Annotated in this window: 95 protein-coding genes and 1 tRNA gene (2 of these 96 only partly in view); 40 read left to right on the top strand and 56 right to left on the bottom strand. The window is 42.1% G+C overall.

The genetic code is table 11. The annotated features are described in order from the left end of the window. Together rpsA and cmk are read right to left on the bottom strand one after the other, a co-directional pair. Nucleotides 1-126: the 5' portion of a 30S ribosomal protein S1 gene (gene rpsA, locus HMO_RS0110260; RefSeq protein ID WP_010302464.1), read on the bottom strand. It extends 1,602 nt beyond the left edge of the window; only the first 126 of its 1,728 coding nucleotides appear in the window; the start codon lies at nt 124-126; its stop codon lies off the left edge, out of view. Nucleotides 127-238: 112 nt separating this feature from the next. Next, on the bottom strand, nt 239-880 hold the full coding sequence (cmk, locus tag HMO_RS0110255; protein WP_033444723.1) for a (d)CMP kinase: 642 nt from the start codon (nt 878-880) through the stop codon (nt 239-241). 365 nt (nt 881-1,245) lie between these two features. Here cmk and gltA point away from each other — a divergent pair, with 365 nt between their 5' ends. Next, a complete protein-coding gene (gltA, locus tag HMO_RS0110250; RefSeq protein ID WP_033444711.1) occupies nt 1,246-2,526 on the top strand; it encodes a citrate synthase in 1,281 nt (426 codons plus the stop codon). Between the two features lie 264 nt (nt 2,527-2,790). Here gltA and HMO_RS0110245 read toward each other — a convergent pair whose 3' ends face one another. Next, entirely contained in the window at nt 2,791-5,943 is a 3,153-nt protein-coding gene (locus HMO_RS0110245; protein WP_010302459.1) for a hypothetical protein, read from the bottom strand. A 336-nt stretch (nt 5,944-6,279) separates the two neighbouring features. Between HMO_RS0110245 and HMO_RS15755 the strand changes: the two genes are divergently transcribed. From HMO_RS15755 to HMO_RS0110205, 6 genes are all read left to right on the top strand, one after another. Further along, nucleotides 6,280-6,642: a hypothetical protein gene (locus tag HMO_RS15755; protein WP_010302457.1), complete on the top strand. Its 363-nt coding sequence runs from the start codon at nt 6,280-6,282 to the stop codon at nt 6,640-6,642. A 580-nt stretch (nt 6,643-7,222) separates the two neighbouring features. Further along, nucleotides 7,223-8,368 (top strand): hypothetical protein, encoded by a 1,146-nt coding sequence (locus HMO_RS0110235; RefSeq protein WP_010302452.1) that lies wholly within the window; start codon nt 7,223-7,225, stop codon nt 8,366-8,368. A gap of 515 nt (nt 8,369-8,883) precedes the next feature. Then, on the top strand, nt 8,884-10,014 hold the full coding sequence (locus tag HMO_RS0110230) for a hypothetical protein (RefSeq protein ID WP_010302451.1): 1,131 nt from the start codon (nt 8,884-8,886) through the stop codon (nt 10,012-10,014). Nucleotides 10,015-10,746: 732 nt separating this feature from the next. Next, the gene (locus HMO_RS0110220) at nt 10,747-11,766 is read left to right on the top strand and encodes a gluzincin family metallopeptidase (RefSeq protein ID WP_010302447.1); all 1,020 of its coding nucleotides are present in this window, start codon (nt 10,747-10,749) and stop codon (nt 11,764-11,766) included. Between the two features lie 86 nt (nt 11,767-11,852). Continuing rightward, nucleotides 11,853-12,677 (top strand): leishmanolysin-related zinc metalloendopeptidase, encoded by an 825-nt coding sequence (locus HMO_RS15750; RefSeq protein ID WP_010302444.1) that lies wholly within the window; start codon nt 11,853-11,855, stop codon nt 12,675-12,677. A gap of 302 nt (nt 12,678-12,979) precedes the next feature. Then, on the top strand, nt 12,980-13,942 hold the full coding sequence (locus HMO_RS0110205) for a trypsin-like serine protease (protein ID WP_010302442.1): 963 nt from the start codon (nt 12,980-12,982) through the stop codon (nt 13,940-13,942). A 118-nt stretch (nt 13,943-14,060) separates the two neighbouring features. On the opposite strand, the gene HMO_RS0110200 is transcribed toward HMO_RS0110205, so the two are convergent. The 9 genes from HMO_RS0110200 to HMO_RS0110160 form a co-directional block, all read right to left on the bottom strand. Further along, entirely contained in the window at nt 14,061-15,410 is a 1,350-nt protein-coding gene (locus tag HMO_RS0110200; RefSeq protein ID WP_010302439.1) for a leucine-rich repeat domain-containing protein, read from the bottom strand. A gap of 190 nt (nt 15,411-15,600) precedes the next feature. Then, nucleotides 15,601-17,616 (bottom strand): leucine-rich repeat domain-containing protein, encoded by a 2,016-nt coding sequence (locus HMO_RS0110195; RefSeq protein ID WP_175282116.1) that lies wholly within the window; start codon nt 17,614-17,616, stop codon nt 15,601-15,603. A gap of 382 nt (nt 17,617-17,998) precedes the next feature. Further along, on the bottom strand, nt 17,999-19,588 hold the full coding sequence (locus HMO_RS15745; RefSeq protein WP_010302432.1) for an SEL1-like repeat protein: 1,590 nt from the start codon (nt 19,586-19,588) through the stop codon (nt 17,999-18,001). Between the two features lie 72 nt (nt 19,589-19,660). Further along, entirely contained in the window at nt 19,661-19,813 is a 153-nt protein-coding gene (locus HMO_RS17100; protein WP_010302429.1) for a hypothetical protein, read from the bottom strand. Nucleotides 19,814-20,620: 807 nt separating this feature from the next. After that, nucleotides 20,621-22,102 carry an Asp-tRNA(Asn)/Glu-tRNA(Gln) amidotransferase subunit GatB gene (gatB, locus tag HMO_RS0110180; RefSeq protein WP_010302427.1) on the bottom strand — a complete coding sequence of 494 codons (1,482 nt, stop codon included), beginning with the start codon at nt 22,100-22,102 and terminating at the stop codon, nt 20,621-20,623. 1 nt (nt 22,103) lies between these two features. Then, nucleotides 22,104-23,591, bottom strand: a complete 1,488-nt coding sequence (gene gatA / locus HMO_RS0110175) for an Asp-tRNA(Asn)/Glu-tRNA(Gln) amidotransferase subunit GatA (protein WP_010302424.1) — start codon at nt 23,589-23,591, stop codon at nt 22,104-22,106. Nucleotides 23,592-23,599: 8 nt separating this feature from the next. Then, the gene (gatC, locus tag HMO_RS0110170; protein WP_010302421.1) at nt 23,600-23,887 is read right to left on the bottom strand and encodes an Asp-tRNA(Asn)/Glu-tRNA(Gln) amidotransferase subunit GatC; all 288 of its coding nucleotides are present in this window, start codon (nt 23,885-23,887) and stop codon (nt 23,600-23,602) included. 24 nt (nt 23,888-23,911) lie between these two features. Further along, a complete protein-coding gene (gene xth, locus HMO_RS0110165) occupies nt 23,912-24,679 on the bottom strand; it encodes an exodeoxyribonuclease III (protein WP_010302416.1) in 768 nt (255 codons plus the stop codon). 45 nt (nt 24,680-24,724) lie between these two features. Next, nucleotides 24,725-24,922 carry a hypothetical protein gene (locus tag HMO_RS0110160; RefSeq protein WP_010302414.1) on the bottom strand — a complete coding sequence of 66 codons (198 nt, stop codon included), beginning with the start codon at nt 24,920-24,922 and terminating at the stop codon, nt 24,725-24,727. Nucleotides 24,923-25,304: 382 nt separating this feature from the next. Here HMO_RS0110160 and HMO_RS0110150 point away from each other — a divergent pair, with 382 nt between their 5' ends. The 3 genes from HMO_RS0110150 (at nt 25,305) to HMO_RS0110135 (ending at nt 30,076) form a co-directional block, all read left to right on the top strand. Further along, nucleotides 25,305-25,508 (top strand): hypothetical protein, encoded by a 204-nt coding sequence (locus HMO_RS0110150; RefSeq protein WP_010302403.1) that lies wholly within the window; start codon nt 25,305-25,307, stop codon nt 25,506-25,508. A gap of 380 nt (nt 25,509-25,888) precedes the next feature. After that, nucleotides 25,889-28,063 (top strand): methyl-accepting chemotaxis protein, encoded by a 2,175-nt coding sequence (locus HMO_RS15740; protein WP_010302400.1) that lies wholly within the window; start codon nt 25,889-25,891, stop codon nt 28,061-28,063. A gap of 936 nt (nt 28,064-28,999) precedes the next feature. Then, nucleotides 29,000-30,076 (top strand): bifunctional GrpB family protein/GNAT family N-acetyltransferase, encoded by a 1,077-nt coding sequence (locus HMO_RS0110135; protein ID WP_052572032.1) that lies wholly within the window; start codon nt 29,000-29,002, stop codon nt 30,074-30,076. A gap of 314 nt (nt 30,077-30,390) precedes the next feature. On the opposite strand, the gene HMO_RS0110130 is transcribed toward HMO_RS0110135, so the two are convergent. Continuing rightward, a complete protein-coding gene (locus HMO_RS0110130) occupies nt 30,391-30,837 on the bottom strand; it encodes a hemerythrin domain-containing protein (protein ID WP_010302392.1) in 447 nt (148 codons plus the stop codon). Nucleotides 30,838-31,477: 640 nt separating this feature from the next. Here HMO_RS0110130 and HMO_RS0110125 point away from each other — a divergent pair. The 7 genes from HMO_RS0110125 (at nt 31,478) to HMO_RS14685 (ending at nt 46,739) form a co-directional block, all read left to right on the top strand. Continuing rightward, a complete protein-coding gene (locus HMO_RS0110125; protein ID WP_010302389.1) occupies nt 31,478-31,780 on the top strand; it encodes a hypothetical protein in 303 nt (100 codons plus the stop codon). A 358-nt stretch (nt 31,781-32,138) separates the two neighbouring features. Then, complete coding sequence (locus tag HMO_RS0110120) at nt 32,139-33,614, top strand: sensor histidine kinase (protein WP_033444709.1); 1,476 nt, start codon at nt 32,139-32,141, stop codon at nt 33,612-33,614. A gap of 327 nt (nt 33,615-33,941) precedes the next feature. Continuing rightward, entirely contained in the window at nt 33,942-37,049 is a 3,108-nt protein-coding gene (locus HMO_RS0110115; protein WP_010302383.1) for a hypothetical protein, read from the top strand. Nucleotides 37,050-37,605: 556 nt separating this feature from the next. Next, complete coding sequence (locus HMO_RS0110110; protein ID WP_010302379.1) at nt 37,606-38,793, top strand: MFS transporter; 1,188 nt, start codon at nt 37,606-37,608, stop codon at nt 38,791-38,793. Nucleotides 38,794-39,054: 261 nt separating this feature from the next. Continuing rightward, entirely contained in the window at nt 39,055-39,918 is an 864-nt protein-coding gene (locus tag HMO_RS0110105) for a flagellar basal body FlgE domain-containing protein (protein ID WP_175282115.1), read from the top strand. Between the two features lie 418 nt (nt 39,919-40,336). Further along, nucleotides 40,337-43,120: a type II toxin-antitoxin system YoeB family toxin gene (locus HMO_RS14690; RefSeq protein WP_010302372.1), complete on the top strand. Its 2,784-nt coding sequence runs from the start codon at nt 40,337-40,339 to the stop codon at nt 43,118-43,120. 817 nt (nt 43,121-43,937) lie between these two features. Beyond that, nucleotides 43,938-46,739, top strand: coding sequence for a type II toxin-antitoxin system RelE/ParE family toxin (locus tag HMO_RS14685; RefSeq protein WP_033444708.1), 2,802 nt, complete (start codon nt 43,938-43,940; stop codon nt 46,737-46,739). A 223-nt stretch (nt 46,740-46,962) separates the two neighbouring features. Here the strand turns inward: HMO_RS14685 and HMO_RS0110080 are convergent, their stop codons facing one another. After that, nucleotides 46,963-47,838, bottom strand: coding sequence for a hypothetical protein (locus HMO_RS0110080; protein ID WP_010302363.1), 876 nt, complete (start codon nt 47,836-47,838; stop codon nt 46,963-46,965). Nucleotides 47,839-48,215: 377 nt separating this feature from the next. Between HMO_RS0110080 and HMO_RS15735 the strand changes: the two genes are divergently transcribed. Continuing rightward, nucleotides 48,216-49,322, top strand: coding sequence for a tetratricopeptide repeat protein (locus HMO_RS15735; RefSeq protein ID WP_010302361.1), 1,107 nt, complete (start codon nt 48,216-48,218; stop codon nt 49,320-49,322). A 62-nt stretch (nt 49,323-49,384) separates the two neighbouring features. On the opposite strand, the gene HMO_RS0110070 is transcribed toward HMO_RS15735, so the two are convergent. Further along, entirely contained in the window at nt 49,385-50,386 is a 1,002-nt protein-coding gene (locus HMO_RS0110070) for a hypothetical protein (RefSeq protein ID WP_139016874.1), read from the bottom strand. A gap of 464 nt (nt 50,387-50,850) precedes the next feature. Between HMO_RS0110070 and HMO_RS0110065 the strand changes: the two genes are divergently transcribed. Both HMO_RS0110065 and HMO_RS0110060 read left to right on the top strand, forming a co-directional pair. Further along, the gene (locus tag HMO_RS0110065; protein ID WP_010302357.1) at nt 50,851-51,459 is read left to right on the top strand and encodes a hypothetical protein; all 609 of its coding nucleotides are present in this window, start codon (nt 50,851-50,853) and stop codon (nt 51,457-51,459) included. Between the two features lie 47 nt (nt 51,460-51,506). Then, nucleotides 51,507-51,710: a hypothetical protein gene (locus HMO_RS0110060; protein ID WP_010302355.1), complete on the top strand. Its 204-nt coding sequence runs from the start codon at nt 51,507-51,509 to the stop codon at nt 51,708-51,710. A gap of 366 nt (nt 51,711-52,076) precedes the next feature. Here HMO_RS0110060 and erpA read toward each other — a convergent pair whose 3' ends face one another. Then, complete coding sequence (erpA, locus tag HMO_RS0110055; protein ID WP_010302352.1) at nt 52,077-52,421, bottom strand: iron-sulfur cluster insertion protein ErpA; 345 nt, start codon at nt 52,419-52,421, stop codon at nt 52,077-52,079. Between the two features lie 231 nt (nt 52,422-52,652). Here erpA and HMO_RS0110050 point away from each other — a divergent pair, with 231 nt between their 5' ends. Next, entirely contained in the window at nt 52,653-53,315 is a 663-nt protein-coding gene (locus HMO_RS0110050) for a GNAT family N-acetyltransferase (RefSeq protein WP_010302351.1), read from the top strand. A 116-nt stretch (nt 53,316-53,431) separates the two neighbouring features. On the opposite strand, the gene HMO_RS0110045 is transcribed toward HMO_RS0110050, so the two are convergent. After that, nucleotides 53,432-53,716: an RNA recognition motif domain-containing protein gene (locus HMO_RS0110045; protein ID WP_010302349.1), complete on the bottom strand. Its 285-nt coding sequence runs from the start codon at nt 53,714-53,716 to the stop codon at nt 53,432-53,434. Between the two features lie 338 nt (nt 53,717-54,054). On the opposite strand from HMO_RS0110045, the gene mltG reads away from it, so the two are divergent. Then, a complete protein-coding gene (gene mltG, locus HMO_RS0110040; protein ID WP_010302348.1) occupies nt 54,055-55,017 on the top strand; it encodes an endolytic transglycosylase MltG in 963 nt (320 codons plus the stop codon). On the opposite strand, the gene HMO_RS16860 is transcribed toward mltG, so the two are convergent. Together HMO_RS16860 and HMO_RS16200 are read right to left on the bottom strand one after the other, a co-directional pair. Then, nucleotides 54,956-55,213, bottom strand: a complete 258-nt coding sequence (locus tag HMO_RS16860; RefSeq protein WP_139016873.1) for a hypothetical protein — start codon at nt 55,211-55,213, stop codon at nt 54,956-54,958. The two genes, mltG and HMO_RS16860, sit on opposite strands and share 62 nt — an antisense overlap. Next, nucleotides 55,200-55,376, bottom strand: coding sequence for a zinc-finger domain-containing protein (locus HMO_RS16200; RefSeq protein ID WP_010302343.1), 177 nt, complete (start codon nt 55,374-55,376; stop codon nt 55,200-55,202). The genes HMO_RS16860 and HMO_RS16200 overlap by 14 nt, the downstream gene beginning before the upstream one ends. A 286-nt stretch (nt 55,377-55,662) precedes the next feature. Here HMO_RS16200 and HMO_RS0110030 point away from each other — a divergent pair, with 286 nt between their 5' ends. After that, entirely contained in the window at nt 55,663-56,658 is a 996-nt protein-coding gene (locus tag HMO_RS0110030) for an F-box protein (protein ID WP_010302340.1), read from the top strand. Between the two features lie 1,271 nt (nt 56,659-57,929). Here the strand turns inward: HMO_RS0110030 and HMO_RS0110020 are convergent. The 4 genes from HMO_RS0110020 to HMO_RS14670 all read right to left on the bottom strand — a co-directional run bounded on the left by HMO_RS0110020 (nt 57,930) and on the right by HMO_RS14670 (nt 61,943). Next, a complete protein-coding gene (locus HMO_RS0110020; RefSeq protein WP_010302332.1) occupies nt 57,930-58,676 on the bottom strand; it encodes a hypothetical protein in 747 nt (248 codons plus the stop codon). 1,019 nt (nt 58,677-59,695) lie between these two features. Continuing rightward, entirely contained in the window at nt 59,696-60,523 is an 828-nt protein-coding gene (locus HMO_RS14675) for a CDP-alcohol phosphatidyltransferase family protein (RefSeq protein WP_010302324.1), read from the bottom strand. Nucleotide 60,524: 1 nt separating this feature from the next. After that, entirely contained in the window at nt 60,525-61,205 is a 681-nt protein-coding gene (locus tag HMO_RS0110005; RefSeq protein ID WP_010302321.1) for a phosphatidylserine decarboxylase, read from the bottom strand. Between the two features lie 207 nt (nt 61,206-61,412). Continuing rightward, a complete protein-coding gene (locus tag HMO_RS14670; protein ID WP_010302317.1) occupies nt 61,413-61,943 on the bottom strand; it encodes an NUDIX hydrolase in 531 nt (176 codons plus the stop codon). Between the two features lie 402 nt (nt 61,944-62,345). Here HMO_RS14670 and HMO_RS0109995 point away from each other — a divergent pair, with 402 nt between their 5' ends. Further along, nucleotides 62,346-63,047, top strand: a complete 702-nt coding sequence (locus HMO_RS0109995) for a hypothetical protein (protein WP_010302313.1) — start codon at nt 62,346-62,348, stop codon at nt 63,045-63,047. A 96-nt stretch (nt 63,048-63,143) separates the two neighbouring features. On the opposite strand, the gene HMO_RS0109990 is transcribed toward HMO_RS0109995, so the two are convergent. Together HMO_RS0109990 and HMO_RS0109985 are read right to left on the bottom strand one after the other, a co-directional pair. Further along, nucleotides 63,144-64,538, bottom strand: coding sequence for an adenylosuccinate synthetase (locus HMO_RS0109990; RefSeq protein WP_010302311.1), 1,395 nt, complete (start codon nt 64,536-64,538; stop codon nt 63,144-63,146). Between the two features lie 167 nt (nt 64,539-64,705). Next, nucleotides 64,706-65,092 (bottom strand): group III truncated hemoglobin, encoded by a 387-nt coding sequence (locus tag HMO_RS0109985; RefSeq protein WP_010302309.1) that lies wholly within the window; start codon nt 65,090-65,092, stop codon nt 64,706-64,708. Between the two features lie 350 nt (nt 65,093-65,442). Here HMO_RS0109985 and HMO_RS0109970 point away from each other — a divergent pair, with 350 nt between their 5' ends. After that, a complete protein-coding gene (locus HMO_RS0109970) occupies nt 65,443-65,904 on the top strand; it encodes a hypothetical protein (protein ID WP_010302303.1) in 462 nt (153 codons plus the stop codon). 64 nt (nt 65,905-65,968) lie between these two features. Here the strand turns inward: HMO_RS0109970 and HMO_RS14665 are convergent, their stop codons facing one another. Both HMO_RS14665 and HMO_RS0109960 read right to left on the bottom strand, forming a co-directional pair. Continuing rightward, nucleotides 65,969-67,009 carry a COX15/CtaA family protein gene (locus tag HMO_RS14665; RefSeq protein WP_010302300.1) on the bottom strand — a complete coding sequence of 347 codons (1,041 nt, stop codon included), beginning with the start codon at nt 67,007-67,009 and terminating at the stop codon, nt 65,969-65,971. A 36-nt stretch (nt 67,010-67,045) separates the two neighbouring features. Then, on the bottom strand, nt 67,046-67,243 hold the full coding sequence (locus HMO_RS0109960) for a hypothetical protein (RefSeq protein WP_010302297.1): 198 nt from the start codon (nt 67,241-67,243) through the stop codon (nt 67,046-67,048). Here HMO_RS0109960 and HMO_RS0109955 point away from each other — a divergent pair. Beyond that, the gene (locus HMO_RS0109955; RefSeq protein WP_010302294.1) at nt 67,242-67,832 is read left to right on the top strand and encodes a hypothetical protein; all 591 of its coding nucleotides are present in this window, start codon (nt 67,242-67,244) and stop codon (nt 67,830-67,832) included. The two genes, HMO_RS0109960 and HMO_RS0109955, sit on opposite strands and share 2 nt — an antisense overlap. A gap of 278 nt (nt 67,833-68,110) precedes the next feature. Here the strand turns inward: HMO_RS0109955 and HMO_RS0109950 are convergent, their stop codons facing one another. The 10 genes from HMO_RS0109950 to HMO_RS14655 all read right to left on the bottom strand — a co-directional run bounded on the left by HMO_RS0109950 (nt 68,111) and on the right by HMO_RS14655 (nt 79,263). Continuing rightward, a complete protein-coding gene (locus HMO_RS0109950; protein ID WP_010302291.1) occupies nt 68,111-69,181 on the bottom strand; it encodes a hypothetical protein in 1,071 nt (356 codons plus the stop codon). 184 nt (nt 69,182-69,365) lie between these two features. Continuing rightward, entirely contained in the window at nt 69,366-70,121 is a 756-nt protein-coding gene (locus HMO_RS0109945; protein ID WP_010302287.1) for a hypothetical protein, read from the bottom strand. A gap of 140 nt (nt 70,122-70,261) precedes the next feature. Beyond that, nucleotides 70,262-71,314, bottom strand: a complete 1,053-nt coding sequence (locus tag HMO_RS0109940; RefSeq protein WP_010302284.1) for a glycosyltransferase — start codon at nt 71,312-71,314, stop codon at nt 70,262-70,264. 10 nt (nt 71,315-71,324) lie between these two features. Continuing rightward, on the bottom strand, nt 71,325-74,432 hold the full coding sequence (gene putA / locus HMO_RS14660; RefSeq protein ID WP_010302283.1) for a bifunctional proline dehydrogenase/L-glutamate gamma-semialdehyde dehydrogenase PutA: 3,108 nt from the start codon (nt 74,430-74,432) through the stop codon (nt 71,325-71,327). Nucleotides 74,433-74,575: 143 nt separating this feature from the next. Then, nucleotides 74,576-75,511 carry a hypothetical protein gene (locus HMO_RS0109930; RefSeq protein ID WP_010302280.1) on the bottom strand — a complete coding sequence of 312 codons (936 nt, stop codon included), beginning with the start codon at nt 75,509-75,511 and terminating at the stop codon, nt 74,576-74,578. Between the two features lie 301 nt (nt 75,512-75,812). Next, nucleotides 75,813-77,132 (bottom strand): hypothetical protein, encoded by a 1,320-nt coding sequence (locus HMO_RS0109925; protein WP_010302277.1) that lies wholly within the window; start codon nt 77,130-77,132, stop codon nt 75,813-75,815. Continuing rightward, the gene (locus tag HMO_RS0109920) at nt 77,129-77,470 is read right to left on the bottom strand and encodes a hypothetical protein (protein WP_010302274.1); all 342 of its coding nucleotides are present in this window, start codon (nt 77,468-77,470) and stop codon (nt 77,129-77,131) included. Before HMO_RS0109920 ends, HMO_RS0109925 begins: the two co-directional genes overlap by 4 nt. 540 nt (nt 77,471-78,010) lie before the next feature. Further along, nucleotides 78,011-78,370 carry a 50S ribosomal protein L20 gene (rplT, locus tag HMO_RS0109915; RefSeq protein WP_010302273.1) on the bottom strand — a complete coding sequence of 120 codons (360 nt, stop codon included), beginning with the start codon at nt 78,368-78,370 and terminating at the stop codon, nt 78,011-78,013. A gap of 18 nt (nt 78,371-78,388) precedes the next feature. Next, nucleotides 78,389-78,586, bottom strand: coding sequence for a 50S ribosomal protein L35 (gene rpmI, locus HMO_RS0109910; RefSeq protein WP_010302271.1), 198 nt, complete (start codon nt 78,584-78,586; stop codon nt 78,389-78,391). Nucleotides 78,587-78,807: 221 nt separating this feature from the next. Then, nucleotides 78,808-79,263: an NUDIX domain-containing protein gene (locus HMO_RS14655; protein WP_010302269.1), complete on the bottom strand. Its 456-nt coding sequence runs from the start codon at nt 79,261-79,263 to the stop codon at nt 78,808-78,810. 66 nt (nt 79,264-79,329) lie between these two features. Here HMO_RS14655 and HMO_RS0109900 point away from each other — a divergent pair, with 66 nt between their 5' ends. After that, on the top strand, nt 79,330-81,324 hold the full coding sequence (locus HMO_RS0109900; protein ID WP_010302267.1) for a ComEC/Rec2 family competence protein: 1,995 nt from the start codon (nt 79,330-79,332) through the stop codon (nt 81,322-81,324). A gap of 51 nt (nt 81,325-81,375) precedes the next feature. Here the strand turns inward: HMO_RS0109900 and HMO_RS0109895 are convergent, their stop codons facing one another. Beyond that, nucleotides 81,376-82,491 (bottom strand): hypothetical protein, encoded by a 1,116-nt coding sequence (locus tag HMO_RS0109895; protein WP_010302264.1) that lies wholly within the window; start codon nt 82,489-82,491, stop codon nt 81,376-81,378. An 85-nt stretch (nt 82,492-82,576) separates the two neighbouring features. Between HMO_RS0109895 and HMO_RS0109890 the strand changes: the two genes are divergently transcribed. Further along, entirely contained in the window at nt 82,577-83,803 is a 1,227-nt protein-coding gene (locus tag HMO_RS0109890; RefSeq protein ID WP_010302263.1) for a hypothetical protein, read from the top strand. A gap of 26 nt (nt 83,804-83,829) precedes the next feature. Here HMO_RS0109890 and HMO_RS14650 read toward each other — a convergent pair whose 3' ends face one another. The 12 genes from HMO_RS14650 to HMO_RS0109825 all read right to left on the bottom strand — a co-directional run bounded on the left by HMO_RS14650 (nt 83,830) and on the right by HMO_RS0109825 (nt 95,351). After that, nucleotides 83,830-84,777, bottom strand: a complete 948-nt coding sequence (locus tag HMO_RS14650; RefSeq protein WP_010302261.1) for a HipA domain-containing protein — start codon at nt 84,775-84,777, stop codon at nt 83,830-83,832. Continuing rightward, nucleotides 84,777-85,097 carry a HipA N-terminal domain-containing protein gene (locus HMO_RS0109880; protein WP_010302259.1) on the bottom strand — a complete coding sequence of 107 codons (321 nt, stop codon included), beginning with the start codon at nt 85,095-85,097 and terminating at the stop codon, nt 84,777-84,779. The genes HMO_RS14650 and HMO_RS0109880 overlap by 1 nt, the downstream gene beginning before the upstream one ends. Further along, complete coding sequence (locus HMO_RS14645; protein ID WP_052572030.1) at nt 85,078-85,326, bottom strand: helix-turn-helix transcriptional regulator; 249 nt, start codon at nt 85,324-85,326, stop codon at nt 85,078-85,080. Before HMO_RS14645 ends, HMO_RS0109880 begins: the two co-directional genes overlap by 20 nt. Nucleotides 85,327-85,569: 243 nt before the next feature. Beyond that, a complete protein-coding gene (locus HMO_RS0109870; RefSeq protein ID WP_139016872.1) occupies nt 85,570-87,345 on the bottom strand; it encodes a hypothetical protein in 1,776 nt (591 codons plus the stop codon). Between the two features lie 478 nt (nt 87,346-87,823). Continuing rightward, a complete protein-coding gene (locus HMO_RS0109860; RefSeq protein WP_010302253.1) occupies nt 87,824-88,396 on the bottom strand; it encodes a hypothetical protein in 573 nt (190 codons plus the stop codon). Between the two features lie 334 nt (nt 88,397-88,730). Next, a complete protein-coding gene (locus HMO_RS0109855; RefSeq protein WP_010302251.1) occupies nt 88,731-89,870 on the bottom strand; it encodes a tetratricopeptide repeat protein in 1,140 nt (379 codons plus the stop codon). Nucleotides 89,871-90,408: 538 nt separating this feature from the next. Then, nucleotides 90,409-91,110 carry a hypothetical protein gene (locus tag HMO_RS0109850; RefSeq protein ID WP_139016871.1) on the bottom strand — a complete coding sequence of 234 codons (702 nt, stop codon included), beginning with the start codon at nt 91,108-91,110 and terminating at the stop codon, nt 90,409-90,411. 101 nt (nt 91,111-91,211) lie between these two features. Next, nucleotides 91,212-92,243 (bottom strand): hypothetical protein, encoded by a 1,032-nt coding sequence (locus tag HMO_RS0109845; protein ID WP_175282114.1) that lies wholly within the window; start codon nt 92,241-92,243, stop codon nt 91,212-91,214. A 227-nt stretch (nt 92,244-92,470) separates the two neighbouring features. After that, nucleotides 92,471-92,749, bottom strand: a complete 279-nt coding sequence (locus HMO_RS0109840; RefSeq protein ID WP_010302240.1) for a hypothetical protein — start codon at nt 92,747-92,749, stop codon at nt 92,471-92,473. A 583-nt stretch (nt 92,750-93,332) separates the two neighbouring features. Beyond that, the gene (ndk, locus tag HMO_RS0109835; protein ID WP_010302235.1) at nt 93,333-93,755 is read right to left on the bottom strand and encodes a nucleoside-diphosphate kinase; all 423 of its coding nucleotides are present in this window, start codon (nt 93,753-93,755) and stop codon (nt 93,333-93,335) included. 16 nt (nt 93,756-93,771) lie between these two features. After that, the gene (gene fabF / locus HMO_RS0109830) at nt 93,772-95,040 is read right to left on the bottom strand and encodes a beta-ketoacyl-ACP synthase II (protein WP_010302233.1); all 1,269 of its coding nucleotides are present in this window, start codon (nt 95,038-95,040) and stop codon (nt 93,772-93,774) included. Between the two features lie 74 nt (nt 95,041-95,114). Further along, nucleotides 95,115-95,351 carry an acyl carrier protein gene (locus tag HMO_RS0109825; RefSeq protein WP_010302230.1) on the bottom strand — a complete coding sequence of 79 codons (237 nt, stop codon included), beginning with the start codon at nt 95,349-95,351 and terminating at the stop codon, nt 95,115-95,117. 622 nt (nt 95,352-95,973) lie between these two features. Here HMO_RS0109825 and HMO_RS0109820 point away from each other — a divergent pair. The 3 genes from HMO_RS0109820 to HMO_RS0109810 all read left to right on the top strand — a co-directional run bounded on the left by HMO_RS0109820 (nt 95,974) and on the right by HMO_RS0109810 (nt 99,353). Further along, nucleotides 95,974-97,455, top strand: coding sequence for a phosphoenolpyruvate carboxykinase (ATP) (locus HMO_RS0109820; RefSeq protein WP_010302227.1), 1,482 nt, complete (start codon nt 95,974-95,976; stop codon nt 97,453-97,455). A gap of 99 nt (nt 97,456-97,554) precedes the next feature. Then, nucleotides 97,555-98,466 carry a D-alanine--D-alanine ligase gene (locus HMO_RS0109815; protein WP_010302221.1) on the top strand — a complete coding sequence of 304 codons (912 nt, stop codon included), beginning with the start codon at nt 97,555-97,557 and terminating at the stop codon, nt 98,464-98,466. Continuing rightward, entirely contained in the window at nt 98,454-99,353 is a 900-nt protein-coding gene (locus HMO_RS0109810; protein WP_010302218.1) for a cell division protein FtsQ/DivIB, read from the top strand. The genes HMO_RS0109815 and HMO_RS0109810 overlap by 13 nt, the downstream gene beginning before the upstream one ends. A 31-nt stretch (nt 99,354-99,384) precedes the next feature. Here HMO_RS0109810 and HMO_RS0109805 read toward each other — a convergent pair whose 3' ends face one another. Further along, nucleotides 99,385-100,989 carry a carboxyl transferase domain-containing protein gene (locus tag HMO_RS0109805; protein WP_010302216.1) on the bottom strand — a complete coding sequence of 535 codons (1,605 nt, stop codon included), beginning with the start codon at nt 100,987-100,989 and terminating at the stop codon, nt 99,385-99,387. Between the two features lie 337 nt (nt 100,990-101,326). Between HMO_RS0109805 and HMO_RS0109795 the strand changes: the two genes are divergently transcribed. Both HMO_RS0109795 and HMO_RS0109790 read left to right on the top strand, forming a co-directional pair. Then, on the top strand, nt 101,327-102,688 hold the full coding sequence (locus HMO_RS0109795) for an APC family permease (protein ID WP_010302211.1): 1,362 nt from the start codon (nt 101,327-101,329) through the stop codon (nt 102,686-102,688). Between the two features lie 275 nt (nt 102,689-102,963). Next, nucleotides 102,964-103,350 (top strand): hypothetical protein, encoded by a 387-nt coding sequence (locus HMO_RS0109790; RefSeq protein WP_010302209.1) that lies wholly within the window; start codon nt 102,964-102,966, stop codon nt 103,348-103,350. Nucleotides 103,351-103,445: 95 nt separating this feature from the next. Here the strand turns inward: HMO_RS0109790 and HMO_RS0109785 are convergent, their stop codons facing one another. After that, entirely contained in the window at nt 103,446-103,703 is a 258-nt protein-coding gene (locus tag HMO_RS0109785) for a BolA family protein (protein ID WP_010302207.1), read from the bottom strand. A gap of 43 nt (nt 103,704-103,746) precedes the next feature. Between HMO_RS0109785 and HMO_RS14640 the strand changes: the two genes are divergently transcribed. Both HMO_RS14640 and HMO_RS0109775 read left to right on the top strand, forming a co-directional pair. Beyond that, nucleotides 103,747-104,313 (top strand): DnaJ domain-containing protein, encoded by a 567-nt coding sequence (locus HMO_RS14640; protein ID WP_010302204.1) that lies wholly within the window; start codon nt 103,747-103,749, stop codon nt 104,311-104,313. Between the two features lie 94 nt (nt 104,314-104,407). After that, nucleotides 104,408-104,719 (top strand): hypothetical protein, encoded by a 312-nt coding sequence (locus tag HMO_RS0109775; protein ID WP_010302201.1) that lies wholly within the window; start codon nt 104,408-104,410, stop codon nt 104,717-104,719. A 16-nt stretch (nt 104,720-104,735) separates the two neighbouring features. Here the strand turns inward: HMO_RS0109775 and HMO_RS0109770 are convergent, their stop codons facing one another. Beyond that, nucleotides 104,736-107,927 carry a hypothetical protein gene (locus tag HMO_RS0109770; RefSeq protein ID WP_010302199.1) on the bottom strand — a complete coding sequence of 1,064 codons (3,192 nt, stop codon included), beginning with the start codon at nt 107,925-107,927 and terminating at the stop codon, nt 104,736-104,738. 79 nt (nt 107,928-108,006) lie between these two features. On the opposite strand from HMO_RS0109770, the gene HMO_RS0109765 reads away from it, so the two are divergent. Further along, nucleotides 108,007-109,470, top strand: a complete 1,464-nt coding sequence (locus tag HMO_RS0109765; RefSeq protein ID WP_010302194.1) for a replicative DNA helicase — start codon at nt 108,007-108,009, stop codon at nt 109,468-109,470. 211 nt (nt 109,471-109,681) lie between these two features. Further along, complete coding sequence (gene lepB / locus HMO_RS0109760; protein ID WP_010302192.1) at nt 109,682-110,455, top strand: signal peptidase I; 774 nt, start codon at nt 109,682-109,684, stop codon at nt 110,453-110,455. A 116-nt stretch (nt 110,456-110,571) separates the two neighbouring features. On the opposite strand, the gene HMO_RS0109755 is transcribed toward lepB, so the two are convergent. Continuing rightward, nucleotides 110,572-112,074, bottom strand: a complete 1,503-nt coding sequence (locus HMO_RS0109755) for an ATP-binding protein (protein WP_010302187.1) — start codon at nt 112,072-112,074, stop codon at nt 110,572-110,574. Between the two features lie 185 nt (nt 112,075-112,259). Next, on the bottom strand, nt 112,260-112,664 hold the full coding sequence (locus tag HMO_RS0109750; RefSeq protein WP_010302184.1) for an HIT domain-containing protein: 405 nt from the start codon (nt 112,662-112,664) through the stop codon (nt 112,260-112,262). A 104-nt stretch (nt 112,665-112,768) separates the two neighbouring features. Between HMO_RS0109750 and HMO_RS0109740 the strand changes: the two genes are divergently transcribed. The 3 genes from HMO_RS0109740 (at nt 112,769) to HMO_RS0109730 (ending at nt 114,882) form a co-directional block, all read left to right on the top strand. Further along, nucleotides 112,769-112,845: transfer RNA gene (locus HMO_RS0109740), tRNA-Arg, on the top strand. Between the two features lie 118 nt (nt 112,846-112,963). After that, on the top strand, nt 112,964-114,448 hold the full coding sequence (locus tag HMO_RS0109735) for a leucyl aminopeptidase (RefSeq protein ID WP_010302177.1): 1,485 nt from the start codon (nt 112,964-112,966) through the stop codon (nt 114,446-114,448). After that, the gene (locus HMO_RS0109730) at nt 114,448-114,882 is read left to right on the top strand and encodes a DNA polymerase III subunit chi (RefSeq protein WP_010302174.1); all 435 of its coding nucleotides are present in this window, start codon (nt 114,448-114,450) and stop codon (nt 114,880-114,882) included. The genes HMO_RS0109735 and HMO_RS0109730 overlap by 1 nt, the downstream gene beginning before the upstream one ends. A gap of 90 nt (nt 114,883-114,972) precedes the next feature. Here HMO_RS0109730 and HMO_RS0109725 read toward each other — a convergent pair whose 3' ends face one another. Beyond that, nucleotides 114,973-115,343, bottom strand: partial view of a hypothetical protein gene (locus tag HMO_RS0109725; protein WP_010302173.1) — the final stretch only. 1,426 nt of this gene lie beyond the right edge of the window; only the last 371 of its 1,797 coding nucleotides appear in the window; its start codon lies off the right edge, out of view; it ends in the stop codon at nt 114,973-114,975.

Here is a 115,343-nt window from a genome sequence, read left to right as displayed (position 1 = left end):
GTCAATAGATAACACGTAACCTTTAACAACGCTGCCTTCGAATGAGGTGCGGCCACGAAGTGATTCTTCAAGAAGATCGGCAAAGCTTTCTTTTACGGGAGATTTTGCAATTGATGTATTAGACATATTTTTCCTTAAAAACTTCCTAATATAAGAGTCTTCTTATATTGTGAAGGGTTGGAGGTTAACATAAAAGCACCATACCTCTAGGCAGGGTGCCAACTTCAAAAACCTAGACTTAAGCTGACATGGTATCAGGCAAACAAGATTTTTGTACGTAGTATGCTGCTTTTTGGCATACTTCGTCAATACTTAAGTGTGACGTATCAATAATATAAGCATCTTTTGCCGCATTTAAAGGGGCAGTATTGCGGGACGAGTCGCGCTTATCGCGTTCGGCCATCATTTCCTGTACTTTTATGGCGCAAATATTGCCTTCTTGTTGCATGCGGCGAAGGGCTCTAATTTCTTGATCTGCTGTTAAATAGATTTTGCAGTCTGCATCAGGGCAGATCACAGTGCCAATATCGCGTCCATCCAAAATGATGCCAGCAAAATCCCCTGCATCAGCGTGGGCAAAGGCGCGCTGAAGGTCATTTAAAACGGCTCTAACCTCCGGGATAACAGCAATCTTTGATGCCATTGCTGCAACTTCTTCACTGCGCAATCCATCCTCATTTGTGCTTTCAATGGTAATCCGTTGCGCAAGCTCAATAATCTGGTGTTGTTGATCTGTTGTCAGGCCTTGTTGTAAAGCTTCTTTGGCCAGCGCACGATAGATTAAGCCCGTGTCAAGAATTTTAAAATTAAACTTTTGAGCCAGGTAATGGGCAACTGTTCCTTTTCCAGCACCTGAAGGGCCGTCAATTGCGATAATCACTTTTTTTTGTTCCTTTATTGGAGTCCCCATCATTTTAACGTATTTTACTCCTCTCTTTCAACCAATTAAAGATAGCTCAAAAAGAGATTAAAGCAACGAAAGTTAAGCAAAAAACTATCATTAAAGTTAGTTATAATTAAAATAAAGCCTTAAATTTTTATAGCTGCAGGCCAAATAAGGTTTACAGCAAAGTTCTTCCCAGCACTAAAAAAATAAAGGTAGAATAGGATAACAGATTTCTATCGATTTTAACCGTATTTTAGGGGCTCTTTCATTGATTCTTAAATAATTTGCTCCTAAGATGTTAATATATACAGTCCGCAATGGAGGAATAAGTGACACTGTCTACAGATACGCATGCTTCGATGGCAACAGTTAGCTATAAAGGAAAAACCATCGAACTGCCTGTACTTCAAGGGTCCTGCGGCCCTGATGTGATCGATATCCGTAACCTTTATAGTCAATTAGGTGTATTTACCTTTGATCCAGGGTTTACGGCGACTGCAAGCTGTGAGTCGAAAATTACTTTTATTGATGGGGACGAAGGGATCTTGTTATACGGCGGCTATCCGATTCAGGACCTGGCTGAAAAAAGTGATTTTATGGAAGTGTCTTACTTATTGCTTTATGGTGATTTGCCGACGGCAGCGCAGAAAAAGGACTTTGTGAAAAATATTACGCTTCATACCATGGTCCATGAACAAATCCCAACTTTTTATCGTGGTTTTCGTCGCGATGCGCATCCGATGGCTATTATGGTCGGCGTTGTGGGCGCCCTATCTGCTTTCTATCATGACAGTCTTGATATTCATGATCCGCGTCAACGGGAAATAGCTGCTTATCGCATGGTCGCCAAGGTCCCAACCTTAGCTGCCATGGCTTATAAATACTCGATTGGTCAGCCCTTTGTTTACCCGCGTAATGATTTGGACTATGCAAGTAACTTCTTGCACATGATGTTCTCTGTGCCCACAGAACCTTATGAAGTTAACCCTGTCCTATCCAGTGCTATGGACAAGATTTTAATCCTCCATGCCGATCATGAGCAGAATGCCTCGACGTCGACGGTGCGTTTAGCAGGCTCTAGTGCTGCCAATCCTTTTGCCTGTATGGCAGCGGGAGTAGCCGCTTTATGGGGCCCCGCCCATGGTGGTGCCAATGAGGCTGCTCTCAATATGTTGCGAGAAATCCGTGACCCTAGTCGGGTAAAAGAATTTGTTAATCGTGCTAAGGATAAAAATGATCCTTTCCGGTTGATGGGCTTTGGCCATCGTGTTTACAAGAATTACGATCCTCGGGCCAAGGTAATGCGGGAGACATGCCATAAAGTTCTCAAGGAACTCAATATTCATAATGATCCCTTGCTTGAAGTTGCCATGGAATTAGAGCAGATTGCCTTGAGTGATCCGTATTTTATTGAAAAGAAATTATACCCTAATGTGGATTTCTATTCAGGTATTATCTTTAAAGCCATGGGCATTCCGACCTCAATGTTTACGGTGATCTTTGCGCTGGCGCGTACTGTTGGATGGGTGGCGCAGTGGAAGGAAATGATTTGCGATCCGCTGCAAAAAATTGGTCGACCTCGTCAGCTTTATACCGGGGTAATTGAGCGCCAGTATGTTGATATGAGCCAACGGAGGTAGATTTTGCCGCATATCGAGTATAATCCTCAGCCAGCAGCAACTTCCCCAAAAAGACGGGACATTGTCCCGTCCGTGTGGACGATTATGCGCTCTCACGTGAATGATAATACGCCCAGCTATTTTTACTGGTTTAGCCGCATTATAACAGCGAGTGTGTTCAGCTTCTGTTTGATCAGAATGATCTCTTATATCTTGTGAAAGCTTGGGGCAGGGGGCAATTAAATGGCCTCCCTTATTCCGTCCTCTGTAAACCATTGCCTCACGCTATTCCTCAAACTCATGGTCTGCTTGATCTTCCGCAGTGCCGGTGGCCATAGCTTCAGCTTCTTGAAGGGGGATTAAGTAATCCATAGGATAAGAAAAGAGGGCCAACACTTGGTTAGCAGTTGCTTTCTTATTCTCAAGCTCCTGGTATAGACTCCTGAGAGTTTCAGGATCAAGATGAGCCGCGTGCCTTAATAAAAGCTCAGCAATGTCACAGGTATAAAGAGTTAAAGCGTCCCGAAAGAGTTGCTGATAGTCTTTAGCCTCAATCTCTTGAGCATGCAGGGTTAGTAAATGCTCGAGTAGGCCGCTATTATCACTACAATGGTTAGAGATTACAGTTTTTATAAGATCAATCACTAGGGGCGCAGAAGTCGCGGGTATCTTAGCTAATAAGTAGTCTTTGACCTCATTTCTCTCCTTTTCATCATTATATAAGTTTAGCGTTAAAAAGCTCTCTAGAATCTGGAAGGTGTTTTTAGAAGTGAACGTCGCACCTTTGGAGAGTAAAAACTCAATAATTTCTAAGACTGAGGCAGGGGAGTAAAATTCTCCTGTGTCAAAAGATTCAGTATAATCGGCGCTAGGGGGAATGAACTGATCATCAACACTGATATCCAGTGATTGAATCGCAGCAGCAATCACTATCCCTGACTTTTCTGGGGTAAGCTGTATGCCTTGCTCTAATAGACAATTAATGAACTGAATGACCCCCTTTTTTGTAATAGTGCTTAAGAGTAAATCTTGATTTTGAGGCGTGAGGCTGAGGCCATTTCTTAGTAATACATTGAAGACTTTTACCGGGTTTGTGGCCCCTAAACAAGCTGGAATAAGCACTTTTTCAAGGTGACTAGCCTCAGGTTTTAAAAGCTTAAGTAAAAAGTCTGTTATGCTTAAATAGTCAGCATTGCTCCCTTGCACATAATTACTAAGTGAAGAGTAGAAAGGTGTTTTTATCACCTCTGGAAAACGAGATAATAGATATTCGGCCATTTCTTGGTTTTTCGCTTTGATAACTTTAAAGGCAGTCTCCTTTAAGAATTCAGGATTTAAAAAGGATTGAGCTTTAAGGCTAGCAAATCCTAACTCTACTACTCGCTCATCGCCTTTTTGCAGAGCACAGGGCAGGCTTAGATAGGCATAATTTTCGAGCTTTAGCTGAGGATTAATTTGCAAGTATTGATAAACGAGAGGGCCAACCTCTCTATAAGCATGCTTATCTTGCAGTCTGGCAATATTGCTTATAATTTTATAGATAATATGGTGGTACTTAGGGTCTCTTTTTAGCAAAAAGTATTTAAAAGCTTTTATGGATTGGTCTAAATGTTTGAAACTTAGGCTGAAGATACAGCCTGCTGGCAGAGAGGCATCACAGTTCAGATCGGGCCGCATCCTTAAAAGCCAAGCGTTAAAGAGATAATTTTTGGCTAGTTTGGGATCGTTCCAAGTTATATTAGACAGGGCTTGCGATTTTTCATAAAATAGCTTAGGCACATCAAAATGTGTCGGCTTAAGATGCCATTGGAAATCAGCTCTTGGGGCCTCATTTACATGAAATTGGATAATTATATTTTCATTTCTGGGAAGACTGCGGCAACCATCAACTTTCCAGCTTAATTCAAAGTCTTCTCTGCTAAACAACTTACATAAACGATCTAGCTTTTCTGCCGCTTGTTTATAGTTTCCTGTTTCTTTCTCCCACGGAGTATTGAGAACTGCATCAGGGATCAGATGAGCAAAAACATTAAGCATATTCTGTAAGCCATCACGGCCAGCAAGCTCATATAAGTCTAAGTTTTTATACTTTACTGCTAAAGTTTTATCCTTAACTAAGGCAGTATTCTTGCTATTTAAATCACATATAAGCTCACTCCATTCGGCATGGGCTTTATCAGTAACCCCATATTCAAGGCTGGAGAATTTATTAAGGTAACCTATGAGCATCTTTAAGGCCGGAAACTTCTCCATAAGATCCTTACGATCCATATCTTGATTGCCAGGGATTTCAATTCTAGCAAAAAGCTCTTCTATAAAAGCCTGATCAATAATCCCCCGATCACTTAAGAAGATATAGAAAAGATTTCTTAAAGATGTTTCGCCACAATCAGGATAAGAATACTGGGTTGTTTTGCCTGCTGCATTGGTATGAAGGAAATAAGTCGTCTCATAGCTTATAGGCTCTGGAATTGGGTCATCATAAACAGAAAAGCCTTTAAAAAGTAAAGTCACCCATTCTGGATGGAGAGGTGTAGGGGGTACCCTTGCTCCCATATAAGTGACGATGCTGTTATAATCTGCATTCCCAAAATAGGAGTCTGTAAGCTTGTTTGGATCTAAAAGACATGTTAAAGCCTTTAAATCATTCTTATGAGAGGCGGTTTTCCAGACAAAGGCCAAGAGCGCTTTCATACAAAAGTTAGGAGGGTAGATAAAATTTATACCAGAGTTTGTTCTCTCGTTATAGAGGGCACGCGTCAACGCACTTGCAAAGCGCGCTGCTACTAATTGGCGATAAGTTAACTTTTTTGTCTGTCCTTCTTCTAAGTATTCGCCTTTCACTCTATCTATCAGCTCTAGGGATAAGGGAGCATTCTTTGATTGCTTGATCAAGATATTGAAGATTCTTTGTTGAGTTTGGCGGGTCCAGTGCTGATATTTCTCTAGCATTGTCAAGTGAGGATTACCAGCAAACCAATCTCTTATAGTTGTTTGGATATGAAGAATTTCTGTCAACAGCAAGTTCATCCGCGATAGATCTTTGCCCAGGGCTGCAATCGGATCCTTGTCCCGCTGATTAGCGGTTAAAATGGCCCCATCCATTGAAGGAAAGAGATGTTGGAGAACGGCTGCTGCCGGATCATAGGGCCAGATTAGTTCAGATGCGGGTTTGCTATCAAAGGCAGGATGAAGCAAGGTTCTCTGAAAGTAGTTTTGGCCGGGTGCTTCTGCTAATACTCCATAATTGCCATTAAAACGTAGGCCTTCAATAACGTAAGAATTTAAGGCCACCATTCCCCATAACGGCGAATTAGGCCTTTGTTCTGGATGAGTGGCCTCGTAAACGTCTCTCGTCTCCGTAAAAGGGATCTCTGCTACTGCCGACTTCGCAAACATAATGCCAAGCAAGGATTTTTTAAGAAAAGAATTAAGCATAACTTTTTGTCCAGAAGTAAAATTAATCTTACCCTTATATTGGTCTTAGTTTTAATTATTCAATATGACTTTTCGTGTAAAGCGTAAAGTAATATTTTTTATATTTAGAAGGGAGTGACTGTCCTTTAAGGGCTTAAGTTTTATGAGTTAAGGCCTAATAAAGGTAATAAAATAACCTATCTATAATTCTCGAACTGTAAAGTTCTACTTTATAATAACTTCCCCTTGACCTTTAAAAAACAGCCCCCCATTTATGAAAAATAACGTAATTCTATAAAATTTTTTAGTTTTAAAATACTATATTTTCACACTTAATTTAAGGGATAAGGATTTAACATGAATTTTAAAGGTTTGGGAAGGAAAAAAAGTGGGCTTTTGATGCCCAGTGCTATTGCTTTCGCGGTGTCAGCTTCTCCAGCATTTACTCATCAAGGTGATGGGAAAAAAGATGTGGAAAATCCAAATATCGGTAGGGTGATAATGCAAACATTTAATCAAGGGATTAATGCGATTGGCGCCAATGTTCTACCGAAAGAGGTCCAAGATCAGATTATTGAATCTAAAAACTATCTCAAGACCCCGCCCATCGCTATTAGTTTCTCCGCCGAGGGTGCTAGATGCCCCGTACGATCGAGCCGTTCTCCTGCTCGAAAGCAAGAGCGTAAAGGAGCTTTCAAAAAAATATGTTTTCAATTATGACGAAGGTAAGAAATTAGTACCGATCGGCGAAGCAAGTAATTTTGCTGATACTTTTGCCCTGGAAGCCTTTCCTTTCAAGGTAAGCGTTTATCCTGTACCTTCAAGACCAGATCAAAAACCCATTGAATTAGGTCAACTTACTTTGGATGCTATTTGTGTCCCTACTGAAAATGGCTTAATCCGTAGCGCTGAAGCTATCCGCTTTAATCTTAGTGGGTTTGGCCTGAGGCAGACTTACCAAAATATGCCTAAGGCATTTTTACCGAAATAATTAAGTATATCTGAAGACTATTCTCCCTCTTTTCCGACTCTAGCATATCTCGATCACTGAGAGAGGGGAATAGTTAAAAGTATCTAAGAAATTTAATAGATCAAAATAAAAGTGAGGATAAAGCCTAACTTTTTTAATTTCACACGGAAGTTCTTTTGCTCGTATCAGCTTTTCTTCAGTTTAAAGCTTCGCGTTTAAACGAGTTTGAATACATATAAAAAATTTTTAGGAAAAATTAAATAGGACTGGAAATTGAATAAATCCGTCCTTACATAAATTTTATAACTTTAGTAAAGGATCTATAAACCAATGATAAATAAAGGCTTATTGACATTATTGCTGTCTATGACGGCGCTTCAAGCTATGGAAGACTTATCTTCAGGACGCAGGGAGGAATTACCTCTAAGAAATATGTCTATTTCTTCTCTTCTTAATCCAATCTCTGAAGAGGAAGAGGGGGCTCTTGCCTCTGACTGGCAAGTGGTGGAATCTATAGAAGGGACTATCGACTCTTTTCTTAGTTTACAGTCTGCTAGTTTCCTACCACAGGCGCAGGACTATGAATTATTTGCCGCTACGCAACCAGAGGCGGGTCAGAAAAGAAAGCATGATGCCACTACCCTAATTCTAGACGAGGAAGAAGAAATAGCTTCCGATAGCAACATCTCATCTTACCAAAATGTTGATTCTAACCTATTTTCAAAAACATATTACCTTAATTTGATACAGTCTTTCGACCTGCAAGAAACAAAGAAGAAAAAAGAAATTTTAAATCTTTTCTATAAAAATTTATTAGGGATCATTAATTTAGAGCCTAAGGTAGAAGAACATTTCTTGAAAGAGATAGCCCTTTGGAAAAGTATGAATGTAGGACAAGCAGGGGGAAGGAAGGCACTTGATGCTTTTGTAGACGCCTTAACGTCCAAATATCAGTTAAGTGTAATTAAGGACAGGTGCAGGCGCGCCAAGGTGGGAAAAACTCAACTCGATTCCCAAAGCCAAGAAATATTAGTCGAGATTGGACGAGTGGCTGCTGCCATTCTTTCTCACCGACAAAGTGAAAGTACAGAGCAAAGATCCGCTAAGCGCCCGCGAAGTGTTACTAGGGGAAGTAAACTTACTCTAAAGCAAGAATTTATGGAAGATATCATTAATATGGTTACCATCGAAGAATGTGAATCTTTGCTCAATGATATTTGCGATGGTAACAGGAAGAAATTAGAAGAACTTATTCATAAAATACAAGAAAAATATTGTGACGCGGAAAAAGCACCTCTTAAATTAAAAACTTTAAGCGGCCGCCTCAGACGTGAACATATAGAAAGTAAATTTCCTCATCATATTGCCTGGATTAGAGACGCTGACAATAAAGCTGTGATAGAAGCAAATTATAAAAGCTTGTTGCGTCTTATTGGGTCTCATAGTTCCGCTTTATCCCTTAGACAAGCATCATAGCTTTATAAAAGTCTCTAATCAGCTTCTTAGCTACGTCACTAAAATCTAAAGCTTATGGAAGAAAGGTAGTTTCTCATTAAGAAAAAGGAGAAACTACCCTTTTTCTCTGAAGTCATACTTCGACTTTATCAGTTGTAAGTCTACTTAGCTTACTCACTCCTACAGGATAGATTTGATATGCAGCCATTTCCAGGGCAATAAGCATTGCTTTGCAATCAGTGAGGAAGGCTAGCTTTTAAAAAGGTCTCTCGCCAAGGTAAAAAATGCATTGTTTCAGCAGCCCCTCTCGAAAGAGATGCATAAAAAATGAAGGCTATTTAAGAAGTCATTTTATTTTGATCCGCTTTTCCTCAACTGAAGACTATTCCTCAGCCTAAAGCTTAGTGTCTAAATGAGGCTGAACTTATATTAAGAAATATAGAAAAATTTTTTTAAGGAAATCTAAATAGGACTGGAAATTGAATAAATCCGTTCCTACATAGATCTTATAACTCTCGTAAAGGATTCATAACCCAATGATAAACAAAGGTTTATTGACATTATTGCTGTCTATGACAGCACTCCAAGCCATGGAAGACGTCTCTTCAAAAATGTCTATTCACTCTCTTCTTAATTCAGAAGATGAGTTCTCTGTTTATTCGGAAGAGCGGTCTCTTGCCTCTGACTGGCAAGTGGTGGAATCTATAGAAGGGACTATCGACTCTCTTTTTAGTTTTGAATCTGCTAGTTTCCTACCTCAGGCGCAGGACTATGAATTATTTACCGCTACGCAACCAGAGGTAGGCGACAAAAGAAAGCATAATCCCTCTACCATAATTCTAGGCGAGGAAGAGGAAATAGCTTCCGATTACAGCTTCTCATTTTATGAAAATGTGGATCCTAATCTTATCTCAAAAACATATTACCTCAGCTTAATACACTCTTTCGACCTGCCAGAAACAAAGAAGAAAAAAGAAATTTTAAATCTCTTCTATAAAAATTTATTAGGGATCATTAATTTAGAGCCTAAAGTAAAAGAACATTTCTTGAAAGAGATAGCCCTTCGGAAAAGTATGAATGTAGGACAAGCAGGGGGAAGGAAGGCACTTGATGCTTTTGTAGACGCCTTAACGTCCAAATATCAATTAAGTATAATTAAGGACAGGTGCAGGCGCGACAAGGTGGAAAAAACTCAGCTCGATTCCCAAAGCCAAGAAATATTGATCGAGATCGGACGAATTGCTGCTGCCATTCTTTCTCATCGACAAAGTGAAAGTACAGAGCAAAGACCTGCTAAGCGCCCGCGCAGTGTTGCTAAGGGAAGTAAACTTACTCTAAAGCAAAGATTTATGGAAGATATCATTAACATGGTTACCCTCGAAGAATGTGAATCTTTACTCAATGATATTAACCAAGGTGACAAAAAGAAATTAGAGGAACTTATTCATAAAATACAAGATAAATATCGGGACTCAGAAAACCAACCTCTTAAGTTAAGAACGTTAAGCGCCCGCCTTAGGAACGCTGATATAGAAAATAAATTTCCTTCTCATATAGGATGGATTAGGAATGCACCCAATAAATCTGTAATAGAAAAAAATTACAAAAAATTATTTGGTTTTATTTCTTCACGTAGTTCCAAATTAGCCTCAAGAGCAGCATCATAGCTCTATAAAGGATTTTAATAAGGTTTTTAGGTTGTGTGAACAAAATTGAAAGTTTATGGAAGAAAGGTAGGTTCTCCTCAAGAAAAGAGAGAAACTACTGCTTCTTATCTGATGTAGTACCTAGAATCAGGAACATCAATCCATATTATAAAGTATTTACGTAAGCCGGTGGGAGTGTTCAATGAACTGTGCCATCGGTTTAAATTGAGATCTAATTTGAGCCTAACTTCAAAGTAAATGGAAAGCTGTGAAATGGTCAAGGCACAATTAGAGAGTCAATAAGATGACTTCTCTGTCCTCGCAATCTAGCTCTAAGTGAGAATTGTCGTCTGTCTCATTCTTTCTCATTCTGTCTTAGTTTATTTCCTTTTTAATTGAGTGGATAATAAAGGTTAGGTTCGCTTTGTCTGGGATGGCTTTCCGCATCTGTTCCCAAAGAAGCCAAGCAGGGTCTATTTATCTGACCTGTATTCAGCAACCTTATCCGCACAATACCTGAGCACTGTATGGATGTCCTGGTCAATGACAGAGAGATCGGTGAGCTGTTTTTTAAACTTAATCATGCTGCCGCCCTCATAGGTGATCAGAATTTTTTCTGTGCCCCCTGAAAACCCCTCCTCTTAAAAGTGTGATGCTTAAGTACCCTACGTAAGTATATTTCTCGGATAAACAATAACTGTTTTATCCTCTACTGTTACGGCGTTGTCAGCTTAACACAGAGGTAAAATAAATATGCTGAAATTACAATATGGTACGCTATTAAATAGAATAAAAAGTTTAAAGACGAAGAGCGCCTTATTAACGTTAGCAAGTGTGTTATCAATCTTTGCTCTCTCACCTTCACACAGTAGCGAAGATTGGCGATTGCTAGATTTATCAAACGAGCAAATCTCAAGAGATGGACAAGAAGCCTTAAATGTTATCAATGGTGTGGTTAGCATGTACCGGCAAGATGCTCAAATTGGGCACTTATACTTCTCCTTACGCACCGACAGTGTCTTGGATCAGGTGAATGCTTCCTATTCTCGTGTTAATGGAAATAGAGCGCTTAATTTTCCTTATATTATCCAGTCTGATGGATGGAGCCTTTACGCTACTGCCCACGACCAAGGGATTGTCGCCCACGAAACAGGACATATGGTTCTAGATTATTTCCGGCCGAGCTGGCTAGACTCTCAATCAGCCCATCTTGCGGCTTTTCATGAAGCTTTTGCTGATCTAACCACTCAGTTCTACCGCTATCATAATCCCGCAAGCCGCCCAAAATTTATCTCTGAGCTAGAAAACGGCCAAGCCTGTGTCGGAGATAATGAATTTACCTGTATCCGTAATAATTCAGCTCGTTTGACTCTTATTAATGTCCAACAGGATGAAAGATTATGTGAATCTCACGAATTTTCTAAAACTTTCAGCAGTGCGGTCTACGATAGTATGGCTGACGCGTTTATGAGCAGTGGGCAAAGACCTCAGAGAATTAGAGCTCTGGGTACCATTGTTACCTGGCATAGAACCATGCTTATAAAAGCTGTTTTATCTTTACGAGGCTCTACTTCTTTGACTTTAATGGATATATCTTTAGCAATGCTAAGAGTATCGGATGAGAACCCCATTTATAAGAATGTGCTCGGAAATAGTTTTATAAAAAATGGCTTTATTACTCTGATCCATAAGTCTCCTATTTATTATTATCAGGCTAATTCACAATTTGTACCACTGTGTCAACTTCAAGATGGAAGGATAGGGAATGCTTGATTTTTCCACCTTTAGTTTAGCAATAAATATCGTCAAGTTTCTTTGGCGATATCAAGAAAGTTATCCCATTAATAAGGAATAAAATAATGATTTCAAGAAATTTTAGAATTATTGCGGCCGCAATAATTGGAGCTGTCCTCGACCTTGCATCCGTGTGTGAAGCAATGCAGATCGGGTTTGCTTATGACAGTTATTTAAAGCCTCAATATAAGGTAGAATTGACTAGGGCGGCGGCAAGGCTAGGGGAGGTTATTGTCACCACCTATGACAAACCACGTGATCAAAAATTTGATATGGTTGTGCGTGTCTCGTTAACCGAGTTAGACGGAATTGGCGGGACTCTTGCTCAAGCCGCTCCGACGCATTGGTTGCCATCTTCGCCGGAAGGATTATTCTATCCAGATCAAGGGGAGATGCAAATTGATGTTGCAGATTTGAATGATCCGGGACTCGTTAATATTGTAACCCATGAACTTATCCATGCCCTGGGCTTTGGTACCCTGTGGGAAGAAGATCAGCTCGTAAAAGTGGGCCGTTCTGGTAGATCTTATTTTATAGGTAAAAATGCCACAAGGGTGTATAGCCGGCTAACTCAGAAAAAACAGGCGGGAGTTCCGCTTCAAAAAGGCGGCGGTGAGGGAACGGCAGGGGCCCACTGGAGTGAGACAATATTCTATAATGAATTGATGACTGGCTATTATAATACGGATGAGATCAATCCTTTAAGTAAGCTTACGTTAGCCTCCTTAAAAGATATGGGATACGAAGTTGATTATAGCAAAGCGGACTCTTATCACTTGCCTTCATCAACGCCTCACATTCAGTCCCGTTTAAGAAGAGATCCGCACCAGCAGCCGTATCATAATTGTAGAGGTCATCGAACAACTTTTACCTGTTGTTCCCCGTCATAAGCGTTCAAGAAGAGTTAGTCTTTGAAAGAACTGTGCAGATTTGTAAGAGTCACTTAGAATAAGGATAAACTTTATAGACATATCCTCTCTCTTCCTTAGAAATTAGCAGTATGCGCATTAAACAGACAATTGTTGTCATGAGTAGTTTTTAAAGCGGCTTAAGGGCCGCTTATCAATATTTGAGAGTGGCAGTACATCTGATTAAGAAGAATAGCTGTAAAAACTGGGAGGTTTTTCAAGTAGGGGATCCCTGCTGTCTATTCTATCTTTTGTTTAATAGGGGACAAGGAGGGGGAAGAGTCATGATGTGTATTGTTTGGATAATCAGTGTACTCCTGGGATTAGAAAATGCTCAAGCCCATGATTTTCTCACTAATAATCCTTCGATAATCGAGGAATCTATTCGACGGGCCCGCGAAGAGCTGCCTTGTCAATCGACGGGATTCCTATGTAACATGGATACGCCCTCACCGCCGTACTCAGGAAGTGCTGTTCTTCTCAATCCGACGACGGCACTCACAGCACACCACGTTGTTGAAAAGTGGCAGCTCGATTCAGAGACAGCCAAGCTATGTGTCGACTCTGATTTTCTGGCTTGCCCGGATCTTGACCTAAGTGCCAACGTTGAGACAATTATTGCCTATCCTACTAGAACCTGGCGAAAACTCTTACCCTGTGAACATCAGCATTATCAATTTGGGCAGTTAGGAGCCTCTTTTACCGATGAAGATATTTTAAGAAGCCGCATTCGCCGAGTTGAGGAAGAGATATTTGTGCAACAAGGACCTGACTTAGCTATCCTTAAATTAAAGTCTCCTATCAATCTTCCCTCCAATACTTTTCTGCCCCTTCTTCCCAGCGCCATCGATCCCCGCAACGTTTCAGGCGTTAGAGTATTCAATCCGTGCTTTGGGATGATTCATCTCAATAATGGACGATTATTTCAAGTAAGGCCAAGCCATAAAGTGGCTATTCGGCATCTTGGCATTACTAACCTTACCTACACCTCTAACCTGAAATTATTTTATGAAAGATATGAGGCCCCTGAGTTCGGAACTGATAAATACTTAAGACAAGAAAGCCACCACCCCCTTCAAACCAAGGCGGCCTATGGAAGCAGCGGCAGTCCCTTCATCACCAAAAAAGGTGACAAATATTACATAGCGGCTATTCAATCGGAGGCGGTGCAGAGGGATCAGATATCTTACAGTATTGCCATACCTGTGTCCCCCTATTTAGACTGGATTCAGTCTTATTTAGATTAACCCTAAGCTCTTAAGGGCGATGAGTATGCCCATCCTTGATGAGGCTTAGCTTGTTTTCTAATCTTTATCCTTTACAAGCTAATAACTTATAATGAAGTCAGTCTGCTTGCTCTATAACCTATGCAGCGTTATCGCCTTTAGGGCTACCCTGGTTTTCCGTAATCAAGGAGCTGTGGGTGGAATTCTCCATACTTGCTTTTAGACGAGTAAGGACCTTAGCCGGCAATCCCTCAGTATTTAAAGAATTAAGGCTAGTGCACCTGTAGAGGAAGAAATATTTAATGGAAGTGAGATTAGACAACCCCCGCATATCCAAAAAGGTAAGGTTGGTACACTCCGCAAGGAAAAACTCTCGAATCGTAGTAACATTAAACAGTGCTCGGGTATCAAGAAAAGTAATTCTGATGCATCCTCGAAGGAAAGCACTTCCAATGGAAGTGAGATTAGACAGCCCCCGCATGTTTAAAGAAGTAAGAGTGATACACCTCTCGAGAAATGAAGCGCCAATGGCGGTGAGATTAGACAGTCCTCGCATATCTAATGAAGTTAGATTGGTGCACCCGCGGAGGAAAAGACAACTAGGCCCAATGGAAGTACATTTATTATTTATGTTTGTTAAGATGAGCTTACCTATATTAAGGTCACGGCAGATTGAGGTAGCATTTTTTTCATCAATATTATAAACAATCGTATGAGGATGATTGTCGGGAAGATAACCTTCTTGGTTAAGGCGCTTAAGACCCTCAGCATTCGATTGATTCACTACGATAAAATGCGGCTTTGTCGTCAGCCTTTTTTTATCGTGATCTAGGCCGACAAGGAAGTAACCATGCTCTGCTTTTAGCTTCTTGAGTGCTCTAATCAGGGTCTCATGATGGACTTCCTTAAATCTTTGAACAACTCTAGAAGAATCTGATATTTCGGGAGCTCCATAAATATGGGTAACAGGTAGGCAAGCCATAAGGAGGGTGAGGGCAAGGTCAGCATTTTTCTTGGGTATCCGTTTATCGAAGAGCGTGCTAAATAACTCCTGCGCCCACGCCTTATCCTTTTTAAGATAACGATAAAGGCTAATGCTTAAGTAATCTTTTGACAAATCTCTCTCAAGCCAGCTTGTCTGGGGAACAAAGAAACAGCCGTCATTGTTGAGAAGATTTGTTGCGATCGACTTAAACAAGCTCTTTTTATATTCTAAAGGGAACTCCTCAAATTCGGCCTCAAATGTTTCTGTAAAAGTATTAAAATTCTTCTTCAAGCTTAATAGGTAAAACTCATCGACACACTCTTTGGTGAGGCGGCAGGTAGTTCTCAGAGCTAAGCTTGTCTCAGCATCAGAAAGAGCGGCGATATTGGTGACAATCTCAAGCGGAAGATCGAGGAAGTTGAATTGCTCCTTATTTTCACGATCATTTGCTTTGCAAGTCATCGTCCAGAGACAGCCCATAAGCAATAATTGATAGAATTTCATGGGAATATTAACCCTTATATTTTATTTTATTATTTTGTCTCAATATAGGAGAGGGAAAGGTGTGGTTCAATTATCTTTTTAGATTATATTTGCTATTTTATGGAAATAAAGCAGGGAATAATCATCTATTAGTAGGCCCCACTTATTTATGTGTCCTTATCAAACTTAAAGGCTACCCTATTTTCCCTTGTTACAGAAGATGTAGATGGTAAGGCATCATTCTTGCTTTCAGAAGAGTAAGGATCTCAGGTGGTAATCCTTCAGTATTTAAAGAAATAAGATTAGTACACTTTTTGAGAAAATCATCTCCAATAGAAGTAAGGTTGGACAGCCCTCGCATATCTAAAGAGGTAAGGTGGGTACAACCCTTAAGGAAACTATCTCCAATGGAAGTGAGATTAGACAGTCCATGCATATCTAAAGAGGTAAGATTGATACATTTTTTGAGAAAATAATCTCCAATGGAAGTGAGATTAGACAGTCCATGCATATCTAAAAAGGTAAGGGTGTTACACTTTTGGAGGAAATAATCTCCAATGGAAGTAAGCTTGGATAACCCTCGCATATCTACAGAGGTAAGGGTGATGCACCCTCTGAGGAAATAATCTCCAATGGAAGTAAGCTTGGATAACCCTCGCATATCTAAAGAAGTAAGACTGGTACACTTTTGGAGGAAATAATTTCCAATCGATGTAACATTAGACAGACCTTGCATATTTAGATAGGTAAGATTGGCACACTCATCAAGGAAATAGTCTCCAATGGAAGTGAGTTTAGTCAGACCTTGCATATTTAGATAGGTAAGATTGACACACTTATCAAGGAAATAGTCTTCAATGGAAGTGAGTTTAGACAGTTCTCGCATATCTAAAGAAGTAAGACTGACACACTTTTTAAGGAAACAATTCCCAATGAAAGTGAGATTTGATAGCCCGCGCATATTTACAGAAGTAAGAGTGATGCACTTCTCGAGGAACGAATCTCTAATGGAGGTGAGATTAGACAGTCCGCGCATATCTAAGGAAGTTAGATTGGTGCACCCGCGAAGGAAAAAACTTCCAATGGAAGTGAGATTTGATAGCCCGCGCATATCTAGAAAGGTAATGTTGGTACACTCGGAGAGGAAATATTCTCCGATGCAAGTAACCTTAGAGAGCCCGCGCATATCTAGAAAGATAAGATTAGTGCACCCGCGGAGGAAAAAACTTCCAATGGAAGTAATCTTAGACAGCCCGCGCATATTTACAGAAGTAGGAGTGATGCACGTCTCGAGGAACGAAGCGCTAATGGAGGTGAGATTAGACAGTCCACGCATATCTAAGGAAGTTAGATTGGTGCACCCGAGGAGGAAAAAGCAACTAGGTCCAATGGAAGTACATCGGTTATTTATGTTTGTTAAGATGAGCTTGCCTATATTAAGGTCACCGTGAATTGAAGTAGCATCTTCTTCATCAATATTATAAATGATGGTGTGAGGATGATCCTTTGGAAGATAACCCTCTTGATTAAGGCGCTTAAGATCCTTGTGATTCGATTGATTCACTACGATAAAGTGCGGCTTTGTCGTCAGTCTTTCCTCATCCTGATCTATGCCGACAAGGAAGTAGCTATGCTCAGCTTTTAATTTCTTGAGTGCTCCAATCAGAGCCTCATGATGGTCCTCTTTAAATCTTTGAACAACTCCAGAAGGATCTAGTGTTTCGGGAGCTCCATAAATATGGGTAACAGGAAGGCAAGCCATAAGTAGGTTAAGGGCAAGATCAGCGTTTTCTGAAGGCATTTGCTGATCAAACAGCGTGCGAAATAACTCCTCTGTCCAGAACCTATCTTCCCTAAGATAAGGATAAAGATTAATGTGTAGGCAGTCTTTTGACAGGTGCCTCTTAAGGTAACTCGCTTGAGGAACAAAGGAATATCCATCTCGGTTGAGAAGATCTGTGGCGATCGACTGAATCAAACTCTTTCTATACTTTAAAGGGAGTTCCTCAAATTCAGCATTAAAGGTCTCTGTAAAAGAATTGAAATTCTTCTTCAGGCTTAATAGGTAAAACTCATCAACACATTCTCTGGTGAGGCGACAGGTGGCTCTCAGAGCTAAGTTTGTCTCAGTATCAGAAAAATTGGCGATATTGGTGACAATCTCCACCGGAAGAGCGAGGAGGTTGAGTTGCTCCTTATCTCGAAGGTCATTTGCTGTGCAGGTCATGGCCCAGAGGCAACACATAAGCAAGAATGGATATAATTTCATGGGAGTAACCACTCTGATGGTGTTATGTTATTATTCTGTCTCAATATAGGAGGCGGAAACGTGTGTTTCAATTATCTTTTCATTAGTTGCGTCTAATTTGTGTCTAGATTATACAGGTTGCAGCTTAAGCAAGCTTTTTCTGGATCTACAAGGGAATCTTTTTTATAGGGAAGCCGAGACGCTACAAAATTCTTGTCTGACTTCCTCATAGTATATGCTTTGCGATGAGCGTACGCCAAGCAAGACCCCAAAGCGAGTGTGCACCGCTCCGAGGGAAGTAGGCCGGATAACCAAGATCGTCAGCTACTCAATATATGATAAGATTCTTAAACCTTATCTTTTATATTTCGTGTCTTCTTGAGATAGAAAGACGCCGTCTTTTTAAGGCTTCCAACGCCTCTCCATCACCTTGCATAGCTGCCTGGAGATACCAGTGATCTGCTTGAATGTCATTTTGCGGTACACCTTTGCCATTCCTATAGCACCGGCCCAAATTGAATTGCCCGTCAGCATAGCCCTGGTTAGCTGCCTGTTGATACCAGTAGACCGTTTGAGTGTCATCTTGAGGGACACCTTGACCGTGCTCATAACAGGTACCTAACTTCTTTTGTGCCCTCGCATAGCCCTGATTGGCTGCCTGCTGATACCAGTAGACTGCTTGGGCGGGATCCTGAGAAACCCCTTCGCCATAAGTATAACAGAAGCCTAAATTGTTTTGTGCCTCAGCATGGCCCTGGTTGGCTGCTTTCTGAAACAAGTAGGCTGCTTGAGCGTCGTCTTCCGTAACACCATTGCCTTCCTCATAATAGATCCCTAAGTTGAATTGCGCATCGGCATGGACCTGGTTGGCTGCTTCCTGAAGCCAGTAGGCTGCTTGTTCGGCGCTTTGAGGAACACATTCACCGTGCTCATAACAGAGGCCTAAGTAAAATTGTGCCCACGCATAGCCCTGGTTAGCTGCTTGTTGATACCAGTGAACTGCATGGGTGTCATCTTGAGGAACTCCTATACCCAGCTCATAACAGTAGCCTAAACTGAGCTGCATCCTCGCGTCCCCTTGTTCAGCAGCTTGTTGACACCATCTAACAGCTTTTTCAAAGTTTGCATTAACGCTTTTACCATAATGATAGGCATTTCCTAACCTATACAGACCATTTATACATGTTATTCTTTTTGAGCTATTCTGTGTATGGTCACTGAGCAATTCCTTTGCTAATTCTTCTACTATATGCTCAAATAACTTAACAGCTTCCTGTTTATAAACTACAGAGTCTGGGGCGACGCCCGGCATGTTATACAGTTTTTCAGCAACTCCATAAAGTAGGGCAGGCTGAATGTAGGGTGTAAGTTTATGTATCATATGAACTTTATTGAGCCTGAGTAAGGCCTGGAAACATTTAAATAGGCTCACTTCTCCTTTCTCTGTTCCTAAGGAGAAAGCATATTCATGGTTATCTAAAAGTTGACAAGTTAAGGTCTTGCTCCCCTTAAGCTTAAGATTAAAAGATTGAATAATAAGGCATAATTCTAAAGTAAGCACTATATGGTCAGGATTTATGGTTTCTAAGTTTTTATTAAAATCGTCGGCTGAAGCGTTCTCAAGATATAACTGATCAAACACTTGAGCGTGTGGTAAATTTCGCTCCCGGCAGAACTGTATAAAGGGAGCCGCCTGATCAATTAATTGAGGAATACCATCCGCCTCAGGATTGATCATATTAAAAATACTTGTCATTATAGGCGATAAAATGTTTGTATCTTGTGGACCTTTTAAATCCTTTGAGTATTCTTTGAAGAATTTTATCAGATTTTCACGAAAGGCATAGGTAGTAAACCAAGGAATGTTAAGCTGATGGAACAGTGGTTGCTCTTCCTGTGTTAGGATTTTACAATACGTGGCCACAGCATTTGCATGGTGCCGACTTTGCAAAGCAAAGCTTAAGAGATCTCGCGGCTCTGTAATAAACTCAAGAATATGAAGGCAAACCTCAGGGGGTAATAGTTATTCTAAGTCCGCCTGTTCAGGCACCCCCACGACGGCAGCAATTCCTCCCAAGATATCTTTTTGTACTCGGTCATTATTATCTTGAAAGTCATTTGCTGTGCAAGTCATCACCCACAGACAGCCCGTAAGCAAAAATTGATTTAGTTTCATTGCATGTCCCCCCTAGATCGTTCTGTTTCAGAAGTTTTTCTCTGTATAGAGGAATAAATTTTATATTCCAAGGTTAAATTTAGGAAGTAAACTATCGTATTACGCTCCTTAAGATAAGTATTAGATCCCTCAGGTAAAGCGGATAAGGGTGAGAGAAAAGTGCATAAAAATGTAATCCTTTAAAGCTACTCTCGAAACTCTTTATAAATTTAATAGGATAATTATCCACTTTTATCAGCGGTGTTGGCGCAGTTGAAGTAGTGTGGCGCTCTAAAACAAAGGTGTAAGGTGGGCGGGGTGACAATGTAGTTGACGAATCCAAGCTAATAAAACTATTTTACCTGCTAATGAGGATGTCCATAATCGCTGGCTTTAGGGAAGGGCCTCTAATTTCGTGGATCAAATTATCAACATTAATGCTACCGCACTTATTACCGTCAGACATCATATTCATAACTTTGCTATGCCCATAAGGGAAGAAAGAAGCCCATCTCCGTCTTCTATCCTTTAGAGATTTAACTGTTGTGGCTGAACAAAATCTTTTCTTAATAAACCTCGCCTTTGAGGCCAAGGCATTTATTAAGAGGCAAGGGAAGGGAATTTAAAACTGAGGGTATTAAAAAATTTATAATTGAGCTTTCGCTGTGTTCTTTTCTTGGTGGGAGAGGGCAATAAAAAAAGGGTGCCGTCACTTTACCTTTTATATTATTTATTCTGTCCCATCCAAGAAGTCAGCAAGACGGCTTGGTCGCCGCATAATTTAATCCGATGCGATAAAGTCGTCTGCCTAATTTTTTCCTATTCTCGTCAGCTTAACTTGTTTTTAATTAAGTCGTTAACCAAACCGGGATTAGCTTTACCTTGGGTGGCTTTCATGACTTGGCCGACAAAGAAACCGAACAAGGCTTCCTTTCCAGATTTGTATTCGGCTACCTTATCCGCATGCTGTGCAAGTACGGTATCCACCGCCTGCTCAATGACGGAGGTATCGGTAATCTGCTTTAAGCCTAGCTCTTCCACCAGCAGGCTTGGAGCTTTTCCTGAATCCCACATCTTGGTGAAAACGTCTTTGGCAATTTTACCTGAGATTGTGTTGTCCAAGATCAAGTCGATCAATCCGGCAAGATTTTCTGCGGTGACCGGCATCGTCTCAACCGTTTTGTTGTCTTTATTCATCGCCGCGAACACATCGCCCATAAGCCAATTGGCAATCAGCTTGGCGCCTTGGGCCTTGTCTTTAGCCTTAAGGGCCGCAACCGCCCGTTCATAATAGTCAGCTGTTTCGCGTTCAGTGACGATAACGGTGGCATCATAAAGCGGTAAACCAAACTCTGCGATTAAACGTTGGCGCTTGGCATCGGGTAGTTCAGGCATGGTTATCCGTACGTTTTCAATCCTTTCATCGCTTAAGCGCAAAGGCAGTAAGTCGGGGTCAGGGAAGTAGCGGTAATCATGGGCATCTTCTTTGCTGCGCATGGACCGGGTTTCTCCCTTATTTGGATCAAACAGGCGTGTTTCCTGAATCACTTGGCCACCGTCTTCGAGGATATCAAGCTGACGCTGGATTTCGTATTCAATGGCCTGACCCAAAAAGCGAATCGAGTTGACATTCTTAATCTCGGCTCGGGTGCCAAAGGGGTCTCCAGGGCGACGCAGAGAGATGTTAGCATCGACACGCAAGCTGCCTTGTTCCATATTGCCGTCACAGGTTCCCAGGTAACGCAGGATAGAGCGTAGCTTTTTAACATACGCCATTGCTTCACTGCTTGAACGCATCTCCGGTTCTGATACGATTTCCATCAAAGCAATGCCGCTGCGATTCAAATCAATATAAGTTTTCGTCGGATGCAGATCATGAATGCTTTTGCCAGCATCCATTTCCATATGAAGACGGGTAATATTAATGCGCTTAGACTCGCCGCCCTCTAGGTCAATATCTAAATACCCTCCCGTAACAATCGGGTGGCTGAACTGGGAAATCTGATAGCCGCAAGGCAAGTCGGCATAAAAATAATTCTTGCGATCAAAAACTGAAAACTTGTTAACCGTTGCATTTAATCCCAATCCGGTTTTAATTGCTTGTTCAACGCAGAACTGGTTAAGGACGGGCAACATACCCGGCATCGCCGCCGTGAAGAAACCAACTTGAGTGTTCGGTTCAGCTCCAAAGTCAGTGGAACAGCCATCAAATAACTTAGCTTTAGAGATGGTTTGGGCATGGACTTCCAAGCCAATGACCACTTCCCATAATCCAGTGCGTCCTTCAATAAGGTTCTTATTTTCTGACATATTAAGCTGCCTTTCTGAGATCTTTAACTAAGGTGGAAAAACCCGCACATTCTTCTAAGGCTAAGGCGGCATTGAGAAGACGTTGTTCACTTAAGCGTGGCCCGATAAGCTGCAGGCTTAAAGGCAGTCCTTTTTTATCCAGACCTGAAGGAATAGCAATGCCCGGAAGATTGGCTAAGTTAACAGTTACGGTATAAACATCTTGCAGATACATTTGCACCGGATCGGTTGGTTTCTCATCCAAAGCAAAGGCTGAACCCGGCGTTGTTGGAGTTAACAGTAAATCAACTTCTTTGAAGATCTGCTCAAAGTCCTGTTGAATTAAAGTACGAACCCGCTGGGCTTTCAAATAATAGGCATCATAATAACCGGCTGACAAGACATAGGTGCCAATCAAGATCCGACGGCGAACTTCTGCGCCAAAACCGTCGCGGCGGGTATTCTCATAAAGATTATCTAAGGTGCTACCTTCTACTCGTAACCCATAACGGACTCCATCATAGCGCGCCAGGTTAGACGACGCTTCTGCAGGGGAGATCACGTAGTACGTCGGCAAAGCATACTTTGTCATCGGTAAAGAGACGTGATGGATGGTGGCGCCTTGGGATTTAGCCCACTCAATTCCTTTGTTAACTTCAGCCATCATTTCGTCATTCAGGCCATCCAAATATTCTTTGGGGATGCCAATTTTTACGCCTTTAAGATCACTCTGGAGCAGAGAAGAATAGCTTGGAATTTCTACAGGTAAAGAGGTTGAATCAAGAGGATCATGTCCTGCCATGACTTCAAGCATTAAAGCGGCATCGTGGACGGTATGGGTTAGCGGTCCCGCTTGGTCAAGCGAAGAAGCATAGGCAATCATGCCGCGGCGCGAACAGAGTCCATAAGTGGGTTTAATGCCAATCAGACCCGTAAAGGCGGCAGGTTGGCGGATCGAACCACCGGTATCCGACGCTGTCGCTGCCAGCGCCATGCGTGCGGCCACGGCGGCCGCAGACCCGCCTGAGGAACCACCCGGACATAATTGTTTTTCTGGACGGTCTTTCTCCTTCCAAGGGCTGATCACATTGCCATAATAGCTGGTGGTATTGGACGAGCCCATGGCAAATTCATCCATCGCCACTTTACCAAGCATAACCGCTCCCTGATTCCATAGGTTTTGGGTCACCGTGGATTCATAGGGCGGGGTAAAGTTGTGAAGCATTTTAGAGGAGGCCGTAGTGAGGACCCCTGTCGTGCAATAGAGATCTTTAATAGCTAATGGTAAGCCTTCTAACTTGCCAGCTTGGCCGGCCGCCAGACGGGCATCCGAAGCTTTGGCTTGTTCCAGTGCTAGGTCAGGAGTTTCGGTGATATAAGCATTTAAATGACGATTCTTCTCCATCTCATCAATGAAGGCTTGCGTCAGTTCAACAGCAGTAAATTCTTTGCGGGCCAGCCCTTCTTTAGCTTCAACCAGCGTTAATTCTGTAAGATTTGTCTTTGTCATTCTAAAACCTATTCAACAACTTTAGGAACGGCAAACATACCGTGGGCTTTTTCGGGAGCATTGGCAAGGATGGCATCAACAATGTTGCCATCACTTACACTGTCGGTGCGTTCCGGAAGGTGTTGAGCTTGTTGTTCAGAGAAAACGGCCACCCCATCAGTATTTACTTGCTGGAGCTGGTCAATCCAAGTCAAAATTCCGTTTATTTCCATTTTCATCGCGTCCAGTTCACTCTCTTCAAGCTTGATGCGAGCTAACTTAGCGACTTTCATCACGTTTTCTCTGGTTAATGACATATCTTTCTCGTCTGTTCCTTTTAATTACAGTAAGGTGCACCAGGTTGGCGCATGATCTGATGCTTTTTCCAATCCCCGCGGCTCTCGGTCAACCCCAGCCCCGGCCAAGCGATCAACTGCTTGAGGGGAAAGCAATAATAGATCAATCCGCAATCCATCATCTTTCGCCCAAGAACCGCTGCGGTAATCCCACCAGGTGTAAGGACCTTTGTCATGATGATGAAGACGGATAGCATCACTATACCCAAGATTCAGGATAGCTCGCAAGGATTTCCTCTCAGGCGTAGAACACAAGATTTGTTCATGCCAGCCTTTAGGATCATTAACATCATCATCGGTAGGGGCGATGTTGTAATCACCACCAATCACAAAGGCTTCCTCATAAAGCAAAGTCGCTTTTAAGTGATCTTTTAAGGCTGCCAAAAATGAAAGCTTGTAATGATATTTGTCGCTACCAACGTCACCACCATTCGGCACATATACTGAGGCGACACGGACCCCATTGGTAACAGCTTCGATATAGCGGGCTTGCTCATCGTCTGCAAAAGTCGGCAGACCACAGCTGATATCTTCTAAGGGAAATTTCGATAAGATTGCGACGCCGTTATAGCTTTTTTGACCATGGATGGCAATATTATAGCCGCAGTCCTCAATGGCCTCCTGGGGGAAATCATGGTTCTGGCACTTGGTTTCTTGCAAAAGCACCACATCTGGATGATTCTCGCGCAGCCAAGTGGTAATATTTTCTAACCGGGCGCGAATCGAATTCACATTCCAGGTAACGATTTTCATGAGCAGATCCTTATCTATTTTCTCTGGATCTGACCCTATCAGAACTTAACAAGCTTGGAAAGGGGGGCGATTCTGGTTGGCAGCTTCTAAAGGCACCAAAAAGCTGTTGACCTCTTGCCTGGTAAAATCTTTGGTATCATCTTCAGGTTTTTCTGGGCATCCAAGCGTGCCGTCTGCCATCGCTTTAAAAATCTTGCGGCTCATATAAGCGAGCTGATATTTCTTAATTGTACGGATTACCATTTTAAACTCTCAAAGGGATCTTTGCTTTGCTTTAGGGAAAAAGCGATAATTTTTTATCTATTTTGTATATAGAAATGGTGCACCCTTTTTTCAAGAAAACTTTTGGTAAAAATATAAATGGTCAACCGCCCGCTACTCCGGCTTTGTAATCTGTTTAGTTGTTGATTCTCCGCTTAATAAGCCTAAATTTTTTCTCTCTTTTTTTCCTCTCAACCCCCTCTTGACATTTATTTTTCATCTTGTATGATTACTGTACATAAATCAAAAATCAAACTCTTTAAACCTTCTGATCTTAATATTTTGTGGTTTTAAATTAAGAGTTACAGGGCGGTTTGAAGCGGATGAGTGAGCAAAAGATGAATTCATAAGAGGAGGAGAAGTCATGAGTTTGCACCATAAACACCATAGGCGTCATGCCGCGACACGAATTAGGGCCATGCGTCGGAAACATAACCCTTTCTTGGAGCACATTAACGAATTTATCATGTGTCTGCTGATTATTCTGCTCCTGGATATAATTTTTTCCTATTATCTAACACCTCAACTGGGTGAGTTCAGTGATTTTATGAACCAGATGGGCCATTAAATGGAAGCAATTGCAAGCAGTTGAGGATGATGTTTTAGCAGCGCTATAAGAAGAGGGCCGTAACCATTAAAAGAAGATTATATTCGGAAAGTTTAAAATCTTTCTTTGATCGAGTTACTGAAATTTTCAAGCTAAAAATGTAGGGGGGTAAAAAAGATAGTTTTTACAGTAAAATGGCGTTTTAGAGTATTTTTCAAATAAAGAAATTGACGCTGTAGCCTATAATAAAGTCACTTTTTTACAGTCGAGCTTGTTAGGCTCTGGCTAGAAGAGAAAAAAATCAATAGATAAATCAATTATTTCTTGGTGTAAATTAACTTTTTATTCATAAATCTTGCGAATAATAACATTAGTTTACTAATGAGGGGCTTCCTACAATTATGACTAATTCACTATCTTCTAATACTTCAGCACCAAGAAGTTTATTGAACTTTTTTAGAGGTATTGCTTTAAAGCTCTGTATGCTCTTATTAGCGATAGGGATTGTACCGGCCTTAGTCATCTACATAATTTTTACCAATCAGCAAGATACCTATTACAAAGCCCAAGCTAGGACTTTAGAAGACTTAGCAGTAAATGTTAACTCTATTATAGATCGCAATTTATTTCAGCGCTACGCTGATGTTAAAGTCTTTGCTATTGATACCGCTTTAGATGATCCCGCTAATTGGAATAACACGTCTCCAACTAATCCTTTAATAGATGCTATGGATCAATATATGCAATGTTTTGGTTTCTATAGATTGATGATGGTCGTCGACACGAAAGGTAATGTGCGTGCGGTCAATTCTAAGGATGCCAAAGGTAATACCATCCAAACGACTTCTCTTTATAAAGAAAATTTCGCTAATGAGCCCTGGTTCAAAAAAGCCATAAAGGGTGAATTTTTACAAGGAAAGAACGGTTTTACCGGCGCTGTTGTTCAAGGTCCCTTTGTGTCTGAGCAGGTCGCTAAAATTTATGGTGAAGATGGCTATGTCATGGCCTTTTCCACACCAATTAAGGATCCAAAAGGAGAAGTTACTGGGGTATGGGTGAACTTTGCTACGTTTAATTTTATTGAAGACGTTATCTCCCAACTTTATGATCAAGTTAGTAAAGGCTTAAATAAAAAAACCAGTATTACTTTGCTTGATCCTAAAGGTAATGTCCTGGCTGATTTTGATTCAGAATTTCTGAAAAATGGACAGTATCACCGTGATCTTAATATAGTAGGCCGCTTTAACTTAATAGAAGAGAAGTTAGAACCTGCTATAAGAGCCGTACAAGGCCAAACCGGAAGCATGCTTTCGACGCATACCCGCAAGAAGACAGAGCAAGTGGCTGGCTATGCGCCAAGTATGGGGGCCTATGATTTTCCCGGCTTGAAATGGTCGGTTGTTGTCCGGGTTTTTGCTGAGGAAGCATTTGCTGACTTGAATAGGGTTGCCAATATAATCCTCATGTCCCTCGTTATCATTGCCTTTGCTACCTTAGGAATTGGTATCCTCAGCGGCTATATCTTCACCAAGCCGATCAAAGCTTTAACAGATCGCATGTTTTCTCTGGCCCAAGGCGAAAAGTTTGCCAGAATCCCCGGTCTCAGCCGTAAGGATGAAATCGGCGCGATGGCTCAAGCGGTCGAAGTCTTTAGGGAGAACGCCCTTAAGCTTGATCAACTTCAAGCTGAAGCCGAAGCAAGTAAAGAAGAAAATGAGAGACAACGTAAAAAAGCAATGGCAGAACTGGCGCAGAAGTTTGAAGCTAGTGTCGGGCAAGTGGTCGATGTTGTCTCACGAACGGCTCTGCAAATTAATGATTTCGCCAAAGGTATGGCGGCAAAGGCAGAGCAGAGCAATGACAAGTGCACCGTGGTCACCACCGCTTCTTCTGAAGTTACTGTTAATATCCAAGTTATTGCTAGTGCTGCAGAAGAATTATCGCGCTCCGTCATGGAAATTAGCCAGAATGTTAAAAACTCTTCTAGTATTGCTAACAAAGCAGTTGATAGCGCTGCTAAAACCAATGAATCAGTTAAAGGGTTGAGCAATGCTGTCAATAAAATTAGTGAAGTGATCTCTCTCATTAACGATATTGCTGAGCAAACCAACTTACTTGCTCTAAATGCCACCATTGAAGCCGCCAGAGCCGGGGAGGCAGGTAAGGGCTTTGCCGTGGTGGCCTCTGAAGTTAAAACCCTTTCATTGCAAACATCTCAGGCAACAGAGAATATTAGAGAGCATATTCAAGGGATTCAAAATGCCACCGATGAAGCCGTCAAAGCAATTCAAGGAATTGTATCGACAATCAATGAGATCAATGAGATCGCAGCTGGTGTCGCTTATGCTGTCGAAGAGCAAGGAGCAGCAACACGAGATATTGCTAATAATGTCCAGTTTGCCGCTAATTCCACTGATCAATTATCGAATAACATTGTCGAAGTTAGCCATAATACTCAAGACACCGGCCAAGCTGCTGAGCAACTCTTAGGCGAAGCCACCGAAATGAGTAAACAGGCCAGCACCCTCAAGAGTGAAGTTGATAAGTTCTTATCGGCCATCAGTCAGGATAAATAAAGCTGTCATCAACGGTGATGCGGGGGCCCTCTATCGTAGAGGCCCCCGTTTTAAATTATCAGCTAAGACATTTGAAAAGGACATATATTGATAATAATTATCACTTCATAAATTGGCGAGAGTGAGAGAGGGCGAAGGGAAGCTTACAAAAACGGTATCTTCCTGAAGTGATATTATTTTATTTGTAAGGTAAGAGAATTTTTCAAGCCATGGAAGCTTTATGAGAGCAAGAAAATGGCTGCACTATCTGCCACAATGGACTCTTCCTGATGTACTTAATTTCATCTCACTCTTACTAAGATCTGCATTTATTGCTAAACGGTTTAAAATAACAGTACAAATCCTATATGCTGAGATCCTGCACCTCAAGACCATTGAAATTGTTGTACGAAAAAACAGGAAAGATTATGGTGTACTTACGTAATTGCCGCTTAAGCCTTGTAAGGAATGAAAAAGCCAGAAAGACTTTCTCAAATAATCCTATCAGGTTTGCGCGAGAGCAGAAAGATATGCTTTATCCGCTTCAGATTATCAGTACTCTAGTAGGTTGTTAATACTTACAAAAGCAACCTAACGAGTTATTCGATTGACTCTTATATTTTTATCAGCATTTAAAAAAGCTTTTATTACACTGTACGTGGGTCTCTGCTTGAATTTTTGCAATGATTTTAAGGCATCAGCTCTTCGCAGATCTCTTCTGAATTCCTCAGCGACCTTTTCAAGAATAATATACGCTTCAATTTAGGTATCGGTCCTTTGATTCTCAAAGGTTTCTTTGCATTTTCTAGCAAATTATTGAAATCTAGGGTCAAGAATCTTAGCCATAATTTCATTATAAAGATTGCTAAAATTATCTAGCTGAGTAAATTTTTTATCTACTGTTCTAGGATCATTAGGTGAAGATTTGACCATATATGGGAAGCCAATGTATCTGCATTGGAATCTAGCAGCCTAGTATCGCAACTGAAGGCTTTAGTTACTACTTGGATAGTTGCTATTAAAACTGGTAATGATAGTTTGCTGCTGATTTGTAGTGATAATGGAAAAGAGCTTATAGCAATGAAACAAGATAAGATAATTAAAGTTGTTCCCTATAACGCCGAATGGCCAGCGCTAGCTGAGATAGAGACAGCAAGACTTAAAGAAATTTTAGGTCCAGCCTGTATAGAGACACATCATATTGGCTCAACATCGGTTCCTGGACTTGCAGCAAAAGAAGACCTTGATATCCTATGTGTGGTTGATAAATTAGAGTCTTCACTAACTCTAAAAGATATTGGTTATGCTTTTAAAGGTGAGTTCAACATACCGCTTCGCTATTTTTTCTCTAAGAACACAGATACATGTAAAGTTAATTTACATGTTACTGAAAGAGAGCATGGATTCATTAGTCTTAATTTGTGTTTTCGGGATTATCTAAGGTCACATGAGGATTGCCGTAGTGACTATCAAAAACTAAAGTATCAGTTGCTGCAAGATCCTACTTCTTTTGAACGTATTAATGGCAGGTTTCCTAAGTATACTTTAGAAAAAAATCATTTCATCAAAGATATATTAAATCAGGCGGGATATAGTGGCATCAATTTTAATTTCTGTATACATACTGCAGAATGGGAGGCAGCAAAACATTATAGGCAGAGCTATTTCTTTAACTCGGCTTCAGTAGATGATCCTTATACCTGGACTTTCAATCATCCCAATCATATTCATCTGGTTATGTATATGGGCATCAGGATTATAGGCTATGCTCACCTTCAGTTATGGCCGGATCGATGTGCTGTCTTGCATATCCTCACCATTCATAAAACACAGAGAAATAAGGGACAGGGAAAAAGATTTTTACATCTCCTTGAGAAATGGCTAAAAAATAAGCAATTTAAAAGTCTTCATATAGAAAGTCCTGTTGAAGTCTTACCTTTTTATAAGAAATATGGTTACACCAGTGTACCCTTCAATGATTCCGACGAGTATAAGATTAAAGCTGGAGTTACTCCTCTCGGTAAATTCTTGTAACGCTCTTCCATCCCTATAAACTTATTTTATAAGTTATCAATTATCAGGTTTCAATGGGATAGGTTAATGGTTTCAGTTATTATCTTCGTTCAAACTAATGCCAAAGTATAAGATATTCAGCCTAGATTTTTACATAAAGAGACTTTGCTCCCCTATACAGCAAATGGGTAAAAGAGGGAAAGGCAAGCGTGCATCAGGATGCTCTTGATAATATTTTATTATTATACTCTATTTGTCATTGGTAATAAATGATAGCATCCAATTTTGGTTTAATAAGGTGGAAAAGTTGAGTGGACGTTTCGTCCACTAAATATTTATAGCTTGGCAGACCATTCTTTCTTAGCTTTTTGGAATTCGTCAGCTAGAGTATGATGTTGGCCGGCTTTCATGATTTCTTTAGCTTTATCAAAAGACTCAGTTTCTTCCGTTTCAATGTGATGAAGCAGATTTTTTTGAATCTCAAGGAGCTGCTTCATCCAATTCTTATCGCCAGGATTATAATTTTTGATCGATTCAAAGAGTTCCTCAACTTCCTCATGCTCTTCTTTGCTATGCTCAATAAGATCACGAGTTTCTGCATTTTCTTGAAGAAACTTATAGAAAATTTGTTCCTCAGCCCGATTATGCAGCGTTAATTCCATGGTTAACTTTTCCAGTAGCTCTGTTTGCTTATCTTGATCGGTATCCTTAATGGATAACATTTCTCCAAGAATTTTTTTGACGAGGTTATGATCATTGCGGATAACTTCAAAGATAGTCATTTTAATCTCCTGGTTAATTAATGATTTTCTAAGAATATATAAAGTGTTCTTGCTAGGACTAGGAGAAAAAAAGAAAGAATTTGATCTCTATTTCAAATTATTTTAGATGAGCATCATCGATATTTGTTTTTATTGAGAGCCGAGTTGCTTGGTCATGCAGCTAGCAGCTTAAAGAGTCTTCTCAAGAATGCATTATATCAGCTTGGACATCAAATATTTCTGCTAAGAGGGGCTTTCCAACCTTATCTATACGTTTTAAAGGAAGATAACATTATAGCCTTCAGAAACTCACCATGAAACTGAGTAGGAAGTCTTATTTGACTTCGAAGTGTGTTATGGCCCCCGTAATTGCCTCATTATATCAATATTACTTATTTTAGTAATTTTTATCAGGAGTAATTTATGACATCTTTCCTGCATAAGATTGAGGAGGATTTAAGATACAAAGAATTATACTCATATTGGCTTAACATGTGATTGAAGAAGATTTACAGGTATTACCTAAAAGCCATATGTTTCGTTATAGCGGAGAATAAAAGTCCCTACTGGAACAAGCAGTTGATCAACCTACAGGCTTATATTCTCCCTGAAAGAGGCGTTGAGTATAAATGGTACGTTTTTTAAAAAGGAGGTAAAGAATATGGCTAACAAATTTCTACATACCGCAATTTTAACGATTCTCTCAATTTCCAGCGGAATTGCGTCAGAAGCTACGGCAGGGGCATGGAAAACTACAAATCTTACCTCAGACGAGCAGGAGATTGTAGATAGGCATCTCCAAGATAATCCGGGCCAGCAATTTGCAGGAATTCAGCCTGATCCTGTATCCACGCCCGGAGATAATGCCAAACAAGCAATATTTGGTCCTCCAGATTCTAGCAAAGAGGAAACACAGAAATATTTCGACAATCTTGCTAAGGATTCAACAAGCAAGAAAAAATAAGATATCCATTCTTGTTATAATTGAAACTTTTCTCCTACAAAGGCCAAATTTTCTTGGCCTTTTATTATTGTCAATCTCTCTTTTAAAAATCTACCTTATGCACTGTATAGTACATAGCTCAGTAGCCCTTTGTGACATAATATTACCTTTAAATAGGGATAACTTAAAATAAACTTTGCAGTTAAAATAATAATCCCTTGCTATTTTATTATGGCTATTGACACAGGAAATAAAAGTTTGTAAGCACAAGAAAGCTCTTCAACATAACTTTATATGCGTCCTTTTTAACCGCCAAATGACAACTGCAGCTCCTCAATTTTTTAGAGCATTTTATCAAAACTCTTCTGCTATCAGGGTAATGACTGTTAACAACCCTTTTAGCTTTAAAATAGTAAACTATTCCAAAAAATTATTAGAATTATTGGAATACAGCGAAGAAGAATTATTAAGCATTAAATCCATGCATGGACTTTACCATCTGGATTGCTATGAGGCCTTAGATCAGCTACGGATCTCATATCTGAAACAAGGGTCGGCCTATGGGGTTGAGTTGTTTCTTAAAACTAGAAACAATAAAAAAGTTCCCATTCACCTTGATCTTCAGCCCCTTAAAGATCGACATGGCAATATTATTTGTAACCATGCTCTTTACAAACTTGTCTCTCAGCAGGGCATTGATAGTGATAGCGAATTTATTAAAGAGCAACACCACCTTGAGTCATTAAACAATTCCTTTATCGAAGTTCAAAGTTTTTATGCGTATTTCTCTGAATTTTATGAGAATGCACCCGATATGCTGATGTCAGCTGCCGGCAGAGACGATGATACTGAGAACGTCCGGATTACGAATTGCAACAATACGCTTGCTCAAACTCTTGGATATACAAAAGAAGAAATTATCAATATGAAGGTGTATGATCTTTACCCACCTAGCGCCCTACAAGAAGTCCAACGAATGCGGCAGCATCTTCTTTGTCATGATCATGTAAATAACTGGGAATTAACCCTGCAGAAGAAAAATGGAGAGCAACTCCCAACGGCTTTAAGTGCGCGAATTATCAGAGATGGTAAAGGGGAATTTTATAGTATTGGCATGTGGAGAGATATAACAGACCTCGTTGAAGCACGTCGCCAGCTTCAAACAACAAATTCTTTGCTAAGGGAACAAAACGAGGAAGTAAAGACCCTTATGCATCTGATGTCGCATGATGTGCAAGCGCCTATCCGAGCGGTAGAGATCTATACACAACTTGTGCTCGAGGAAACTAAAGATATTCTACCTGAACCCGCTCTAGAGTATCTCCATAAAGTGCAGAAGAGTGCCAGAAGGCTGTATCACCTTACCTGTAATATCCTTTCATATTTCTTCTCAGGCGCTTCAGAAAGTCAAGAAGAGACCTGTTTAGAGGAGATTATAAACCATGCTAAACCTTATATGGAATTACCCGCAGCGACACAAATCATTTTAAAAGATAATATACATTCTTTTAAAACAAAAAAGACTCTTCTATCGCAAATATTTTATAATTTGGTCTCCAATGCTGTCAAATATCATCACAATCTAGAAGCAGCAGAAATTTGTATAGAAGGAACTGATTCAGGCAAATATTGGCTTTTTAGTGTTAAGGATAATGGCCCGGGTATTGCTCCGCGGTTCCATGAAACTGTTTTTGAGCCCATGAAAAGACTGAACACCGGTAAAAGCGGTGTCGAGGGCAGCGGCATGGGCCTGGCGATTGTTAAGAAACTTATTACTCAAGAAGGCGGGTGGATTGAATTAGAGTCCAATGAGGGGAAAGGGGCCCAGTTTATTTTTACCTGGCCAAAATCCTAACAATATTACGGTATTGCCTTGAATAGCGCTTCTCTGAACAATTCTCCCTCAACGGGGCACAATATTATATCTGTGTTTTCTAAGCGCCGTCAGCAGCAATCGATACAGTAAGTTTATGAGAATCCCTCTCAACCATTGGTAGTGAGGATAGTTAAATAGGGGGCGGCAGAAAGTAATTCAGGCCTTATCTATTTTAAGAATATAAATCTTGAAATACTTTAAAAGTTCTTCATAAAAACATCCTTATTGATTCTCTTGTAAATAGATCTCATTATTCCACTATAAAATTAAATGACTAAAAGAGCCTTCCTTTAAAGAGAATATAAAATGCAAACCTTATTTAAGTCTTCTATATATGTAAGATATTTACTGTTGGGCATAGGTTGGACTCAGCCAGTTTTTGACACGGTCCAGGCGCAAGACACCGCGCAAGATCGCAGCCAGCCAATGAGCAGGGCGCTGATCGTGTATAGGAACGCTGCTAGTATTGGTCCAATTTTTGCTAGAGTAGAAGAAGAGAGAATTACTCAAGAACGCCAAAGCTTTGTAAAGCAAGCGAGTTTTTTCATAAAACCGAGTATGACCCTATATGAGCGTGAAAAGACTATTAATGCCATAAGAGAGCTACCTTCAGAAAAGCGAGATGCTATTCTCCAGGTAGTTAGAGAGGTGATCAGGTTTGATTCTGATGCGTTTGAACATGTCCTCAATATAATTAAAAACCTATCTCAAGCTGATCTTATAAAAGCCAATCATATTGCTGCATCTCTCTTTACCCCTAAAATAAGTGTTTCTACGCGTTTAAGAATGATTAATGTTCTAAAGGATTTAGCTATCACTGATCTGGATGAAATTAAAACTTCTCTGCAATTATTATTAGGGCCTAAACCTAGGGACCCCTACTGGAAAAGGTTGCTAGATATAATTGACCACATTTCTCTTGCTATGCTTAAGAAATTTATCCTTATAACAGGAGAAGCCGTTGGAAAATATATGACGGCACTTGATCGAATGCTGATGGCTTCATCCTTCGCAGAGATTCCTGCCATGGAATGGGAGGACGTGCTTCATTGTGCTACCAAGATTATTCCCTCTTATATGGAAGGTATATATAAGGTGAACATCATCACGATGCTTGGTCGATTATCTAATTCAGAACGTCTCCAGGCACTTCCTCTTATTCAAGAGTGGGTGCGACCAAAGATGGCTGCGAGTGACCAATTTAAAATTATTGAAGCCATACTAAAGCTACCTGCAGCAGAATGGGGATCGGTTCTGACGCATGCCGCTAGTGTTATTGAGCCGACGATGAATGCATATGAGCGCTTGCATATTATTGAAGAGATGCAGTTGCTCCCTTATAACCAGCGAGAAGAGGTCTTGCCTATTGCAAAAAGCATAATAACTTCAGATATGAATGCTTATGTGCGAGCAGGAATTATTAGTAAGATTAATGCAATTCCCCCACAGCACCGTGAAGAGACGATTCCTTATGTGCGTGCTTTGATGGCAAAAGGTCAAATTAATGAGGGCATAGAGGACTTCTTTGATGCTGTTAGTTCGCTTGCCAGTGCGGAGCGTCAAGAAATTATAAATTACGCTTTGCCTTGCATAAGTGAAGGAATGCAAGGTCAGCATTGTAAACGTCTCCTGGAAGCAATTAAGGCAGTGCCTTCACATGAGCGGCAAGAAGTCATAACTGAGGCCCTGGCCGTTAGAGAAATACGAAAATTAGATAGTGGTATCCTTATTGAAGGAATTATGAGCATTCGACAGCAGGACCGTAAAGAGATTATAAAGCTTGCAGAACCTTTCTATAAAAAAATGGGGTATGGATATCAAGCACATATTCTATGGCAGGCTATTGCTGAAATTGCAGCTGAAAACCGTGCTCACGTTCTGGAGAATACTCGCAGTTTAATAGATTTTCCTTGTGACTATGATGATTTTATTGGTATTATTCTTTATCTCAATAAATTGGAGGTGACAGAGCAAAAAGCGCTATGTGAAGCCATCATAGGCACTTATGGAAAAGTTCAATATGCTACACTGCTTCAATGCTTTTCTTTGGTTCCATTAACTGCCATAGAAGACCTGGCTAGCCGCCTTAAAGCGGAAAACCAAGAAGCTTTCTCACTCAACTATTTATGTAAGTTAATCAGATCAGATGCTGATTTCCAAACGACGGTATTTGCTTACTGGCATCATTTGTTCTTACAGCCTAATGAAGCTCGCTCAAAAAAGATCGCAGAGTTTATTCTTAATAATGTTGTAAGGTTAGGAATTTATGATGAGCACCCGACAGTCCAGGAAGCAGAACAAATCATGCTTTTGCTTGAGCGTTCAAATGATCCAAGTAATCCTTATCATTTCCATCGTCAAACTTTGAAAAAAAGGCAGGACCCTGTGGATTGGTCATCAATCCAGCTTCCGGTGGAGATTGTTGATGGCTATAGGCTTACACTTAACCCCGCGTATCTCAAAAGCTTAACTCAGGAAACAGTTTTATTTGCGGAGCTCCCGCCCTTTAACCGTGAGTTATTGAAAGAGCTGGATGCCGGTATAAGAGCTAAACTTCAAGCAAACCCTGCTTTGGCGTCGGAAATTGCTCAAAATTACTCTGCTACCTATGATAGTCTCTATCAAGGCTGTTTGGGCAGTACGCTTTTACAAAACCTTCTTAATACTCAAGGGGATAAGGAGGCGCCCGTACCTTTGACAGCGGCTAAAATGATGGCCATTGTTAATTTCCTCGGAAAATTACCCAATCAGGCATCCGCCGATGAAATTCTGTCTATTCAAGAGCAGACATTTTTGCAATTAATGGCTTCAATTCAGCACTGCTCTACGGGTAAGGAAGAGGGAATCCATTTGTATTACAATAATCTTCCTTCTGAATATAAGTTTAATGGGTTGTCTACCGATGCCTCTGATGCCGAAAAGGGCAGACAATGGGTCAATTGCATTTTACAAAAAGAAATTGAGGCTCTTCTGTCGGGGACCACATCCTATTTCCAAGCGTTAATTGGAATGCAGCCCCACGAGCAAGTCGAGCAAGCTTCCCATCAGGCGCGCTATGTTAAAAATGTTATCGCGGAGGAAGTGGGGCTAGGCAGATTTTTATCCTTTGATCGCCATTCTTCTTGTATCTATCAAAAGCTTATCAATAAAACTAAACAGGAGCTGATTCAACAGTTTTACCATCACTTTCTGCCGTATGGGCTCTATCAAGCGGTCCTAAGCTCAGCCCAAAGAGAGTTACCGATCAATGCTAAGATATACACCTGGCTCGCCGCTGTGCTATCTGAGCCGGAGCAGCAAGAGGCTTGGGAGATTGATTTAAAGTCAGGCACGACAAGCTTAACAGAAAAGGGAGCCTTGGTGTTGCTCAAGAAGCTGAATATTCTGCGTAACCCTCTAGGGAGCGAAAGTTAAAGGGCTAAGCGATGGCTGGGACGAGGGAGCCATAGCTTCACCGAGAGCAGTTACATCCCAGAAATTGGATGTAACTACAAAGAAGAGAACCCTCATCTGCTTTATTTTAAGCTTACTTAAAGGCGGCCATAGGCTTCTGCTGTTCTATGTTGACATTAAGTCGTCACCAAACTTAGAAAAGTGTAAAAAATTTAACACTCATTCCTGAAGTCTCTTCCCATTATTCCTAGGCGTTTGAGTATCATATGGCTCCTAGGCTGATTAATGATCTAAGGTGCAAATTTACAGGCCGACGGAGTTTAAATAGCCCCACTAACCTTAAAATTTTTTGTTGACTTGTTTCCTAATTAGGGTATACAAAAATTATCTTCCTCTTCCTTTTAGAACCTCTCTCCCTTTTGACAATTACCGATCGATAAGCCTTCTATCACTTATCTCTCCAGCTTTACCATTTTAAAGTTTACCTAGCAATTTACCCCGCATTTCTATGCCTATTAACCGAGAGCACATCAGTGCCCGTACCATTGTTGTCGCTCACTTATAAGGAACCTGAATCATGACTAAGGACTTCAAATACTTGATATTAATTGTGGCCATTTTTATCTCAGCGGTTATCGAGACAGATATTTATCTGCCATCTTTTCCGGATATGATGGTCTTTTTCAATCAATCGCAACCGGATATACAGAAGCTATTAACATGGAATTTTTTAGGACTGTGCCTATCCGGACCCCTTTACGGCCCCTTATCTGATTGCTATGGGCGCCGTAAGCTGTTGTTGCTAGCTTTGATAGTGTTTCTTCTGGGGTCGCTAATTACGTTGTGGGCTGACAGTTTTACACTAATGCTGCTTGCCCGCGTTTTACAAGGCTTAGGCAGTGGCGGTTGCTTCACCTTGGGCACGGCTATCATCTTTGATATATTTCAAAAAGAAAAAGCAATAGAGGCTCTCAATAAAATTAATATGTTGGTTCCCTTTATTATGGCTGCTGCCCCTTTACTAGGGGGATACCTAAATGCAAAATATGGATTTAGAGCCAATTTTGCCGTCATTGCTGTCTGTGTCAGTATTTCCTTTAGTATATGCCTTTTCTTCCTAGAAGAAACATTGCCGCAGAATTTGCGGAATAAATTTGAGATGAGGGGAATCCTCTTGAACTTCTTAAGGGTGATCACAAACTTAGAGTTTGTCCAACTGACAACCATTATTAGTCTAGTCTTTGCCGGATTCTTGCTTTTTCTGTCCTCATCTGCTCTCTTATTTGTTGCTGATTTTGGTGTCAGCAAATTCCATTATCCCTATTATCAGTTCTCCCTATTGCTAGCCTATTTAGGGTCAAGCCTTTCATGCACCCTATTCGTCAAGCGTAAGGGCATAGCCTTTGTTAAAAGGCTGGGTTTATTGAGTATCTTCCTAGGATGCTCAACCTTAGCAGGAGTTACCTTTTGGGCTCCCAAAAATCCCATGTCGTTAACACTGGCTATGCTGCCTTATTCGTGTGGTTTTATATGGGTGCAAACACCGTATGTTACAGAACTAATGGCGCTAATGCCCGACATTAAAGGTATAGTTGCCAGCCTCTTAACAAGTCTGCGTTTATTGATAACAGCAGGAATTATTGGTTTAACAGCTGAGTTTTATAATGCCACAATTAGCCCGATCACAATTGCGATTACTTTTATTTCTGGCCTAATTTGTTTGCTTAGCTTTTCTTATGAACAATCTAAGGCTGCAAAGGAGTAACTGCGATCATCTTTACGAGAGTACGATACTCTTAATGTATTTTTTTGCCAATAGGTTACCGTGTTAACAATTCTTCTGATCTTTCAAACTATGATCCTAACCACTAGAATAAATTAGGGCTAACATGAATATTGCCCTGGTTAACTTAGTAGGAAGAAAATCATGAACTTGAGCTCTAAAGTAAAGAGAAAATATTTAAATTTAATTCTCGCAGTATTTTCTTATTTAAATGCCTCGCTCTTATGCACTCCTTTAAAGGCGATGGAAAAGAGTACAGAGATTTGTGGCTATTCTTTAACTGAGACCCATGTGGCCATTAAAGGATACGGGTATTTCTTGGTGAGCGATACGGCCGATGAAGATGAAAAAGAGCTTTCTTTATCTCCTATTGGGACCTGGGAAGAGAATAAACAGGGCTATTTCCGTAATCACATTGGCCAATATCTAAATGTAGTTTACTTAGACGACGATGGCCTTCCTCTCATTAAAAGTCCAGACCTTAATGCTGTCTTGCAAGTAGCTTCTTCTAAAAGCTTATCCTACAGCTCTAAGCCAACCACAAGAATCAGCTTTCGGGGGAGATTGTCGCCAACCGCCTCATTAGGATGGCCATATATTACAAATACGTCAGTTATTGATTCATTAGGGATAAAGCATGCGCTCAATTTCTATTTTACTTGTATATCATATGGAACCTTCCAATGGTTATTTGGAGTAGCTGCTCCCGAGAGCGGAACTGATATAGATTCACCATATGATCAAGGTATGGTAATTGAATTTGATAATTCAGGACTGTTATCTCTGACTAATGGAACTCGGTCTGCCAATGCGCCGCTCCTTAATATTAAATGGTATCCTTCGGGGGCTACCTCTCAGATTATTATGGATTTTGGCGTCATCGGAGAAGGAAGACAGCTGCGCTGCTTAGGAAGCACCACCCAGTTAGAAACCCCGGAAGTTGATGGCTATGAGGCAGGGATATATGCCAGAACAACTATCGATGAGGAAGGCTGTATGTGCGCACAATATACTAACGGGGAGCAGAGGATATATGCGCAAATTCCCATATTATCCTTTTCTAATGCGGACAAGTTAACTATTAATCCCTGGAAAGCCAAAGCTTAGAAATGCTATAGGAATAGGCTCTGGCAAGAAAATTCTAAACCAGATATTCTAGGTGTCCCAAGCGGCGTCGTGCCTAAGCTTGGATAGGATTAGCTTAACCATAGCTAGCTAATTCTCCCTAAGATAGAAACTAAGGCTTCTTTATCATGAAAAAGAATCAGTACTCAGCTCGTCCTCCGCACTATCACAAAGTTTCTCCCTTAGGTCTTAGAAGGCGCCGTGCCTAGCCTTTTCCAATGGTTGAGAGATAGAATCGATACAAAAGATGTAAGGGCTAGCTATTTAGTCTAAAGTTGAGAGAAAAAATAATATTTACTTTCTTATATGTTGTTCATAGGATTAGTTAGGCTTCAGAATAAATACAAATTATCAAAAAATATAAACTAAGAATAAATCAGTAAGCAATAAGGACTTCTTCATGACCAAATTAAAAATAACTTGTTTTCTAACAGTGCTCTTAAAACTGTCATCCACTTTAAGCAACGCCATGCAGCACGATGATCTCCCCCCTCACACGGATCGTTCTCTTGATACAACGCAATCAGAACCTTTTTCACCGGAGCTGATGAGTTTATCGAGTCTCAGTTTTTTACAAGCTCCAAGTTCAGGGCCAGAATTAAAGACGGAAAATGAACTAACTCTGATCAATAATTTGATCAGACAGGGGTTAGTCTGCTACCAAAGTAAAGAGTTTGAAAAAGCAAAAGATTATTTCCTTCAAGGTGCACAGGCAGGGTCAGCCCCATCCATGTGCTGGTATGGCACCCTACTCAAGGATCAAGGTCAGATTGAGGAATCTTTTTACTGGCAAAGGCTAGCCCTGATAACCTCAATTGTAACGGGTAAGTTTTTACCGCTTACCTTGAATAAGTTAAGAGATTTAGCCGCAACACCGTCTTGTCCTGAGCCTATTAGCGTATACGTCAACCAGATTCTAAAAATTGACTTTCACAAGCTGAATTTATCGCAAGGCTTTGAGGAAAGGATGACGGTTATTGCGAATACATTGCTTTTACCGGAAAAGGATTGTTTACTTTATCTACCTCTTATGGAACAACTCTATGGTGGTCTGGCGGCTTTAACAGAAACCCCTTCTATCCATCTGAAAATGAGTGAATTACTATTTTTTATAAGCGCTAGGGACTCACTAAAAACGTCTTCACCTCTTAATGATAATCCTTATTTCCAGCAAGCGCTTAAACATGGGGCCAAGGCAAACCCCTTAGCTTATCAAGCGAACCAAAACTTACGGGAAGCAACTGCTCTTATAGATGCTAAAGAGGCAGGGAGGAGAGCTAATCCCTTCATTAAAGAAGGTGAAGAATATAAATTTGCGGCTTATCTTTTACGTAAGTCTCGAACACCGAAGACTATAGCCATACTAGCCGAGCTTATAGGTAACGAGAAAATTGATGAAGATGAGGATAATACGCCTATTGCTGTAGGCAAGCGCAATGAGATTGTCGCCCGCTTATGTAGAATATGTCACCTTCCATCTCATCTAAGTGTACTCGGCAAATTGATAGCCAACAATCAAACTCATGCAGATGAAAACGGCAATCCATTTTCAGAAGAACATCGCTATAAGATTGCGGGACGTTTAATGATCTTAGATCCAAGTGCGAAGGAACTCGAAATTCTAGCACAGCTTATACTTACAAAAAAGATTGATCACGATCATACAGGCCAGCCGTTTACAGAGGCTCAGCGTTATGAGGTGGCTGCTCGTCTCTGTCGCCAACTCGGGACACCGTATGCTCTTTGCCTTCTGGCGCAAATGATCTGGAAGGAATCTATTTATACTGATGAGAACAACAAGCCTTTTCCGCCTGAAAGACGTGAAGAAGTTACCTACCGATTGCTCAGAAAGTCAGGTACCCCAGAAAGCCTTTATCTATTAGGAGAATATATTGAAGACGATCTGATCCATCGAGATGAAAAGGGGCGCCCTGTTCCAGCGAGTAAGCGTTATGAGGTGGCGGCACGACTTTATAAGCTCTCGAGGGTACCGGAGGCTCTTAATAATCTAGCGCGGCTTGTCTTCGAAGGGCTGATCTCTAAGGATGAAAATAACCGTCCTCTTTCTGAAGCACAACGATACGAGGAAGCGGCACGTTTATTTAGACAATCAGGGGATGACTGGGCGCTTTGCTCCCTTGCCAAACTTATTGAGGGGGGCTTTGTTCATACTGATGAAAATGGTAAACCGATTCCCGAAGAAAAGCGTTACCAAGAAGCAGCGCGTTTATATAGACAAGTAAACGATTCTAGAGCAGCAGAAGGGCTGGCGCGATTAGTGCGGGATAGAAAGATAAACAAGGATGAAAACCTCAATCCCATTACTCAAGAGAACCTCTTCCAAGTTATTGCCCGCTTGTTGAAAAAGGCCGGCACTCTTGGAGCACTTTATAACTTAGCATCCATGATCATGCATAATCATACCCATTATAGCCATATTCATGAGGATGGAAGTGATGAGCTAATTGCTGAAGAGGAGCAAGATGTAATTGCGACCGACCTTCTTAAAAGTACTGGCCTTCCTGAAGCTTATTATTTTCTCGCTCTTCATAAACTTAATAGAGATGCAACTTTAAAAGATAAACAGGAAGCGTTAGAGTATGCGTTTCTGGCAGCACGCGGCGGCAGTAAACGCGGTGAAGAGCTGTATGAGATCTTAGCGGCGGAGCACAAAGAGGAAGAGACCATTCCGGACTCTTCTGTCTTAGTTCAGGATAAAACAGAAGCTAAGACAGCAGCACCATCCGCAGCCGAAGAAGACATTATTCCGCTTGAGAGAAGAATGGAGCTCAAGAAACAAAAAAAGCTTCAGCGTCCAAAGGGACCCCAGAAACTGACCTCTAGAGAACGCAAAGACATCTTTAAAAACTTAGTTAAAGGTCAGTTGACAAAAGCAGAACGGCACGAAGTCTTAACCGTGCTACCGGAAGAACTAAAACCAAAAATTGTCGTGCGCTTTTCTAAGCGAGCAGCAAAAGAATTAGATCAATTGCCTCCTCAGGAAAAAAAGAAAGTTTTCCGATTAGTCAGAGATTTAAGAGAGGAAATTCCGGGGGCGCATCAGAAACCGCTGCGTCAGACTAAAGAAAAATCTCGCCGCATTACCAAGAAAGATAGACTTGTCTATTACCATGAAAACAATGTTATCAAAGTTAAATCTTGTAAGGGGCATTATGATGACTAGGGGAAAGAATCCTCAAGATGGGCGTTATAGCAGTTTTGAGGGGGCTCATTATTATTGAGGAAAGTTGCGAGTAAGACCATTGGGGAGAGAGGCTAAATTTTGAGTTTAGCCTCTTTCTAATTTAGCTTTTTTAAGAAGGCGAAGACTATTCAGGTTCTTCTTCCTTCTCAAATAGCCTATTCTCTGTTAGTTCTCCCTCTTGCTTATCGAGGAAGGTCATAGGTTCACTTTGAAAAAGGATTGGCGTCTAGTTCGTGCCCAGCAACATAAGCAAATTTTTCTCCTAAGTTGTAGAGATCGCCCGCGTCAGTGATTGCTCCTTCATACCTTCTATTAAATCCCCGGGTTGGGAAGCACCAATATTTGCCGTCATCATCCTCTTTATTATCAACATAAATTGGAGAAAAGTACATTGAGCGCAGCGAAGGACTTTTCTTCAGACTCGACTAGGTATCCCCAGCGGCGTCGTGTCTAAGCTTGGGAGAGGATTAGCATAACAATGGTTATCTAATTCTTTTTAAGATAGAAGCAAAGGCTCCCTTATCATTAAAAAGAATTGGTACTCAGCTCGTCCTCCGCACTATCACAAGATTTCTCCCTTAGGTCTTAGAAGGCGCCGTACCTAGCCTTTTCCAATGGTTGAGAGATAGAATCAATACGAAAGATTTAATCGCTAGCTATTTAGTCTAAAGTTGAGAGAAAAAATAACATTTACTTTCTTATTTGTTCTTCATAGGATCAGGTAAGCTTCAGTATAAATATAAATTATCAAAAAATATAAACTAAGAATTAATCAGTAAGCAATAAGGACTTCTTCATGACCAAATTAAACATAACTTGTTTTCTCACGGTGCTTTTAAAACTGTCATCTACTCTAAGCAGCGCCATGCAGCACGATGATCTCCCTCCTCACGTGAATCGTTCTCTTGTTACCATACGATCAGAGTCTTTCTCACCGGAGCTAATGAATCTGTCGAGTCTTGGTTTTTTGCAAGCTACAAGCTCAGGACTAGAGATAAAGCCAGAAATTGAACCAAACGTGATCAATGGTTTGATTAGACAGGGATTAGTCTGCTACCAAAGTAAAGAGTTAGAAAAAGCAAAAGATTATTTTCTTCAAGGCGCACAGGCAGGGTCAGCCCAATCCATGTGCTGGTATGGCACCATACTCAAGGACCAAGGTCAGATTGAGGAATCTTTTTACTGGCAAAGGCTAGCTTTGATAACCTCGCTGCTAACGGGTAAACTTTTGCCGCTTTCGCTGAACAAATTAAGAGATTTAGCCGCAGCACCGGCTTGTCCAGAGCCTATTAGCGTATACGTCAACCAGATTCTAAAAACTGACTTTCAGAAGCTAACTTTATCGCCCGGCTTTGAGGAAAGGATGACAGTTATTGCTAATACATTGCTTTTACCGGAAAAGGATTGTTTATTTTATCTACCTCTTATGGAGCAGCTCTATGACGGTCTGGCGACTTTAACAGAAACTCCTTCTATCCATCTCAAAGTAAGACTGTTCCTGTTTTTTAGATGCAACTGGCTTGGGCAAGACTCAGCGTCATTTTATTCCAACAAAGCCCAAGAACATATCATTAAGGCAGGAGATTTGGCAAAGCAAGCAAGAGAGTACGAGGAGGCAGCGCATAGTATTGAAAAGAAGTTTATAGAGATGCTGAAACAACCTAATCTTGCTTCTGGCTACGCAACTGCTAAAATTAATTGGTTTGCTAGCATTTTACGCAAAAGCAAAAACCCCCTCAATATGGGAAGGCTAGGGGGGTTAATAGCCGATGGATTTATAAGCGAAGATGAGGATAACAATCCTATTTCTGAAAATAAGCGCCTACAAGTTGCAGCTCGGTTATGGCGAGTATCTCACCTGCCTATTTACTTGAGTGTATTAGGACAATCGATAGCCTCTTTTCAAATTCATGAGGATGAAAATGGTAACTCGTTTCCCGAAGAGCAGCGCTATGAAATTGCAGCACGTTTGTTAAGACTCCATCTAGGACCGCAAGAATTAGAGATGTTAGCTAAACTTATTCTTACAAAAAAGATTGATTCTGACGAGAAAGGCCAACCGTTTATTGAAAGTCAGCGTTATGAGGTTGTGGCTCGGCTTTGCCGGCAATCCCGAACACCAGATGCCCTTAATCTTCTCGCTCAATTGATTTGGAAAGGATCTGTTCTCCATGATGAGAAAGATAAAGCTTTCAGTCCTGAAAAGCGCCAAGAAGTTACTTACCGATTGCTCAGAAATTCAGGTACGCAGGACAGTTTGTACTTTTTAGGTGAGTTTATTGAAGACAATCTAATCCATAAAGATGAAAAGGGCCGCCCTGTTCCAGCGAGTAAGCGTTATGAGGTGGCGGCACGACTTTACAGGCTCTCGGGGGTGCCAGAGGCTCTTAATAATCTGGCACGGCTTATCTTTGCAGGGCTGATCTCTAAAGATGAAAATAACCGTCCTCTTTCTGAGGCGCAACGATATGAAGAAGCGGCACGATTATTTAGACAAGCAGGGGATGACTGGGCGCTTTGCTCCCTTGCCAAACTTATTGAGGGGGGCTTTATTCATGCCGATGAAAATGGTAAACCGATTCCGGAAGAAAAGCGTTACCAAGAAGCAGCCCGCCTATACAGACAAGTGGAAGATTCTAGAGCCGCTGAAGGGCTGGCACGCTTGGTGCGGGATAGAAAGATAAGCGAAGATGAAAACCTCAATCCCATTACTCAAGAGAACCTCTTACAAGTTATTGCCCGCTTGTTGAAAAAGGCTGGCACTCCTGAAGCACTTTATAACTTAGCATCCATGATCATGCATAATCATACCCATTATAGCCATATTCATGAGGATGGAAGTGATGAGCTAATTGCTGAAGAGGAGCAAGATGTAATTGCGACTGACCTTCTTAAAAGTACCGGCCTTCCTGAAGCTTACTATTTTCTTGCGCTTCTTAAACTCAATAGAGAAACAACCACAGTAGAAGATAAGCAAGCAGCGTTAGAGTATGCCCTTCTAGCAGCACGCGGCGGCAGTAAACGTGGTGAAGAGCTGTATGAGATCTTAGCGGCGGAGCTCAAAGGAGAAGAAGCCCTCCCGGACTCTTCCGTCTTAGTTCAGGATAAGGCAGAAGCGAAGACAGCCGCATCCTCCGAAGCCGAGGCAGCCGCCTCATCTGAAGCCGAGGCAGAAATTATTTCGCTTGAGAAAAGAATGGAGCTCAAGAGACAAAAAAAGCTTCAGCGACCAAAGGGACCCAAGAAACTGACCTCTAGAGAACGCAAAGACATCTTTAAAAACTTAGTTAAAGGTCAGTTGACAAAAGCAGAACGACACGAAGTTTTAACCGTGCTACCGGAAGAACTAAAACCAAAAATTATCGTGCGCTTTTCTAAGCGAGCAGCAAAGGATTTAGATCAATTGCCTCCTCAGGAAAAGAAGAAAGTTTTCCGATTAATTAGAGATTTAAGAGAGGAAATTCCAGGCGCTCATCAGAAACCACTTCGTCAAACCAAAGAAAAATCTCGCCGCATTACCAAGAAAGATAGACTTGTCTATTACCATGAAAACAATGTTATCAAAGTTAAATCTTGTAAGGGGCATTATGATGACTAGGGGAAAGAATCCTCAAGCTATGGGCACCTGGAGCAGTCTTAAGGGGATCTATTATTATTGAGGAAAATTGCGAGTGAGACCATTGGGGAGAGAGGCTAAATTTTGAGTTTAGCCTCTTTCTAACTTAGCTTTTTTAAGAAGGCGAAGACTATTATTGGTCTTGCTCAAAAAGCCTATTCTCTGTTAGTTCTCCCTCTTGCTTATCGAAGAAGGTAACATAGGTTCACTTTGAAAAAGGATTGGCGTCTAGTTCGTGTCCAGCAACATAAGCGAATTTTTCTCCGAGGTTATAGAGATCCCCCGCATCGCGAATTGCTCCTTCAAAACGTCTGTTGAATCCCCGGGTTGGGTAACAGCAATATTTGCCGGTACCATCCACTTTATTATCAACATGCAGATCACAAATAGAGCTTTTCCAATTGGCAACTAAGTTATCTGTCGTAATGGTTGGGGTATAAGATTTATAGGTAACAGCTGTGCTGATCTCTGCCTCTTCTTCTTCCTCAGCAAGGCTTTCAGGCCAAGAAAAGATAACATTCAAGTCCTGATATGGATGAATCTTTGTGCCCGGAAGTGCGGCAATGGCAGAAACTTCGCGATATGCTTGCTCCGATGATTGTACCTGAGGTGGTATCCAAACGCTTCCTCCGCTTGTGGTGAAACTGTATTGTCTGCCGGTGAGAGCAAAAGAGATCATTGAAATCTGATACCTGTCAGAAGAAAGGGAAATTTTAAATGTAGTCTTTTCTCCGGGTAAGCCTAGAAAGACGGTGTCTTCTTTGCCCGTGTTAATCGTTTCAACTTTTCCTTCTTTGTAGATTACAGTCGCCACCGGTTTGAGATCGAAAAGTCCCCAATTATCATCTTCTGTTATTTTTCTGTCTTTAATTGGGATCATAAATAGACCGCTGCCTGGCTGTTTTCCTAAAACATGTCCCTCAGCAACATATTTTTGATCTTCCAGGAAGCGCCCGCCTTCAACGGGACCGACATCTTTATTCCAAAAGTTGACCGTAAGCTCGCTGGCTTGAGCCTGGTAAGTGGGGGCTGATAATAATGCTGCAATAAAGGACATAGCTAACATTTTTCTTTTTTTCATTTTTTCTCCTCTTTTATTTTTTAGAAACAATCTAGCTCCTATGTAGAAATATTACAGAATTTTATAGAGGGCAATGTATAATTATCAATAAAAGCGGAGCTCTATGAATTTCACTTAGTTATCTTACTAGTTTTTATAAGTAATTTTTGCTTCGAAGATGCTAACGCTGTTCAAGAAATTGTGGCCTTAACCAGAAAATGGATAATCTAAAATATTTATGCGTATCTATTATATAAAAATTTAAATAAATATTAACTAAATTATTTCAACTAAGCTATATTCCTGTTAACGGAGGCAGACAGATGATCATGACTACAGCTGTTTGTTAAAGTTACGTCAAGAGTTAGAAGCTTTGTGAGCCATTAATGGAGGAAAAGATGCCCCTAAATTTTCGAATTTCTTTAGGAATAACGCTGCTCAGTACTTTTTGTGCAGCTTTAGAACAACATGATCAAGAGCCACTACTACAGGAGGATTTTCAATGCGCCCACCAAGCTGAGGTATTGTCTTCTGCAATTACCTCCACCCCTATAAACAATAAAAAGCTAATTGAGGAAGCCATTTTCTTTGACAATCCAGAAGCTCGACTGCAATTGGTAGAGCGGTTATACAATCATCTTATGCCTAATATCTTAGTGACAGCAGATCTGCTGAATTTTCTATTTCCATCAGTGAATGTCATTAATATGAGGGATAAGGAATTGGCTATTATTTTTAGAAGTCATAGTTTACATTTCTCAGCTTATCCATTACCAGCAGGCTTTCTAGTGGAAATTGAGTCACGCGCTAATGCTGGTTCTGCAATTGCGCAAATGATCCTAGGGCATATGCATTATTGTGGCAAAGGGGCACCTAAGAACTCACCTCAAGCAATTGAATGGTTAAAGCTATCGGCTAAACAAGGGAATGCTCAAGCGCAAAATGTTTTAGGAAACCATTACCTTTATGGCGCAGAAACGAATAAAAACGAGAAAGAAGGAATTGACTGGTTTCGCAAGGCGGCGGAGCAAGGGTTTCCTGCGGCTCAATGTAATCTGGCTTACGCTTATTTAACTGGTACAGGTAAGTTACCCGCAGATGATAAACTAGCAGCAGCATGGTTGCTAAAAGCTGCTTCTCAGGGCCTTTCCGAAGCACAGTGCCTCCTTGCTGATTTATTTAGGTCTGGACGGGGCGTCAAAAAGGATGATCAGCGCGCCTTTGCTTGGTTTCTTGAAGCTGCCAATCAAGAGTTTGCTTTAGCCCAGTTTAAAGTTGGCTACTGTTATGAGACAGGAAAAGGTGTAAGACAGGATCGGCAAAAGGCTGTCTCTTATTATGAGAAAGCTGCTGACCAAGGGGAAGGCTTGGGCCAACTCGCTTTAGCTTATTGTCTAGAAGGCGGTATTGGAATTAAACGTGATCTAAAAAGATCCGTTGAGCTTAATGCTAAGGTTGATGAGAAGACAAAAGCAAGATGGAAAAATTTAAAGCAGAACTGGTAGGCAAAATGCCCTTCTTTGAGGTGTCGGCAAAAGCGCGGCGGAGAGACGCCTCCCTTTTACCTTTACTGATTTCTTGTCTTTAAAGCAGTGATCACTCTAAGAAAGCGGCTTCTAAGAAGGTCTGGCGTCGCGGGTGTCAGTAAAGGTGCGAGACGCTGAAGGATATCCTCATCTGTCAATAAATTGCCGGCGCGGTTGTCCTGATGCATTAAGGCTAAAAGGAGCTCGGCTTCAATCTTTACTTCATTAAGGCAAGTCCTCTCGCGTTGGGTTAATTCCATAAGAATAGTGCACGCTTCAGTATCAGAAATCTGCTGTGTGAGATGAGTAAAGTTCATGTAGGCTTGATAAAGCAGACCCTGCTGGGAAAACTCTTGAATGTCAGAGCGGTGGCTAAAACTGTCAAATATTGTAAAGGCTTGGGCGGCTGTAAGCTTGCGTTTATACTCGGCACAATAAAGTTGCGCTTTACGAAAATTAGCGAGAAGACGGGTTAAATCTGTGGCGAAAGCGCTGTGGCTAACGTGATCAAAGAACCTAAACAGGAAGCTCTGAAATTCTTCTGTCGAGGGAAAAGCGTTAGGATCGTACTTCTTTAGTTCCGGCAGAGCAGCGGCAAATTTATAAGGGGTAAGATCGCAAGCAGCGCAAAGGGACGTAATATTCTTTTTATACTCAGAAGGAAAAAAGTAACTCCAGGCTAACCTGTAGAAGTATGGCAGGGGAATTGTGCGGGATTGAGGTAAACGAGCAGGACCAAGTCCAGTGAGAGAAGCGTCTGTTGATGTGGATGTTGGGTCTGAACTGTGATGCGGAACTACTGTCCTATATTCTTGGCTTAAACTGTTGGCTTCGACGGATGAAAAGAGAACCTCAAGAAGGACATTGAGATCATCTGACTGTTCTTGGCGAGGAGGGTGAATATGTTCTACCTTTTGCCTCTTCGCTACAGGAGGGAGAGAGCCGTCGGAGTCATCTTTCTCCATCGCCTGAGAAGGGGGTAACCATATAAGGAGGCTGATGGCCCACAACCTTATTTTTGAGTTTCTAGGCATTTTGATCATTTGTTTATCTCTTCGCTTATTCATCATTCTTTAGTGGAAATAATTAAACATGTTCCTATACTAAAACAAAATAAAATTACCAAAAATTATCTAAATTATAAGTTAAAATTGATCTCCTGCCCACAAGAAAAGAGCGAATGATTCTGGGTAAGGCTAGCTAGCTGTCGCGTAACATGTCATACCAGCCAGGGTGACAACAATATGGTCCTACGGTGTACCTAATTCTTTAGGAAAGCTGGATTTATATCTTCACCTTTTATGGGCAACACCTATTTCCATAAAAAATTTTGCAACCATACATCAGGATTTTTCCCTTAAGTAATTTTGGCGGATAGCATTTAACCGACCTTGCGGGATAAGGTTGGCCTTAAGTTAGGCAAGTATAGTCGCCACATTTGTATACGTTCTCTGGCAGACTGCCTAACCCTATCAACCTTTGGTATTATATAAATAAGGATAAACACATGACCCGCATTAAATTATTTTTGACCGCTTTATGTCTTGCGAAAACAGTCGCTAATGTAACAGCATGCGACGACCATGACTGCCGAGATTGCCGGGAGGTCATAATGCCCTCTGTGCATGGTAGTACCGGCAAATGGTTAGACCCTAAGGTTCCCCATAGAGGTTGGGAATGTGATGAGGTCGAAGACTTAGGAGAAGCCTCAAAATTATGTGAAATGTGCGAAAGAGAAACAATAAGATATGTTCACTATATGTCTCATCCCACGCATGAGTCGCTTGAAGTGGGATGTATCTGTGCCGGACATATGGAAGGAGATTTGGAGGCCGCTAAATGTCGTGATCGAGACTTAAAATCCCGCCTGAGTCGCCGAGCAAATTGGTTATCGCTGGCAGGGTGGAAAATCTCCAGGAATGGAAATGATTATATTCATACCCGCCCTAATGGGACAGATTCCTACAGCCATCATGTGGTAATCACGTGTTCCAGATTCGGGTATTATTCTTTTATGGTCGATGGCAGCTTTGGTAAAAAATGGTTTCCTTCCCCAGATAAAGCTAAATTAGCAGCCTTTGATTACCTATGGCCACCACGAATATCTATAGATTAAACCTATATCCTCAATAAAAAATAAAAACAACGCGGACCCCAAGGCTAGTGAGGGCTGGGGCGCCACCTTATAAGTGGAAAATAGGGGGACGGATTACCATTGAAATAGCAAACTGGGCGTGGGAGGATATGCTTTTTCTTCCCGGTCTTTGCCTATCTCCCCTTAAGATAAAGAGTTTTGCGCGAGATATAGCTGAGCAGGAAGAGCCTGTTTGGATTTTTCTGTCCGTTCAGAAAGAGGTGAAGCATTAATTTAATCCTTAACAGGTACTGCTTGCTCTTAATAAACTTCCCGGGCGGCGTGGCGTTGCTAAGAAGATTTAGCTGAGAATGTTAGCCTTAAACGGTGGTGGAGTCTTAGTTGATAAGATAACAATATCGGCAAATGCGTAAGCAGGAGTCGCTTTAAGGCCTCCTGTAAAGCGTCTTGAGTTACAGGAAAGATTTAATCAAAGAAGGACTTACTACAGCCCCCTATTACCCTAGGCCCTGCTAAATTGAGCCTCCCTTGGGAAAGGGCAAGGAGAGTGAGAAAAAAACTAGTCTGAATAAAAAGTAGTCAGTCTGTCGCCTAACACCAAGGGGTAGGTGTTTGTCGCAAAGGATAAGGCTAAAGATTTAAATTGAAAAGGAATTACCACACCCACACCCGGAGGTGGCATTGGGATTCCTAATAACAAAAGTCGACGCCACCATATCTTCGGTGTAATCCAGAACAGAGTTTTGCAACAAACTCAAGGATATTTCATCAATAATAACTTTGGCCCCATTATTTTCGAAGGTTATATCTTCAGGATTGGCACTTTCTTCAAAAAGAAATGAGTATTGAAAGCCTGAGCAACCACCGCCTTGCACTGAGATCCGCAGCAAGTGGCCTTTGATACCTTCCCGCGCTCCAAGTTGATTGACGAGGTAGTTAATACGGCGAGCAGCATTGTCAGTTATAGAAAAGGTCTGGGACATTTGGGTCACTTTTAGCAATAAGGTTCACATATTAAATTTATAGAGCGTTTTATAATTTTTGCAAGAGGAAGAAAAATATCTTGTACCAGAATAAGCAAGTGATCATATCTAAGATGTATAGGCATCCTGATTAGAGACTTGCATAATTTATAAGTCATAAATAGTTAAGAGGGATGCTTATAGCTTAAGCGTGAAGACAAATGTTAAAAATAAAATATAAGAGGTAATAACATGCAACATGTCTCAAGATTAAGTGCCTTGCTGATGCTTTTTATGGCTGGCTCTACCCAAGCTATGGAACAAGCTACAGCTCCCGCAGCCGCTAAACCAGCCACCCCCCTAGTCAATCTAGCCACTAATGAACAAGTTATTGATGATTTTATGTTCCCCAGTCAAGAGCAAGGAGAGCATGATCTTAGAATTGATAAGCATATCTTTTTAGAAGGGGAGGCTCAGGGATATCTTTGGGCAAAGCGGTTAATCAACCCTATATTCGGAAGATACGCAGATTTGAACGGGCGGTTTCTATTGGTTGCGCCTAAAGATGCGATGAATTCGGATCTAGGGGACATCTTTGTACCCAAAACCTATATCTCTTTCCTTAACTTTCATATAAATTATTTTTGGGATAACGCTCAGCTCGCCCAAGTGGCGACTATTGATTATATTGAGACTAATGCTAGATTTCGTAATAAGGGCTATGCCACCAGCATGGTAAAGCACTTTATTAAGATCATGCAACAGAATAAAATTAAATTTATAGTTTCATCTGCTCGCGTTGATACATCAGTGCGGGTGTTTCAAAAAAATGGCTTTATTGAGGAACATAACGAAGCAAAATTACCGGTGAAGACCGGCGAATCTTATAACCATTATCTACAATTGGATAAGTAAGAAAATTACTGACTGTGTATGGAGGCTCATGCCTCTACTGTATATATTTTGACAGCATGCCATAAAAAAACACCCTCTAAAAAGAGGGTGTTTTTCTTATAAGCTCAGAATTGAGTTTATCGACGGCCCATCGGACGGCGCTCTGCACCTTCTTCTTTCGGGCGAGCAATCGCAACGTTCATACGACGACCATTTAAATCTTGGCCATTTAATTTTTCCATAGCTGAATTTGCTTGTTGTTCGCTTTCCATTTCGACAAAGCCAAAGCCTTTACTGCGTCCACTCATCTTATCTGTAATGACTTTTGCAGAAACCACAGCTCCATGATCGCCAAATAGCTGAGCTAGGGTTTGATCATTTACAGAATAGGGTAAGTTGCTGACGTATAGCTTATTGTTCACAATGAACCTCCTTTAAAATTAAGCTCGGCGCACTAGGTTCACAAAAGGCGGGCTCTTAAGACCTGAACGCAACCGTATCACACTTTGATATTGTAGTCTGATCGGCTGTTAAAAAGTGGTTAAGAACAAAGCGCAAAGGAGGCGAGATAAATAACGAACTTTTAACAACAAATAAAGACGATACAAAAGAAATATAGGCATTTCTTTAGACAATTGTAAAGTAAATGTTTATCTTATTTTCGCCTAGCTAATTTTTTGCCTGCAATTTGACAAAATAGTTCCTATATGTTCTATATAGCTTCTTATAACAAAAACTTATCATTTTGAGGGATCCCCTGATGATTAAGAAATTATTTTTGTCTCTGATTGTTGGTTTAGTTTTAATTGTTTCTTGGATGCTCTATGGTCCAGGCGGCGTATATGCCCCGGTTACTCGGGCGGAAGATCAAGCGGTCATCATTGAAAAAGGGATGACGATGGTTGAGGTTGCAGAATTATTGCTGCAGAAAAAACTAATCTCCAACAAATATGTATTTTTTCTTGCCTCCCTGGTTAGTAAGCAGTGGGGTAAATTAAAGGCTGGAGAATTTTTGATTCCCAACCATGCTCGGCCGACGGAAATTGTTCGTATTTTGTGCTGTGGCCGCGTGATTGTGCACAAAGTCACATTTCCCGAAGGTATAACTGTCGCAGAGATTATTGAGCAAATTGAGAACCTGCCGCTCTTAAAAGGGGAAATTGAACATATCCCGGCGGAAGGCTTCATGCTGCCTGATACTTATACTTATGTTTACGGAGATACCCGCCAGTCGTTAATTAATAGGATGGAGGCCTCCATGATCTTAGTTCTAGCGGAAGCTTGGGCCAAGCGTAAAGGCGATCTACCTTATCGGACCTCTTTAGAAGCGTTAACCTTAGCCTCCATTGTTGAAAAAGAAACAGGTCGCCGTGATGAACGCCGCCGCATAGCTGGCGTCTTTGTGAACCGTTTAAATAAAGGCATGAAATTGCAGGCAGACCCAACAGTTATTTATGGCATTACGCTCGGCAAGACAAAGCTTGGGCGTAAAATCACTAAACAAGATTTAAAATCTGAAACGATTTATAATACTTATGTGATTAATGGTTTGCCGCCGCGCCCCATCTGTTGTCCGGGTAAGGCTTCAATCTTTGCGGCCGTCGAACCCCTGTCCACTCAAGATCTCTTCTTTGTGGCCAATGGAGTGGGGGGGCATAATTTTAGTGCTCATTTGGGGCAGCACAATGCTTTTGTGGATCAGTACCGCAAGACGTCGGGGTAAACACTTTGCCGGTAGCGGTGAGATAGTGTTCAGGAACCGTGGATTCTCTTTCGCTTTCACATAGGGGCAGGCACGATAAAAACATCGTGCCAATTTTTTCCAACACTGTTTCATTTTGAGAAGGGGGAACTGGGTCGTGCGCTTGGCAAAAAGCAACAATGGCCCCAAGCGTGATATAAACTCTAATGACTGTCACCAGCTGGACCTTCATAGACAAAGACTCGGCTGCAATAGGGGCAGACGACGCGGGCTTCTAAACCAAAATTCAGGTAGATACTGGGGTGGCCTAACCCTTCCGAGCTACCGTTCCCATCGCAATTAACCGTCTTCGTATCCACATACCGAACATCTTCTATCATAGAACCTTCCTCCCTTTATTACTTAGTGTATAACGACTTAATCGAGACACAAAGGGAAAATAAAGTAAAGATCAAAGTCTCGATGAGGGGCTGTAAGGGGGGAAGGGGCTGAAAGCTTAGTTATATTTAAGCATAGTTGAAAAGCTAAGAGAGTTTATTGTCTTAAGGTGTAACAGTGTTATACGTTTAAATATTTGCAGAGTTTTACAGTTTGACTAAAATCACGCTGAAGTTCTTAAGAATATAACCATAGATAATTCCGCTCAATTAAATAATAAGGAAAAATATGCGCTATCTTAAATACTTACTTGTATCAACTACTTTAATCGCAAAAGTTTTTACAATGGAAGCTCCTGAGAGCCAGGGACCTCTTTGCTTTATCGAATCTCCGGTGCTTTCCCCGCTTGAAGAGATGCCATTAGAAGTCCTAGAACAGGTGCTTAGTTACTTATCTCCCAAGGATTTACTCAGCTCAGTTCTGGCCTGTAAAAGATTGGCAACGGCAGCAGAGAACCTAATGAAAAAACTTCGAGAGAATATACTTAGCTGGCTTAAGCAGGGCCTTAAGGGTATACACTGGGAACCCGGCAACGAGCGGCAGCAAATAATTTCTCACTATTCCATAAATTTATCCAAAGGGCTTTCATCATTTTACCATAGTCGACTCACTCGAAGTCTCGCTGCTCTTGAATTGACACACCTTTATTTTATTAATAAAAACGCGAACAATCTCTTTAAAGAGGAAGACACTATAAATACCAGGCTAAAGCTCATTGAAATTTTAGCTTCACTTAGACCGGAGCAAATTTATATCCTCTCTAAGCATGCTCTCAAGATTTTTACGGTACAGTCTCCCGAGAGCGCTTATCTTCTGCACCCTTATATGTCTGCAGGTATGCAATCTCGGTTATTAACTGGGTCTGAGCGAGCAGAGATTATTGAACTGTTAGCACCTTTTGCAACCGATAAGCTGGATTATATTTGCAAGCGTGCCGACAAGATTCTAAGAAATTTTTCTAAAGCCCCCTTTTCTAAAACCCCTTTTGAAGTATTTAAAGAGAGCTTGCCTGTTTTTCAAGTTTTTACGCTCCACCATTTAAATAGTTTCCTTGAAGATGTTCCTAATTTAAAAGGTAATCTGTTAAGTCTCGAAAAGATAGCCAAGGCACTATCCTCTCTTTCTCGAGAACGGTTAGTCTTTGTCAGCAACAATATGGATAAGCTTGTTGGATCTGACTTATCTTTTTTGGTTCAGGGTTTTCATTTGATAATTGAACGCTAAGAGCCTGCACTTAGTCCTGCTTTTGCCCAATGTTTTTGTAGGCTTTTATGCTAAACGGTATGGTCACCAAATAAGCGAGCATAACAATAGACAAAGTGACCCAAGACATGCCTGCACCTTAGCTTAGAGCTCCTTTCCCTCTTTGAGAGTAAAATTGAGTCTGACCTAATGCAGCTATTTTTTGGATACTAGTATTGCATCTTTAGAAATTTAATTGTTTTCTCGCTTCTCTTCTTTTAGTTTGCTGCATGCCCACTCATAATATAATTGAGCAGCCTTTCTAGAAAGACAGAAGGCGCGCATCATAGATTTATAAAACTTATTTATGTTCTGATCAGGATAAATCGCTTTTAATCTTTTAAGCGCGTATTGCTCTATTTTTTCACGTTCATACGGTACACCTGAACGTCGTATCGACTTATAATCTTTACAAGCTTCTTGATAAGCAAGATCAGCATAATCTAAGGTAGTTGTTTCCTCTCCTTGATCAGTTTTCTCTTTGGAAGAGAGCGGCGATCCGCAGGACTGCCATCCTAAGGTCTCATAAACGAACTTACTTATAGCTAATAGGGTTGTAAAGTTGGCTTTAATATCTTCACTTTTAGATCTTTCTTCTTCTTTCTGAAGCAGAGAAAGTGAGTCATTTTCTCCGAGGTGCTCTCTATTTCCTAAGGTATGATCATGCAGACGAGGGGGCGACGAATAAGTCGCATATCATTCTTTTCTGAGGCTTGACAAATATCGCCTTCCATTAAGCTAACCAGGCCACCTATAAGGCTTAGGCATATTACTATATTTTTTTCTACAGAGTATCAATTTAGTTAAAATAATATATTATTCATTGTTTACATTATAAGTAAATATTTAAGTTGAGATAACAAATAATACCTATCCGGAAAATTATGAAGTGAGCGTTCTATAATTTGTGATAGTTGAAAAGAGATCATCGGAAGCTTGGAAGAGACGGACCTGTTTATCAAATCTGATATGCAAGGGCTGGGCTGGGCTGGCTGCATCCATGCAAAGAAGCGCCCGAACATTTAGCTTTTCTCAAAGCTCGGTCGTCTTGGAGTGGGTTTTTTCGTTCTTTTTTTTCAGAGAAAACAAGTAAATTCTTTTGTCTTTGCGAGTCTTATCATGAGGCTCTCTATCCTAACCTTTTTCTGCTACCAAACACGTGATTTTATCCGCCAGGGGAGAACCTTCTAAGGTTTCCTATTTTTTCAGATAGCTTCTAGAAAAAAACGGGCGGGGAGCTCTGCTGCTCTCCTTTATTCATCAAGCACTGAGGTGCACAATTTTCCACTTTCAAGAATTTGTTTAGCCTGTACCATTAAATCATTAAAACGTGTTCTGTCCATCTTAATGCCTTTACCTAAGCAAAGGAATAAGAAGTCTTCCACCGGTTCATTTTCTTTATAAAGGCGGTAACACAATATACTTACAAGATTTTCTTCAGAAGAAGTAACAATAGGGGAGACTTCTTCTTGCCCTAAGATGGCAGGGTGGCGTACTTCTTGGCTGTATGTTGCTAATTGAGTTGGTGTTTTCTCTTTAAAAGCGGTATTCATTATGGCCCTTTGTATATCCCCCCATTCTTCTAAAGGTAAAGATTCTCCGTGTGAGATGACAGTATGCCTCGCTAGGAGATTAAGGCTCGATCTTTCTTCTTCACTAACTTTGGCTGCTTTCAATAAGTGAAGCGGTGATATATCTAATAAGAAATGGCAATCGCCTATGACGCCCAGTTCCTCGGGATTATGCTGGCGTAGTCCCCAAACAATATAGGTTCTATCTCTGCACAAATATTTACCTTGGTTAGCGACAATCAACTCAATTCCATCCGCCTCAAGCACCTCAGGGACAGTGTAGGGATAGTTTTCTCTATTGGTGGGAGAAGTTGGCATCCGCTGACCAGACGGCTCCCTTGATTGGCTATCATTAGATTCCATCGCAAAAGATTTAGCATATATAACTGAGATAAATAGTATCCCTATATAAATAGCGAGCCTTTTCATTGTTTCCTCTGTCCCTTTCTACATTTCTAGTTTCTAGTTTTATATTTTTTATCGAGAAGGTTATCCTAAGGAATTTATATAAAATTAATATAATTCTCCCCGATACTTAAGATTAAATAGCACTTCATATAGTGCTACAGGAAAAAATATATAAAATTTCTCTAAGATGACCTATAAGAGAAGTAGTTCAGGATAAGCGATAATAAGGATCTTTTCGTTCAAGAATCCTGAAATTCGTGAAGGAAGCTTTCTAGAAGCTTTCCGAAAAATCATGAAGTGAGCTTCCTATAAATGGTGAGAGCCGAAAAAAGATCAAAAAAAGCTTGGAAGACACTGATCTTTTTATCAAATCTGATCAGCAATTGCCGAGCTGGTTTTATTCAGGCAAAGAAGCGCTCGACAACCTAGCGCTTGCTATACCTCTTCAAAGCTCGTCCATCTTGAGTTTGGTTTTTTCTGTCCAGGTGCTTCCAATTTTCATCTGTTATCTTTATCATTCTCTTGTGTCGGGCTTAGTTATATTCAAAAATACTATTGCCACACATTTTTTCTAAATTATATTCAAATAAGCCTTTTTCGGATAGCTTCTAATATCATCAATAAATGTAGCAATATAGAGTATTCTTTCTTGTCTGGATTTTGATGGGAGGGGATTAGAAAATATATATTGTGAGAGACAGAGGGAGTATAATTATTCTCAATTTCTATATAAGCAGCATCAATATTCCTGTCTTCTCCACTTAGTTGCATTAACGCATTTAACGCTTCAGCAAGTCTTCTCCCTTCATTAGTGTAGATGATAAGCTTTCAGAATTGTAACGAGCATGTGAGAATGATAAAGGACTGGAAGGTTATGGAGCTGGCAATAGGTTGGGAATAAATAGGTTAAATTAGATTTGTCTCAATCGCAAAGCTTGCCTCACATATAATAGTGTGCTTGGACTAGCAGAAAGACTTCTTCAGAGCCTCAAGAAGAGGCCGTAAAGACAGTTAAGCTTTTAGGGTCTCCCCGTCTGCCCTTAGTCCTGCTTTTGCCCAATGTTTTTGTAGGCTTTTATGCTAAACGGTATGGTCATCAGATAGGCGAACATAACAATGGACAAAGTGATCCATGGCGTGGCAAAAAGGGCACCGGCTACAAAGGTCAGACCAACCAAAACAAAAGGGAAATACTTGCGCTCAATCTGCACCTTTTTAAAGGAAAACATTGGAATAACGCTGATAGCCAACGACCCTATTCCAAACAGAAACACAGCATTAATAAGAGCCGAGGACCATAAATTCCAGGATTGAAACTCAATATCTAACATGGTGGGGATCAGAGCCAAAATAGCAGCCGAGGGCGCATTACAGCCATTAAAGAAATTCTCAGCACCCACAGGCTCCCGCCCTTCAATGCTGATCGTATTAAAACGTGCAAGCCGGAGCGCAATGCAGACGCTAAAATAGAGACAAAACAGCCAACCAAGCCCTTGCCAGTCATGTAAGGATTTTAAGTAAATAACGATTGCTGGGCTGACACCAAAGCTAATAAAATCTGATAAGGAGTCGAGCTCTGCCCCAAAGCGGCTGGTGGCATTCAGCAGCCGGGCAAGACGCCCGTCCATGCCATCAAATAAGGCTGCGAGGAAAATAGCGCCTACAGCAAACTCCCAGCGTTCTTGCAAGGCAAAGCGCACCGCACTTAATCCCATGCACAAAGCCAAAATAGTCGCTAGATTGGGAAAAATAAGAGCGATGTTAACATTCGACATACGCTCTCGCGTCGCCCTAAACCGTTCAGGTAAGCGCTTTGATAGCAGAGGGATGGCTTTGACTTTTGGCCTTAGCTTTTTTGGCTCGTTCATCTTAACTAACAATTCCTGTACGCATTGATTCAGAAGAATTCAAATCAGCTAGAACTGTCTCACCGCCAATCATTCGCTGACCTAAGATGACCAAAGGCACGACCCCTTTGGGTAGATAGACATCAACGCGGCTGCCAAAGCGGATTAAGCCGTAAAGTTCGCCAGCTTTCATGTTTCTGCCTTCAGCGGTTTGGCAAAGGATGCGGCGGGCAATGAGGCCAGCAATTTGAGTGCAGGCAATCTTAATTTTGCCATTATTGATGACAATTGTTTGCCGCTCATTATCTTCGCTGGCTTTATCGAGAGAGGCATTAATGAACTTGCCTGGATGGTACATAATCTTCTCAATGGTCCCGGCAATTGGGGTGCGCTGCACATGCACATCAAAGACATTTAAGAAGATACTGACCCGAGTGAGCTTGTCCTCGCCTAAGTTATACTCAGCTGGCGGCACCACATCCGTAATAAGGCTGACTATTCCATCGGCCGGCGCAATAATTAAGCCGTCGCGGTCAGGAGTAACACGCTTGGGGATCCGAAAGAAATAAATGCACCATGCTGTTAAGATAAAGCCTATAACTCCTAAGGTATGAGAAAGGCAATATAGTAAAACAGATACAAAAGCAAATATGAGAACAAATTTTATACCATCCTTGTGGATGGGGGCAAACACGGACGTCATTGGAAACCATCTAATATGTTGATTTTATCATTACCCTGCCTGAAAAACGTAAAAAGATCAAGGGAACACATGCTTTTTACCCTCCAGAGTATGACAATTTAATATAAATTTGTCTATCTTGTGGGTTGAAAGTTGCACTTTAACAGTTAAGCATGCCGACACTGAAAATACTTAGGTAAGTCAGTATCACAATAAAGGAGTTACATTTTAAGAGTTATTAATTATGTGCCTAATATCTTCGGCAGTTAAGGCTGATATATCGAGGCTTTCAACGGCCTTCAACCAGGATTGTTGCTGATAAAAGCTTCTTAGGCTGTCCGGTAATACTTTAAAAAGTGAAACGTTATAGACAGGGAAAAATCCAGTCGCCAGATCCTTGGGTGTGATCCAGCGGCATATACCTTCACCTTCTCGCGGCGCCAGTGGCGGCCGAGAGGCTAAAGCGCCCGTGCTTAAGGTGAACGTGATAACTTCATAAGGGCCATCATAAGCAGTAAATACGGGGATCAGCTGAGATGCGCTTAATTCAACGCCTGTTTCCTCCTGAGTTTCTCGGATCGCTGCCTGATAAAAGTCGTCACCAATTTCTAGTTTACCGCCGGGCATCCCAAAAGCTGTCGGATCATTTTTGCGAGCTGTCGCTAAAATATAACCATTAGCATCAAAGATCAGGACACAAGAAGCAAACTTTTGGGAAACATCGGTCTTAACTTTTTTTGCAGCAGTTTCTAAAGTCATCTTTTAGCCTATCTTTTCAATTTTATTCTTAAAATGGCCACTGCGGACAGCGGTATAATGGTTACGCGTGAGCAACTGTCTAGCATAGTAAATCTCAAAGTTCAACTCTTAGCAAGACTAGCAGTGATAATAACTTAAGAAGAGGGTAAGATAGAGTTTGTTAAAATGTCTTAAGAAAAAAAACTGTTGTTAAAATTAAATTTCAATATAAATAATATTTTTGAAACAAAATTATTAAGGTTGTAAGATATTTGGTAACTGCCCTTGCTTTTATTCTTACCTTAAATATAGTGTCAAATGGAGTGCTATGTTTGCTTCCTTTTCTGTTTTTTATTTTTCTCCAACATATCGCTCCCTTTAAAAGCCTTGCAAATAAACAATAAATTATGGAGACAACTAAATATGGCTAGGAAGAAAATACTTTCAATTTTTGCTGCAACAGCGACTTTTCTATTATCGGGAATATCTGAAGGAAATGCGGCTATCTTTAAATGCTTCCATAGGCAAGATAGCTCAACTGAAGTCCGTAATCCTGTATTTGGGATGTTCACTCCCCAAGAGGATATCCAGGGCAATAAGTACGGTTATCAAAGTTTAGACGACGGGATTAGCTCCTTGAGATTTGAAGCCCCGGAGCAGCCAGAAGGTCAGTTTAGAAGCTGGTATCGTCATGCACTGGAGTGCAAAAATCACGTAACAAGAGTAGCTATCCAAGGCAATAAGCACAGCTATCAACCTTTGGTCGATAAAGATATCTATGCTTCGCAGCGTAAATCAGAACACGGTTTTAGAAACTGGGTCTATAAGCTGGCCCAAGGAAAGTATGCTAAGAAGCTTGATCTTCTGGCTGGTTCTGAATATGACCTTTCAACAGCAGAGCTTTGGGGATCAAACGAAAGCACCCTAACCAGCGGCCGTTCTGAATTTACTGATATTCCCCACGATCCAAATAAACTTATTGATTCTTCTTATAATGCTGTTCCTGTGTCTCCCGATTATCCACGCTTTTTAAAGTTTGTTCGGCAAGGCAATAGTGAGATTGTAAGTAAGAAAGAAATGGGCCTAAAAGCTTTAATGGACTGCCCCGTCCAAAGTGAAGAATAAAGCAGTCTGATTGCTTCTTCAGTTATGTCTCTGGTTATCTGATGGTTGAGCATTAAAAATGCTCCACCCTCAATAACAGAGATTTTTTTAACGATTTTAGGTGGGAAGTTTCAGGGTAAAGGGGGATTGCCGGATCACTGCATCTTCAGTTTTGGGCCCGGTGGAGATAATGATAACAGGCAGCTGTGTCTCTTGCTCTAGAAACTTAACAAATATACGATAATTATGATCCAGATCCTGGTAAATCTTGACTCCTTTCGATCCTTTCCATCCTTTAAATTCTTTATAGATCGGCTTCAACCGGGCGCGGTGGCTGATATCTAAGGGTAAAGTATCTATCCTGAGCCCATCAATTTTATACCCTGTGCAAACCTTGATGGTCTCAAAGCCATCTAAATCTTCGCCCTGCGTTAAAATCAGGCCATTGATACCATTGACGCGAATCAGTTGTTTGAGTGCTACCAGATCAAGCCAGCCATAAGCAGAATTGCCTGCTTCAGCTCTAGAGACTGCTGTCGTGGCGGCGATAATCTTCTGGCCTGACTGCTCATCCATTGTGGTGGAAAAGCTGGAGACAGAGGAAGCTATGGTATAAGGGCGAATAATGCCAATTACCACCTTATTTTTTAAGCTGATGCCTAAACTGCTGTCTGCAGTAAAAGCGCCCTCAGTCGTGAGAGAAGTTGACAAGGCAGGGGGAGAGGGGAGTATGCCTTCCACCAGAAAAGGTTGCTGCTCCTTGTGAAGGGTGTTAATTGCAGCAGAGATATCGGTAATATAGGGGGCAACTATAGGAGCCCAAGATTTTAGATCACAAAGGAGTGCTTGTTCAGAAATTTCCGGAAGCTGCGCGTTATGGCGGAGAATGTTATGATATTTAATGAGGGCTTTAAGTTTTTGCTGTAAATGCTCAAGGTTTTCCGGTTGATTGAGATCGATAAGGTCACCGGCACAAATGGCTCGATGGCAAATCGTGTCAGCGCGAACCAGGTCCATTACGCTTGCCTCTGCGTGATGGGGAGCAACAAGGCTCTTAAGGGGCAAGGGATCTAAATAAAATGGTAAAATGAGAGGTGTGGTCGCGGAGATTTTTAAATTACCAGAGGTGACTTTGATCCCTAAATCGTGCAAGGCGCGAAGTTCAGTCCCGAGGCGTTCGGGCTCAAAGGCCGCCTCAGCGCCGACAATACATAGCTTATCAGGCTTAGCAATAATAGGAGCAATAATCTGGAGCGGTAGTTCTTTACCTTTGAGGATAAGAATACGGCGGCTATCAACTGCACTATTAAATCGGCACACCGCCTTCGGGATAGTGTTGATAGCTATTTTACTGTTCTCAGTCAGTAATCGCGTAATTTTATCCTGAGAGCCATTATCAGGATAGCTGCTTATAAGAATAACGGAGCTAGGGAGGAGAGTTTTCCCAAAAGCACCTGCTGAACTCAGGCTGGCTAATATGCAGGTGGCAAAAGAGATAACCTTGGCTGTCATAATTTATTCCTTAAAAACTATAAAAAGTCTGGCCTAGTTATATGGTCCACAAATACGGCGCATTAGCAAGAAAATAGTGTATATTTCCCTAAATGTTGTCCTATTAACTCCGCGTCCTGCAAATTGAATTGATATGGGTAAGGAGACACTTTCACCTCAGCAATTAGCTAGCTTCCTTGTTGCCAAAAGCTTATTCCTTGGCGCAAGCTCTGTGCAATCCGTTGGCTACGTGTAATAAATCCTATGGCAATGTCGGGAGGAAAGATTTCCTGGGCTGTTTCTTCAAATAATTCCAGCCATCGATCAAATAACTGCGGATCAAAAGGCGTAAGCTGCAGGTGCTTTTGGAATGGATTACCTTGATACCGTTTGCTAGAAAGCATAATGGACGACCAGAAATCACACATTTTTTGTAGATGCGATAACCAGTGTTCTTTATCCTCCCCAATAACTTGGGAAAAAATAGGACCTAAATGTTCATCAGTTCGTACCTTGCTATAAAAGGTATGGACTAGCTCTTTAATAGATTCCTCTGTAATAGGCGCCTGCTGCATATATGATCTCCCTCAAAAAGCGGTTTGCCGTTAGGGGGTCGTGCCATTAAGAATATTATCGGCATGCCCATTAAAGACATAAGATTCTTCCAGAAGCAACCCTAGTAAATGAGCTCTATCTCACCATAAGAAATTGCTATCCATGTCTGCTGGCTTTAAAGATGCCATTCCTCATACTAGCGTTAAGGTGAAAATTTATAACATTAATCCTGTGATCAATCCCCGCCTTACTGTTAAATATATATATAGGGATCGCTTTTGATAGGGTGCATCATGTTCAATAACCCAATTTTTATAATCCTTGCCGCTGTCGAGCGATATGCTATCATCTTTAAAGAAAGGCTGCAGAAATGAAAGCACTTGTTCAAAAGTTACTCTTTAGCCGGGCGACCAAGGCATTATGTGCTATTTATCTAGTTTGGGCAGGTTTGATCTTGGGCGTTTCCTTCATTGCCACTCCGGTTAAGTTTCAAGCGCCTCATTTGAGTTTGGCGGTCGCCTTAGAGGTCGGCAAAGTAACCTTTCATCTATTTAATAAGCTAGAATGGATGCTTTTGGGGTGGAGCCTGTTTCTCACCAAGTTATCAGCTGCCCGAGGAATGCCTTGGCGAACCAATTTGATACTGCTTGGGTTGCTTTTCGGGCAAACATTTTGGCTGCTGCCAGCCTTGGATCAGCGATTAGAAGTTATCGTTAATGGCGGGGAGGTGGATCCTTCTTATTATCATTGGGGGTATGTTGGCGCCGAAGTTACAAAGCTCCTTCTATTGTTCAGAAGTGCCTGGAGTATGCTGCAGCAGCGAACTGAATAAACAAATTTATCTCAGAAGCGAGGGGCAAGAGCGATCGCCCTCACTCTTGCCAGTTAATTTATGCTTACTCATAAGCGCGACGATTGAGATTATAGATAATTAGAAGAAGTAAACTGAGAACAACGACTGCGGTTCCTTGATGCAGCGTTCCCAGGCTCACCGGCACCTGATGCAGAAGGGTTAATATTCCTAAAGTGAATTGAAAGATAATTGCGACAATCATCAGCTTTGCCGTATCTTTGACAACCTTTCCATAATTGAAGCGCAGTATCTGGATCATGGAAGTCGTCACTAATATAACTGTTATCAGTGCCAGAGTTCGGTGAGTCCATTGTACTGTTGCGGCATTTTCAAGGAAGTTTAACCAAACTGGTGAGAGGTGAGCCCACTCATAAGGGATCAGCTCTCCCCCCATCAACGGGTAAGTATTATACATTAGTCCTGCTTTGAGACCGGCAACAAAGCCCCCATAAATCATGGTCAAGAGCGCCATGAGAGCCGATAAATGGACAAGCATTTTTCCTGACTTTTTAGAGTCTTGAGGAATTTTCTCACGCGGATATAAGGATCTTAAGCCTGCAAAGAAAATTAAGCTAAAGAGAAGGAGTGCTAAAAAAAGGTGAGCCGTGAGACGGTAATGGCTGACACTGGGATTTTTGACTAAGCCACTTTTGACCATGTACCATCCCATAAACCCCTGAGCAAGGCCGAGGACCGCTACCACTAGTGAGAGCTTTTTTAAGCGAGAAGATAGCTGGCCGCGGGCCCAGAAATAAGCGAGGGGGATAAAGAAAAACAACCCAATTAAGCGCCCAAGTAACCGATGGGCGTATTCCATAAAATAGATAAATTTAAACTCGGCTAAGCTCATCCCTTGATTAACTAATTGATATTCTGGGAATTGCTGGTATTTAGCAAACTCTTCCAGCCAAGCGGTCTGGGTTAAGGGCGGAAGGATGCCGACAATAGGCTTCCATTCGACAATTGATAAGCCGGAATGGGTTAAACGGGTGGCTCCCCCCAGCATGATCATTAACCAGATTAAGAAACAAGAACCAAATAACCAGAAGACAATGCCTGGGTTACTCTTAGTTTGACCGGTCATTAAACCCTCAACAATTTAAAATGTTATTAAAAACAGTTATAGCTTGCTCGTACGGTTCTTCCAAATAATTTTATTCATCAGACACTCTAGCTGAAGAATATGACAGCGTTCAATACTCCCTTCGAAAAGTATCTGCTTTTCATTAATTGTCGCTGCTCCTTTGGGCGTCCCTTGCATCAATGTGGGGGATAATGGTATATTAATTTTACACAGAAAGCCGGAGTTTTTTCTCATGAAAATTATTTTAGCCGCTGCCTCTATTTTATCGAGCACAATGGCCGCAACGCTTGCGATTAAGGGGCCCTTGACCGAAAAATCTTCTTATCATCTCCATGAGGCATTCGTTCAAAACAGCGGGGCTAAAGTCAATGGGACTCCGTATCAAGGTTATGAGGTGGCTCTTGGCTATATTTCCAATGTCGCCCCCCAAGACATCGACTATATGACAAAATTTATAAATGGGTGGCTGCAGCAACAGGCCCAGAAAACGCGCTTGGTGAAGTTTAGTATTGATCGGGCTGAAGCCAATGCTAGGCAAGTTGTCATCACCGGCGATTACATGACCAATGACTTTTATCAGTTACGGTATAAGCTCCAAGATGCTCTCAAATCTGCAACTCCTCCCAGTGGTCGTCGCTATACCTTGGATCTGAATAACAATGGGGTCGCGGTCCCCTCAATTTATGTGGGCGAGATTAGTGGCTTTACTCCTAACCAGGTTAAACGCAGGATCAATCGTCGCATCGAGCAATCCCACATTATTCATAATGATCCTTATTTTGAGGTGGAGATGAATAACTTGCAGGTTCACCAAACTAAATAACTCAGAACCGTCATATCGCTAAGATCGAAGTTGAAAGCTTTAATAATGCTAACGCTGATTGTGCGTCAAGCTTGCTATCTTCAGTTCTCAGTGCTCCGATTTTGTTAGCAAAAATCTTAAGCGAATAGGGGCTTGTTGGTGTAGAGGCCGAATTTAACTGGAAAGATAGGCGGCTTCCACAATTCATAGAAAGCTCAGGTCATGGTCTCGCCAATAGATTATAAAAAGATAGCGCTTAAATAAGGGCTCTCTTTTTATTTGGCTATAACCCGACTGACTTAATAGCGACGAGGCGAGTTTTGGAAAGAGGATTGTCCCCCCATATAACTGGCGCCATAAGTTGGCATGGTGCCGCGCAGGGAAGTGCCGACACTTGCTTGCCCCTGCGCCATGACAGTTTTAAATTTTACATAACACGGGGCTTTATCAATGGTATGATCATATCCTAGTGCTTGATTTAGAACTTGTTGCGCCCCCGGATTCCCACCCATCTTTTCGAAAACGGCTCTCCAGCAGAATATTGCTGCTTTAACCGCATTAGAGCCTCTGCCGAGTCCAGAAAGATGAGCAAACTTATTAATACAGAACCCATTATTGTGGCTATTAAAGCAATCCTCGCCAAAGCTATGAATTTCCCCGGCGCTTAATGGGGAGGGTTGGCCAGGATGCTCCGCATTAAGCATACCGCGTAGGTATTCAGCCTTCTGATCTAGACTCATTCCCATTGTGCCGCTTTGCTGAGGATATCCGGGTTGGCCGTACCTTCCTTGAGATTGACCATAAGGGGTAGGCATACCTTGCTGATCGCCATAGGAGGGCGTTACCATACCGCCTAATAAAGCAGCTTCGCCTTGTTTGTAAACTTTATAAGCTAAAGTTGATTCAGGATAAACATTAAATGCGAACGCCTTATTGGCGGTCGTCTCATAGGTTTGTCTAAAAACGTTACTTGCTTTCTGAAAGGCCGCGAACCAAAGCATAACTGCCGCACAGCCAGGGCTTTGTCCTTTGAAGTTTTGGTCGTTAATTGCTTTAGTAAACTTGCTAAAATAATTTATCCCTTCAGAATAATTTCGGGCTTGATACAGACCGCTTGCAAATTGATCGACTTGTTGGGCGCTTAAATTAAGGGCGCCACTTTCAATTTGCGATAATATGGCGCCAGCTTGACCTTCAAGATCGCCCATCAATGGTGCCGGCGCGGGAGCATAGCCACTATACTGCATAGCAGCCACAGAGGAGATGCCCTGGTTGGCTATAATTGCGCTCAGCAGACAGATTAAACTAAAACTTTTAAATTTGTACTGATTTAAACTGCACGCATTAAAAAATTGGCGCGTATTGGTCATAGTATCCCCCCGTATGATAGGTGACTTTACAATAATTTTATTGAAGTCCCATTTCTACACATGGGCTGATATTATCTTAGACAATTAAATAAACCGTTAAATTATCGCTAAATTATGAGGATAGATAACGCTGTAGGCATTAAACCAGAGAGCAAATAACTCAGGATATTTCTCCTCTGGATGCCTATACGCTTTTTAAAGTCAGCTGGAACAAATTACCCTCGCGCAATTTTGCATAAAGCCTTTTATAATTTCTTTCACTGGATTCAAAGAAATCTTCTGCATGAGCTGGAAGCGGATCAGGTAAGCTTGCAACAAACTCTTTACCGCTCGGGGTAAGGTCTAAACTATAAAGTAGGCCACGGATAGCGGGGTTCCAATCGATGGTATTTATTGAATCAATTCGCCAGCCGGCAACGACATAGCCAATTAAAAACTGGCCAACAAATTTATCGATACAAGCGCTCTTTCCAATTTTCTCCCCAAAAGAGGCCTCACAGAACTCATATTTCTCAAAGTCACCATAACTCTCATAACTATTATATGACGGATCATAGCGCGTTCCCTTGGCCTTAATAACTTGACCTACCGGTTGTTTGAGAAGGGAACTCATAAAAGCCGTATTTAAATATTGATAACAAATTGATTTATTCTGAGGAGTGATAAACCGACAAGCGAAAGAGAAGTATTCTGCGTACTGCAGAATATCAATAGCTTTTAGAGCTTCTGGCGAGAGCTGACCATAATGAGGTAAACCAAATAAATGGTAGGTTTGAGTGGATGTAATTAGGCGGCCATTATCAAGGGCGATCGCCTCCTGGTTACGGCAAAGACTTGGTTCCGGTGTACCCGTTTCACAATTTATTTCCATTGCTACACTGGCTAAGTTATTAATCATGATAAAGGGTAAAATGTTTCTGATAAAATTAGCTAACAGCATATTCTCTCCTGGCAATAATCGCATCATTTATGGAATAAGAACTACCGATTCCAAATAAATGTTAGCACATATAAAAAATTTTACTTAAATTTTTTGTAAATCAGTGAAGCTACGAGGATTAGTGGTAGTCTTAAGTTTGCTTATCTGCTAGATAAGCTTTTTATTGTTGCTAAGGCGTCAACCATCTGCTGAGAGATTGTGGGTAAGTCATAATTTTTAACCGTCTGAAAACCGTTTTCAACCATCTGCTGGCGTTGACGATCAGAATAGCTAAGAGCTTTCATAAGGGCGGCTGCGAGATCTTCCGGATGGCTATGGTGGCATAGGATTGCATTTTGGCCGTCAATCAGGAATTCTAAGGGGCCGGAAGTGCGCGTGGCGGCCATAGGGACTCCGAAAGCAAGGGTGTCCAGGGCAATAATTCCAAAAGGTTCCTCCCGAGAAGGTAAACAGAACAGGTCGAGCTGCTGATAAAAGGCTCTTTTATCATGGATCCATCCGGGAAAGGTGAGGGTGCCTTCTAAACCAAGATTGCGCGCCAGCGTTTTTAAATGAGCCTCTTCATCACCGCCGCCACCGAGAATGGCGGTCATATTGATACCTGCTTCTTTTAAAATCTTCACAGCCCGGATAAAGTCCTCAAATCCTTTCTTCTTCACAAACCGTCCCATAGTCCCGATGGTGAAGGGCGGGGTTAAGGAAGGACGCTCAACTGGGCTATAATGAGTCAAGTCAATCATATTGGGAATATGAAAAGCTTTTTGGGGAGGAAAGCCGCGGCCAAGAATATGACTTTCCAGAATCGACCGGGAGACACTGATAACCGCATCGGCCTTCAAGAGATATTTAACACTAAAGTTATGACAAAATCCTACAATTTGAGCACCGTTTATGCCGAACAGAGATTTGGCACGAAGGACCATTTTAAGCGGACGGTTGCCATGACATAAAATGAGATCGGGTTTAAAAGTCTGAATCATTTTGTGAAGGCGATAAATGGCAAGGGGATCCCAATCAGCAAACTGACGAAGCTGCTGCACCGGAAAAGTCAGCTGACTCGCAACCGTAGACTGTTGATCAATAATACATAGCTGTTCAAAGGGTGAAAAATTATTTACAGCATAGGCGGAATTGACAAAGGCTTGTTCAATGCCGCCCCGGCCCCGACTAAGCATTAAATTGATAATTCTCATGATGCCTCTGTTAGTTGATACTGGCCAATAGACTAGCATTACCGCCAGCAGCGGTGGTATCTTGGGTGTACGTGCGCTCCTGCACAAAGCGTGTCAGATAATGGGGGCCGCCGGCTTTGGGGCCCGTTCCCGATAATCCTTCACCTCCAAAAGGCTGCGCTCCGACTACAGCACCGATGATACTGCGATTGATATAAAGATTTCCGACCTGCGCTTGCTGTCGCACTAAGGCAACCGTTTCCTCAATACGGCTATGAACTCCCAAGGTTAAACCAAAGCCTTTAGCATTAATTTGTTCAATGACTTGCGGCAGCTCAGCAAATTTATAGGTCACAATGTGCAAGATCGGACCAAATACTTCTTTAGTGAGCAAGCTGGCATCAGTTAGCAACCAAGCTTGGGGTGAGACAAAAGCCCCTTCAGATTCAGGGACCGAGGCTTGGGCAATCAGGGTAGCATTGTCTTTAAGCCAGTCACTGTAAGTTAACAATTCTTTCTGAGCATTTTTATCAATAACACAGCCAATATCTGTGGTGACGTATCGCGGGTGACCGAGCTGAAGCTCAGCTAAGGCGCCTTTTAACATGTCAATGGTCTTAGCAGCCACGTCTTCTTGAATATAAAGCAGGCGCAGCGCCGAGCACCGTTGTCCGGCACTTTGGAAGGCAGAGATGATAATATCGCGTACCACTTGTTCCGTTAACGCCGAGGAGTCGACAATCATCGCATTAATGCCACCCGTCTCGGCAATCAGCGGAGCAATGGCACAGCGTCTGGCCGCTAAAGTTTGATTAATGGTCCATGCGACATCAGTGGAGCCTGTAAAGGCCACGCCGGCAATCCTTTCATCGCGTAAAAGAACCTCGCCAATAAGGCGACCAGGCGCCGGAGCGAAGTGTAAAACCTCCCGAGGAATGCCCGCTTCATAAGCGAGTTCTATAGCTCTGCGTGCTACAGTCGGGGTTTGCTGGGCAGGTTTGGCGATAACTGTATTACCGGTGACTAAGGCGGCCGTGACTTGGCCTAAAAAGATCGCCAAGGGAAAGTTCCACGGACTAATGCAGGCAATAACACCGCGACCATGCAAGCTTAATTCATTACGCTCGCCCGTGGGGCCCGGCAAAGGTAAAGCTTGTCCCATCAGCTGTCGCGCTTGCTGAGCATAGTAATAGCAGAAGTCGATGGCTTCGCGGATTTCTGCTATGGCGTCGGTATAGGTTTTTCCACCTTCATATACTAAGAGGGCAATAAATTCATCGTAAGCTGCTGCAAGCTTATCACCTAATCTTTCAATAATATCAGCTCGCTGCGTTGGGGGTGTGGTCGTCCAAGCCTTGAACGCTGCTGTTGCTTGCTCTAAAGCTGCTTTTAAGTCCGCCTCCTTAAGCTGGGGCGTCTGAGAGACAATGTGCGACGGGTCCGCTGGATCGCTGAGGGTTAACACTGTGCTGTCTTCCGCAACAGAGGCGCCTTCAATATGATTTAAAAGGGGGAATTGGGCGGAGAAATCGTTCACATAACTTTGTAAACGTTGTAGTTCTTCCATGTTATCCAGATCTAAGCCAAAAGAGTTGCGCCGGGTAGGCTGGAACAGATTTGTAGGAAGCGGGATCACAGGATTGTGATGGTCGGTTTGAGTCGTGGCAAGCTGAAGCGGATTCATCAGTAAAGCCTCCATAGAAGTTTCTGGGTCATAAATCTTATTTACAAAGGAACTATTCGCTCCGTTCTCGAGCAGTCGACGAACCAGATAAGCCAGTAAATCTTTATGTTCGCCCACCGGGGCATAAATGCGGCAGGGAATTTCTAAAGCGACAACTTGCTCATGCAGCTTCTCTCCCATTCCATGCAAGCGCTGAAATTCAAAGCCGGCATTATGGCGCTTCGCATAGTCAATAATTGTTGCCGCCGTATAAGCATTGTGGGTCGCAAATTGCGAATAGATGCCCGTGGTGTCCCGTAACATAGCATCGGCGCAGGCCATATAGCTCAGATCCGTATTGACTTTGCGGGTAAACACTGGATAATCACTCACGCCTCGCTCTTGGGCGCGTTTAATCTCTGTATCCCAATACGCACCCTTAACTAATCGGACGCAAAAACGGCGCTGATGGGCTTTGGCCGTCTCAGATAAGAATTCAATAACCTGGCGTGCCCGTTTTTGATAAGCTTGAACCGCTAAGCCCAGCCCATCCCAATCTTGAAGAGCCGGTTCTTTGGCTAGCTGCTCAACTAATTCGAGCGAGATCTCAAGGCGTTCTGATTCTTCAGCGTCAATTGTTAACGCGATTCCTGAAGCCTTGGCATTTTGGCACAGCTCAAGGATATGTGGATAGAGTTCTTTAAAGATGCGGTCACGGTGGGCCAGCTCATAGCGAGGATGGAGGGCTGATAATTTGACAGAGATACTGGGCTGTCCATAAATGTCCTCATTATTCTTATGGTTCGCAATTGCTTTAATAGCCTCAGCGTATGCATGGAAATAACGTTCGGCGTCTTGCGTTGTCTTGGCACCTTCTCCTAGCATGTCATAGGAATGACGGTAGCCGCGGCGCTCGGCGGCTTGGGCTCTTTTAAGCGCATTGTCGATGGTCTCTCCCAATACAAACTGCTGCCCGAGAAGCTTCATCGCTTGGCCGATGGCGGCTCTGATAACCGGCTCAGACAGCTTGCGGGTCACAGATCCTAAAGCATTTTTAAAGCCGTCCTCATTTAATCCCCACTTTAAAAGGCCGCCTGTGGTCGCCAGCCCTAGGGTGGCGAGGTTGACAAAGTTAGAGCGAGCTTTGCCCATATGCTCTCCCCAGGCGACCGAGCCCACTTTGTCGCGAATGAGGGCAGCTTGGGCGTCAGCGTCTGGAATTCTAAGATATGCTTCCGCTAAACACATAAGAGCAAGCCCCTCACGGCTCCCCAGATCATAGGTTTGCAAGAAATTCTCAATGCTCATTGGTTTTAGTTTTTGGGCCCGCACCGCGGTTATAAAAGCTTCAGCTTGCAAATGGATCGCTTCGTGATTGTTGGGCAGTTGCCCTAGATAATTCAGAAGCTCGGCAACCACTTCAGTTTCATTTTTACGATAATATGGATTTAGACGTGGTGATAAAGCAGCTACCATCTAAACCTTCCCCCTGTTAGATATGCTTTATGATCACCATATCATGAGGGCCAATCAAGGAGAAAGAAGTGTTTTTAACTGGAGAAGAATTTGCTTCTTCTCCTTGTTAACACTAAGTCTACTCGTCGCTGTGTCTCAGCTTTTTATTCTGCATCTGTTGGCGTTGCTAATGCTGGCAGCGGAATAGCAATTTTAGGCTGCGTCCCCGTTAAGAAGGTAACGGTGCCAAGCCAAGGCGCTACCTTAAGAGCATCCATGGGTAGGCGGATAACCGTTTTATTGTCTCTCTTCAGATCGGTCACGGCGACTTCTGGGCTAATCACATGGGAGCCCAACATAGCTTGCGGTTGAGTGACAACAACTTCAGCCTGATCAATATGGATGACTTCTCTTCCTAACGGCGAGCGGACCAGCATGTCACTCATAACTTTAAGAGGAGCAGTCACCATAAGAGTTTTAGTCTTGTCAAGCTCAAGCATACCCCGCGCTGCAAAGGAATGAAGAAGCAGGGCTAATCCTTTGTATTTTGGCGAGGGCGGCACCACTTTACGATACGCTGCAATGATATCATTGACATTATGCTCCCTGAACACGCCAGCTTCATTGGCAATGTCATGAGCTTCGTCACTGAGTAAGCTTAAAGGGGATCTAAAAATTCCCATATGCGTTACAATCGGCAGCCCAGGCGAGGTAATAACTGTAACACAGATCTCAATCCGTGCCATTTTCATAAACCCTGTGGCTTTGGGATTGCGTGTTGCATAGGCAATCCAGACTTGAGCCCCATTTTCTTGGTAAGCATTAAGGGAGTTCTGGAAGCCCTTCAAAGCTTGAGCATAATCGATACGGTGCTCCGTTTCTAACCCTACATTGCTTGCGATGCGCAACATGGCATTCCGGTAAAGTTGCCAAAACTTAAAATTACTTGGAGTTACTCTTTCCATAATAAAGTATAATCCTTTACTTTCATCGTACTCAAAATAGTCATCGCGCTTGGAAGAGCGGCGATCGGAGGCGTGAAGTAACGAGGTGAACAAGATAACGAGTAGCATCAAGAAGAGGGGGGATTTTCTGCGCATGGCAACCTCACTAATGTTATTAAGCTAGGGAATAAAATAGGAACCAAAGGTTAATTTTTGGTAAATTTATCTATCGCGAGTAGCTTAACTATCACTAAGGGAGATGAATAAAATCATCTCCTTAATTCTTGCTAAAAACTTATTTTAATAAAAGTTGTTTGAAAAGCGCAAAGACATATAAATGCTATGGAATGACGGAGGGAAGAGATCATATTCTCCTTTTTTTATATTCCAGAACTCTGCATCGGTTGGAAAGCGTTCTCTAAATTCTTCTCCAACGCCAAACTGCGTAAAAATTTCATCAAGGGTGCCAAAAGATAGCTTCCTCCAAGGTTGTTGGAACACTTTTCCCTCTCAGATAAGACTTCATAAAGCTGCCATAATTTAGCAAACTATTATTATCTTCGCCGTAAAAGCTTCGTGTCATCGGAGCAATTTTTAGCAACGTGTCAAAATCTAAAACGTCCAGAGTCGCCAGCTTAAGTTCTTTAAGAATACTAGCTAAGGCTAGTAGCAATCCAAAGCGCTCAATAAGAGTTAAACTATGGTGGGCTTTTTCGCTTTTATCTTTTTTAATAGCTAACCAGAAATGATTTGCTGCTTGCTGGAAGGCTGCCTCTGGTTGGGCTGTCGCTTGCTCAGCTGAGTCTCCAATATAGCGAGCTAAGACTGCTTGCATGGCGGCGTCAATACTATAGTTAGGGTTAAATAAGTAGCTAATGGCAAACCAGCTCATAATTGCTGGTCCTTGGGACCAGGTGGGAATATGCAGCTGCACATACTCGCAGATCCGAGTCAGCGTTTCATGCTGATGCGGCAGATAACCTTGCCATTCATAACCAATTGTGGTCGGGAGGAGGCGGGAGTCAGAGCGCTTTAGCGTTGTGTCGATTATCTCTGTTTCTAATTGCGTCAATGTTTCAAAATTATCTCGGTTTTCCAGCCAGTGTTGCAAGTGTGAGCGGTTTAGCTTGAGCTCATGTTCGCTTAATAGACGCGATAGACGCTTATGAACAGTGAACCAGCTGCTGACAGAGCGCTGCCAGCTCTTAAGTGTCCTCTGTAAATACTCTGACTTAGAAGAAGCTTCTGCCATTAATTGCTGCTGAACAAACTCTGCTGCATGCTGATATACGTCAACAGCCAGAGGGGCTAAGAATGGCAGGTCATGACAGTCTTCAGTATCAGTCAGGGCCGCCTTAATGAAGGGGGTGTTAACAGGTAAAACGAATTGCTCAAAAAGGCTAAAAAAGTGGTGGTTATGGTTGGGACTATAACTCCATCCCAAATTGCTAAATAGTTCCTCAATAGCTTCAGCGGTAATGAGGGTGCCATTAAGCGTCACTTCTTGAAAAGTACCTTCCTTAAACTGACTAAAAGTGGTTGACCAGTATCCTGGGGCTTTGATTTCTTGGTCTACAAGCTCGCGAATATTATCTTGGGCTGCATCGAATAGGATGACTTTACCTTTGAAAATTGGATTTTTGGCCTTAAAGATTGCTACATGACCGTTATCCACAAAAACAGTAGTATCTGCCTCATATTCAAGCTGATCAATTACAAATAAATCATTTAAAGGACCACCATAAATACGGTCGGCTATCTTGTGGATAGGTGTCAAAAAATATAGGGGGATTGGCTATGGCCTTGGCCCCGCTGCATACTGCTGCTGATAGCAATACCTGAAATATAGATCACGCCTCCCATGGCAATATTGGGAACAAGGGAACCCAGGCAATGGTGCAACGTTATCTGACCCCGTGCTGCTTTCTCAAAGGGAATGATTTTAGATCCTCTCAAGGATCCCGCATATTTAATATTGTTGTCAGCGGCAACGGAGGAGACATGCACTAAACAACCATGGTTAAGAAAGTCGGTAAGCTCAATTCTATCGTAACTCCAACTTAATTGCTGATTGATTAGATAGATCAGAAAAGTAAAATTAGGTAATCTCCACATTTTAAACTCCTAATTACTTTATTATTAATTTAAGTTACTGAAAATATACCATTCAGATTATCTATTTTTATCAGATGTAAGGCAATTAGTATTCACCTTTTAAAGAAGTTTTGTGCTGATAATCTGTTTCCTATAACCCTTCCATGTGTATAAAAGATGCCTTTATGAGAGGGTTGCTGTCAAAAGTTTAGGTTTCCTTACGTTTATATAATGAGCTATAACTGACTCAATTTGTAAAAGGATTGATGTTTTCACGCAGTTTTAAGTTTGCTTGCCAGTTTAGGCATTTTTAGCACAGAGAAGGGATTCTGGCTTAGCTATCTTTATGTCTTATTCAAGAATTTTTAAATTTACTGACTACGACACAATAATAAAAAATAATCCAGATAAGTCTTCACAGTTGCAGCGTATTTCACTTCTGAGTAAAAAAAGTCTTGTGTATTGTTGCCTGTTAGAGTATTGCTAGCGTGGATAGAGGATATAAATAAAGGGAAGATATTATCTTCCCTTTCCTAATTCCTAATAACAATAAGTCTAACTTTATTTAGCTAGAGTCTTTTGCACTGTCTCAACAATGCTCTTGAATGTTTCAGGATAAGACATAGCTAAGCCAGCGAGAATCTTACGATCCACATTGATGCCTGCTTTAATTAACCCACCCATGAAGGTTGAATAATTCAAACCATATTCACGGACACCAGCATTAATGCGCTGAATCCACAAGGCGCGGAAATTACGTTTTTTAACACGACGATCCCGGTAAGCATATTGCAAACCTTTTTCGACGCGTTGAATTGCTGGACGGAAACAAGTACTGCTGCGGCCCCGGTAGCCCTTGGCCATCTTAATAATTTTTTTGTGACGAGCGTGTGTCGTAACGCCTCTTTTAACGCGTGCCATAATGTGTTCTCCCTAAAATTAGACGTGGAAATAAAAGGTACGAACTTTTTTGGCGAAGCTTTCGCTCATAATCGCTGTGCCGCGAGCATTACGAATGAACTTATTTGAACGCTTACGCATACCGTGACGCTTACCAGCCTGGCCCATCTTGACCTTACCAGAGGCTGTGAGCTTGAAACGCTTTTTAGCGCTGCTCTTTGTTTTCATCTTGGGCATTTTGTACTCTCTTATGATTAAGGTTAACTATTTGTGTTTCGGCATGCCCGACAAGGTTTGCTCATTAAACTGCAAGGTTGTCATCGCCTGGACACAATTTATCCCGATCAATCGGGTATCTTTAATTTGTAGCGTATTTGCAGTCTAAAAGGAAGAATTTTTTTAATGTTATCACATCTTTAATCGTCTGTGTTTGAAGCCAGCATTGCCTGACACCCAATCTATAGGGAGGTGGTCCCCTCTCTATAGTTAAGGCATTGTAAAGGGGCGCCCGCAGCAATATGGTCCAGGGCAACAGTCAAATAGTGAATCGTATTGGCAGGTGGGCTTTTTAGATCGATCCACTCCCAGTCTCCTAGTTTTTCAGGTTCACGATTTTCGATCTCCCCTTGCCACTGTCGACTGACGAAAAAGAAATCAATATTAGTGCGGCCTTGCTGACGGTACATGATAAGGGATAACTCAAGATGGTCAGCGCAGACAGTAATTCCTGCTTCCTCGTAAGCCTCGCGGATAATTGCTACCTCTGGGGTTTCACCTTTTTCAACATGACCAGAAATCAGACCATAATGATTGTTCATCCACGGCGTGTTCTTGCGTACTCCCAGAACAGTTTTATTATCCTTTAAGAGGACTAAGTAAACAGAGGGCACAATGGTGAAACGTTCTAGTGTCATGGATTCCTCTTACGCTTGCAAGGTTGTCGTGATAGATTAGCACAAACAAAAATAGGAAACAATTCGATGGCCAGTTCTATCAAAGACTTAGTTCTCCAGGAAACCAGTCGGCTTTTTTTATGGTTTCCCGCGGGAATGGGGCTAGGGATTATGGTCTATCTCTCCTTGGCAACTGAACCACCGTTATGGGTCACCCTGTTCATATTGCTTCTAAGCGGGCTGGCGTGGAATTGGAGTCGCCACTTTAATGTCGCTAGGTTGCCTGCTGGAATTGCCTTAAGTATTAGCTTAGGAGCCGCCGCCATTCATTCCAAGACTTGGTATTTAACCCATATTACAGGTGTACAGCCCCTGTCTGGCAAAATTAAGGGCGAATTTTCTGGCATAATTACGAATGTTGAATATCGTAAAGATCGGCAACGGTGGTGGGTTGCCCTGCAAGATGGTCGCCTTGTTCGCCTAAGCGATAATGGCAAAGTGCCGTTGGCTGTGGGCTATAAAATTCGCTTCCGTTCAACTTTATTGCCGTTCTCACCGCCTGTATTAGAAGATGGATATGATTTTGGTCGGGCGGCCTTTTTTAAGGGCCTTTCTGCTACCGGTCGCATGAATGAGGTTGTTATCCTAGACTCAACTTCCTCCGCCTCAGATTTTATTCATGCGGCGCGCTCTCAGATTACTCAGGCCCTATTTAAGGCGCTTCCGGGGGAAGCAGGGGCCATTGCTGCCGCCTTAGTCACTGGGGAGAGAGGACAAATCCCGGAAAGGGTCCGCCAAGCTTATGCAGATGCTGGTATTGCCCATGTGCTGGCAATCTCAGGGTTGCATTTAAGTATGATTGCAGGGCTGATCTTTATGATTTTTCGCCGTGGCTTAAGCTTGAGCATGAGGCTGGCTGAGCACTATAATCTGAAAAAAATCGCGAGCATTATAACTTTCCCGTTTCTTATCGGGTATCTATTCCTGTCGGGTCTAGGCGTGCCTGCGATGCGGGCCTTTGTGATGGTGGCAATTGTTCTTTTGGGGATCCTGGTCGATCGTAAGGCAATATCAATGCGAACGTTGGCTCTGGCCGCCATTGTCATCTTGCTTATACAACCGGAGAATTTATTGTCGGCCAGCTTTGCTTTATCCTTTGCTGCCGTTATGGCGTTGATTGCCGCTTACGAGAGTGGATGGGCCCCCCTTAAAGAGTGGGCCTATCAGGGGCGAGGTTGGCGCCATATTGTGGTCTATTTAAGCGGCATTGTGGCCTCGACGGTGATTGCGACGTTGGCAACGCTGCCCATTACCCTGTATATCTTTAATCGCATTTCTTTGCAGGCAATTTTAGGTAACTTGTGTGCCATCCCCTTAATGGGATTTGTCATTATGCCTCTGCTTCTGCTCGGGGTCATTAGCTTAATTTTTGGTCAGGCGAGTATCCTGTTTTCTATTCTAGGACAGGCGATTAAGCTGATGACTAAGGTTGCGACTTGGACAGCCACCTTACCGGGGGCAGCTATTCAGTTAGCTAAGCCTCCAGAAGCTTTTATCTGGCTTATCGCCTTTGGAGGACTATGGCTGTGCCTGTGGCGGACCAAAATTCGGTTCCTGGGCATATTGCCGTGCGTTGTTGCGGTTGCTTTTTTGTGGGTTAAGCCATCCTCTTTTATATGGGTGTCGTCAGAAGCATTAATATATTGGTATGATGGTAAGACGCTGTCGACTTTTGCTAATGTCCGCCATAATAGTTTTGCTGAAGAGATCCTTTTAAGACAGTTAGGACTCAAGCAATTAGAGATGGTGCCGGGAGAGACCACACAACTGCAAATTGCCAATAAGACTATTGTTCTGCTTAATGAACGCTTCTCCTTTGCCAAGCATGCACAGCTTTGTCAGCAAGCGCAAATTATCGTCTCTAGCCGTTATGTGCCGATCTCTTATGAAGATCGAGTGGATATCATTCTTGATCGCTCCTACCTTGCAAGGGGGCAGGGGGCTTTGCTTCGCTTAAGCGAGACTGCGGCCCCGGAATTATATTCCCCTCCTCAACGGCCTTGGCATCCGGCCCCTGGTTGAGCTCTAAGCTGCGCGTTGCTTGGGAAGTAAGAGTTGGTGTTTCAGAGTAGATCAGCCAACAAATTCTCCATCTTCAGCGGCAATTTGTAACTGATTGTTAAGCCAGTTATTGAATCTGTTGCCCAGATATAAGCCTTGCTTGACCACGATGTTCGCAATATTAAGTGCTTGCGTCCTGTAATCCTCTACGCCTTTGCGCGCGACCGCACCCATGACTGACGAGGCAGCTAACGGAATAGCGACAGCAAGCAGTTGACTTTGTTCTGGTCCCTCTTCTAGGGCCGTTAACTTGGCTGTGATCAGGGAAGTAACTGTTGGAACCAAAATAATTGCTGCATTTGTTGCCATAACTTTAGTTGCAATCCAAGTTGAACTTTGTCCATAATTTGTTAGATGCTGATCATATAACGCAGCAATCCGTGCCGGCTTTGACGAGGGACGAGCCACGAGCCAATCTGCTAATACTGGCGCTGAGGCAATACCTGGACAAGTTGTTAACACCAGCTGCCCTAAATCATTTAAGCTGTATGCGTTTTGATTTTGATAGCTCAAGCCGATACCCTGAAGAAACTGAGTGGTATCTTCTAACGTGCCCTGGAAAAAGTGGAAGTCTGAACTGCCGGATAAGACAGAAAATAAGCCTCTAATGGCCTGATCTGTCTTTTCTAAAGTTGGTCTCACACACCCTACAACTTTTCCCGCAGCTGTTCCCACCATACCTGAAAAGATATTTTCCATAAGCAGGCGCATAAAGGTCGGGCTTTGCCAGGGTTTAAATACACCACCTGATTCTTTTATTTGGTTCAGCTCTTTAATAAAATTCTTTTTGTCGCGTGCAGATATCTCTTTATCCTTTAAAACAGCACTGACAAACTTACGAACGCGCTCGCTGTCGGCTTCACTGATTGTCTTCACGGGGATTTCTTGCTGATTAATAATCTGAGATTTGTCGTCTTGATAGGTGATAACAATCATATCCACCAAAGGCCGCGCTAAAGGCTGGTCAGAATATTCTCTATTCTCCTCAGGCAGTTGTTCTAAGGTTACTTTGGGCTTATACTTCTCAATGACCTTAGATTTGATTTTTCCTTCACCAAAGTTAGCTCCCTGTGTCGCTGGCACTTCAGAGATTAATAGTAAAATAGAGAAAAATATTTTTAAATTCATCACAATATCCTTGAATTTATAAAACAGAGAAACCATACAGTATAATGTAAGTAAATTTCTAATATTTGGTTAAGGGGGAACGAAATTGAGAAAATTTTTCTTTTTGGTACTTTGCTTGAAGCAATTAACAGCGCAGGAACCTGGCTTTCAATCACCATTGAATGAAATGCCTAGTGAAATTATAGCTAAGATTCATACGCATCTCGATGAAGCATCCTGCATCAAACTTGCGGCTACCTGCACTTATCAACAGGACTGCTGGACAGAAAACAGGCCTCACGTGTTTAAACTACACTACCCCTTTATTAGTTATGCAGGAAGTCTGGACCTATCGGTTGTCCATCCCTACCTTCAAGCTATCAATGCCCTCAGAAATCAGATTCACGTCACAATAAAAGATGCCCAAAAAGACCCCAAAGGCACCGATTCTTTATTCACTCCGACACTAAATTTTGTTGGCAGCATTTTTTATTCTATATTTGGAGCTATCCTCCCCGCTCATCCCGAACCTGAGGCGGTAGCCATTTTGAAAAAGACACGTGAATTGGCAGCCAAATCCCAAGACTTCTCTTTTTCTTATTTGGAAACAAACCTTGGTTACTTAAAAACTTTTAAAGAACTTATAAGTCAGCTTCCTGAGTTTTCTTCACAGTTGCCACAGTTGAAAAATCAGGATCAATCTCAGGGGGTGCTTTTACAATTAATTGCTAGCTATAAAAGCCAGAATACGCCGAACCAATTAAATAATATTCATGAATTTCTCGATAAAGCTTCATGGGGGCAAGATAAGGGCAAAGCTGAACCTATCCTTACCTATATGAAAGGACGAAAGAGGGATCTATTTTTAGCCTATCATTTGTACTACCTACTCTCCGATCGATCTGCCAGCCAGAATTTAAGTGTTGAAGAGCGTTTTGAGGCAATTGATTTTTGGGGACGCCATGGAAATATGTACTGCCAGTTAGCTATTTATGCTCTAATTGATCTCCCTATAATTTCTACTCTCTCGCAGTTTGCTCAACAGCGTCTTGAGGAAGATGCGCTGCAAGGAAAAACACCTGCCCTATTTATCAGGAATAGCTTTTATTATAAAGATGCTTTTAGTACCCAGACTCTGACCCTGAATAAGCTTATAGAGCTGGCTCTAAGCGGCTCTTTAGAGGGACAACAACAGTTATGTGATATGTTGTGTGCCCAAAGAATAGATAAAGAGAAGTTTCTTCAACTGAACCAAGATTTTTGCCGCTTGAATATGTTAACTATGGGCAAGTTCTTTAAGGAGCATTATCTCTCATCGCAGCATCAGGCTTAGTTTCCTATACAAACTTATAAATATAGCTAGAAAACGACTTGGCTACGGCTGGCAACTAGCTCTTGGTAAGCAGTTATAAAGGGGGCAGGCAAGAAACTTATGCGAATGAGATGCTGCCAATGGTCCAGCTGCTGCTCCATATCCTTTAAAATGGAAGTTACCGTATTACGGTGAAGTCCTAGCCGTTGTTGGCCAAAATAGTCAATGAAATCATGGCGTATTATTTTATTTTTCTTGCCGTTTATCGGCAGCGCAATTTCTTCAATAGCTCCATTCTGCATCGCCACTGTTGTATTGAGTAAATCATACGCTGGCGACAGAGAAATGATATTATCTACGGTAATTAAGGAAAAATTCTTAAGGTGCATATCCTCGTTTCCCACCAAGAAATTGAAGAGAGTTAGTCTAAAAAGCTTTTCCTTTTCAAGGGCAGGAAAAGTACAGAACTCCTCTATAATCTTGGCAACTTTTTCCATGGTGCTGCGATATTTAGTGTCACGAGTGGCGCCCGACAGCTGAGCAAAATCTTCCACTGGCAGCTTATGCTTGAGCGGTGATTTCAGCGAGGGACGATCAAAGCGGCGGATCCAATAACTCAATGATCCGTCTTTGCAATAAATTAGGCCATGCAGGGGGACATCAATTCCCACCGTTGCGGCCAGGCGCATGGTTAAATCTTCATTTTCTGGCAGATGCGGCCACATAAAATTCTGGGGCTTAATTATAAAGGTGCCGCCAAGCTCAGTAATTTCAAATTGTTGTTTTTTGCTGTTGAGGGTCGCACTAATTTTAGGTTGGACGCCCTGAATGGAGAGTTTTGCCGCCATCATCTTGGCTTGTTCTAGTTGTTCAGCTTGCGAATAGGGAAAAGGTGCTAAATCCGTTAGTTGGCGTGATAAAAGGCGAAGGCCTTTTTGGCTATAAGAATCTTCTTCCTTACTCAGCTCCTCATAAGTGATAGGGCAGCGGCGCATTAAGGAGCCTCCGGCAGAGGATGGGCGGTTACAGCACCTATTAAGTCTTCACCGACGATGGCTAATTGTGCCATATAATCATGCTGATCAATCTTGCGCTGGCGTAACAGGGCTTCTAGCTGAATCCCTTCAGGCAGCAGTCCATCAAAGAAGGCCGGGAAAGTGGTAAAAGTGTAGGGCGAGGTCTGAAGGGGCAGCGTTAAAGATATTTTAGGACCGTTATAATCAGGCAAATAACAAAATTGATAGCCTTTGCTATCGTCGAGTTCTGTTAAAATGCCGCAAGGAGTCCCTTGATACTTAATCAGTAAGTTTCGCATCAACGTTTGCCTTTAATAAAGGATGATCAATTCCCATTCTCACGTTCAAGATTTGTAACACCTTTAGCAGCGTGTCGAGCTGATAGGTTTCTTTGCCTTTTTCAATGGCTTGGATGGCTGTCCGGCTCAATCCCGCCCGTAAAGCAAGATCACCTTGACTTAGGCGAGTTTGCTTGCGCAGAAGCTTAAGTTGTTGGCCCAAAGATTGGGTGTCTGTAATGTAGAACATTTTGAGTGCTATAGAAGTCATTTAGCGCTTTATAAAATGATTTTGTCAGAAATAAGAAAGTAAAACAAGAGAAATGATTTCCTTAAAAATCATTTCCGCTTATTTTAAAGAGTTTTGTTCCTCTTTGCACGGATAGAAAAGGAAATGCTTTCTATAGAAAGCAAATGCAGCTATTAAGATTGTTTGTTGGAGGGGTAGGTTAAATACCTAGCCCTCTAAGGGTTGCCCAATCCTTAGCTTAAACTAGAGTTTATCCTTATCCTTAGAACCATCTGGATTAAACCTCTTAATCAGATCATTAAAAGTTTTTGCAGTTTTTTGAGATAAGCCTTTATTTTTGCCGGATACATGCCCGGTATGAAACACTCCCTTACAGCCGGTAGGTTGGGCAGCGAGAGGATGAGTATTTACGATGACTTCCTTTTTGTTGGCACTAAAAGATTTAAAATAGCCAAGTTTATTGAGAGCTTGCGCCAAACTTAAGAATTGGCGGGTGGGCATGCCGGCATAGGCGCCGCCGTCGTGCTCAGCTAATACTTTTTCCAGGGTGATAAGTTTTTGCACTTCTCGAGGAGTAGCGTTCGGACGCGGCAGGCTTGGCTTACTTTGAGCCGTATTCTTAAAAGCAACTTCTTTAATGGCGAAAGCATCCGCCGTTTCTTCTTTCTCTCTTACTGCTGGAGCCTCCTCAGCTTCTGCCTTTCTTGCTACCACTTCGTTAGCTTCTTCTTCCTCTTCCTCTTCCTCTTCTAATTCTGCATTCGCTGCCGAAGCTTGCCCAGCTTCTCCAACTTTCTCTGTAATCGGTAAAGGAGACACGAGGGCTGCTTCATCCGCCATTTTTTCAGGCTGCAGAGGATCAATGCGTTCATTCTTAAGGTTGGATGCTAACGGCTCTGGCTCAATGATAGCGCTAGGAGATAGGTTCACCTCGAACATAGAAGGGGGGATCTCAGCTGAACTTTGCTCTGCTGTCTGGGCGACTGAGCTAATGGCCAGTGCCTTCCTCTGTTCAAATAAGTGCTTTTTCCTTTTCCGCCGCTCCCGCTTTGACTTCTGACGCTGTGTTGTTGCTTCAGCAACGCTCGTAGAAGGTTCAAACTGGCGTAGCCTATCTAAAGAAGGCAAGCTATTATGGATAAGATTATATTCTTGAGTGAGCGTTCCCTTGGGCAAAGGACGATTCAGTAATTTAATCGTGGTCTTATTCTTGGATTCATCTAAATGAGCGTGAATAAGGCATAAATGATTTTGGAAGAGAATATAATATAATCTTGAGTAGAAATTTATGTACTCATAGATTCCTATTTTGCTGTCATGATATTGGATAACATAATCACTATATTTATTTATCTCACTCGTTATCAGAGAGGCAGAGGTATAGTGAGGCGTCAAAAGTTCCTCCAGTACTTTTGTGCGGTCATAAGGTGCGCAATCTACGCCAAAGCAGTCTTTTGCGAGGGTCTCTGCTTGCTTAAAAAAGCATAAAATGTCTCGCATGATTTTACTCAAAGTTTCCAGATCTCTTCTAACATATAAAGCCTTATCATGAAGCTGTACCATAAGATCTCGGATATGGAATATGGCTTCATTGAATGCATGAAGAAGTTGATAAGGAGCAAAATTATCAGGTTGAATTATAAATTCTAAGGATAGTCCAGGGATAGCCTTTTCATTTATAAACTGAACAGGTACACATAATAAGCGCTTAGATGCCATTTCTTCAAGACTTCCATAAGTCCTTAATAGTCCCCTAAACCATTCTTGCATAGGCGGCGTTTGATCCAGAACATTGGATTTGAAAACTTCCTTAGATTGCTCCCACAAATCCTTTCCAGTTCTAAATTGGGAGGGAACCATAGTCTCAACCATCAACGGTTCCCTGTTAATGACCTGTGATGATGATATTGAGGACGTTATTTCTTTAGAAGGAGAATTAGAAGAATCATCCTTTTCCATGGCCTGCAGCGGCAGAGATAAAAGAAAATAGGATGCAGAGAGAAGGAAATGCTTATACATGATTTTACCTGTGCTTTCTTGTTGTTTATTTATTTGTGCCATATAAGTTATACAAAATTTTTATTATTTGAACTGTGAGAAACATTTACATCAATGTAAACTTTCCTAAAGATCACTAATGCCTAATTTTTATGATCTTGACAGAATATGACCTAGGTATTATTTTCCCTTTTATACCAAAGCCAGTCTCTTGAATTCAACCCACTTTTAGTTCAAAGATCCTATCGTAAGCACAAGAATATGAAGATTGCTGCTAAAATATGCGAGGGTAAGATTTAGAAAAAAATAGTTTCTTTAATCTTAAAAAATTTATCATATATTGGCGGCGCAGGAAAAAGATAGCGGCCTGTTAGTAATAAAATTGAGAAAAATAAAAGAAGGCATTTTAGCAAGATCTTCCCTCCCAGATCTTCTAAAATGCCTTCTTTGTCAAAGTCTCATGCTCTTCAACTGACGAGGGTCAAGCCCTTAGAAGCTATTACTCTGTTGAGATAACAACTGAAGCTGGATGCTTAGAATATGATGAAATCTCGCTATGAGTTAATGTGTTACGCGTTGAGATGGGCTGCAGGTTTCTTAATGCTGAAGCTGGCGGTTGCGCAATTCTGATAGCAATACAGTCGGTGCCAAATCTATTGTTGGTGAACTCAACTTGATACCACTTACCTGGTTCAAGGCGATTACATGTACCGATATGGGTCAAAGGATTAGTTTCGCCGTAAATCGAGTAATAATCAAACTTTCCTAACTTGTGAGCCGGCACATTCAGAACCACGTCAGTGCTGCTTTTGTTATTGGGGGCTGCCGGGACCGTAAAAGCAACTAGATCCAGCCGATGAGTGGTCATACCCGGAGCTCTTGACTCAGGTAGGGTTTCTGGTTTGACTAATAGCGCCAACTCTTTGGTGTTTCTATTCTTGATAATAAGGTGGACATCGCGGTCAACAAAGGGAGCGATATTCTCAGCTAGGCGATCTGTAGGGGGGGTCTCGCATCCTGCTGTTAAAAGAAGAGCCGCCATACTTAACCAATACGTAGTACGAATTTTCATTGTTTACACCTTACTATTTAATGTTTACATTTTTAAATCCTAAAAGGAGATCTTTTAAAGAAACAGGAGAAAAATACCACTTGATTCATGGGCTTAGATAGACGCGACCTTCGGCCTAATTAAGGTAAAATTAATTGCTTTTAAGAAGAAACCCATCCCAAGAAGGATAGCTTTTAAAAGCGAGCGACTAGAGGAATACTAACCGCGCAATCAGTCCTTAGGGTAGAGAGGTTAACAAGTATAGGGGGGATGAGAAAGAGAGGGGAGGGACATAAAAGCGGCCACTCTGTAGAGCAGAGTGACCTGGAAGCATAAGGGGGTAAGTCCTAGGAATTTAACCTTTAGCGCGGAGATACGCATTAGCTGTATCTAAACGCTGTTGAACATGCGGTGGGAGAGGGGACTGTAGAGCTTTGGCTTTGTTAAGGTATTTGGCCACTTCTTCCCAGTTACCCAGCTGCATATAGACGTAGCCAGCATTCGAATAATTTTGCCAGGTTACGGGATCTCCATTCTTTGCTGCCACATCAAATCCCTGCTCAAAGAAATGGGCTGCTAGCTCCCATTGGTTAAGGTCCATGGCGGGCTCAGCCGCGGCGAAATAATAGATAGCTTTTTGCTCTTTGATCTCTGTCAAAGCGTTAAGAAACCAGGTTAAAGAGTCTTGGTAATTACGCTCATTAAAATAAGCGTTAGCAAGGTTTATGTAATTCAAGGGAGTAAGTAATTTGTGATTTGAATTAGAATTTATTGCAGCTAAATAATTTGTGATCGCCTCTTTCCACCGGTTTAATTTAAAATAAGCCAGTCCCCGCCCTTCGTATAATAGCCAAGTGTCATATTGTCGGTTATTCTGGGAACCATGCTGCTCTTGAGTCAGCTTGTGAAGCGCAATATTGTATTCCTCAAGGGCTGTATCATATTTTCCTATTCGCAAATAAGATTTGGCGGCAGCCGTATGATAATAGCTCTCCAAACTCTGATCTTTTGCGAAAGCTTGGATGAATTGCATAAAAGGCATGGGCTGGCCTAACCCCTCTTCTAGGACGCCGACCCAAGCGTGAATAATACCGGGAACATTGTGCCCTAATAACTGGAATATTCTTTGAAATAATCCCAACCCCTGTTCCATTTTTTCTTTTCTGTCAACAGCGTTTTCTCCGGCTTGCATATAAGCATCACCGATCATAAAGATGGTGTCCTTGGACAGAGGGATTTGCTTTGTGATGGATATTTGTGGAGCTAAATGTTCAATCAACTGCGGCGCATAGGCAATAATCTCTTGAAATCTTTTCTGATGATACCAGTCATCAATTGCTTTTTCTGGCGCAGAAAAGTCTGTACTTGGGGCTGCTATCACATGACTGATTTCACCCTCCCTTGTCGGCATATTGGCTGGCTCCATTGCTTTTATAGTGTCAAGAAGACCAAATCCAACCGTTGATAGAATCACGACATTATGAAACTTATGCATTTCTACAGCCTACCTTTCATTCTTTAAAGTAATAGAGTGCCTTAAATGTTGCTTATATATCTTGCTTTAATACGAGCCCCCTATTAATTAGGGACTAAACATTAATTATAGATTAATAGGGTTTCAGAATTTTAAATTATATCTTTATCTCGAATGGGAACCTCCTACGACCCGTCACTTTTTTGAAATAAGGAAATGTGAGTCCGCCTTCATTCAGATTGAATGAGACTACACGGCTTTCTTGCTAACTGATTGGTTAGCGATGACTGCGCTGATCTTTGGGAGCAGATAGTCTCATAAACATTTTGTATAAAAGGCAGGCCAGGATATCTTGCAGAAAAAGCCTTCAAATTATATGGTCGACAAATACTATCCTTGAGGCCTTTTTCTTTTTTTAATTAAAAAAATGAGCTCGCTCCAGCACTTTTAAGGGGGGAGCCCGCTCATCTTTTCGTCTTAACTTTATTTGGACTTATACATCCTGTGAGTGCATCCAGCCCCTTTTGTAGCAGGGGCTCTTTTTATCCGTAAAGTGCTTTTACTGTGGAGCGGCGGTTAAGAACCCTATCTGCAATAACAGATCCTTAGCTGCTGTTGGCGTCAATCCCACGGGTTTTCCGTTTTCATCAACTATTACATACTTTGGAATGTAACGGCTACTCTCAACATCATAGACAGAGTCTCTTAAATACTCATTAATTATCCAAATTGTTAGGTTTTTACCACTCCTCGAGTCCTCAATTTTAAAGCTTCCATTATTAAGTTTGGTATGGAATAGCTCAATCACTTCCTCAACCGTGTAATATTGGTAAAAAAGTTCAAGAAGCGCTTGCTTGCTCATTTGGCGCAGCGCAGAATGGACTGCATTTCCATTTATATCAATCCTTGGAACTTCCCCCGCAAACAATAAACCAACTTCGCCGCCAATAATTCCCCGAACATACTGAATATCATGGGGATCTACATAAGATTTTTTAACAATGGATCTTATCATAGCTGAAAGCGTTCCCTCTCTAAACCGGCGTAACTCTTCATTAAAATGATAAGTAATTGCTTGTGTAAAGGCAGTTGATCCAAGCTCACCTTCATCCAGAATCGTATCTTTGTTCATCAGCAGATAGGTATGGGTAATCCCGTTGAGCTTACCGGTTGGACAGGTTGTAATATTCACCAAAAGCTGGCTAAAACTTGCCATAGCTGCAATCGGGTCTATCTGATGAAGAGTTTGAATTCGTTTCAAGACATCTCTTAACATAAAGCTATGTGAAGAGACCCCACCTTTAATGACAAGGCTATCCTTTAAATCAAGCAGACTGGTAATGTGAGGGTTTGTTTCTAGCGCTAGTAGACTGTCATAACTGACATCGACAAAAAGAGCCTGCAGGGATTCCTTATTAACCGTTTTAAAGGAGTTAAACAAGCGCGTCCATACATTAAGAGGCATGTGTATATGGGAGCTGCAGCTCTCGGTTCTTGTACGCGCGCCAGATTTAGAACAATCCCGGGAGTCTGGGTTCGAAGGGGAGGTCGGGCTTGTTGTTCTCGTTTTTCCATCATTTCTCGGTAAACGGCTAAAAACCCATTGGGATCATGAGAGTTATCATATCCGGCGGCAAGAAGTAAATATTCTTGAGCTAGTTCACTTTCTTCACCATGGATATAATCAATCAATTCCAAAGTTCTCAGGCGAGTTTTCGGGCTCTCAATACAACGCTCAAGAGCCTCCTTACAATTCTCAGATATATTTGTAAGTGTGGCTCCAATAATATAGAGTGGCAACAACTCTTCTCGAGTAGGGAGTATTCCTCTTGGACTATATAATGTGCTAATATCGAAATTTTTGAGTACATATAATAAATTGCTGATAAGCTGTGCACTCTTATACTTATCTAATACAGGTTTGCACTTATCCAATATTCCTGAAGTTGTCAACCATTCCATTACCGTCTTTATTCTCTCATCAGAGTAATATCTAAGGTGCTCTAATATAAGGGAGATTTCCCCAACCTTTTGACACTTCTCCAATATTCTCGAGGTTGTCATCCATTCAAATACAAGATTCAGTCTCTCTTGAGGACAATCCCTAAAACCCCTTACTATTTCGAGAATCTCTTCTCCATTTTGACAGTTATATAATACTCTTGAGGTTTTCTTCCTTTCAAATAAAAGGTTCAGTTTCTCTTGAGGGTAATCGTCTAGAATCGATATTATGTGGATCTCTTCTCCATCTTGACACTTATCCAATAATCCTGAAGTCTTCATCAATTCAGTTAGAAAAGTTAGCCTCTTTGGGGCCGTTAAGCAAAAGCAAAATAATATGCCGGAAATCTGCTCCCCGTTGAAACACTTATCCCACGCTCCTGAGGTCTTCATCCATTTGATTGCCTTAATAAGCTCTTCCGTGGACCATTCTTGAGAAGAATCTAGTATATCATAGATCTCTTTCCCATTTTGACATTTATTTAATACCTCTGATACAGTAAAAATATTTAAATTATTGAGATTTTTTGGAGGATATTTTTTAAGGATTGAACGTATTTTTAAGGCCTCTCTCTCATTCCGACACTTAATTAATACGCCTGAAGCTTTCATCCAATCAGTTATCTCTTGTGGATCATTGAAAGAGCCGTAAACCCTGCCTGGTTCTCCGTAACGGGGCTGGTAATCATCAGTGTCTTCAGTCCTGTTTTCTTGCTCTTCTGCCTGGAAAGTTTCTTCATGACCTTCTTCTTTTTACTGATTAGCGTAACATCAGTTTCTGTTAGGGTAGGGGAAGAGGGGGGAGTTCCTCTTTCCTGTACGTCCATAGCGTGCAGGGGAAAAGTGAATGCTGTCATGGCGCAGATAAGAAGAAGCTGCTGCAATCCTTTTATTTTCATTTTGATATGTTCTCTTGAGCGTTTTACTAGGAAGAAGTTATTAAATTTCATGTAATAATGCTAAAGTGATTTTTCAATATAAATTTTATAATTACCGTGAACCATCATACTTTCTTTCTGTTTTAAGAATGAGATGGAAAAAGAGGTAAGATCACTTTTCCAGATAATTGCCTTTTTCACAGGCGTATATAATATGAAAAGCTTCTAAAATGCTTCTAAAATGCTTCTAAAATGCTTCTTTAACATTCACCCCTTAATGGGGATTAGGGCTTATACACTCAGCCTGATAGATGATCATAAATTATTGGCTACGTTTCTGCTTTGTCGATGCAGCGCAAATAATTTAGACTTTGTCGGAAGTAAGCGAGGCTGCGGCAGGGCCTAAGCTTCTCTGTTAACACAGACTGCCCTTTAAGAGATATCTTAGTAGTCTTTTCTAAGACAGGCACCCATTCTAATAAATTTCTAAGACAGAGCTAAGTAAAAAAATGCTCTTGATAATAGCAGGAAGAGGATGAGTAAGGAAAAAGCCCCTATTTTTAGTAGGGGCTTAGCATTCTGGTGGCTTTGTAAGACTTATATATTAGCCAACAATTTCAACTTGGCTGAAGAAATAAGAAATTTCGATGGCAGCATTTTCTAAGGAATCTGAGCCATGAACGGAGTTCGCTTCAATGGATTCTGCAAATTCTTTGCGGATTGTTCCTGAAGCTGCGTTCTCAGGGTTAGTTGCACCCATGATTTCACGATAGGCGGCAACAGCGTTTTCACCCTCTAAAACTTGGACGACAACAGGACCAGAAATCATGAACGACACCAAGTCATTAAAGAAGGCGCGCTCTTTATGAACGGCATAAAAACCTTCAGCTTGAGCCTTCGTTAATTGCAAGCGCTTTTGGGCAATAATCCGCAGTCCTGCTTCTTCGATTTTAGAATTAATTTTACCTGTTAGATTGCGACGTGTCGCATCCGGTTTAATGATTGAAAAGGTTCTTTCGATAGCCATTATAATCTCCAATAAGTTAAATCGCTTTTAAGATCAGGGAAGCGTTTGTTCCGCCGAACCCAAAAGAGTTTGATATAGCAACTTTAATCGGGCGCTGCTTGGCCCGTTTTGCGACAAAATCTAAATCGCATCCTTCGGATGGATTGTCTAAATTAAGAGTCGGAGGCGCCACTTGATCCCTTAAAGCTAAGGCACAGAATATAGCCTCAACACTACCCGCGGCCCCTAAAAGATGGCCAATTGCTGACTTCGTAGATGAAATAGATAATTTATGGGCATGGTCACCAAAGGCACGCTTAACGGCTTTCACTTCAATGGCATCGCCAACAGGAGTGGACGTGCCGTGGGCATTAATATAGTCCACATCTTCCGGATTTATCTTAGCATTATGTAAGGCTGCCATCATGGCACGATAGGCACCATTCCCATCTTCCGCCGGAGCTGTAATATGATGGGCATCCCCTGACATACCATAGCCTATAACTTCTGCATAGATTTTAGCGCCACGTTTTTTAGCATGCTCATATTCTTCTAGAATGACTACACCGGCACCTTCGCCCATAACAAATCCATCGCGGCCTTCATCCCAGGGACGTGAAGCCTGTTCAGGGGTATCATTGTACCGGGTCGATAAGGCTCGGGCTGAAGCGAAGCCAGCCATGGCTAAGCGGCAAACAGCACCTTCACTGCCGCCGGCAACCATAACGTCTGCATCCCCAAACATAATCATTCGTGACGCATCACCAATAGCATGAGCACCGGTCGCACAAGCGGTCACAACAGCATGATTGGGGCCCATAAAACCATGGCGAATGGAAACATGGCCGGAGATCAAATTAATCAGCGATGCAGGAATAAAGTAAGGGGAAACCCGTCGTGGTCCTGAACTATTTAAAGTTGACCCTGTTTCATGAATTTTACTCAGCCCACCGATTCCTGAGCCAATAATAACGCCTGTCCGCCACCGTTCTTCATCAGTTTGAGGTGACCAACCTGAGTCTTCTATGGCCTGCTGCGCTGCCGCTACTCCATATAAAATAAAGTCATCAACTTTGCGTTGATCCTTTACTTCCATGTATAAGTCAGGATTAAAAAGGCCTTGGCCATAGACTTGGGTGTCCCCTCGTGGAACCATGGCTCCGATTTTGGCTGGGAGGTCAGAGACATCAAAGGCCTCAATTGCTCGTATCCCTGATTTACCTGCTAATATAGCATCCCAGGTCGGCTTTACACCGTCCGCTAGAGGGGTTACCAAACCAATACCTGTGATAACAACTCGCCGCATGTAATTCTCTGCAATTTTATTGAAGTTAAAAAGGGGCGGCTCCTTATTAAACCGCCCCACAGGACTTAAAATACTTAGGCTGCGTTAGCTTCGATAAAGCTGATCGCATCTTTAACTGTAGCAATTTTCTCAGCAGCTGTATCAGGAATTTCAATGCCAAATTCTTCTTCAAACTTCATAACAAGTTCAACTGTATCGAGGCTATCTGCGCCAAGGTCGTCAACAAAGCTAGATGTTTCTGTAACTTTCGAAGCCTCAACACCTAGATGGTCAACTACGATATTGATGACGCGGTCTTTTACGTTGCTCATTATTTGTTCCTCTAAATAGGTAATTAAATTTTCTCAACTAGAGATATCCATTTTTCTAACAAATTTCAAGGGGGAGCTGCAAGTTAAAAGCATTATTTTTATGAAATTTAGGGTGGTGTCGTATCAATCTTGTTAATATTATACCGTAAATAAAACCATCTTTGTTCTTATTGATAACTTTATCTTTCTTCTTTTTAAAGGGATAAAAACTGCTGAAAATTAATGGGAGGAATAAGCAGCTTGCTTAGACTGTTTTCAGGGAGAGAAACGATAAGATTTGGTAATATAACTTAGAAGCATTCTTCGCAGGGCAGGAGGGGTAATCCTGACTTAAGCATTAAGCCATTGCCGCGGAAACGTCCTTTGCCCTCAATAATGTAAGACTTGAATAACTTAGGAAGAGGGGAGAAATATGAATCCTTTTAAAAGGGGGTGTCGCTTCTGATTTTGAAGAGAAGACGAGTAGTTATTAATTCGTTCTACAGTTTATAATCTTAAAGAATAATTAGCTTAATTAATAATTTTTAAAGATTTATGTAATTATTTCATTTTAATTTCTCTGAAGTCTAACCCTTTGCTATTCTATTGCTATAGGTTAGGTTTTAGGGCAGAGACTAAAGTGATGGAAACGCAAACTCCTTCAGCAAAACACAGAGACTTATTCGATATAGCTGTCCAGAATAAGGAAGGAACGTTAACCCGCGATGGGGCCTTGCGCGTTTTTACGGGGCAGCGTACCGGGCGGTCGCCGAAAGATAAATATATTGTTTGTGATGAAATAACTCAGGATACGGTCGCTTGGGGCGGACTTAATCAAAAAATATTACCGGAAGTTTTTGAAAAATTATGGCAAGAGGCGCAGCACTCTTTAGAATCTCATCCAATTTATGAGGATACTTTGCAGGTTGGCTCTCATCCAGAGTATCATACCACCGTCCGGGTGCAGTGTAATTTGGCTTGGCATACTCTGTTTTGCCAAAAACTCTTTATCCGCTCCCAATGTCCTATTGACCTTCCTGAATGGCACCTTATTAATGCTGCCCATTTTATTCCTGATCCGGCTTTATATAATTTAAATGGTCCTGCTGCCATTGTTCTTGATTTCTCCCAGCGTCGCATTTTAATCTGCGGCACCTTATACGCCGGGGAAATGAAGAAAGCTTTGTTCTCAGTTTTGGGATTTACTCTGCCCGGAAAAAGGGTATTGCCAATGCATTGCTCTGCAAATAAAGGCCCAGATGGTAAAACGGCGCTTTTTTTCGGCTTGTCAGGTACAGGCAAGACCACGTTATCAGCCGATCCTGAGCGTCAGCTTATTGGTGATGATGAGCATGGTTGGGCAGAAGATGGTCTCTTTAACTTTGAAGGCGGCTGCTATGCTAAGTGTATTCATCTGACGCAAGAAGGTGAGCCACTGATCTGGGCTGCTATTAAACATGGTGCTGTGCTGGAAAATGTGGTCTTGGATGACCAAGGGGTGCCGGACTATGATGATGGTTCTATTACCCAGAATACTCGGGTTGTTTATCCTTTGGAGTATATTCCCGGACGAGCGACAGAGTCTGTTCATCCGCACCCTAACTATATTGTCTTTTTGACCTGTGATCTGTTTGGAGTTTTGCCGCCGGTGGCAAAGCTGAGCTATTCGCAAGCGGCTGACTATTTCTTGACAGGGTATACGGCCTTGGTCGGAAGTACGGAGTTTGGCGCCGGCGAAGGCATAAAGCCTACCTTTTCCACGTGCTTTGGTGCTCCCTTTTTTGCACGGCCGCCACAGGTTTACGCAGATCTGTTGTTAGATAAACTCCAAAAAACCGGAGCTAGCGTTTTTTTGGTTAATACAGGGTGGACTGGCGGGCGTTATGGCCAAGGAGGACAGCGCTTTGCTTTGCCCGTAAGCCGCCGCATTATTGCCGCGATTACCAATGGTGAGCTATCCCAAGCAGATTATGAGATTCTGCAACCCTTTGACCTTGCTATCCCTAAACAATTAGCGGGGCTGCCGCCTGAGCTATTGAATCCGCGCTTGGCTTGGAAAAATGAAGGGTATGATCAAACGGCTGAATATTTGCTCGATTTGTTTGCTCAAAATAAGAAAAGATAAGAAAAGACAGTCGTTCAGTGGGTGACAATACCTCAGCACTTATGGTATTTTTAATCAAAGAATCTTTAATTAATTGTATTTATACGAGAGCTGCACGGTATGTCGAAAAAAAATATAGCTGTTTTGATGGGGGGATGGTCAAGTGAGCGTGGGGTATCTTTAGTCTCTGGAAAAGGTATTGCTCAAGCTTTGAGAGAGAATGGCCATACAGTACAAGAAATTGATGTTACTCGCGATATTAACAAGCTCATTGCCGATTTATCGCCGGCCCCTGATGTTGCCTTTATTGCGCTGCATGGGACCGGTGGGGAAGATGGGGTTATGCAGGGCGTGTTGGAAACCATGTCCATTCCTTATACTCACTCTAACGTTACCGCTTCAGCTATAGGGATGAATAAAGTATTGTCACGGAAACTCTTTAAACATATTGGATTGCCGGTTCCACCTTCTAAAGTAATCACTGTTGCGGCCTTAAAACAAGGGCATCCCATGGATATCCCCTATGTTATTAAACCCATAGCTGATGGCTCCAGCCGCGGTGTTTACATTGTGCGTAATTTATCCGAACCGGTTCCCTTTGATTCGAACTGGGAAGATAGTAAAAAAGTTCTCATTGAAGAATTTATTGATGGCCGTGAGATCCAAGTGGGCGTCATGGGTGACAAAGCTCTGGGAGCTATTGAAATTTGCCCTCTGGAAGGCTTTTATGATTATGAGGCTAAATATACGGATGGCAAAGCCCTCCATAAGATGCCAGCGCCTTTACATGAAGAGGCTTATCAGCGGGCTCTCGAAATCGGATTGAAAGCCCACCAAGTTCTCGAGTGTAGCGGCGTTTCACGCTCAGATTTAATGTATGATGAAACCAAAGATCAATTCTATCTGTTGGAGATTAATACCCATCCTGGCATGACCCCTTTGTCATTGTTACCTGAAATTGCGGCTCATGCAGGTATTAACTACAATGAATTGGTTGAATGGATGGTAAGGAATGCTCAATGCCACCAGTAAAGAAAGTTAAAGCTTCACGTCATCAACCTGCGCCGCACCGCTCTGCTTTGGGGCGGCAGGTAACCACATTTTTCGAGTTTTGGAAATCTCCCAAGCGCTTTCGTGGGGGCGCAGAAGTCCTAAAACGCCGCCTTGTCATTGCTGCTTGTTCTGCGGCTATAACCACCGTGAGTTATCTGGTGTTAGCTGGTTACCCCGGTGTCTGGTGGACTAAATTTAGTGATTATTTAATTTTCAAGTCGGCCAAATTAGGTCTGTCCTTAAATGAGATCTATGTTTATGGACGCAACCATACAGAATCGCAGCGATTGCTGGACCAAATCCATCTCGTTAAAGGAGATCCTATTTTAAAGTATTCTCCTGAAGAAATTCGGCAGAATATTAAGAAAATTTCTTGGGTAAAGGATGTGTCTGTTCAGCGCTTCTTGCCTGATACCATCCACATATCAATTGTAGAGCGTGTGCCTATTGCTTTATGGCAGCATCGCCAAAAACATTATTTGGTTGATGTCGACGGCATCATTATCTCGGATAAGAATATACAGCAATACAGTCACCTACCTGTGGTGGTAGGCAGTGACGCGCCGCGTCATGCTCCTCAGTTGCTCACGCTATTAGATCAAGTGCCGGAGTTGAAGAAAAGAGTGTCAGCTATTGTCTGGGTGGGAGAAAGACGCTGGAATCTTCTAATTGACCGTACGATTGAAGTCAAGTTACCTGAAAAGGATCCAGAAGGTGCTATTAAAAGGCTGCTTAAACTTCTCAAGAACGAAAAGCTTGACTTCTCTCAGATTAAATCCATTGACCTACGCCAACCCACACAAGTGTTTATTCGCTTAACAACGTCGGCAGAGATTCAATTAAAAGGCAAGGGCATCGAAGCTTAAGTGTGGCACTGTACTCCTTACCCTTCCGATGCTACATTCTAAAAACGCCAAACTTCATGTCATCAATCGGCTTATTTAACGACGCGGCTATTGACAATCCCAAAACCCTGCGAGTGTCTTTGGGATCAATAACACCATCATCCCACAAGCGGGCAGACGCATAATACGGAGATCCTTCTTCTTCGTATTTAGAGCGGATAGCATTTTTGAACTCTTCTAAATCCTGAGCTGGCCAAACTTCACCTTTTTGTGCTAATGCGTCTTGACGAATGAGACTGAGTACTGTTGCTGCTTGCTCGCCGCCCATAACCGAGATACGGGAATTAGGCCACGTCCACATAAAGCGCGGGCTGTAAGCGCGGCCACACATGGCGTAATTACCCGCCCCAAAACTGCCACCAATTGTAACTGTAAATTTAGGAACATTCGCACAGGCAACTGCATGGACAAGTTTAGCGCCGTCGCGAGCAATGCCGCCGGCCTCATACTTGCTGCCGACCATAAAGCCACTGATATTTTGTAAAAAGACAAGGGGAATCTTGCGCTGGCAACAGAGCTCAATAAAATGGGCTCCTTTAAGAGCACTTTCAGAAAAAAGGATGCCATTATTAGCTATAATACCAACTTGGTAGCCATAAATCCGTGCAAACCCACACACCAAAGTCGTGCCGTATAAAGGTTTAAATTCATCTAAGCGGCTGCCATCGACAATTCGAGCAATAATTTCGCGCACATCATAAGGCTGTCGGACATCTGTTGGAAGGATGCCATACAAGTCCTCCTCGTTATATAAAGGGGCTTCAACAGCAGCTTGGGACAACCACGGAGTAGGGTGAGGTAAGGTTTCAACAATCTGCCGAGCTATCTGAAGGGCATGCTCATCAGAATGAGCGAGATGATCCACCACGCCTGAGGTGCGCGCATGTAAATCGCCGCCTCCCAATTCTTCGGCGGTCACTTCTTCGCCGGTGGCTGCTTTAACAAGCGGAGGACCGCCCAGAAAAATTGTCCCCGTTCCTTTGACAATTATGGATTGATCGCACATCGCAGGTACGTAGGCGCCACCAGCTGTACAGGAGCCCATCACAATTGCAATTTGCGGAATCCCTTTGGCTGAAAGCTGGGCTTGATTATAGAAGATGCGACCAAAGTGATCGCGATCTGGAAATACCTGCGCCTGAAGCGGAAGAAAAGCCCCACCTGAGTCAACCAAATAAAGGCAAGGTAAGTTGTTCTCAAGGGCTATTTCCTGCGCCCGGAGGTGTTTTTTAACAGTCAACGGATAGTAAGTCCCGCCTTTGACCGTGGCATCATTAGCAACAATAATGCATTCTCGGCCGTGAATGCGTCCAATTCCAGTAATAATGCCTGCAGCGGGAACGTCATCCTCATAAACCTGATCGCCGGCCAAGGCACCAAATTCGAGGAAGGGGCTGCCCACATCCAACAATAAATCAATGCGTTCACGCGCCAATAATTTGTTGCGATCCTTGTGGCGCTGTCGAGCATTCTTGCCGCCGCCTTGATGAATCCGGTCTAACTTCTGCTTAAGGTCATCGACTAAAGAGAGCATCATTGCTTGGTTTTTAACAAAATCAGAGCTATTAGGTGAAATTTTAGTTTTTAATGGGGGCATGATTGATCCAGCTGACAAAGTGAACTTAAGCAGATTTTACAAAAAGTCTATCGAACAAGCAAAGCTTCATTTTAAATTGACGCATAACTTAACCATTCCCGCTAGTCCGCTGATAAGTCATGAGGGCGCTCAATTTAGAGCATGGCCCGTCTTTCTAGGCTTCACCTTGTAAGCTTTTATTTAACAGATAAACCGCATTAATAAAAAGGTAGCTGATGCTCTAATTTACAAAGATTTAAGTGTTTATTCATCCTTTGTTAGGAAATATACACCCTCTATCTTATAAGATAAATTTGAAATAAAATTAATTATATAGCAATTTTTTATGGATTGATAAATGGATCAAAAGACTGAATTAGCAGCCGGATCCCTCAGTATTACTGAATCGATTATCATGGGGGTTTCTGGAACGTCGCCTTCTTATAGTGCTGCTGCCACCACAGCGGCATTGATTGGTGCGGTAGGGATTTATTCACCCAGTAGCGTCATCATTTGCGGCTTGATTATGTTAGGGATTACTGTCTCATTTATGTTCCTGAATAAGCTATCACCCAATGCTGGCGCTTCCTACGTATGGATTCGAATGATTTTTAATCAGAAGCTGGGATTCTTAGCAGGCTGGTCTTTGCTCGTGGCGACAGCCTTATTTATGGTCTCGGGAACAATTCCGGCGGCTACGGCCACCTTGGCCCTGGTTAAGCCTGAAGTAATCGATGATCCGATTTGGGTTACTTGCTTTGCGGGCGGATGGCTGACTTTTGTCTCCATTATCGTTTTAAAGGGAATCCGGCAAACCAGTGTGGCGCAAATGATTTTTACAATTATTGAAGTCGCAATTATGCTCTTTATTATGGTCGCAGCCTTAATTGCCTTCTTAGATCAACCCATTCAAGAATTAAGCTGGTCTTTATTTAATCCATTCAATACCACTCTTGAAACCTTTACGAGAGGCGCTTTGATTGCTCTTTTCTTCTTTTGGGGATGGGATGTCACCATGAACTTAAATGAAGAAACCAAGGATCCTGATTCGATCCCCGGCAAAGCAGCTTTTTGGTCTATGGTTATAAATATCTTGTTGTTCCTAGTTTTTATTCTATGCACGTTGGTTGCATTAACGGATCAAGAAATACAGCAGTCGAGTACCAATGTATTATTGAAAATTGCTGAGAAAATTCTGCCTTCGCCGTGGGCCAATATTGCTCTGATTAGTATTATCTTAAGTACCATCGGCACCATTGAAACCTCGATGCTGCAATTCACGAGAACGCTTTTTTCCAAAGCCAGAGATGGCGTGTTACATCCCCGTTGGGGCAAGGTTCATAAAACCTGGAAAACACCATGGACAGCAACAATAGTTGTTTGGGCGTTGGGGATTGGTTTCTTGATTGTTGCCTCCCATAAGCCAACAGTTCGGGCCATCATGACAACCTCGATTGATGTCATTAGTTTCCAAGTTGCTTTCTATTATAGTTTGTGTGCAATTGCTTGTGCCTGGCATTTTCGTAACGTGCTCAAAGAGGATTTTATAAAGTCATTGCTTTTGATTGTCTGGCCAATTGTCAGTGCTCTTACCCTCACTTTGATTGCTGTTTATGCTGCGGTTTATAGCTTTGATAGTCAAACAGTTCTCTTAGGAATTGGTGGAATCTTAACGGGATTAATACCCCTGGCAATGAATAGGAAAGCTTTTGCTTCTTAAGGCAAGCTTGCTGTTTTAAGCGAGGGTAACCTTAATGCTAAGGTAGATCCTCGCCAGTTTTGATGCCATTAATACGCTAATCACTTTAAAAGCCTGACTTAATTCTCAGTTAAGGCGATTAATCTCGTCAATATTCAATACAATATTCACGTATTGCATTTATCCATTTAAATATTACTGTTGTAGGGATGAAAATTTCTTTGCTTAAATAAGAAAACTTCTTCACAGCAGCAAGCGTGTGTTTTTTGATTAACTATAATTAAAGAGAGACCCTAATGAAAAAAATTTTAACTATAATTGCTCTTCTTTCTACTCCCGTAACTGCAACCCAAGCAGATTTATTAACTGTGCTCGAAGGCTGCGCTGACCAAGCTCGCCAGCTTGCGAATAGGCATCCTAATTGCCCCGGCAGCCAGGATTGGAGCAATGATTTAGACTCTTTTAGTAACATGCTCGTCAATTCTACGACCAACTACCGGGAACCCGAAGGATATATTGATCATATTAATAGGGCCGCCATGACCCAAAGTTTGTGGCTAGATTTAATTCAATATTTAAATGAGGTCAATAATACCGTCTCTGTTATGGGAATCAGTCCGTCAGTTACAGCAAAAATACAGCCAGCTTTAGAATATGTTCGTTCCCAAGCCTATGCTTTCTAAAAAAGTACGGATAAGATGTCTTTTTGAATTGCAGTCTAGCCACCGCAAAGCAAGGTGATGGCTAGATTGTGATCTATATTAAAAGCGTTAGAGTTCTAAGCGGGCTTGATATGGATTGCCAAAGCGTGCACTCCTGTCTTTAATTCGTGATCTAAGATTTGGTAAATTCTTTGATGGGCGGCGACGCGGCTCAAGGGCGTCAGGGCAGGGGCTTGAATGGTAATGCTGAAATGAGTTTCTTGGCCAGCCTCTACATGGCCCGCATGTTTGGCCGAGTCATCTTTAACCTCTAAGAAGAGGGGGTGCAGCTCATTTTCAAGCTTCTGAATGATTCTATCGCGAATTTTTTCCATATTATCTCTTGCTAATTGTAGAACACAGCACCATAATTCTGCTATGTTTCATAAATTTTCGCAATTATTTGATCGAGGCAACCCGCATAAAGCGCCGGAAGGACGCTCATGCGACTATCCTGACTGCTCTAGTACGGGGGAGCATCGGGCCCCGCGGTCGCGTCAACAACTCGAAAAAGGCGAGCAAGATTGGTTGTGGTTCTGCCTTGAACATGTGCGCGCCTATAATTCGAAATGGAATTACTTTGATGGGATGAGTGAGGCCGCCCAGCTCAAAGAGCGCCTTGATGACATGGTCTGGCAACGGCCCAGTTGGCCGCTTGGCAAACAAGGGGCCGCAGAAAAATATGATCTTAAATTTGAGGATCCACTGGGGATTTTTGATCATCAAGACACCCACACTCCGCCGGTTGCACCTCCGACCGTAACTTCCCAACGGCAAGCAGATCTGACCTTACTTGATCTGAACGATGACTTTTCAAAAATGGATCTGCAGCAACGCTACCGGCTTTTGGCAAAACAATATCACCCGGATACCAATCCTGATGCGGATGCTGTCGATAAATTCCGTCAAGTTACAGAAGCCTATGACCGCTTAAAACAGTGCTAATTTAAGCAAAACTCTCATTAAAATAAAAGCTTGAAAAATATTACTTAAACTCCCATCTATAGTGTGTAAGTTAAACCAACTGGAGTATAGGCCGATGGACGATAAAGATATTCTTCCTTATGAAGGGGCTTTTAGCAGAGAAGACTTTATGACTGCGCAGTCAGTTACTGAAAAGGTCATTTTGTATAGCGTACACTCCATAATCAGCCTAATCTTACTCTCACTTGTCTGGTTAGCTTATCATAGAACGGGCTGGGTGGCCGCAAGCTTAGTGGCTCTTTTTGAAGTTCTGTTGATATATGCTGTAGTGCTTTTTGCTTGCGAAAGAGCAAAAACACGGGGATCTTTTGATAGGATTATTCGAGACGAATTTACCTATTTCCTTAAAGAAGAGATCAGGAAATAATCTTGCCGCTTCTTGCTTAATCCCAGCTTACGGCGGCGTACCGTTGTGAACGCGGCCGGGGATCGCGATTGTAATCAGTTTGATTATTGTTATTATAGCTTGCTCCCGGGGCGTTGGCGGGCGCTCCGTAAGAAGGTGGAGCGTACTGAGGTACGGGGGCATTATGATTATTGTCGATAGGATCACCGTAATATATAATGGGTGAGTTGGGGGCAGCTCCATAAGCCTCGGTATCATACGGGTCGCCATAAGCGCTGTCGTTGGGCGGAGGGGAGTACGCATAACCCGGGCGCGGATAAGGTGGAGTCGGTGCTGCATACGGAGCGGAATTATAAGCATAATTTGGAGAAGTCGTCGGATAGCTGGGCTGGGGTAGGGGACTGCTTGGGGGATAAACAGGGGCTGGAACAGGCGCCGGTATAGGGTTAAGAGGAGGGGTTCCTAAGGTACCACCCAGAGCTCCGCCGATGGCGCCGCCAATGAGGGCAGTAAGGTCGTCTGGACTAATCTGGTCAGGAGGGGCGATATTACCGGTGCGCTTATTATAGAAATCAATTAACTTTTTAGCATTAGCAATGCGCGGTGGAACGGGTGTTTTGCGATTATTGGTTCTTTGAGTATCAATGCTTTGCCATGTTTTCTCATCTTGTGATTCAAGCTTCAGCCGGGGGGTATAATTGGCTTTTTGGAAGGCTTGGGCAATGGAGTCTAAATCCAGAGGGCTAGTTTTCTGGCCGTTTTGTAGATCCCTTTTGATGTCTTGTAAGAAATCAATAACAGGATCCTTGGGATTTAATCGCCGAATAATCTTATCAATGATCTGGGAGTCCTGGGCGGCACAATCAGAGTAGTTTTGACAAGTGGAGCCATTACGGCCTAAAGCCTGAATGGTGTAAATAAGAATATCATCGGTATCAAATAGGACATAAGGTCGAAGTTTTGCTTCTGCATCCGAATAGTCGATTTGCTGAGCAGGGGGCGCGGCGGGTGCGGCTGGCTGCCCCAGGCCAAATACCGAGAGTAAAGATTGAAAGATGGCTGTGTTGTCAGTTTTAGTTTTTTTATCTCTCCTGTTGGTTTTGAAAATACGCGCTTCTTGCAAATCGCTTATGCGTAAACCATTGGTAAGATTATTCTTACCTTTCTGAGATAACTTGTTGTAGATCAGAAGCTTTGTATGAGGACGATCCAGATTAAAGGCATTGTTGATGACATTAGCAAAATCATCCAGCATGCCTAAAATGGCTTGGTCAACCTCTTGGTATTTCTGATTGGCGGGTTGAGTCGCAGGTAAAGGACCATAAATGCTGTAGCCATAATAAGTGGCTGCATAACCCGGCTGTCCAAATTTGGCTTTCATAGATTTAATCTCTTTATTATAAGCCTTACGACATTGTTCCCGACTACTACAGCTGACAGATTTAAGGTTACGAGTAAGCTCTGTTAGGATCTGCGCTTTCGCTTCCCCATACTTTGCAGAGCCAAAAAGACGGCGCTGAGTATAAGCAAGCGGATTAGCCTTTGCTAATGAGATACTATAGGTTTTACCCGCTGCTATAATTTTAACGTTGATATCTTTAAGATTAGTGATTTGGGCAGGGATAGGCGGCTTGGTTGGGGTTAATTGCTGTTTGATCGCCAGCCACGTTTGTTGCGACTGACTCGCTTCCCCTATTTTCTGGGAACGAGATTTTTTAGGCTTCGCGCTGGAACCATAGCCCGATTCTACTTGTTGGCGCAGAGATAATAACTTCTGATAGCTTTCATCTTGCTGATTCAGGTTCTGTAAATATTTGTCAATAATGCGTAAATCGATAAGGGTATTACCTTCGCGATCTTGAGGGCGGTTAGCAAAGCCATCAATCTCTTGAAGGATCATATTCAATATCTGATCATAATTATAATGGGCACCATTTATCTCAGTAATCTGGTAAGGCGGCGCCACATTAAGGTGTAGATCGGCTTTAAGCGTTTGTTCAACTTGTTCTCGTAGCTTCTCTAAGCTGCGCTGAGTGGTGGTGTCTCCATTATTCATATTCAGCGGCGCAAATAAATTCTGAGCTAGCACAACTTTATCAAAATTATAACGCTTACCACTGCGATAATCCGCTTGTCCTGCCGCTGACATGGCCTGATAAATGAGAACTTGCGAATAAGAACGCTGGGGTTCATTTGACGGTCTCGAAATGTTCTTTGCCGTTAAAGGATAAGTTTTACCGCCAATAACCAAATCAAATTTCAGGTTGTCAAGGTTAGTGAGGGCGGGAAATTCTGGGGGCTTGGCTGGTTGAAAAGTCTGAGCTACTGACAACCATTCCTTGTGAGACGGATTGACTAGGCTCGGCGTTATATTAAAGCCGTGTGTTTGGAGAAGATGAAGAAGGTTCCCCATAGAAAGGGGCAATTTTGCTGCTTCAGCAGTAATGGTTGCGCGTAATTGTTGTAGCTTAGGAAGATGTGGGTCATCACTTGTTAGTTGAGCCAAAACTTCATCAATGATACTGAGTTGCCATTGTAAGGCAGAATCCTGATTCAATTTCGCATAATCTTGTGTTTCCAATCTCCCAAGAATATAAATGAGTAGATGATCATAATTAAACTTTAAGCCTTGAATATGACGAATTTCATAAGTAGGTGCGGCTAAAGCAGAAGCTTGGTTAATATGAGAATTTATTTCTTGTTTTAGGGATCCTAATATTGTTTTATCTCTTGAGGTGAGCGAACTTTGGGCGCCCAGCAGCTCAGCAAAAAGTCTCTCAGCATTGGAGTGATTAAAACCCGTATTAAAGTTAGGCAGCGTCACTCGATATCCTTGCCGGTATCTAGACTGAGCTTGAGGTGATAAGTTTTTAAAGATAAGAGTTTGAGGATAAAATATCAGCGATCTCAGGAAAATGGGCGCCTGCTGCATGAGCTTTTGTGTGGCTTCATGCTTGCGAATTAGTTGATTTTTAACATTTGGCGGTGTGGTGGGGGGTAACGTTGTTAATTGATGGTTATAGGTGTTTAATAGCTGGCCCAGTTTTTGCTGAAGGGTATCAATGCAATTTTTAGTTGTTGTACAACGCTCGAGGGAAAGATTAGAATGAGAGCCATCTGGAGCATGTTGTAGGTCGACCAATACCCCCTCAAGGGTTGGATCAGCCCAGGCAAGTTGACAGATTAGTAGAGTCAAACTCCATAGGATGGATTTCATTAATTTAGGCATTATGGCACGACCTAAGATTTTCCTCATTACTTATGAGTGTGCTATGGTGTGGTTAATATTCGATTAAAGTGAGTAAAATATGTCTTCTGAGGTTGTTCTGTTTAAAACGAATTCTATAACTGCCCCCCAAAATGATGATGCTCCTCCTTATAACTTGGAAGCAGAGCAGGGACTTTTGGGAGTATTATTGCTCGATAATACCATGATGGAGCGGGTAGGAGACTTTTTAAAACCGTTTCACTTTGCTGACGCGATTCATGCGAAGATCTTCGAAGGAATCTGCCGCTTTATTGAACGCGGGCAGATTGCCGATCCTGTGACCTTAAAAGATTACTTTGATCGGGATAAGGCTTTAGAACCGGTCGGGGGAGCGGCCTATTTGGTCGATATTGCCAACTCGGTGTTATCGATGAACAGTGCGGCTGATTACGGCAAACTGATTTATGACTTATACCTGCGCCGAGAGTTACTGAAAATTGGCCAAGATATCTGTGGTAATGCCAAAGTTTATGAATTTGATACCACTGCTATCAGCCAAATCGAGCAAGCCGAAAAGCAGCTCTTTGATCTGGCAACTAAGGGGCAAACCGGCGGCGGCCTCTTGCCTTTTAGCTTGGCGATTACTGATGCGCTGCAAACAGCTGAAATGGCCTTCAAGCGTGATTCGCATATCGTTGGCGTAACAACCGGCCTGATTGATATGGACAAATATTTGGGTGGTTTGCATCCCTCTGACTTACTTATCTTAGCTGGACGCCCGTCCATGGGTAAAACAACGCTGGCTACTAATATTGCCTTCAATGCCGCCAGGGCCGTCCTGGAAAAAGATCCTAATGGAGCACCGGTAGCGTTTTTCTCTCTTGAAATGTCCTCAGAACAGCTGGCTGCTCGTATTTTAGCTTCCGAATCTGAAGTTTCTTCCGACAAAATTCGTCGCGGTGAGATAAGAGCTGAAGATTTTCCAAAATTTGTCGAAGTTACCCGTACCTTACAAGAATTACCGTTATTTATTGATGATACCGCCGGCATCACTGTTAACGCCATCCGTAACCGCTGTCGCCGCTTAAAACGTCAACATGGATTAGGACTAATTGTGATTGACTACCTGCAATTAATTGAAGCGGGCGGAGTAAAGCGGAGCAGCGATAGCCGCGTTAATGAAATTTCTGATATTTCGCGCGGACTTAAGGCAATCGCTAAAGAATTGGATGTGCCAGTAATTGCTCTGTCTCAGTTATCGCGTGCGGTGGAACAGCGTGAAGATAAGCGGCCGCAGTTGTCAGACTTACGTGAATCGGGGTCCATTGAGCAAGATGCTGACGTGGTGATGTTTGTGTACCGTGAAGAATATTATCTTGAGCGCCGTCGTCCGCCTGAAGGTACTGACAAATTCGTTCAGTGGCAAGAGGAAATGCAGCGCGTGTATAAACAAGCGGAAGTTATTATTGCCAAGCAGCGTCATGGACCGGTGGGTACGGTTAAACTTTATTTCGATGGAGCCTTGACGAAGTTCAGTAATTTGACAGAGAATTATATGGATTAAAGGAATTGATTGCTAGACGGATATGATTAAAATGTGAAGCTTGTGCAATCGGCAGAGAAGATCTGATATGACATTAGAAAAACAAGGTTATATACTTTTAGATTTCCCGTCATTCGGATAAGAACAACATCGGAGCTAAACTCTTGCCATTTAGATCAAGCTTCTTTTTAATTAAAGTGCAACTTGGGCTTCTAAATATAAGGATAAGTTAATGGATAGATTAATTAAGGAAATTAAAGGGACCTTAGGGGCCCTGTTTATTGCAGTTATCATTCGCACATTTTTATTTCAGCCTTTTGTCATTCCATCGGCGTCGATGTATCCTACTTTGATGATTGGCGACTTTCTATTTGTTACAAAATATACTTACGGCTATAGCAATTATTCATTTCCTTTCGCGCCTCCTCTCTTTCAAGGACGGCTTATGGAAAACGACAAGCCCACTTTAGGACAAGTTGCTGTTTTCCGGGCCCCGGTTGGGAAAACGGAGAATATTTTCTTACGGATGACTATTTATTTTGATGAATCCTTGGATTACATTAAAAGAGTGGTAGGGTTGCCGGGTGATAAAGTGCAAGTTAAGAATGGTATTTTACACATCAATGGCGTTGCTTGTAAACTTGAAAAGCTTGAGGATTATACGCTGAGAGATCCTCGCTATAACTCTGTAAAAGTTTATTCCCGTTATCGGGAAACTCTGCCAAATGGTAAAACTCACGAAATTTTGATGGATCTCCCGTTTGGGGCCGGCCCTGTCGATAATACCCCGGAATATACAGTTCCCGAAGGCCATTACTTTGTCATGGGCGATAACCGTCATCATTCTCAAGACAGCCGCTATATGAAGGAGCTCGGTTTCATTCCAGAAGACCACCTTCTAGGCCCCGCACGTATACTGTTCTTTTCAACAGAGGCTCGGTGGTATGACGTACTTGCATGGATTCCAGGTATTCGAGTTAACCGTATCCTTAAGGTCATCGAATAAGATCTTCACTATACCTGCCTCAATATAGATATAAGTGGCCCCAGCGTTCATATAGAAGCTGGGGCTTTTCATATGATGGTAATGCTTTAAAACATGCCCGCTGAAAAATATTAACTCTAATTATTGCTGGAGGTTAATTGATCATCGTGCTTGCGGGCAATCACTTTTTCTATGGCTATAGGGAACTGAACAGTGACATCGCGCATCGTGGTGCTTTGCTCAAGCGCCGCCTCAATTTCAAGAGCATTTTCTACATCCTCAATGCGAAGGGGGGTGCCGATTATATAATTGCTAAGAGTTGCTCGAGCCATTGCAACTAACCTCTCTTTTTTGAGCTTTGGGAAAGGGACATGGATAAAACGGGATTTTAAAGCTTCATCTTCAATAGGCTTATTGCTAATAAAGATCAGCAGGAATCCTTTGAAGGAGACTTGGAGACCTTCTAAATAGTCTGCGGAAAAAGAGCCAAGGGTAGGCTCAAATAAGCGCTTAGCACTTTCATTTAGCGAGCCATTCAGCCAGGTGGCTTCATCAAATATCAGAATGCCAAACGGGCTACTCTCTTTACCGATTCGCGACAATGCTGATAAGACTTGGCCGGGTTTGAGTGAACTACCTTCTAGAGTATCAGCTTTGTGATCTTTAAGAGTGATTTCTTGCATAGGAATAGGGTGAGAAGATACCTTATTTAAGTGGTTTACAAGCTTCTTTGCAAAGTAAGTTTTGCCAATCCCGCCTGATCCTTCAAGATAAAGACAAACAAAGCCATCTTCATTTAAAGCCAGTTTACGCAAGTATGTTCTGCAAGTTGAGCTAATGCTAGAAATGGCGGGATCTGCTTGCTCATAATCTTTAAAAAATTCTCCGATAAAACGATGAACGAGAGGGAAATCTTGCTTCAGCTCTTTGAGAGAAAGAGGCGGCGTATAGGGATAACGATGAAGCATGGGTAAATTGAATACTATATCGAAAAACTCGGCTGCCTGGCTGTATCTACAATGCTTATTGCGGACCAATGTAAATTTTTCACGAATTTGCTGCCACAAAGCAGAAGGGATATAAGGCATCAATTCACAGAATTTATCTTCCCATCGGCTAAGAGGATCAGGGTCGGGTCTAAAATATTGATACAAGGCATGGGTTGAATTCTTAATGGTTACCCCTAATATACTTAAAAAATTAAATAACCCAAACCCCCCTCCCACACTCTCTGGGGACATTACTGACAGGATCATACTTGTACTAATGCCGTCAAATGCAAGGTATAGAGCACCTTCTTTAAGAGGGCGCAATACTGCTGAACGTTTCTCTTTTCTGAGTTGCTCTTTCAAGGAGTTGACCATCAGTTGCCGCTGCTGGAGATAGTCGTCATAAGATATTTCATCGAAGCTGGTGATAGCCTCAATTTCTTCCAACCTATCTTTTTCCTGAATTAAGTCTTCCGGCATATTCTCGATTGATCCATCTGCCATCAGCACGTCCACATAACCTTGTAAAATGGTGGGATCAAATGCTTTCTCATAATCAGTTGTGCTTAATAGATTACCTGGAAAGGCGTTCTCTCCAGCACACAGATTAAAATAGAGTAAGATACTGCTGAATATAACTTTTTTTACCATAAAGATATCCTTAGTTTGAGAGTTAGCGGCTGACCACTAGCCTAGGTAAGAAAAGCTTCTGTTTTGACAACTTTAATCAATCTTGACTAGATCCCGCACAACTAGTCTAAGAGAATAAGAGATTTATACAAAAGGGGTGATGGAAAAGATTAACTACCGAGAATAAATAGTCTGTCTGTAATATCTTACCTGCTGCTAAGTATACCTTTGTGAATAGTATTAATTCTTGCCGATAGCCCTTCTTCTGTGTAATCGCTATGGACAGTATTCCAGACAGGATTCGGCCAAGCAGGATCGGTGGTATAGCGTGCAATAATATGGATATGCAGCTGCGGTACAACGTTTCCTAAGGCTGCAATATTAATCTTATCTGGCTTAAAAATGTCCCTCATAACTTGCGACATAAAGGTCATTTCCTCCATAAGCAGCTGCTGCTCTTGCAACGGTAGATCTATAATTTCTATAATGTTATCTCTTTGAGGGATAAGAATGCACCAGGGGAAGGCTGCGTTTTTAGAAAGGCGCAGCTGGCACAGCTTTAAATTAGCAATAAATTCAGAAGATTGCTCAAGGCGAGAATCAAGTTGCATGGCCAGTGTTCCTTCAAATGATTTGCCTCATCATGGCTTAAAATTCGCATCAGCACAAATTTTCTTTTGGCAAGAGCCGCTTTATGGGCTATAAAGAATCAGATGCACCCGTAGCTCAGCTGGATAGAGTGTTGCCCTCCGAAGGCAAAGGTCGGACGTTCGAATCGTCTCGGGTGCGCCATTTCTCCTTTATTCCTTTCTAGATACCATAAATATTCACCTCAAGCTCAGCATGAAGATTGCAATGAGGTAGGAATTGTCCTAAAACTAAAACAGGAGCAAAAAAAGAAAGGAAAGTTATGAAAATCGAATTTAATAAGCCTAGTCTTCCGACTTCAGGTGTTTTAACGGTTGTCGTCGTTTCTAAGGATGTCGATGGACTTATCGCTGAGTTAGACAATAAAATGTCAGGACAGCTGCAAACTATTGTCGGCAGAGAAGAATTTGATTTTCGTAAAGGAAGTGTTGTCACCATTCCTTATCCGCAAGGCACCGGCCTCACCAAGCTTCATTTAATCGCTGCTGACCAGGAAAAGCTCAAGGATCATTATGAGCAAGAATCATTAGGGGCTAAGATTTATTCTACATTTGGCCTCGAACAAGATGAAAAAGCAGCTGTTTATCTGCCCGCTTTATCAGATCCAAAGTCAAGTGGAGTTGTTGCAAGCGGTTTATTGTTGAAATCTTGGTCCTTTCCTAAGTACTTTACTAAGAAAAAGAAAACAGATTTCTGTCAAATTCAGCATGTTTCCATCTTAACTGAGACACCCGCAGAAGCCGCTGAAAAGTTTAAAGAATTAGAACAAGTCGCCGAAGGGGTCTTCTTAACCCGCCATGTGGTCTCTGAGCCACCAAACGTAATTTATCCTGAAACCTTAGCAGCTGAAGCCAAGAAGCTTGAAGCATTGGGAGTAAAGGTTGAAGTTATGGGCGAGCAAGAGCTTGCTAAACTTGGTTTCAATGCCTTGTTGGGCGTTGGACAAGGCAGTGCTAAAGAATCCAAGCTGGTCGTTATGCAATGGCAGGGGGACTCTGCTGAGGCGCAACCTATTGCTTTTGTGGGTAAAGGCGTAACCTTTGATACTGGTGGAATTTCAATTAAACCCTCCCAAGATATGGATGACATGAAATGGGATATGGGTGGCGCCGGGGCCGTGCTCGGTGTGATGCGAGCGCTGGCCGGCCGTAAAGCCAAAGTGAATGCTGTTGGGGTAATGGGATTGGTTGAAAATATGCCAGATGGCAATGCGCAACGCCCAGGTGACGTTGTTAAATCGCTATCCGGTCAGACCATTGAGATCTTGAATACGGATGCAGAGGGGCGCTTGGTGCTGGCGGATGCTTTATGGTATACTCAAGATCGTTTCAAACCCGCCTATATGGTTAATCTCGCCACTCTAACAGGGGCAATCATTATTTCATTAGGCACAGAGCATGCTGGCCTGTTCTCCAATGATGACGAATTAGCCACGATGTTGGCTGATTGCGGAAAAACTGTTGGCGAAAAACTATGGCGTTTCCCGTTAACAGAAGCTTATGATAAAGAGATTGATTCTGTTATTGCCGATGTCAAAAATCTGGGTAATGGCCGTAATGCGGGCAGTATTGCCGCAGCACAATTCTTGCAGCGCTTTGTGAATGGCACCAAGTGGGCCCACTTAGATATTGCCGGCACAGCCTGGGACAAGAAAGCAAAATCCCTGCACCAATCCGGAGCTACTGCTTTCGGTGTTCGCCTGTTAAATTATTGGGTTAAGAAGCATATTGAAAGGAGTGCCTCCTAATGGAGGTCGCTTTCTATCATCTAACTGCAACGCCTTTAGATAAGGCGTTGCCTAAGTTAGTTGAGAAGATTTATCAAAGTGGGCTACGTGCGCTTATTGTTTGCGAGACGCAAGAGCGTATAGAAGCCCTAAATAATATCTTGTGGACTTTTTCCCAGACCGCTTTTTTACCCCATGGTTATACCGGTGATCCCTTACGGCATCCGATATGGCTTTCTCTTGCCTCTGATAACGTTAATAACGCCGATATTGTGATCATCCTTAATGGAATTATGGTCGCACCCGGGCAATTTAAACGATGTATGGATATGTTTGATGGCAATGATGCCGCTTGCGTGCAAGCAGCCCGCGAGCGCTATAAGGCTTATCGTGAGCAGGGATTAAAGCTAACTTATTGGCGCCAAAATGAAAAAGGGGCGTGGGGCCAGGGGTAAGTTTCACAGATATCTCGCTGTAAGACAGCCTGCCTTACCTATCTGAAGCTTATATGTTCCTTATTAGCCGTACTAAATGCACGACCCACTTTACATTCCCTTATCCGCATTTAATGCTTCACCTTTGGTTTGAATTATCTTTTGAAATTTTGGTAAAGGATATGGTGAACCGTCTATGTCTTGATTGAGGATATTTTCTTCTCCTTGGTGTTCCTTATTCAAGTAAGCCTCTAAAATCAAGGTAGCTAATTTATCGATGGCCTGTTTATACTTTCTATATTTCTCCGGAGCTGGCTCCTTTAGATAGTAATCCTTAATAATTATATAGTTGGGATCTAAGAGAAGTTTAGGATTAATGAATAATCTTGCCTGCATATTGGTAAAAAGTGCCCTTTCTTTATCCTCATTTTCTGACCAGCTAGAGTGATTGAGTTCTTTTATTCTGAGCTTGTTAAAGTTAA

It is taken from the genome of Candidatus Odyssella thessalonicensis L13 (assembly GCF_000190415.1).
Classification (GTDB): domain Bacteria; phylum Pseudomonadota; class Alphaproteobacteria; order Paracaedibacterales; family Paracaedibacteraceae; genus Paracaedibacter; species Paracaedibacter thessalonicensis.
Note: the sequence above shows the minus strand (reverse complement) of the source record. Positions and strands in the feature narration are given on the sequence as shown.

What these genes read in the sequence shown, in the direction of transcription:
- gltA (WP_033444711.1), top strand. Translation starts at nt 1,246, where the DNA reads ATGGCAACAGTTAGCTATAAAGGAAAAACCATCGAACTGCCTGTACTT.
- HMO_RS0110245 (WP_010302459.1), bottom strand. Translation starts at nt 5,943, where the DNA reads ATGCTTAATTCTTTTCTTAAAAAATCCTTGCTTGGCATTATGTTTGCG.
- HMO_RS15755 (WP_010302457.1), top strand. Translation starts at nt 6,280, where the DNA reads ATGAATTTTAAAGGTTTGGGAAGGAAAAAAAGTGGGCTTTTGATGCCC.
- HMO_RS0110235 (WP_010302452.1), top strand. Translation starts at nt 7,223, where the DNA reads ATGATAAATAAAGGCTTATTGACATTATTGCTGTCTATGACGGCGCTT.
- HMO_RS0110230 (WP_010302451.1), top strand. Translation starts at nt 8,884, where the DNA reads ATGATAAACAAAGGTTTATTGACATTATTGCTGTCTATGACAGCACTC.
- HMO_RS0110220 (WP_010302447.1), top strand. Translation starts at nt 10,747, where the DNA reads ATGCTGAAATTACAATATGGTACGCTATTAAATAGAATAAAAAGTTTA.
- HMO_RS15750 (WP_010302444.1), top strand. Translation starts at nt 11,853, where the DNA reads ATGATTTCAAGAAATTTTAGAATTATTGCGGCCGCAATAATTGGAGCT.
- HMO_RS0110205 (WP_010302442.1), top strand. Translation starts at nt 12,980, where the DNA reads ATGATGTGTATTGTTTGGATAATCAGTGTACTCCTGGGATTAGAAAAT.
- HMO_RS0110200 (WP_010302439.1), bottom strand. Translation starts at nt 15,410, where the DNA reads ATGAAATTCTATCAATTATTGCTTATGGGCTGTCTCTGGACGATGACT.
- HMO_RS0110195 (WP_175282116.1), bottom strand. Translation starts at nt 17,616, where the DNA reads ATGACCTGCACAGCAAATGACCTTCGAGATAAGGAGCAACTCAACCTC.
- HMO_RS17100 (WP_010302429.1), bottom strand. Translation starts at nt 19,813, where the DNA reads ATGAAACTAAATCAATTTTTGCTTACGGGCTGTCTGTGGGTGATGACT.
- gatB (WP_010302427.1), bottom strand. Translation starts at nt 22,102, where the DNA reads ATGTCAGAAAATAAGAACCTTATTGAAGGACGCACTGGATTATGGGAA.
- gatA (WP_010302424.1), bottom strand. Translation starts at nt 23,591, where the DNA reads ATGACAAAGACAAATCTTACAGAATTAACGCTGGTTGAAGCTAAAGAA.
- gatC (WP_010302421.1), bottom strand. Translation starts at nt 23,887, where the DNA reads ATGTCATTAACCAGAGAAAACGTGATGAAAGTCGCTAAGTTAGCTCGC.
- xth (WP_010302416.1), bottom strand. Translation starts at nt 24,679, where the DNA reads ATGAAAATCGTTACCTGGAATGTGAATTCGATTCGCGCCCGGTTAGAA.
- HMO_RS0110160 (WP_010302414.1), bottom strand. Translation starts at nt 24,922, where the DNA reads ATGGTAATCCGTACAATTAAGAAATATCAGCTCGCTTATATGAGCCGC.
- HMO_RS0110150 (WP_010302403.1), top strand. Translation starts at nt 25,305, where the DNA reads ATGAGTTTGCACCATAAACACCATAGGCGTCATGCCGCGACACGAATT.
- HMO_RS15740 (WP_010302400.1), top strand. Translation starts at nt 25,889, where the DNA reads ATGACTAATTCACTATCTTCTAATACTTCAGCACCAAGAAGTTTATTG.
- HMO_RS0110130 (WP_010302392.1), bottom strand. Translation starts at nt 30,837, where the DNA reads ATGACTATCTTTGAAGTTATCCGCAATGATCATAACCTCGTCAAAAAA.
- HMO_RS0110125 (WP_010302389.1), top strand. Translation starts at nt 31,478, where the DNA reads ATGGCTAACAAATTTCTACATACCGCAATTTTAACGATTCTCTCAATT.
- HMO_RS0110120 (WP_033444709.1), top strand. Translation starts at nt 32,139, where the DNA reads ATGACTGTTAACAACCCTTTTAGCTTTAAAATAGTAAACTATTCCAAA.
- HMO_RS0110115 (WP_010302383.1), top strand. Translation starts at nt 33,942, where the DNA reads ATGCAAACCTTATTTAAGTCTTCTATATATGTAAGATATTTACTGTTG.
- HMO_RS0110110 (WP_010302379.1), top strand. Translation starts at nt 37,606, where the DNA reads ATGACTAAGGACTTCAAATACTTGATATTAATTGTGGCCATTTTTATC.
- HMO_RS0110105 (WP_175282115.1), top strand. Translation starts at nt 39,055, where the DNA reads ATGGAAAAGAGTACAGAGATTTGTGGCTATTCTTTAACTGAGACCCAT.
- HMO_RS14690 (WP_010302372.1), top strand. Translation starts at nt 40,337, where the DNA reads ATGACCAAATTAAAAATAACTTGTTTTCTAACAGTGCTCTTAAAACTG.
- HMO_RS14685 (WP_033444708.1), top strand. Translation starts at nt 43,938, where the DNA reads ATGACCAAATTAAACATAACTTGTTTTCTCACGGTGCTTTTAAAACTG.
- HMO_RS0110080 (WP_010302363.1), bottom strand. Translation starts at nt 47,838, where the DNA reads ATGAAAAAAAGAAAAATGTTAGCTATGTCCTTTATTGCAGCATTATTA.
- HMO_RS15735 (WP_010302361.1), top strand. Translation starts at nt 48,216, where the DNA reads ATGCCCCTAAATTTTCGAATTTCTTTAGGAATAACGCTGCTCAGTACT.
- HMO_RS0110070 (WP_139016874.1), bottom strand. Translation starts at nt 50,386, where the DNA reads ATGATCAAAATGCCTAGAAACTCAAAAATAAGGTTGTGGGCCATCAGC.
- HMO_RS0110065 (WP_010302357.1), top strand. Translation starts at nt 50,851, where the DNA reads ATGACCCGCATTAAATTATTTTTGACCGCTTTATGTCTTGCGAAAACA.
- erpA (WP_010302352.1), bottom strand. Translation starts at nt 52,421, where the DNA reads ATGTCCCAGACCTTTTCTATAACTGACAATGCTGCTCGCCGTATTAAC.
- HMO_RS0110050 (WP_010302351.1), top strand. Translation starts at nt 52,653, where the DNA reads ATGCAACATGTCTCAAGATTAAGTGCCTTGCTGATGCTTTTTATGGCT.
- mltG (WP_010302348.1), top strand. Translation starts at nt 54,055, where the DNA reads ATGATTAAGAAATTATTTTTGTCTCTGATTGTTGGTTTAGTTTTAATT.
- HMO_RS16200 (WP_010302343.1), bottom strand. Translation starts at nt 55,376, where the DNA reads ATGATAGAAGATGTTCGGTATGTGGATACGAAGACGGTTAATTGCGAT.
- HMO_RS0110030 (WP_010302340.1), top strand. Translation starts at nt 55,663, where the DNA reads ATGCGCTATCTTAAATACTTACTTGTATCAACTACTTTAATCGCAAAA.
- HMO_RS0110020 (WP_010302332.1), bottom strand. Translation starts at nt 58,676, where the DNA reads ATGAAAAGGCTCGCTATTTATATAGGGATACTATTTATCTCAGTTATA.
- HMO_RS14675 (WP_010302324.1), bottom strand. Translation starts at nt 60,523, where the DNA reads ATGAACGAGCCAAAAAAGCTAAGGCCAAAAGTCAAAGCCATCCCTCTG.
- HMO_RS0110005 (WP_010302321.1), bottom strand. Translation starts at nt 61,205, where the DNA reads ATGACGTCCGTGTTTGCCCCCATCCACAAGGATGGTATAAAATTTGTT.
- HMO_RS14670 (WP_010302317.1), bottom strand. Translation starts at nt 61,943, where the DNA reads ATGACTTTAGAAACTGCTGCAAAAAAAGTTAAGACCGATGTTTCCCAA.
- HMO_RS0109995 (WP_010302313.1), top strand. Translation starts at nt 62,346, where the DNA reads ATGGCTAGGAAGAAAATACTTTCAATTTTTGCTGCAACAGCGACTTTT.
- HMO_RS0109990 (WP_010302311.1), bottom strand. Translation starts at nt 64,538, where the DNA reads ATGACAGCCAAGGTTATCTCTTTTGCCACCTGCATATTAGCCAGCCTG.
- HMO_RS0109985 (WP_010302309.1), bottom strand. Translation starts at nt 65,092, where the DNA reads ATGCAGCAGGCGCCTATTACAGAGGAATCTATTAAAGAGCTAGTCCAT.
- HMO_RS0109970 (WP_010302303.1), top strand. Translation starts at nt 65,443, where the DNA reads ATGAAAGCACTTGTTCAAAAGTTACTCTTTAGCCGGGCGACCAAGGCA.
- HMO_RS14665 (WP_010302300.1), bottom strand. Translation starts at nt 67,009, where the DNA reads ATGACCGGTCAAACTAAGAGTAACCCAGGCATTGTCTTCTGGTTATTT.
- HMO_RS0109955 (WP_010302294.1), top strand. Translation starts at nt 67,242, where the DNA reads ATGAAAATTATTTTAGCCGCTGCCTCTATTTTATCGAGCACAATGGCC.
- HMO_RS0109960 (WP_010302297.1), bottom strand. Translation starts at nt 67,243, where the DNA reads ATGAGAAAAAACTCCGGCTTTCTGTGTAAAATTAATATACCATTATCC.
- HMO_RS0109950 (WP_010302291.1), bottom strand. Translation starts at nt 69,181, where the DNA reads ATGACCAATACGCGCCAATTTTTTAATGCGTGCAGTTTAAATCAGTAC.
- HMO_RS0109945 (WP_010302287.1), bottom strand. Translation starts at nt 70,121, where the DNA reads ATGCTGTTAGCTAATTTTATCAGAAACATTTTACCCTTTATCATGATT.
- HMO_RS0109940 (WP_010302284.1), bottom strand. Translation starts at nt 71,314, where the DNA reads ATGAGAATTATCAATTTAATGCTTAGTCGGGGCCGGGGCGGCATTGAA.
- putA (WP_010302283.1), bottom strand. Translation starts at nt 74,432, where the DNA reads ATGGTAGCTGCTTTATCACCACGTCTAAATCCATATTATCGTAAAAAT.
- HMO_RS0109930 (WP_010302280.1), bottom strand. Translation starts at nt 75,511, where the DNA reads ATGCGCAGAAAATCCCCCCTCTTCTTGATGCTACTCGTTATCTTGTTC.
- HMO_RS0109920 (WP_010302274.1), bottom strand. Translation starts at nt 77,470, where the DNA reads ATGTGGAGATTACCTAATTTTACTTTTCTGATCTATCTAATCAATCAG.
- rplT (WP_010302273.1), bottom strand. Translation starts at nt 78,370, where the DNA reads ATGGCACGCGTTAAAAGAGGCGTTACGACACACGCTCGTCACAAAAAA.
- rpmI (WP_010302271.1), bottom strand. Translation starts at nt 78,586, where the DNA reads ATGCCCAAGATGAAAACAAAGAGCAGCGCTAAAAAGCGTTTCAAGCTC.
- HMO_RS14655 (WP_010302269.1), bottom strand. Translation starts at nt 79,263, where the DNA reads ATGACACTAGAACGTTTCACCATTGTGCCCTCTGTTTACTTAGTCCTC.
- HMO_RS0109900 (WP_010302267.1), top strand. Translation starts at nt 79,330, where the DNA reads ATGGCCAGTTCTATCAAAGACTTAGTTCTCCAGGAAACCAGTCGGCTT.
- HMO_RS0109895 (WP_010302264.1), bottom strand. Translation starts at nt 82,491, where the DNA reads ATGAATTTAAAAATATTTTTCTCTATTTTACTATTAATCTCTGAAGTG.
- HMO_RS14650 (WP_010302261.1), bottom strand. Translation starts at nt 84,777, where the DNA reads ATGCGCCGCTGCCCTATCACTTATGAGGAGCTGAGTAAGGAAGAAGAT.
- HMO_RS0109880 (WP_010302259.1), bottom strand. Translation starts at nt 85,097, where the DNA reads ATGCGAAACTTACTGATTAAGTATCAAGGGACTCCTTGCGGCATTTTA.
- HMO_RS14645 (WP_052572030.1), bottom strand. Translation starts at nt 85,326, where the DNA reads ATGTTCTACATTACAGACACCCAATCTTTGGGCCAACAACTTAAGCTT.
- HMO_RS0109870 (WP_139016872.1), bottom strand. Translation starts at nt 87,345, where the DNA reads ATGTATAAGCATTTCCTTCTCTCTGCATCCTATTTTCTTTTATCTCTG.
- HMO_RS0109860 (WP_010302253.1), bottom strand. Translation starts at nt 88,396, where the DNA reads ATGAAAATTCGTACTACGTATTGGTTAAGTATGGCGGCTCTTCTTTTA.
- HMO_RS0109855 (WP_010302251.1), bottom strand. Translation starts at nt 89,870, where the DNA reads ATGCATAAGTTTCATAATGTCGTGATTCTATCAACGGTTGGATTTGGT.
- HMO_RS0109845 (WP_175282114.1), bottom strand. Translation starts at nt 92,243, where the DNA reads ATGAAGACCTCAGGAGCGTGGGATAAGTGTTTCAACGGGGAGCAGATT.
- HMO_RS0109840 (WP_010302240.1), bottom strand. Translation starts at nt 92,749, where the DNA reads ATGAAAATAAAAGGATTGCAGCAGCTTCTTCTTATCTGCGCCATGACA.
- ndk (WP_010302235.1), bottom strand. Translation starts at nt 93,755, where the DNA reads ATGGCTATCGAAAGAACCTTTTCAATCATTAAACCGGATGCGACACGT.
- fabF (WP_010302233.1), bottom strand. Translation starts at nt 95,040, where the DNA reads ATGCGGCGAGTTGTTATCACAGGTATTGGTTTGGTAACCCCTCTAGCG.
- HMO_RS0109825 (WP_010302230.1), bottom strand. Translation starts at nt 95,351, where the DNA reads ATGAGCAACGTAAAAGACCGCGTCATCAATATCGTAGTTGACCATCTA.
- HMO_RS0109820 (WP_010302227.1), top strand. Translation starts at nt 95,974, where the DNA reads ATGGAAACGCAAACTCCTTCAGCAAAACACAGAGACTTATTCGATATA.
- HMO_RS0109815 (WP_010302221.1), top strand. Translation starts at nt 97,555, where the DNA reads ATGTCGAAAAAAAATATAGCTGTTTTGATGGGGGGATGGTCAAGTGAG.
- HMO_RS0109810 (WP_010302218.1), top strand. Translation starts at nt 98,454, where the DNA reads ATGCCACCAGTAAAGAAAGTTAAAGCTTCACGTCATCAACCTGCGCCG.
- HMO_RS0109805 (WP_010302216.1), bottom strand. Translation starts at nt 100,989, where the DNA reads ATGCCCCCATTAAAAACTAAAATTTCACCTAATAGCTCTGATTTTGTT.
- HMO_RS0109795 (WP_010302211.1), top strand. Translation starts at nt 101,327, where the DNA reads ATGGATCAAAAGACTGAATTAGCAGCCGGATCCCTCAGTATTACTGAA.
- HMO_RS0109790 (WP_010302209.1), top strand. Translation starts at nt 102,964, where the DNA reads ATGAAAAAAATTTTAACTATAATTGCTCTTCTTTCTACTCCCGTAACT.
- HMO_RS0109785 (WP_010302207.1), bottom strand. Translation starts at nt 103,703, where the DNA reads ATGGAAAAAATTCGCGATAGAATCATTCAGAAGCTTGAAAATGAGCTG.
- HMO_RS14640 (WP_010302204.1), top strand. Translation starts at nt 103,747, where the DNA reads ATGTTTCATAAATTTTCGCAATTATTTGATCGAGGCAACCCGCATAAA.
- HMO_RS0109775 (WP_010302201.1), top strand. Translation starts at nt 104,408, where the DNA reads ATGGACGATAAAGATATTCTTCCTTATGAAGGGGCTTTTAGCAGAGAA.
- HMO_RS0109770 (WP_010302199.1), bottom strand. Translation starts at nt 107,927, where the DNA reads ATGCCTAAATTAATGAAATCCATCCTATGGAGTTTGACTCTACTAATC.
- HMO_RS0109765 (WP_010302194.1), top strand. Translation starts at nt 108,007, where the DNA reads ATGTCTTCTGAGGTTGTTCTGTTTAAAACGAATTCTATAACTGCCCCC.
- lepB (WP_010302192.1), top strand. Translation starts at nt 109,682, where the DNA reads ATGGATAGATTAATTAAGGAAATTAAAGGGACCTTAGGGGCCCTGTTT.
- HMO_RS0109755 (WP_010302187.1), bottom strand. Translation starts at nt 112,074, where the DNA reads ATGGTAAAAAAAGTTATATTCAGCAGTATCTTACTCTATTTTAATCTG.
- HMO_RS0109750 (WP_010302184.1), bottom strand. Translation starts at nt 112,664, where the DNA reads ATGCAACTTGATTCTCGCCTTGAGCAATCTTCTGAATTTATTGCTAAT.
- HMO_RS0109735 (WP_010302177.1), top strand. Translation starts at nt 112,964, where the DNA reads ATGAAAATCGAATTTAATAAGCCTAGTCTTCCGACTTCAGGTGTTTTA.
- HMO_RS0109730 (WP_010302174.1), top strand. Translation starts at nt 114,448, where the DNA reads ATGGAGGTCGCTTTCTATCATCTAACTGCAACGCCTTTAGATAAGGCG.